This window comes from Streptomyces sp. NPDC018019 (assembly GCF_044327805.1).
Lineage (GTDB): Bacteria > Actinomycetota > Actinomycetes > Streptomycetales > Streptomycetaceae > Streptomyces.
Genome location: NZ_JBIRGD010000017.1, coordinates 114,068 through 213,489, shown reverse-complemented (window position 1 = coordinate 213,489; position 99,422 = coordinate 114,068). Strand labels below are relative to the sequence as shown.

Below are 99,422 nucleotides of genomic sequence, written 5' to 3'. Positions count from 1 at the left end.
GACGCCGGCCGGGGGCGCGCGACGCGCAGCACGACGACGTCGGCGCCGCAGCCCCCGCCCCGCCCCCCCCCCGGGGGGGGGGGGGCCCGGGCGGGCCCCCCCCGCCACCGTTCTCGCGTACGGGCGCGGGGCTGCGCCGGGGCGTACGGGCCGGTCAGTGACCGTGCGGGCGGTATTCGCGGGGGGCCGGCGGGAGGGCCGGGGGGAAGTGGCCCCGCAGATGGCCGTTGGAGTGGTGGGGGTGGCCGTGGAACGACTGGCGGGCGACGGGCTCCCAGTGGCCGGCCGAGGGGAGGTGGCCGGTCGCGGTGGTGGTACGGCCCCAGATGCTCCGCATCGCCTCGGCGCTCAGTCCTTCCTCCCCCGTACGGTCCCCCGGCAGCGCCCGGAAGGAGCGGCGGTACTCGGCGTACAGCGCGTCGTAGATCGGCGTGGCCGAGGCGGGGGCGGCGTGGGGGGCCGCCATGGTCGCCGTGGTCGCGTCGTGCGACGGGCGCATGCCGGGGATCTGGTAGGGATACGGGACGCGGGAGGAGGGGTCGTATGCATGCACGTCTGTGCCAACGACCCGGATGCTCCCGGGATGCGGTCTTGGCGAAGAATCGGCTGTTCGGCGGGAGCGCGCGACCGGCTCACGACCGGCTCGCCCCCGGGCGCCCGCCGGGACCGGCCCGCCCCGGACACCGGAAGGCCGCCCCGCGCCGCCGCGGGTGAGCGCGGCGCGGGACGGCCCGTATGACACGTCGCCTTCCGGCAGCGGCCCGGGGAGCCCGGGGCGGCTGCCGTCAGGTGCCCGCCAGCGGCATCGCCGCGGCCACCAGCTTGCCCTCGGCGGCGGCCTTCTCCATGGCCTCGCGCATCAGGTCCTCCCGCGGCTGGTGGCCGACGGCGCCCACCGGGGCCGCGTACACCAGGACGGTCTGCGCCTTGGCGGCGGCGGTGCGCCAGCCGTCCGAGACGGGCAGCGGCTGGTGCGCCTGCCACCAGGAGACGGGCTGGGCGCCGTCGCCGGACGGCTGGAGGATGGCGTGCAGCCGCCCGGCGGCCAGCAGCACCGACCAGCCCGGATTGGCCGCGGGCAGCACGGACATGTCCGTCACCGGGGCGAAGCCGTGCTCCAGGAGCAGCGGGAGGAACGCGTCGCCCGGCTCGGTGGAGCCGGGGCGGGCGATGGGCCCGGCCGGCTCGACGACCAGCGCGGGCCGCAGGTCGTCCTCGACCAGCACCAGGCCGCAGGTGACACCGAGTGTCGCCTGCCGGTGCTCGCCCGGGAGGGCGGCGAAGGGGGTGGCGGGCGGGGGACCGGCGGGCGCCGCCTGGTCCCCGTCCGCGCCGGTGATGGAGCGCACCGCGCCCTGGAGCTGCTCCTCGGAGACCGGCACGACCTGCGAAGGGATGCACGACGCGTGGGCGAAGGCGAGCACCGCGGTCTCCTCGCCCACGAACAGGACGGTGCTGGTGCGCTCCTGGTCGCTGTCGCCGGGGGTGCGGCAGGAGGTGCAGTCGTAGTTGCCGGGGGCGTTGCCACCGGCCAGCAGGCGGTCGGCTTCTTCGTCACCGATCTCGGCGCGAACGTCGTCACTGACGTCGAGCATGCGCGGCACGGATGGCTCCTCGATCGTTGCGCGGGCTTGCCGGGCGGTCCCCGGCTCGTACCAGGACAACGGGCGATCTGTGGCCGGGGTCACGCGCGGCGGGGCAGGCGGTCGAACCGTTCGAAGCGCAGCGTGAGATGCCGCCCGGAACCGCTCACTCCCCGCGATCCGGTGCGCGGGGCACGCAAGTCGCGACGGTGAGCTGGGTCACAGATCGCCGGGCCGACGGGGTGACAAATGCGGAAATCGGCGAATCAAGTGGGTGGCCGAAAATGGCCGATACCTCCGGTAACGTCCGACTGGCCAGGCGGGACGGCGAAGTGGTTGATAACGGGGGGCCGGCCTTCCTACATTCTCCGGCCGTGTGCACCGAGCACCACCCGGGGACGCCCGCCGTCCGCTTCCACCACCGGCCCGCACCACGGCCGGTACGCCGTAGCCGGCACGGCACGACCGCCGCGCCGCATGGCACCGGATGCACCGTACGCAGCACCACCGGCACCACCCCGCGGCGGGCGGGGTGCCGCGGTCCACGGGCGCCGGACGCGCCCGTACCGCGTCACCTGGGGAACCCCGGGGCCGTGGAGAGGGATTCCATGCCTTTTTCGAAGGGCGTCATACGCCGTGACACCGCCGTGCTGGTAGGGGCGGCGCTGATCGCCCCGCTCGCGCTGGTGGCCGCCACCGCCGGTCCGGCGCAGGCGGCGGACGGCGGAGTGTGGGACCGCATCGCCCGTTGCGAGAGCGGCGGCAACTGGCACATCAACACCGGCAACGGCTTCTCGGGTGGCCTGCAGTTCACCCCCAGCACCTGGCGTGCGCACGGCGGCACGGCCTACGCGCCGACCGCCGCCCAGGCCAGCCGCGCCCAGCAGATCGCCGTCGCCACCCGGGTGCAGGCCAACCAGGGCTGGGGGGCCTGGCCCACCTGCGCCGCCCGTGCAGGTGCCTACGGGAGCGCCCCGAAGGCACCGAAGGCGCACCGGTCGTACCGGGACGGCGGCGAGCGGTACGTGCGCAAGGACGTACGCCGGGACGTGCGCTCGAAGGTGGGCAAGAAGGCGCACGGGACCGGCGGGCACGCCGACCGCGGCCGGACGCGGGCCGCCACCGGCGGCGGGTACACGGTGCGGCAGGGCGACACGCTCAGCTCGATCGCCGCCGCGCACAACGTGGGCTGGCGCCAGCTGTACGCCGCGAACCGGGGCGTCGTCGGCGGCAACCCGAACCTGATCATCCCGGGGCAGCGGCTCTCCGTCTGAGCCGCGGGGCCGCCGCCAGGGGTCCGCTCAGGGCACCGCCGGCACCGGTCCGCCCGTCCCGTCCCTTTGGGCCGAACGCCCCACCCGGCCGTCCGCCGACCGGGTGGGGCGTCGCGCCGTTCGGGGCACGGCGGGGGCGACACGCCCGTATCCGCGCATAGCGTGAGCCGATGTCCCATACTTTTCGGGCGCTGATGCCCAAGCGTCTCGCGAAGGCAGGCCGTCGCAGAGCGGCCGTCCTGTCCCTCGTTCCGGCCGTCGTCCTGCTGTGCGTGCCCGCCGGCGCGCAGGCGCGGGACACGGCGCTGCCGTCCCCGGCCGGCTGTTCCCTGTCCCGGGGACTGTGGAACTGCATCGCCGAGTGCGAGAGCGGCGGCAACTGGCGCAAGAACACCGGCAACGCCTACTACGGCGGACTCCAGTTCCGGCAGTCGACCTGGAAGGAGCACGGCGGCCTGGCCTTCGCCCCGCGCGCCGACCTCGCCACCCGCGAGCAGCAGATCGCCGTCGCCCGGCGGGTGCTGCGCGTCCAGGGCTGGTCGGCCTGGCCGTACTGCGCCAAGCGGTTCGGGCTCGGCAAGCGGAGCCTCGCGCTGCCCGGCGGGTCACCACCGGGGTGAGGGCCCCGGGCCGCCGGGGCCCGGGAGACGGGCGGCCTCGGCCGGTTCGCCGCTGAAGGCGACGCTGCCGCGCCGCAGGACGTACGCGACGGTGGCCGCCCGGCACAGGCCGGGCGGCAGCGCCTGCTCGGCGACCAGGACGGTGCGCCCGGCCGCCGCCACGCCGCCGAGCAGCGCGTACGTACGTGCCGTGGCGTCCGGTGACATGCCCTGCGTGGGCTCGTCGAAGAGGAGGAGCCGGGCGGGGCCGAGCAGCGCGCGGGCCACGGCGAGCATCCGCTGCTCGCCGCCGGACAGCGTGCCCGCCCGGCGGTCGAGGAGCGCGCGCAGCGGCGGATAGGCGTCCAGGGCCGGGCCGACGGCTCCGTCCGGCGCGGCCAGTGCGAGCTGTTCGCCGACGGAGAGCGAACCGAACACCGCGCCCCGGTCGGGCACCAGGGCCAGGCCGCGGCGCGCGCGGGCGTGTGCCGGGACCCGGGTGACGTCCCTGCCGCGCCACATGACGCGCCCGGCGGCGAGCGGCACGGTGCCTGCCAGCGCGCGCAGGACCGTGGTGCGGCCCGATCCGTTGCGCCCCAGAAGCGCCGTGACGCGGGCGGCGGGGACGAGCAGGTCGATGCCGTGCAGGACCTCCAGCGAGCCGTAGCGGACACGGGCCGCGTGCAGGGCGGCCTCGACACTCATGCCGGTGCCCCGCTCCCGGCCCGCCGTGACCGGCTTCCCGGCGGCGTCGGCCCGCTCATCGGCCCGGCTCCACAAGGACGTTGCGGGCGGGGCCGCAGGCCACGATCCGGCCCGCCGCCATCGCGTACACCGTGTCGGCCAGCCCGGCGACGAGGTCGAGGTCGTGCTCGACGACGAGCAGCGCGGTGCCGTCGGCGGCCAGCGCGCGCAGCACGTCGGCGAGCGCCGCCACTTCGGCGCTGTCCAGGCCCGCCGCGGGCTCGTCCAGCAGCAGGGTGCGCGGCCGGCCCGCGAGGGCGCGGGCCAGCTCGACCCGGCGCAGGGTGCCGGTGTCCAGCCCGGCGACGGACGCGGTGCGCAGCGGCCCGTCTAGGGCCAGCAGATCCAGCGCCCGCCCGGTGGCGGCGGCCGGATCCGGTACGCCGCTCCGCTCGGCACCGACCCGGACGTTCTCGGCCACGCTCAGCCCCTCGAACACGGCGAGCTGCTGGAAGGTCCGGGCCAGCCCGAGGCGGGCCCGCGCGTGCGGGGAGCGGCGGGTGATGTCGGCCCCGTCGAGCAGCACCCGGCCGGCGGTGGGGCGCAGTGTGCCGCACAGGCAGTGGAACAGGGTGCTCTTGCCCGCGCCGTTGGGCCCGATGAGCGCGGTGATCCGGCCGGGCGCGACGGTCAGGTCCACCCCGTCCAGGACCGTGAACCCGCCGTAACGCGCCCGGACGGCGCGGGCGGTCAGACGGCCGGAGGGGGTGGGGGACACGGGCGGTGGCGCGCTACGGGGGCGCGGTCCGCGGACGGCCGGAGCGGGAGGGCCGGAGGCGGCCCGGGTCCCCATCGCGCGGCTGCCAGGCGTACGGGCCTGGGATTCGTGGTCCTGGGGCCCACGGCCCTGCGTCCCATGGACCCGAGCCAACCGGTCCCGTACCCGCGCGCCCAGGGGAGTCAGCCGCGCTTCCGGGGCCGCGGACAGGCGGGCGGCGGCGCCGCGCAGGGCCGCGTACGGGCCGTGCGGGAGCCGGCCGGCGCGTACGGCGAGCACGCCGATCACCGCGGCGGCGGCTCCGCCCGCGGCCCCCGCGTCCAGGCCGACGAGCAGCACCGCGGCGGCGAGCGCGCCCAGCAGGCTGTCGGCGCCGAGGACGAGCAGGGCCGCGAACCACAGCAGGCTGCGCACCGGGTCGTAGGACGCGGCGTCGAAGGTGCGCAGCGCCATGCCGAGCATGCCGCCGCCCAGCGCCGCCAGCGCGGCACCCACCACGAACGCCGCCAGTTTCAGCGCCGTCACGGGCACACCGGCGGCGGCCGCCCCCGGCTCGTGGTCGCGCATGGCGGCCAGCGCGCGCCCGGTCCGGCCGCGGCGCAGGGCCGCCACGGCGAGCAGCGCGAGGCCGAGCAGCACCAGTTCGAGGACGTAGAACGCACGGTCGGAGGTGAAGCCGGCAGGGCGGTCGAGGGTGAGGCCCGCGGTGGCGTACGGCTGGGCGAGGACGAACCGGCTGACCGCGACGCCGAAGGCGAGGGTGGCCAGGGCCGTCGCCAGACCGTGCCGGCGCAGCGCGGGGCGGCCGGTGAGCAGACCGAGCGGGGCGGTCAGCAGTACGGCCAGCAGGAGGGCGGGCAGCCCTGGGAGGGCGGGCAGACCGGGAAAGCGGCCGGCCGTCAGCAGCGCGGTGAACAGGGCGCCCAGCCCGGCGTACGCGGCCTGCCCCAGCGAGATCTGGCCGCCGCGGCCGGTGACCACGACCAGGGAGAGCAGCACCACGCCGAGCGCCGGGACCTGGACGGCGGTGCGCAGGTCGCCGCCCGCGAAGCCGAGGGGGAGCAGGAAGAGGATGCCGCAGACCAGCCAGGCGCGGCCGTCGTGGTCGGGCAGCGGGCCGGTGCGCAGGGCCGGTGCGCCGCCGTCGGGCGTGTCCGGCAGGGCACGGGCGGAGTCGAGGCCGCGCAGGGCCGGGGCGGCGGCGAGCAGCGCCACGACGAACAGGTTGGCGCCGACGGCCTGCACCAGGGGCTCCAGGCTGCCACCCGGGTGCAGCCGGGTGAGCTGGCTCTGCGCGACACCGATCCCCAGGGCCACGACCACCGCCACCGGCAGGCTGCGCAGTCCGGCGGCCACCGCGACCGCCATCACCTCCATCACCAGCAGCGGCAGCCCGTACGGGTCCAGGCGCAGCAGCGGGGCCAGCAGGATGCCGGTCAGCCCGGCGGTGCAGGAGCCGAAGGCCCAGCCGGCGGCGGCGACCCGGTCGGCGTCGATGCCGCTGAGGACGGCGAGCGGACGGTTGTCGACCACGGCGCGCAGCTCGCGTCCGAAGCGGGTCCAGCGGGTGACGGCGGCGACCCCCGCGGCCAGGGTGACGGCGGTGCCGAGCTGCACCCACGGGTCGTCGGGCAGCAGCGCGGGCGCGTCGGCGCGCGCTCCCGGCCCCCACACCAGGCCCGCCCCGCCGACCAGGAGGACGAAGACGCCGAGCGAGGCGACCAGGGTGCGGTCCGGTCCGGCGCCGCGTACGGCCAGCGGGCGGAAGACGGCCCGGTCCAGCGCGAGCCCGATGCCCGGCGCGACGAGGAGGAGGGTGACGGCGGCGGCGAGCGGCAGCGGCCAGTGCCAGTCGGCCGCCAGCTGCCGCAGGACGTAGGCGCACACCATGGCGACGGCGCCGTGCGCGAAGTTCAGCACACCGGTGGCCCGGTAGGTGACGATCAGGCCGATGCCGGTGAGCGCGGCGGCGCTGCCCACCGCCAGACCCGCCAGGGTGAGGTCGTACGCGAGCGAACTCACCGGTCCGCGGCGGGGCGCGGGCCGCCCGGCTCACAGACGGGACAGGGCGCCAGCGGCTGTGCGGCCGCCGACTCCGGCGGACCGTCCGGGGGCCGGGCGTCCGGGCGGCCCGCGACGAGCGGGCAGCCGGGCCGGTGCAGGAGCGTTCCGCCGGGTACGGCGAGCGGCGGGCCCGCCGCGTCCGCCCCGGCCTCCCGCGCGGCCGGCGCTCCGTCCGCGCCCGGTGGTGGCGTGCCGTCGGCGCCGTATGTGACGAGCAGCCCGTACAGCTCCTCGACGCGCGCCGCCGCCAGGCCCTGGTCGCCCCGCGCCACCAGCACCGCGCCCGCGACGATCAGCGCGGCGCCCGGGATCGAGCAGGACGCCAGGAACGGGATCTGCCGTTCGGCGAACCGCTCGCCGGAGACGCCGTACCAGCCGACCGCGCACAGCACCGCCCCGCCCGCCAGCGCCGCCCAGCCGCCCCATGGGGCCAGGCGCGCCCCGAACCGTGTCCGCGCGTTGCGCATCACGCCCCCTCGCGACTTCCGGCGAATAGCTGCACTATGCCCTGTGGGACCGCACCTCAGAAGGCTTGTGCCAGACCGGCTCCGGCCGGTCGCGACGACAGGCGGTGGTGTACATGACGTTCCGTGGGGGGCCCGCGCGGCGGGTTCCGGCGCTGGTGGCGGCGGTGCTGCTGGTGGCCGCCGGGGCCACGGGCTGCGGGGACGCCGACGACGGCGGGCAGCCGGCGCCCAGCGGGGCGGCCTCGGCCCCGGACCGCGGCGGCACGGACACGAGCGCCCCGCCGACGGCGTCGGGCAGCGGCCCGGCCGACCCGGCCGCCGCCGAGCGGGAGATCAAGGAGAACTGGCGGAAGTTCTTCGACCCGAAGCTGTCCAACGCCGAGAAGGCCAGGTACCTCCAGAACGGCGAGCAGCTGCAACTGCTGCTGGAGGCGTTCAACGGCGACCAGCGGGGCAAGCAGGTCGCGGCGCAGGTGTCCGCCGTACGGTTCACCTCCGCGACCGAGGCCGACGTGACGTACAGCCTCACGCTCAAGGGCGCCACCGCGCTGCCGGACGGGAAGGGCGTCTCCGTCTACCAGGGCAAGGTGTGGAAGGTGTCCCTCAAGACCCTGTGCGCGCTGGTGGGCATGAGCGGCAATGCGTCCGCGCCGGGCTGCTGAGGCGGCCGGTGCCGCCGCCGCGGCGCTGCTGCTCGCGCTGACCGCGGCCTGTGGCAGCAGGCTGCCGGAGCGTGACTTCGGGCACCGCCGGACAACGCCCGCGACGGGCCCGGTCCGTGAGCCGATCACGGTCGGGATCATCACCAGTACGACGAGCCCGGTGGGCGGCGAGGCGTTCACCGGGCCGCGGGACGGGGCGCTGGCGTACTTCGCCGAGCTCAACCGGGACGGCGGCGTCAACGGCCGGCCGGTGCGCCCGGTCACCTGCGACGACGGGGGCAGCGGCGTCGGCAACGACGAGTGCGTGCGCCGGCTGCTCACCGAGGAGAAGGTGTTCGCGCTGGTCGCGACGACCGCGCTGGACTACGCGGGCGCGCCCCGGGTCTCCGCCGCGGGCGTCCCCGACATCGGCGGCCAGCCGGTCGGCGCCGCGTACGACACGTACCCGCACCTGTACGGGATCTACGGGAGCCAGGCGCCGCGGGACGGCAAAGCGCCGGGCTGGGACGGGCGGCTCTACGGCGGCACGGAGGTCTACCGCTACTTCAAGCGTGTGCAGCGGGCCCGCAGCGCGGCCGTCGTCTCCTACAACCAGGCGGCGTCCGCCGCGTACGCCCGGCTGATCGTGCGCGGCCTGGAGGCCGAGGGGTACGACGTGACCACCGAGCAGGTGGACTTCGCGCTGCCCAACTTCCCCGCGGTCGCCGCCGGGCTGCGCGACCGGGGTGCCGATCTGGTCTTCGACGCGCTGGACACGCACGGCAACGCGCGGCTGTGCGAGGCGATGGACGCGGCGGGCGTCCGGCCGACCGCAAAGGTCACGAACGTGCAGAACTGGTCGGACTCGGTCGCAAAGGACTACAAGAAGTCGCCGGGCTGTCGGAACGCCCTGTGGGCCACCGGCGCCAGCCGCAACTACGACGATCCGGGGAAGGGTCCGGGCGGCGCGGCGGTACGGGACTTCCGCACCGCGATGGCCCGGTACGCCAAGGGCGGCCCGCTGTCGCAGTGGCAGCTGGAGGGCTGGGCGGCGGCCATGTGGTTCACCGACGCGGCGCGCTCCTGCGGGACGCGGCTCACCCGCGCGTGCGTGGAGCGCTTCGTCGCCGACGGAGCGCCCTACACCGCCCGTGGCCTGCTGCTTCCCGCCGCGTTCCGGCCGCTCCCGAAGCCGCCGGAAACCGACCGCACCTGCCTGTCGGTCGCCCGCTGGCGGGACGGCGCGCACGGCGGCGAGGGCGGCTGGGTCACCCAGGGGGACATGGACACCAACTGCTTCACCGTGCCGCAGCTGCCGTACCGGCCCTGAGCGCCCCGGCCCGGACCCGCGGCGGGGCGGCGGCCGGCTCCCCGGGGCCGGCCGGTGGCTGCACACCTCGTGACGGGACGCCCCGGGACGGCATAGCTTGTGGCGATACGGCGCGGGACGGAAACGACGATCGGTGATCCAGGAAAGTTCCGCGACGTCGCTACCGATGTCCTAACTCTTTCGGAACAAGTTGGCCAAAGGGCTCAACCCGGAACCCGGGCCCGTGGTCTACCCGTTCAAGGGGCGGACGAACCGGACTCGTCCGCTGCCGCCGAAGGACACGGGACGGAAAACGGGACGGATGCACAGCTCATTCCTGTTTCAGTGCACGGACGGCATCGGAGGGACGGTCCGGACGACGTACAACCCGGCTCCGGGACACGGGGCGTACGCAACCAAGGACGCGGCGCAGGCCGCTGTGAGAGGGGTGCGGACGGTATGAACGCGTCGACGCAAACGCCCACGACGGGCACCGGGCCGGCCGGACCGGACGCCGTCGCTCGCGTACTGGCCGGAGCCCCGCCCACGGACCCGGACGGCGCGGCGGCCGGCCACGGCGACCGGGACCCGGCCGCGCAGCCGCTGCGCGCCGACTGCATCGCGGACTCCGCCGGCGGTCTGACCTTCGACGTCACCGCACCGCAGGGCAGCCACCCGGTCTGGAGCGCGGCGCTCGTGCTGCGCCCGCGCGACGCCGACGGGACCCACGAGGAGCTGCGGCTGCCGCTCGGGCCGAACGGCTCCGGGCGGCTGCGCGCCGTGCTGCCCAGCACCGTCGCCCTGCCCGAAGGCCGCTGGAACGCCTACGCCGACCTCGGCGACGGCCGGGAGCCGCAGCGGCTGCTGCCCGGCGACAACGACCTGGGCCCGCTGGTGGACCGCCGCCCGCTGGCCGGGATCGGCCGGCTCGGCGTGCGCATCCCGTACACGACCCGCTCCGGCCGCCTGGCGCTGCGCAGCTGGCTGCGCGGACCGCACGCGGAGGCCGTGGACCTCCTCGCCGACGCCGGCGGTACGACGGTGACGGGCCGGCTGTACGGCGCCGCCCTCGGGCCGGGCGCCCGCGCCGAGGCCCGGCTGCGCCCCGGGGCGCCGGAGGAGGCCGGCCCGGCCGCGGTCGTCAGCGTCCCGCTCACCGGCGACGGCGCCGACTTCACCTTCACGCTGCCCTACGCGCCGCTCGCGGAGCGCTGGGCGGGCGGCACCGAGCGCTGGGACCTGTGGCTGCGCGCGGCCGAGGACGCCGAACCGGTCCGCATCGCCCGGCTGCTCGACGGCGTACCGGAGAAGCAGGCGGCCTTCGTCCACCCGGAGCTGCCCGTCGGCTGCCCCGCCGGACAGCTGCGCATCGGGCCGTACTACACGCCCGACAACGACCTGGCGGTCCGCGTCACCGGCGACCGGCCGGACGGGGCGGCCCCGGCCGGCCGTTGACCGAGCCCCGTCAGGCAGGGCGCATAACACCGCACACCGTGGGCACTCGCAACAGCGGAGGTGCGAATCACATGGTTCCTGTCCTTTTGGTACTGCTTCTGGCCTTGATCCTCTTCGGCGCGGGTTTCGCGCTCAAGGCCCTGTGGTGGGTCGCCGTAGCGGTCCTGGTCGTGTGGCTGCTCGGCTTCCTGTTCCGTACGACGAGCGCCGGCGGTGGCCGCACACGCTGGTACAGGTGGTAGCCCGCGGACCGTAGCTGTCCGCATGGGCTGCCAGACTGCCCGGCATGTTGGAGACCTCGGCACGACTGCTCCGTCTGCTCTCCCTGTTGCAGGCACACCGCGCGTGGACGGGCGCGGACCTCGCCGACCGGCTCGGCGTGACTCCGCGCACCGTCCGCCGCGACATCGACCGCCTGCGCGAACTGGGTTACCCCGTCCACTCGGCCCCCGGCACCGCCGGGGGCTATCAACTGGGCGCGGGCGCCGAACTGCCACCGCTGCTCCTCGACGACGAGGAGGCGGTGGCGGTCGCCGTGGGGCTGCGCACCGCCGCGGCCGGCGGCGTCGAGGGCATCGAGGAGACCTCCGTACGGGCCCTGGCCAAGCTGGAGCAGGTGCTGCCCGACCGGCTGCGCCGCCGTATCGGCGCCCTCAACGCCTTCACCGTCCCCATGCTCGGCCACCCGGGCGGGCCGCGGGCCGACGCCGGGGTCCTCACCGAGCTGGCCGCTGCCTGCCGGGACAGCCGGCGGCTGCGCTTCCGCTACGCGGCCCACGACGGTACGGCCACCCGCCGCACCGCCGAGCCGCACCGCCTGGTGTCCGCGCAGCGCCGCTGGTACCTCGTGGCGTGGGACGTGGACCGCGCGGACTGGCGGACGTTCCGCGCCGACCGCATCACCCTCACCCCGCCGCACGGCCCGCGCTTCACCCCGCGCCCGGCCCCCGCGGACGACCTCGCCGCGTACGTCTCGCGGGGCGTGTCCACCCAGGCCTACGCCGAGCGGGCCACCATCGTGCTGCACGCCTCCGCCGAGGAGGCGGCCCAGCGGATCACCCCGTCCGACGGCGTCGTCGAACCGCTCGACGAGCACCGCTGCCTGCTGCACACCGGCGCGCACCGCCTGGACGTCCTGGTGATCCACGTCGTCCTGATGGGCTTCGACTTCGAGGTGCGCGAGCCGCCCGGGCTGGCCGGGCGGATCCGGGAGATCAGGGACCGGCTGACCCGGGCGCTGGATCCGGCTCCGGCCGCTGCGGCGGGCGCGCCGGCTCCGGGGCGTCCGGCGGAGTGAGCCGCGCGACCTCCGGGTGGTGCAGGTCGAAGGCGGGCGACTCCGAGCGGATGCGCGGGATGGTCAGGAAGTTGTGGCGCGGCGGGGGACAGGAGGTCGCCCACTCCAGGGAACGGCCGTAGCCCCAGGGATCGTCCGCCTCGACCTTCGTGCCGTACTTCGCCGTCTTCCAGACGTTGTACAGGAACGGCAGCGTGGACAGGCCGAGCAGGAAGGCGCCGATGGACGAGACGGTGTTCAGCACGGTGAAGCCGTCGGCCGCCAGATAGTCGGCGATCCGGCGCGGCATGCCCTCCACGCCCAGCCAGTGCTGGACGAGGAAGGTGGTGTGGAAGCCGGTGAACAGCGTCCAGAAGTGCACCTTGCCCAGCCGCTCGTCGAGCAGCTTCCCGGTGAACTTCGGCCACCAGAAGTAGAACCCGGCGAACATCGCGAAGACGACCGTGCCGAAGACGACGTAGTGGAAGTGGGCGACGACGAAGTAGGTGTCGGTGACGTGGAAGTCCAGGGGCGGCGAGGCCAGGATCACGCCGGTCAGACCGCCGAACAGGAAGCTCACCAGGAACCCGACGGCCCACAGCATCGGTGTCTCGAAGGACAGCGACCCGCGCCACATCGTGCCGATCCAGTTGAAGAACTTCACCCCCGTCGGCACGGCGATCAGGAACGACATGAACGAGAAGAACGGCAGCAGCACCGCGCCGGTGGCGAACATGTGGTGCGCCCACACCATCACCGACAGCCCGGTGATCGCCATCGTCGCGCCGATCAGCATCATGTAGCCGAAGATCGGCTTCCGGGAGAAGACCGGGATGATCTCGGTGATGATGCCGAAGAACGGCAGCGCGATGATGTAGACCTCCGGGTGCCCGAAGAACCAGAACAGGTGCTGCCACAGCAGCGACCCGCCCCACTCGGCGTCGAAGACCACCGAGCCGAAGCGCCGGTCCGCCTCCAGCGCCAGCAGCGAGGCCGCCAGCACCGGGAAGGCGATCAGCACCAGGATCGAGGTGAACAGCACGTTCCAGGTGAAGACCGGCATCCGGAACATCGTCATGCCCGGAGCGCGCATCCCGATGATGGTGGTGATGAAGTTGACCGAGCCGAGGATGGTGCCGAAGCCGGACAGCGCCAGCCCCATGATCCACATGTCGGCGCCGATGCCGGGGGAGCGGACCATCGAGCTGAGCGGCGCGTAGGCGGTCCAGCCGAACGCCGCGCCGCCCGTCGCGGTGAGCAGGCTGCCCAGCACGATCAGGCCGCCGAAGAGGAACAGCCAGTACGAGAGCATGTTCAGCCGCGGGAAGGCCACGTCCGGCGAACCGATCTGCAACGGCATGATCTCGTTGGCGAACCCCGCGAAGGCCGGGGTGGCGAACAGCAGCAGCATGATCGTGCCGTGCATCGTGAACGCCTGGTTGAACTCCTCGTTCGTCATGATCTGGAGCCCGGGGCGGGCCAGTTCGGCGCGCATCAGCAGCGCCAGCAGACCGCCGATCAGGAAGAAGCCGAACGCGGTGACCAGATAGAGATGGCCGATCTTCTTGTGGTCGGTGGTGGTCAGCCAGGCCACCACCACCGCGCCGGGCCGCCGCGCCCGCACCGGTTCCGGGCTCGTCGTCACGGTGTCCGTACCCATCTGCGCCACCTCGTTCGCCAAGAAGTCACCAGCAACCGGAGAAGCCACCGGTGGACCGGTGGGAGACGTGCTCGGGCTCTGGCCATGATGGCCGTCCGTCCCGCGTCACGCGAGGGGGCGGGCACAGCCCGGCCGGATCATTGCGGCACGCCGTCGCGGCCCGGGGCGGGCCTCACTCCCGGGGCAGCAGGGGCCCCAGCGGGCCGAGGTCCAGGTTGAGTTCGTCCTTCCCGATGCCGTACCGCTCGCACAGCTCGCCCATCCGCCGCTCCAGCAGCATCAGTGTCAGGCCGATCCGCTCCTCCTGGTCCTCGGACAGGTCGCCCTGGTCGACGCGGCGCAGCGCCTGCCGTTCCATGAGCTGGTGCAGCAGTTCCACCACCGTCAGCACGAGCCGCACCAGGTCGCGCTCCACGGTCTCCTCGTCCAGTTCGACACGCCGGGTCACGGCGCCACCTCCTCCTCGGCGGCCGGCCCCAACTCCTCGAAGGGCGACGGCACGTTGGCGTTGACCGAGCTGATCAGGGCCCGCAGGTCGATCCGGACCAGGTCCACCTCGGCGATGCGCAGCGTGAGGTCGCCCGCGATGACCGCGCCGCCCGCCAGTAGCCGGTCCAGCAGGTCGACCAGCGCGATCTGCCGTTCGGCGGGCGGGCGGTCCGGGCCGGGGCCGGGCACCGGCGAGGTCATGCGGCCCCCGGCCCGGTGTCCCCGTCCGCGCCCGGGGGCCGCGGCGCCTGGGTGAAGGAGTACGGGGCCCACGGGCCGGTCAGTTCGATCCGTACGCCGGGACTGCGGTCCGCCAGCTCGCCGACCAGGCCCGCGAACGCCCCGGCCTGCTCGCGGGGGATCAGATAGGCGCCGTTGAGGACGTTGCGCCCGCTGACCCCGGACAGCCGGGCGTCCTGCGGGCGGTGCAGCCGGCTGCGCTCGGCGAACTTGTCCAGGGCCTCGTGGGCGGCCCGGGCCAGCTCGTCGGCGCGCCGCTGGGTCTGCTCCTGGGCCTGCCGGTGGGCGAGCCGCCGGCGCAGGAAGTCCCGCCCGGAGCCGGCGGCCGGTGCCGCACGGCCGGAACCGCCCGCGGGCACCGCGGGCTTGGCGGTCCCGGGGTCCTCGACGTACGCCTTGACGCCCCACTCCATCCGGCCGTCCAGGCTGACCAGCGCGCTCAGGAACTCCTCGGCGCGCTGCGCGAGCACCTGCCGCACCCCGCGCAGGTCGCGGTGGACGGTCACCAGGCGCAGCGGCAGCACGCAGAACTCCGCGGCGGCGGTGTCCACCACGCTGCGGTGCGCGCGGGCGGTCCGCTCCAGCCACGCCAGGTCCTCCAGGTGCGCGCGCAGCGCCTCCTCCTCGAAGTCGGCGGCCGGCACCCGGGAGACCAGGGCGGACAGCGCGCCCTCCGTGACGGTCTCCACGGGTGCGTCCGCGACGCCGAGCAGCCCGTCCGGTGTACGGCAGCCGGCCCGTGCGACGGCGTACGTGTACATCAGCTCGGCACCGTGCGTGCTCAAGTGATCTCCTCTCGCGGCTCCTGCTCCTCCAGGGCGGCGATCCGTTCGCGCAGCCGCTCGTTCTCCCGGGCGAGTTCGCGGCGCCGGGCGCCGGAGGACAGCGACGGGTCGTCGCGCCACCAGTCGATGCCCATCTCCTCCGCCCGCTCGACCGATGCCACGATCAGCCGCAGCTTGATGGTGAGCAGCTCGATGTCGAGCAGGTTGATGCGGATGTCACCGGCGATCACCACACCCTTGTCCAGGACGCGTTCGAGGATGTCGGCGAGGTTGGCGCCGCCGTTGGAGGAGCCGTAGGGGGAGGGGACCTGGGAACTCATCGGGCCGGCTCCGGCTCGTGTGCGGCCTCCTCCTCGTCCGCCGGCTCCTCCTCGTAGGCGTCCTCGGCGTCCTCCTCTTCGGTGTCCTCGTCGTACGCGTCCTCGGGCTCGTCGTCAGGCTCGTCCTCGCCCTCCGCGTCCTCCTCGTACGCGCCCTCGGCGTCGTCCTCGCCCTCCGCCTCGGCGTCCTCGTCCTCGTACGCGTCCGCCGGCTCCTCGTCCTCCGGGCCGCCGGACTCCTCCTCGTACGCGTCCTCGGACGGCTTGGCCGCGCCCTCGGTGTCCCGTTCCGAGCGGTCCCGCTCGTCGCGGTCCTGCTCGTCGCGGTCCCGCTCCTCGCGTTCGAGGGCCTCGTCGTGGCCGACCACGACCTCGCCGTCGCGGATCTCGCCGCGCCACTCGCCGGTCGCCTCGCCGCGCATCATCACGAAGCGGCGGAAGTGCTTGAGGTCGAGCCGTACGCGGCGGCCTTGCGCGCGCCAGATGTTGCCGGTCTTCTCGAACAGGCCCTTGGGGTGGTACTCGATGACCAGCAGCACCCGGGTGAGATCGGCGGCCAATTCGTGGAAGGTGACGACGCCCTTGAGCGTCCCCTTGGCGCCCTCCGAGGTCCAGGCGATGCGCTCGTCGGGGATCTGCTCGGTGGTGTGCGCCTTCCAGCTGCGAGTGGACCAGAAGATCTTCGCGCGCCAGTGGGAGTCGGTGTCGTCCGCGGACTCCACCCCCTGCACCCCCTTGGCGAAGGTGCTGAACTCCTGGAACTGCGTCCACTGGTTGTACGCCTCGCGGACCGGCACGCCCACGTCGACGTCCTCGCTGATCGTCACGGCCTTGCTCTTGCCGCCACCGCCCTTGCGCTTGCCGGTGAGCTTGCCCACGGCGCCCTTGACGGTGTTCTTGGCGGTGTCCTTGACCGCGCCCTTGAACGTCTCCTTGATCACCGGGCCGATCAGGCCGTCGCTGCGGCCCTCCGCCACGTCCGTGAGCCGGGTGGTGGCCTCGCCGAGCCGCTTGCCGGTGGCCACCAGCAGCCGCTGCGCCTGCGCCGCGGCGAACGAGACGGCCTCCTCCTTGAGGCGGTCGACGGCCGGATTGCCGGCCACGCTCTCCTTGACGGCGGCCACCGGGCCGCCGGACCGCGATTCAGCCACGGTTCTCACCTCCGCTGCGGCGCGTGCCGGACCGGGCCGTCTTCTTCGCGGCCGAAGCGGTCTTCTTCGGCGCGGCGGCGGCCTGCTTGGCGGACCGCTTGCGCTTGTCCGGTGCGGACTTGGCGCCCGACGTGCCCGTCTTCGAGGAGCGCGCGCCCTGCTTCCCGGTGCCGCCCCGCCCCTCGTCCGCGGACTTCCGCGAGCCGCCGCCGCGGCGGGGGGCGGTCTCTTCCCCGCCCTCCTCCGACGCGTCGGCGCGGTCCCGTCCGCCGCCGGTCACACCGCGTACGGTGTCCGCGGCCTTGCCGCCGACCTCGCCCGCGTCCAGCCGGTCGCGTACGTCCAGAGTCCGTTCGTGCAGGCTGTCCGCCAGGGAATCCAGCCGCTTGGTGACCAGTGCGCCGGTCGCCGCCTTGCCCACGCCCTTCAGATCGCTGCGCAGCTGCTCGCGCAACTCCTTGAGCTGGGGGTTGGCTTCCATCTGGTCGCTGACCAGAGAGATCAGTTGCTGCGGGCTCAGGTTCAGCCGCTTGCCCAGGACCATGCTGCCGATACCGATGGCGAGCTTGGCCTTCTTCGTACGGCCGAGCAGATAGCCTCCGGCGACGGCCAGCACCAGTGCCGGCCGGTTCTTCATCTCGGGGATCTCCTCCATGTCGGTGCGGCGGATCGATGGGTTCGGCGGGCCGCGCGGCTACGCCCCGGGGGAGCGCCGCCGCAGCTCCTCCAGCCGGTCCAGCAGCTCGTCCTCGCGCCGGTCGAACTCGGCCTCGTCGATCCGGCCGTCGTCCAGCTGCTCCGACAGCGCACGCAGTTCGCGCTGGACCACGGCCGGGTCGTAGTACTGCCGCTCGGCCTCGGTGAGGACCTGCCGCAGCACCCAGCCCGTCCCGCGGACGGGAGCGGCCGGGAGCAGCAGCAGTTCCTTGAGCAGGCCCACCGGTCACTCCGCGGCGGCGGTCTCTAGGGGCCGTACGAAGCTGTACGGCGGCAGTGGCCCGTTGACCAGCAGTTCCAGGTGCGGGTTTTCGGCGCCGAGCCGGTCGGCGGCCTCCAGGAACGCGCTCGCGTCCTCGCGCCGCATCAGGAAGGACAGGTTGACCAGCCAGCCGGAACCCTCGGGCCCCGGACGGGACTGCTCGGCCCGTGGCGTGAGCGCCGTCTCCACCGTGTGCGCGTCGCTCACCTCGCGGGCCCGCACGGCGTTGGCGATCAGCTCGCCGAGGCGGAGCTTGTCCTGGTACGCGCCGCCGCCGGACGCCTGGTTGGCCTCGTTGAGGGCCCGGATCTCCGGTTCCTCGGCGAGGACCCGGCGCAGCACGTCCTCTTCGCGGTGCGCGGCCTTCACGTTGTACTCGACCCTGCCGTGGAGGTCGTCCAGCTGTGCCTTGTAGTGCTCGGCATGCTCGGCCAGCACCTCCCGCACCGCCTCGTCACTGTCCGAGAGCGAGCCGAAGCGCAGCGGCAGCACCGCTCCGTCGGCTCCCGCCTCGGTCAGTACGTGCTGGTGGGCCAGCAGGTCACGGCGCTTGGGCCGCAGCTTGTCGGGGCAGTCGCTGACGATGGCCGCCAAGTCGCCCTCGCGGACGACGCGGACCGGCCGCGGCGGGTCGCCGATGCCCAGGATCTCCTGCTCCGGCTCGGGGTGGCCGGCGCGGGCGATGCCGTAGACGTACGTGCTCACTCGCTCTCCTCCTTCTTGCGGGAGGCGGTGCGCCGCGGCCTGCGCTGCGGCTCACCCTCGGCCTCGGCCTTGTCCCGTCCCTGTCCGATCGCGTCGGCGAAGGTCTCGGCCGCGCCCGAGAGCGCGCCCTTGGACTTGCCCTTGGCGCCGGACTCGGTGACCTGGCCGACCACGTCGGGCAGGCCGGGACTCTTGTTGGCGCCGGTCTCCAGGTCGAGCCGGTTGCAGGCTTCGGCGAACCGCAGATAGGTGTCGACGCTGGCCACCACCACCCGGACATCGATCTTCAGGATCTCGATGCCGACCAGTGAGACGCGGACGAACGCGTCGATCACCAGGCCGCGGTCGAGGATCAGCTCCAGGACGTCGTAGAGGCCACTGGTGCCACCCCCGCCCCCGGACTGCTGTTGTGCCGGGACAACGGTCATGTCTGTGGTCTTCCTCTCGCGCGCTCATAGCGGCTGACGCGCCGGTAGCCCGTGAGCATGCCGTCCGGGTCGAGCGTGACCTCGTACAACGCCATGAGGCTCATCGTCTCGGGGACCCGGGCGAGCTCCAGCACCTCGGTCTCCAGAACCCAGCCGTCCTCGGTCCGTTCGAACCGGGAGACCGTCTCGGGGTTCAGGCCGGTCAGCTCGGCGAGCTGCTCCCGGGCCGAACGCAGGAGTTCGGGTGCGCTGGGGCGGGCGGACGCCGCTCGGTGGTTGTTGCTCTTGTCCGGTGTGTTGGCTCTGTTGTCTCCCATGGGGCTCCTCGGCACCAGCGAGTACCGCGCGGCGGCCGACTCAAACCCGCCGGCCCGCCGGCATGCCCGCGAAATATGCGCGGACGGCGTGCTGCCGGCTGATTTCCGGACGTCCGGCGACGGAAATCAAAGGAATAAACGGAGACTGACGGGGAATTAAATGCGGCCGGTCCGCGGGCGTCCCGTGGCGGTCACCGGACGACGATCAAGACCGGAATCCGGCCGACCTGGATTCCCACCCGGTTGGTGCAGTCCCCGGCTCGTACGGATGACGGAAACCGAACCGGTCACGCGCCGTGGTGCTGTGACAGAAGTGTGACGAACGGGGGACCGGGCGGGTACTCGCGTGTGGCACCCGGCCCTTCCACGCGCTGTACCGGGCGCCTACGGTGGCTGCCATGGCACCCGTACCGAAGTCCCCTCACGAACCCGACGACGACCCCGAGACCTACGTCGGGCTGGCGCAGCAGGCCGCCGAGGAGCGCGCCCGCGACCGCGGCTGGAGCACCGTCCGCTCGCTGGCGCCGGGCACGATCATCACCATGGAGTACCTGGGGGGCCGGCTGAACTTCGAAGTCGAAGACGGTGTCGTCACCCGCAGCTGGAAGGGCTGAGCGGACGGCGAAGGCACGGAAAAGCCGACGGCCCCGGGGCTCCAGGAGGAGCGGCCGGGGCCGTCGGCTGCGGGGGAGAGGCTGTGCGTACCGTCCCCGCGGGTCTCGTCGGGTCAGCTGCCGCCGGTGCGGCCCCGGGCCGGGGCCGGGGACAGCGGCGCGGTGCGCGGCGCGCGGTCGGCGTGCGGCGGGCGCCGGGGGCCGGTCGGCGTGACCGGGGTGCGCTCCGAGCGGGCCGTGTGCGGGCGCGGCGGGTGGTGCGGCCGGCTGTCCGCGGTGCGGGCGGCGGTGTTGGGGCGGGCGGGGCCGGCCGCTTCCCGTACCAGCACCTCGTCCTCGGGGGCGGGGCGCGGGGCGGACAGACCGGAGCGGGCGGGCGCCGGGGAGAGCGGCGCGGGGACGGACAGCCGGCCGGCCCGCAGCCGTACCCACAGGGCCGTCAGCCGGACCTCGGCCCACTCCACCGCGGGCTCGAACCAGGGCAGCGCGAGGAGGACGAGCAGCCCGGCGGCCCAGCCCAGCAGCACGTCGCTGACCCAGTGGGTACCGAGGTAGACCGTGGTCATGCCCACGCCCAGGGCGCCCAGCGCGGCGATCACCGACAGGGCCCGGCGGCGCAGCGGCGTGGTCGCCAGGTAGGCCAGGACGCCCCAGGTGACGACGGCGTTCGCAGTGTGGCCCGAAGGAAATATATCGCCGCCGAGCCACATCTCGTTGGCGCCGATCGTGGTCGCGTAGTGCGGCCCGAGCCGCCCCATGCCGAGCTTGGCGGCGCCCGCGGTGATGTTGAGCAGCAGCAGCGAGGTGCCCAGCACCAGCAGCGGGTGGAGGTTCTTCGTCCGCCAGCAGCGCCAGCCCAGCCAGGCCGCCACGGCGACCGCGGTGGGGCCGCGCTGGCCCAGCACCACGAAGTAGTCGAGGAAAGCGTGGATCTCCGGCCACTGCTTGTACGGCCGGAAGAGCATGGCCTGCCAGTCGAAGGTGACCAGCCATGAGGTGGCGAGCACACCGGCCACGATCGCCACGTACACCGCGAGCGTGCCCCCGAACAGCCACCAGCGGGTCCGGGTCATGCGTGACGGTGGGCGATCGGCCGGGTGCTCCTCCATCTGGTCGAGCTTGTCATCGGTACGCACTCAATCGACGTTACCGCGTGTGATGTCGGTGCTTGGTCAAACTGTGAGCTTTGTAATGACGATGTGATGTGCAATCTGTCTCAAACGAGGCTTTGGCCAGTGCTTTTCGGAAGGAATTCCACGGCCGTCGGATTACGTCTCCGGGTGCCACCGGAAGCCACTCCCGGTGAGCTCTTCCGAATTCGCCGAAGGAGTTTATCGCCGATTCGCACGGGTGTCGCGGCCCGTTTCCCGGAAGGGGCCGCACGGAGGGGAATGTTCCGCTCAGGGCGGGCCCGAACCGTTCAGCCACCACGCTCCGTAGACCGCCGATCCCGCGCTGACCAGGGCCGTCACCGTCCAGGCCCACGCCGGACGCCACCGCGCCAGCCCGGCGGCGAGCGGCAGCAGCAGCGGATAGGCCGGCATCATCAGCCGCGGCTTGGAGCCGAAGTACCCCTTGGCGGTCAGCGCCAGCAGCAGGACGGCACCGCCGTAGACGAGCAGCGGCAGCGGCTGCCCGCGGCGCGCGCCCAGGACGTACAGCCAGACCACCAGCGCCACTCCGGCCAGCAGTCCGAGGCCCGCCGGAAAACCGAGGTCCCACAGGAACGCGGCGAAGGCCGCGCCCCCGTCGAAACCGTTCCCCCAGCCGCCCTGGACGTCCAGATACGCGGTGAGGCTGCCCCGCTCGGCGGCCACCCACAGGAAATAGCCGCACCACCCCAGCGGCGCCAGCAGTACGCCGAGGAGCATCCGCCGGTGCCGGCCCCGCCGCGGAGCGCCGCCCGCCGGCCGGTCCCGCCACAGCGTCACCGCCGCGGTGAGCCACACCGCCGCGACCACCGCGGCGCCCACCGGCCGGGTCAGGCCCGCCAGCGAGGCCAGCACCCCCGCGGTCACCCACCGCCCGGTCAGCACGCACCACACGCCCCACGCCGCGAGCGCGGTGAACAGCGACTCCGAATACGCCATCGACTGCACGATCCCCACCGGCAGCGCCGCCCACAGCGCGGCCAGCGCGACCCCGGCCCGCGGCCCGTGCAGCCGCTCGCCGGTCAGGTACAGGGCCCAGGCCGCGGCGAGCGACGCGAGCCAGGAGACCGCCAGCCCGGCGTCGGCGGCGGACAGCGGCGTCACCGCGGACAGCCCCCGCTCCAGCCACGGCAGCAGCGGGAAGAACGCCAGATTGGAATGCACGTCCCCGTTGGCCAGCTGGACGCTGTAGCCGTAGCCCTGCTCCGCGACCCGGGTGTACCAGAGGGAGTCCCAGCGGGCGGTGAGCAGCGTGTGCCAGCTCTTGCCGTGCGCCGCGGACCAGACCGCCAGGACGAGCACCCCCAGCGCCCGGATCGCGGCGTACGCCAGCAGCGCCGGGGCGGCCCGGCGCAGGGCGGCGCGCAGCGGGCGGCCGCGGCCGGGGCCGGTCCGCTCCGGGGGACGGAAGGGGGCAAGATCGTTCATCCGGCCGATTATCCCGTGGCCGGAGTCCGCCGCCCGCCGGCGGGTATGGGAACCACCGAACCCTGCGATGCGCGTCTCATCGTGGGGTGAGCCACGCGTGACGTCACGCGACTCGCGTAGTCTGACGTCTCAACTCGCCCGTTCCGCCGGTTCCGCCGGAGCGTTTCCACGCCCCCGGCCCGCGGCCGCGAGAGCATGACAGGAGGTACGCGAATGTCCGGGACGACCACGTCCAGCAGCGAGCGGACGGCGGGTGTTCCCCGGCATGGAGGTGGCGGCGCGGGCCGCTGGACCGTTCTGGTCGTGCTCTGCGTCAGCCTGCTGTTCGTCGCGCTGGACACCACCATCCTGTACGTGGCGGTGCCCTCGGTCACCGAGGACCTGCGCCCGGGGCCGGTGGAACTGCTGTGGATCGTGGACATCTACCCGCTGATCGCGGCCTCCCTGCTCATCCTCTTCGGCACACTCGGCGACCGGGTGGGCCGCCGCCGCGTCCTGCTCCTGGGATACGGACTGTTCGGCGCGGCCTCGGCCGCCGCCGCGCTGGCCCCCAACCCGCAGATCCTGATGATCGCCCGCGCCCTGCTCGGCATCGGCGGCGCGATGATCATGCCGGCCACGCTGTCCATCCTGCGCCAGGTCTTCCCCGACCGGCGCGAGCGGGCGGTGGCGATCGGCGTGTGGAGCGCGGTGGCCGCGGTCGGCGCCGCGGTCGGCCCGGTCCTCGGCGGCTTCCTCGTCGAGAACTTCTGGTGGGGCTCGGTCTTCCTCATCAACATCCCGATGATGGCGGTCATGGCCCTGATAGGCCGCTGGCTGCTGCCGGAGTCCCGGGGCGAGCGCAACGGGCCCTGGGACACCGTGGGCGCCGTCGTCGCGGCGCTCGGCGTGCTCGGCGTCGTCCTCGGCGTCAAGCGCATCGGCAGCGGCGAGGCCCTGCTCGGCCCGACCACCCTGGGCTCCATCGCCGTCGGTGCCCTGCTGCTCACCTTCTTCGTACGGCGCCAGCGCAAGCGCCGGCACCCGCTGATCGACATGCGGCTGTTCGCCCGCCCGGCCTTCGGCACCTCGGTGGGCTGCATTGTGCTGGCGATGCTCGCCCTCGTCGGACTCCAGCTCATAGCGGTGCAGTACCTCCAGCTCGTACTGAACCTGAGCCCGCTGGAGACCGGGCTTCGGATGCTGCCGCTGGTCTTCTCGGCGATGGCCGCCGGACTGACCGGCTCGAAGGTCCTCCAGGCCGTCGGGCCCAAGGTGATGGTCTCGCTGGGCTTCGTGCTCACCGCGGCGGCCGTGCTCTGTCTGACCGCGATGGACGAGACGGACCGCCCCTGGCTCCTCGTCCTGGGCTTCGTGCTGCTCGGCTTCGGCTTCCAGAGCACGCTCTTCGGCGCCTACGAGTCGATGCTCAGCGAGGCGCCCGCCGACCAGGCGGGCGGCGCGGCGGCCATCGGCGAGACCTCGTACCAGCTCGGTGCGGGCATCGGCGTGGCCCTGCTCGGCAGCGTCATGAACGCCGCCTACGCACCGGGGCTGTCCCACGTGGCCGGCGTCCCGGAACGGGCCGCCGCCTCGGCCGCGCACTCCCTGGGGGAGGCGTACAAGGTCGCCTCGTCGCTCGGCGGCCCGGCCCGGTCGGTGCTGCGGGACGCCGCGCAGGGCGCGTTCGTCCACGGGCTGCACACCACGCTCGTCACCAGCGCCCTGCTCCTGCTGGCCGGCGCGCTGATCGCGCTGCGGCTGCCGCGCCGGGCCGCGGAAGGGGGGGACCGGACCGACGGCGACGCGCACCACGACGCCGAGCCGGCGCCCGCGAACGCCGGCCGGTGAGCGGCGCGGCGTACGGACGGGGAGCCGGGGCGTTCGGGCGCGGCGGAGACGTCCGGACCAGGCGCCGGCGGACCGCGCCGACCGGGGCGCCGGTGCGCGGCGGGGACCCTTGCCGCCACGCCGCGGGCGGCCGTACCGTCGGAACCGGATAACTACCACCGCTAGTTTTCGGGTTCGCGCAGCCACCGGAGGCCCCGCCATGTCCGCACCCCCGTCCCCGCAGCTCCCGCCCTTCGACCCGGCCGACCCGCTGGGCATCGACGATCTGCTCTCCGACGAGGACCGGGCGGTCCGCGCCACCGTCCGCCGGTGGGCCGGGGACCGGGTCCTGCCGCACATCGCCGAGTGGTACGAGCGCGGCGAGCTGCCCGGCATCCGGGAACTCGCCCGCGAACTGGGCTCCCTCGGCGCCCTGGGCATGGCGCTGACCGGCTACGGCTGCGCCGGCGCCTCGCACGTCCAGTACGGCCTGGCCTGCCTGGAGCTGGAGGCGGCCGACTCCGGCATCCGCTCGCTGGTCTCCGTACAGGGCTCGCTCGCCATGTACGCGATCTGGCGCTTCGGCTCCGAGGAGCAGAAGCGGCGCTGGCTGCCCGACATGGCCTCCGGCGCGGTCATCGGCTGCTTCGGCCTGACCGAGCCGGACCACGGCTCCGACCCGGGCAACATGCGCACCCACGCCAAGCGGGACGGCGGCGACTGGGTGCTGACCGGCCGCAAGATGTGGATCACCAATGGGTCGGTGGCCGGGGTCGCCGTGGTCTGGGCGCAGACCGACGACGGCATCCGCGGCTTCCTCGTCCCGGCCGGCACCCCCGGCTTCTCCGCACCCGAGATCACCCACAAGTGGTCGCTGCGCGCCTCGGTCACCAGTGAACTGGTCCTGGACGGGGTACGGCTGCCGGCCGACGCGGTGCTGCCCGGGGCCAAGGGGCTGGGCGGCCCGCTGCGCTGCCTGGGCCACGCCCGGTACGGGATCGTGTGGGGCTCGATGGGCGCCGCGCGGGCCAGCTTCGAGGCGGCGCTGGACTACGCCCGTACCCGTGAGCAGTTCGGCAAACCCATCGGCGGCTTCCAGCTCACCCAGGCCAAACTGGCCGACATGGCGGTGGAACTGCACAAGGGCGTGCTGCTCGCCCATCACCTGGGGCGGCGCTTCGACGCGGGGCGGCTGCGGCCGGAACAGATCAGCTTCGGCAAGCTCAACAACGTGCGGGAAGCGATCGAGATCTGCCGGACGGCCCGGACGGTCCTGGGCGCGAACGGGATCTCGCTGGAGTACCCCGTCATGCGGCATGCGACGAACCTGGAATCGGTGCTCACCTACGAGGGCACCGTCGAGATGCACCAGCTGGTGCTGGGCAAGGCGCTCACCGGGCTCGACGCGTTCCGGTGAGCGGCACCGGCCGGGGGCGGCGGGCGTCCGCCGGCCCTCCGGACCGGAACGGCGCGCCGGCTCTCCCGGTCAGCTCTGGTTGAAGAAGCCGCCCTCGGTGCGGCGCCGGCCGGGCTCGCCGCTGAGGACGCGGTAGTCGGCCGGGGTGAGCAGGAAGACCCGGGTGGCGACCCGCTCGATGGAGCCGCGCAGTCCGAACGTCAGCCCGGCCGCGAAGTCCACCACCCGCTTGGCGTCGGCGGACTCCATCGCGGTCAGGTTGACGATGACGGGGATGCCCTCGCGGAACAGCTCTCCGATGCCGCGGGCGTCCCGGAAGCCGTCCGGGGTGACGGTGGCGATGCGGGTGCCCTGGTCCTGGGCGCTCTCGTCGGCCACCTGGACGCGCGGGTCGGTCGCCCAGGGGTGGTTCCCGGTGCTGCCGGGCTCGGACCCCTCGGCGTAGTCGTCGTCGTAGTAGCGCTCGTCATCGTTGTCGTCGACGAGGCCCAGCCAGGCGCTTGCCTTGCGTACCGATCCCATTGACGCCTCCTCTCACCCGCGGTCTGTGTGTCCGCACCTCTATCGTCGTCCATGATGCGGATGCTCTGCCAAGTGGATAGCCGCCGCACGGGGGGTTCGTGACACATCTGGTGCAAAGAGGGTGGCATGGCGTCAGATCTGTGGAGGATCGCGCGAACTGACCGTGTGAAGGCTGTCACATCGCGTGTGGGAACGTCCAGTGCCGGACCGGTACCCGATCGTTTCTCGCTACAAACCGGACGCAATACGAACGGCCGCCGTACGAGGGTGACCCGGTTCGCCCCGTTCGGGGGGCCGGATGAACCCGGCCGGACGCGGGCCGGGGCGCCGCGTTGACCCGGGGCGCGACGGCGCCCGGCAGCACAGGTGCCGGACTTTGTCGACAAATGACGCTGCGTCGACACATGGCGCTGCCGGGGCCGCGCGATGCGGCGGTCGGGCAGGCGTGGTGCGAGGGGAAGCAAGGGGTGCGAGGGGAGGGTGCGCCGACGGGCGCGGTGTGTGAAGGCGCGGCGGACGGGACGAGGTGCCGCGAGAGGCCCGGCCGGAACGGCGGCGGGCGGCAGGGGGCCGGCTCAACAGGACGACGACCACACACGACCGAAGTCGATGTGGTCGCGGGTGACCAGCCACTGCCGTGAGTCCATGCGGCCAAGTGGAACAGGCATCCGGTTTCCCGTCAACCACGGCCCGCCCGGCCGCCCACAGTCCGGACAGCCTTGACAGCGGGGCGTCCCGGACACCTAATCTCAAGGATCGGCCGTGCTGAGGGGCGTGGCCGGTGACGGCCTGCGGGCACCGTGTGTGAAGACGCTCGACTCCCCAGTGGGATCACCGCATCCACGGAGCCTTCACGCATGTCTGCGACCGACCGCCTCCTGTCCGCCGTGCCGTCCCGGCGGCCCCTCCATCCCCCGTCCCGTCCCGCCGTCGTGCTCGTCGGCGCCGGCCCGCGCGGCACCGGCCTGGTCGAACGCCTCGCCGCCAACGCGCCCGGACTGTACGGCGACGCGCCCCTGGACCTGCACCTGGTCGATCCCTACCCGCCCGGTGGCGGACGCGTATGGCGCCGCGACCAGTCGCCGCTGCTGTGGATGAACTCGATGGCCGAGGACGTCACCATGTTCACCGACGAGTCGGTCGAGCAGGAGGGGCCGGTACGGGCCGGGCCGTCGCTCGCCGAGTGGGCCGCCCGGGTACGGACGGGCGAGGTCCCGGTGGCGGGGGAACTACGCGCGGAGGCAGCCGGGTTGGGGCCGCGCGGGTTCGCCGGCCGGCGGGTGCAGAGCGCCTACCTGGAGTGGGTGTACGGGCAGGCGGTGGCCGCACTGCCGCCGGGCGTCACCGTCCACGAGCACCGCCGCCGTGCCGTACGCGTCGCGGGGCCGCGCGACGGACGGCAGCAGGTGTGGCTGGAGGACAGCCCCACCCCGCTCTTCGCCGACCTCGTCGTCCTCGCCCTCGGCCATCTCGACGCCCAGCCGCCGCCGGAACAGCGCGCGCTGGCCGCCTTCGCGGCCCGCCGCCAACTGACGTACCTCCCGGCCGGTTTCACCGCCGACACGGACCTGTCCTCGCTGCTCCCCGGCGAGCCGGTGATCGTGCGCGGCTTCGGGCTGGCCTTCGTCGACCTGATGGTGCTGCTCACCGAAGGGCGCGGCGGCTCGTACGTCCCCGGTCCGGACGGCGGGCCGGTGTACCGGCCGTCCGGCAACGAGCCGGTGCTGTACGTCGGTTCGCGGCGCGGCGTCCCGTACCACGCCAAGCCCGGCTACCCCTGGCGCGGCGAACGGCCGCCGCTGCCCCGCTTCTTCGGCCCGGCGCAGGTCGACGCGCTGCTCGCCCGGCCCGGCGGCCGGGACTTCCGGCGCGACGTGTGGCCGCTCATCGCCAAGGAGCTGGGCTTCGCCCACTATCACCGGCTGTTCACCGCCCACCCGGAACGCGTCCGCGCCGACTGGACCGCGTTCGAGGAGAAGTACGCCGCCGCCGGACCGCTCGGCGCGGAGCTGCGGGCGCTGGTCGACGCCGCCGTGCCCGACCCGGCGGACCGCCTCGACCTGGCCGCCCTGGACCGGCCCCTCGCGGGCATCCGCTACCCCGACGCGGACGCCCTCCAGGACGGCCTGCGTGCCTACATCGAGGCCGATCTCGCCCGCCGTCACACCCCCGCGCACAGCCCCGACCTGGCAGTGTTCTTCGCCCTGCTGTCGGTGTACGGCCAGCTCACCCGGCTCGGGGACCACGGACCGTGGTGGCACGGATTCTTCAGTCACCTGGCGTCCGGGCCACCGGGGCCGCGGCTGCGGCAGCTGCTCGCGCTGTCCCGGGCCGGGGTGGTGCGCTTCCTCGGCGCCGGGATCACCGTGACCGCCGACGCGGAACGCGGTGTGTTCCGGGCCCGCGGCAGCAGCGCGCCGGGCGTGCTCGCCGAGGCCCGCGCGCTGGTGGAGGCGCGGCTTCCGGCGCCCACCGTGACGCACACGAAGGACGCCCTGCTGCGTGGCCTGTACGAGGACGGCGCCGCCTCCACCGGCACCGGCCTGCTCGCCGTCGATCCCGACGGCCGGGTGCTGGACCGCGCCGGCCGGCCGCACCCGCGCCGCTTCGCGCTCGGCCCGCCCACCGACGCCCGCGGCTCCGGCGCCTTCGCCCGGCCCCGTACGAACGCGCCCGCCTTCCGGCAGAACGACGCCACCGCGCGCGCCCTGCTCCGGTTCCTGCACGCGCACGCCGTACCGGACCCGGCCTCCGCCCACTGAGAACGCCCCCCAGCAGCCCGTCAGCAGCTCGTCAGCAGCGATGAAAGGCCGTCACATGCCCGCATCCGGATGCGCCCTGCGCCCCCTCCACCTCGCCTTCGCGCTCGACGGCCCGGCCCGCAGGGCGCGCCGCGGCCGCCAGACGTACGACCCCGAGCACTACGTCCGGCTGGCCCGGCTCGCCGAGCGCGGCACCCTGGACTTCGTCACGCTCGGCGACTCCTTCGCCCGGCCCGGCCCGGACGCGCTCGCCGTGCTGGCCCGGGTCGCGCCCCGGACCGGGCGCATCGGCCTGGTACCGGCCGTCACCACCACCCACACCGAGCCGTTCCACGTCTCGACCGCCGTGAGCACCCTGGACTGGGTCAGCCGCGGCCGGGCCGGCTGGGCGGTGGAGGTGTCCCGGACCCGCGCCGAGGCCCGGCTCTTCGGCCGCCCGGACGCCGCGCCCGCCGACGCGCTGTGGCGGGAGGCCGGCGAGGTCGCCGACGTGGCCGCCCGGCTGTGGGACAGCTGGGAGGACGACGCGGAGATCCGCGACACCGCCACCGGCCGGTTCGTCGACCGCGCCAAGCTCCACCACGTGGACTTCCGCGGCTCCTCCTTCTTCGTCCGCGGCCCCTCCATCACCCCCCGGCCGCCCCAGGGCCACCCCGTGGTCGTGGTCGACGCGACCGCGCGGGCCGCCCGGGAGGTGGCCGCGGCCCACGCGGACGTGGCCCTCGTCCGGGCCGAGGACCCCACCACCGCCGGTGACGCCCGCGCCGACCTGCGCGAACGCGCCCGCGTCCGGGGCCGCGACCCGGACCGTCTGCTGGTCCTCGCCACGCTGCCGGTCGAGCTGTACTGCTCCGGCGACGCCGTCGGACTCGCCGACCTGATCGGCGACTGGCACGCGGACGGCGCGTGCGACGGCTTCCACCTGCGGCCCGCCGACCCGGAGCGCGACCTCGCCCGGCTCGTCGACGGCACCGTTCCGGTGCTCCAGCACCGCTGCCTGCTCCGCCGCTTCTACCCGGGCGCGACCCTGCGCGAGCACCTCGGCCTGCCCCGCCCGGCCAACCGCTACGCCCCGGCCCGGAAGGTCTCCCCATGACCGCCACCAGCGCACCGACCCGTACGGCACCCGCGCCCGCGGCCCCGGCCGCCGCGCCGGGCCTGCGCCGCATGCACCTGGCGGCCCACTTCCCCGGCGTCAACAACACCACGGTCTGGGCCGACCCGGACGCCGGATCCCAGATCGACTTCGCCTCGTTCGAGCACCTGGCCCGCACCGCCGAGCGCGGCCGTTTCGACTTCTTCTTCCTCGCCGAGGGGCTGCGGCTGCGCGAGCACCGGGGGCGCATCCACGACCTCGACGTCCTCGGGCGCCCGGAATCGATCACCGTCCTGAACGCGCTGGCGGCGGTCACCGACCGGCTGGGCCTGGCCGCCACCGTGAGCACCACCTTCAACGAGCCCTACGAACTCGCCCGGCGGCTCTCGACCCTGGACCACCTCAGCGCGGGCCGCGCCGCCTGGAACGTGGTCACCACCTCCGACGCGTTCACCGGCGAGAACTTCCGCCGCGGCGGCTACCTCGACCACGCCGACCGCTACGTGCGCGCCGCCGAGTTCGTCGCCACCGCCCGCGCGCTCTGGGACTCCTGGCCGGCGGCGGGCACACCCCGGCCGGTCGACCACCAGGGCCCGCACTTCAGCGTCCGGGGCGCGTTCACCCTCCCGCGCAGCCCGCAGGGCCACCCCGTCATCATCCAGGCCGGCGACTCCGCCGAGGGCCGCGACTTCGCCGCCGCCACCGCCGACGTGGTCTTCACCCGGCACAGCACGCTCCCCGCCGGCCAGGAGTTCTACGCCGACGTCAAGGGCCGGCTGGCCGCGCACGGCCGCGACGCCGACTCCCTCAAGATCATGCCGGGCGCCACCGTCGTCCTCGGCGACACCGCGGCCGACGCCCAGGAGCGGGCCGCCACGATCCGACGGCAGCAGGTCTCGCCGCAGAACGCGCTGTTGGCCGCGGAGCAGATCTGGGGTGTGGACCTCTCCGGACACGACCCGGACGGGCCGCTGCCGGTCTTCGACCCGGACCCGGACGCGGAGCTGAGCCAGGGCCGCGTCAGGATCGCCGACCGGAAGGCGGTCGCCGACCGCTGGCGGGCGCTGTCCGAGGCCAAGGGCCTGTCGATCCGGGACACCGTGATCGAGACGACCGGGCGGCAGTCCTTCGTCGGCACCCCCGCGGCCGTCGCCGAGGAGATGACCGCCTACGTGGCCGCCCGGGCCGCCGACGGCTTCATCCTGGTTCCGCATCTGACCCCCGGCGGCCTGGACGACTTCGTGGACCGGGTGGTGCCGCTGCTCCAGGAGCGCGGCGTCCTCCGTACGGAATACGAGGGCCGCACGCTGCGCTCTCATTTAGGGCTGCCGGAACCGGTACGTCCCGCAGGGAAGGGTTGACCGCCATGAGCACCACCAGCAGCACCGGAACGCAGGCCGAGCAGGACTGGCAGACCTGGCACGACCGCCGCGTCGCCGAGGTCTCCCGGCCGTACGGCCCGCTCGCGCTGACGGGCACGCACTGGCTCGCCGACTCCCCGGACGGCCGCCTCGACGGCGTACCGGGTCACTGGAGCGCGGACGGCGCCGCGGTGGTCCTGCGCGCGACCGCCGCCGACGGGCTGACCGCGGACGGCGCCCCGCTCGACGGCACCGTACGGCTCGGCGCGGACGACGCACCCGAGACGGCCCGCGTGGCGCACGGCGACCGGCGGCTCCTGGTACTGCGCCGGGAGGGACTGTGGGCCGTCCGCGTCTTCGACCCCGGCTCCGAGGCGCGGCGCACCTTCGGCGGCATCGACGTCTTCCCCTACGACGAGCGCTGGGTACGGCCCGGCCTCTTCCGGCCGTACGGCGCGGGGCGCACGGTCCAGGTGCCCAACGCCGACGGGCAGCGGCGGGGGCTCGGCCTCGCCGGTGAACTGGCCTTCACACTGGACGGCGACGAGCACACGCTCCAGGTCGTCGAGCAGGACGGCACGCTGTGGGCCGTCCTCGCCGACGGGACCAGCGGCACGGACAGCTACCGCTTCCGCTTCCTGCGGACGCCGGCCCCGGCCGCGGACGGCACCGTACCGGTGGACCTCAACCGCACCCTGCTGCCGCCCTGCGCCTTCGCCGACCACTTCATCTGCCCCTTCCCGCCGCCCGGCAACACGCTGCCCTTCGCGCTGCGCGCCGGTGAGCGGAACCGCCTCCCCGGCTGAGCCGTCCCCGTACCGACCGAGGGTCCAACCACCGCCCCGGCAGCGCCTGTTGCTGCCGGGGCGGGCGTGTGTGCGGCCGTCGGGCGGGCGTCCGAAAGCCACCCTTGCGCCCCGGGGCCGGGCCCTCGAAACTCCCGAGCAGCGCTGTCCGGGGCATGCCCGAACGGGACGTGCGGAGTCCCGCGTGCCCACCGGGCGGCGCCGCACGGACCTGCCCACAGGCGGGTCCCCGATCCCCTCGGAGGTAGCAGTGAGGCACGAGCGCACTACCCCCCGAAGCAGTGCGGCGAGACGCGGCCGGCTGATCGCCGTCGCGTCCGGTCTGGCCGCGATCGGCGCCCTGACCCTGCCCACCGCCCACGCGGGCGAGCCCGCACCGCCCACCACGTTCAGCGCGTCCCAGCTCGCCGCCGTCAGCGACGCGGTACGGTCCGCGGACGTCGCGGGCACCGCCTGGGTGGTCGACCCGAAGACCAGCAAGGTCGTCGTCCAGGCCGACAGCCGGGTGACCCAGGCGCAGCTCGACAGGATCAAGCAGGCCGCGGGCAGCAACGCCGGCGCGCTCAAGGTCGAGCGCACCCCCGGCGTGCTGCGCAAGCTGATCTCCGGCGGCGACGCCATCTACGCGACGAGCTGGCGCTGCTCCCTCGGCTTCAACGTCAAGAAGGGCAGCACGTACTACCTGCTGACGGCCGGGCACTGCACCGACGGCAACCCGCCCTGGTACACCAACTCCGCACGCACCACGCGCATCGGCCCGACCGCCGGTTCCAGCTTCCCCGTCAACGACTACGGCCTGGTCCGGTACGACAACACCAGCGTCCCGCACGAGGGGACGGTCGGCGGCCAGGACATCAGCCAGGCCGGCAACGCCACCGTCGGCCAGACGGTCACCCGCCGCGGTTCGACCACCGGCACCCACAGCGGCCGGGTCACCGGCCTGAACGCCACCGTCAACTACGGCAACGGCGACGTCGTGTACGGCATGATCAAGACCACCGTGTGCGCCGAGCCCGGTGACAGCGGCGGCCCGCTCTACGCCGGCAGCACGGCGCTCGGCCTGACCTCCGGCGGCAGCGGCAACTGCAGCTCCGGCGGCACCACCTACTTCCAGCCGGTCACCGAGGCGATCAGCGCGTACGGGGTCAGCATCTACTGACCAGCACCCACCGCAGCCGGCAGCACCCGGGCCCCCGTCCGCGCGCGCGGACGGGGGCTCTCGCCGGTGCGGGCGCGGGCGCGGCGCACGGCCGACGCGGACCCTCGACCGTTCCACCGGCCGGTCATACCGTGGTGAGGGCGCACGGTCCGGACGCGGGTGCGCGGCAGCTCGGACGGCAGGGGGCCGTGATGGTCGAGGAACTGGTGACGGCCGGGATCGCGCTGGCCTCGGCGGGCGTGGTGTACGTGAGCGCGGCGGCACGGGTGGTCAAGCAGTACGAACGGGGCGTCGTGCTGCGGCTGGGGAAGCTGACCCAGGCCGTGCGCGGGCCCGGGTTCACCATGATCGTTCCGGGCGTCGACCGGATGCGCAAGGTCAACATGCAGATCGTCACGATGCCGGTGCCCGCGCAGGAGGGCATCACCCACGACAACGTGACGGTCCGGGTGGACGCGGTCGTCTACTTCAAGGTCGTGGACGCCGCCGACGCGGTGGTCAAGGTCGAGGACTACCGCTTCGCGGTCTCCCAGGTCGCCCAGACCTCGCTGCGTTCCATCATCGGCAAGAGCGACCTGGACGACCTGCTCTCCAACCGCGAGAAGCTCAACCAGGGGCTGGAAGTGATGATCGACAGCCCGGCGCTGGGCTGGGGCGTGCAGATCGACCGGGTGGAGATCAAGGACGTGTCGCTGCCGGAGACCATGAAGCGGTCGATGGCGCGCCAGGCGGAGGCCACCCGGGACCGGCGGGCCCGGGTCATCAACGCGGACGCCGAGCTCCAGGCGTCCAAGAAGCTGGCCGAGGCGGCGCAGGCGATGTCCGACCAGCCGGCCGCCCTGCAACTGCGCCTGTTGCAGACGGTGGTGGCGGTCGCCGCCGAGAAGAACTCCACCCTCGTCCTGCCGTTCCCGGTCGAGCTGCTGCGCTTCCTGGAGCGCTCCGGCCTCCAGGCGCAGGCCAGTACGGAGGCGCAGGCCCGTACGGAGGCACATGAGCGGCAGCGGAGCGCCGCTGCCGGGCCGCTGTCCGGAACCGCGCCGGGTTCCGAAGCGGCGCTCGGGCTGGAGGAGTTGCCCGAGGCGGAAGAGCTGCCCTGACGCGGGCGGGCCGGTGCGCGGATGCCGGGAATGTGTCCTGGAGTGCGAAGGATGACCCTCGATGCGCTGAAGCTGTGGCGGTCCATTCCGGAACCGGTCGGCGAAGTCCGGCCGGGAACATCGGTTTTCAGACAGGTGTAGACCCCTCCTGAAGGCCGTTCGGGCCACTCCAAAGTGTTCGTTTGGTGTCCGCACAGGGAAACGACGTGCGCGGATATCGGAACTCCGGGCGAACGACCGGTTGGTCGCGTTCCGTTCTCCAGACCGGATCTCGGTCTTGTGCGCGAGCATCGCTCGTCGGAATACTTGAAACCGCGCATTGGCATGGACGCGACTTCCTGCGGCAGGCTGCGCAGCGACTCCCGTTCCGTGTCTGTTCCTCAACACCCTCCGGGCCCGCGGCCCCCCACATACCGCGGCCCATCCCCCCACGGGAGGCTTTGAGTTGAAGCACCGACGGATTCCTCAGCGGCGCGCTGCGCTGGCCGGCGCGGGAGCCCTGGCCCTCGCGGCCACCGCGTCCCTCTCCCTCGCCCACGCCGACGCGGCGGACGGCCCGGCCGTCAAGCAGCTGACCCCCGCCGCGGCCACCGCGCTCGCGTCCCAGCTCAGCGACCACGCGGCGGGTTCGTACTACGACGCGCGGGCGAAGAAGCTGGTGGTCAACGTCGTCGACCGGAAGGCGGCCGACGCCGTACGGGCCAAGGGCGCCGAGGCCAGAATGGTCCGGCACAGCCTCGCCCAGCTCGACGCGGCACGGCAGACGCTCAAGGAGCGGGCCACCATCCCCGGCACGGCCTGGGCCATGGACCCGCGGAGCAACAAGGTCGTCGTCACCGCCGACCGCACGGTCACGGGTGCCCGGCTCGGCAAACTGGACAAGGTTGTCAAGAGCCTCGGCAGCACGGCGGAACTGCGCCGCAGCAAGGGAAAGTTCACCCCGTTCCTCGCCGGCGGCGACGCGATCTGGGGGAGCAGCTCGCGCTGCTCGCTCGGCTTCAACGTCACCAAGGGCGGCCAGCCGTACTTCCTCACGGCCGGGCACTGCGGCAACGCCGTCAAGTCCTGGTCCGACAAGCAGGGCGGCCAGGAGGTCGCGGCCACCGAGGACTCCAAGTTCCCGGGCAGCGACTACGCCATCGCCAAGTACACCGCCGACATCGCCCACCCGAGCGAGGTGAACACCTACGGCGGCAGCCCGCAGAAGATCACCAAGGCCGCCGAGGCGACCGTCGGCCAGAAGGTGACGCGCAGCGGCAGTACCACCCAGGTGCACGACGGCACGGTCAAGGCGCTGAACGCGAGCGTCAACTACCAGGAAGGCACGGTCGAGGGGCTGATCCAGACCGATGTCTGTGCCGAGCCCGGCGACAGCGGCGGCGCGCTGTACGACGGTGAGTCGGCGCTGGGCCTGACCTCGGGCGGCAGCGGCAACTGCTCCTCGGGCGGCGAAACGTACTTCCAGCCGGTCCCGGCGGCCCTGAAGGCGGTCGGCGCACAGATCGGCTGACGCCGCCCGGTGCCGACGCGTTCGCGGCGCGCACCGGCATTCCGTACCGGAACGGTCCCCCGGAAGCAATTGCTGCCGGGGGGCGTTTCCGTTTTCCGGGCGGGGTGGCAAAAGAATAGGAAAGAAGTCTGTGTAATTACCGGACGCCCCGGACGCCGGCCCGGCCGGGGGTGCGGCGCGCGGGTGGCGCGCGGCATCCGTCCGTCGAGGGCGTCCGATGGAATCGTTTTCGCGATACCGGTGCCGACCGTTGAAATGTTGACGGGAATGTCATGTGACCCGCCCATTCCAAGGGAATGTGAGGCAGCTCTCAAGGGTGCCGCCTTTTGGGGAAACGGCTGGCAAATGTCCGGTATGGTCCCGGTTTCGCGGTGCGACCCGTGACGACTTCGGGAAGTCGGGAGGCTGCCGCCGAATTGCCCTCCCGGCTTTTTCCGTTCGGTGGCCGGACCGGATTTGCCAAGCCCGTTGCGGCTGGCTCTAATGATGCATCAGCCTCGTGGCCGAAAAGAATCCGGCGGACGCCGGTGAGCCGAACGCCGCGCCGTTCCGGCGGCGGCGCGAGGGTGTCCGCGCTGCCGCCCCGTGGAGGGGGCGGGGCGGCAGCGCGGACCGCGGCCCGCCGCTCCGGCCGTCCGGCCGCACGGGCCGGCCCCCCGGGTATCCGCGGATACCCGGGGGGCCGGTGTGCGGAGCGGCCGCGCGGTCGCGGCGGCCGGACCGCTCGGCGGATCACCGCCCGGTCAGAACTCGAAGACCAGGCCCTTGCCGCCCTCCAGTGCGCAGGGGTTGGCGAAGGTGTGCTCGTACGCGACGCGGCGGCCCTGCCAGACGCCGTTCGCCGTCACCACGACCGGGTTGTACTCCTTGGTGCACATACGGTCCGAGGCAGCCTTGGTGATCTTGTTGAAGTCACCGTTCGCGGTCCGGAGTTCGGCGCAGGCGGCGCGCGCCATGGGGTGCGTACCGGTCCCGGCCGAGCTGCAGCTCAGCGACACCGCACGCTGGATGGAGGCCGTCGCGGCGGTGTCCCCGTACCCGACGGTGAGCACCAACTCGGAGGGTGCGTACAGGCTCTTCGGCGTCGCGGGCTGGGCCTGGGCCGTGGTGGCCAGACCGCCGAGTGCGAGCGCCGCGCCGAGCGCGATCCCTCCAGTGATGTACCGCATTTTCGAACTCTCCTTCGGTTGTCGTCTCGAATGCCGGACGTCGAGGAGTCTGGCCGAGGCGCATCAGGAAAGCACATCGATCGGTGACTTCCAGTCGTTGGTTGAAAACTCAGCGTGGTGGCGTGAAGTCGAGCGACGGGCGTTTCGGTACGCGATGTGTGCTATGCCGTGCGGTCAGCGGGAACATCCGGGGCGCCGGGTTCCGGTCGGACCGGATGTGCGGCGAAAAACAGCCAACTCCTGTTGTTCGAGGGGGTGCAGGAGGCTCGTGCGGGTTCGCCACTAATGGCCGAAGTGCGGCTGCCTGAGGGGGTGTTGGGAGGGGGCGGACGGGTTCGCCCCGGGCGGGGGCGGGGGGCGGCGGCCCGCCGGGGCCGGGCGCCCGCGCGGCCGTGCCGCGGAACCGTGCCTGCCGCCCGACCGGCTGATCTACAGTTCTGGGGAAGGTCCGTCACCTGGTGACATGAGAAGGAATCCACGAATATGCCGACCGAGACGTTCGAGTTCCAGGTAGAAGCACGCCAGCTCCTGCAGATGATGATCCACTCGATCTACTCGAACAAGGACGTTTTCCTGCGCGAGCTGATCTCCAACGCCTCCGACGCGCTGGACAAGCTGCGGCTCGAAGCGCTGCGCGACGACACGCTCGACGCCGACACCTCCGATCTGCACATCGCCATCGAGACCGACGCCGAGGCCCGCACGCTCATCGTCCGCGACAACGGCATCGGCATGTCGCACGACGAGGTGGTCCAGCTCATCGGGACGATCGCCAACTCCGGAACCGCCAAGTTCCTCCAGGAGCTGAAGCAGGCCAAGGACGCGGCCACCGCGGAAGGGCTCATCGGGCAGTTCGGCGTCGGTTTCTACGCGGCGTTCATGGTCGCCGACGAGGTCACGCTGGTGACCCGGCGCGCGGGCCAGGAAGGGGGCACCCGCTGGTCGTCCACCGGGGAGGGCACGTACACCGTCGAGCCGGTCGACGACGCGCCGCAGGGCACGGCGGTCACGCTGCACCTCAAGCCGGTGGACCAGGAGGACCAGCTCTTCGACTACACGTCCCGCTGGAAGATCCGGGAGATCGTCAAGCGGTACTCCGACTTCATCACCTGGCCGGTCCGGATGGCCCCCGAGGCCCCGGCCGGGCAGCAGGACGGGGAGGGGGACGGCGGGGACGGCGCGGCCGCCCCCGAGCCCGAGACGCTCAACTCGATGAAGGCGCTGTGGGCGCGCTCCCGGGACGAGGTGAGCGACGAGGAGTACCACGAGCTGTACAAGCACATCAGCCACGACTGGACCGACCCGCTGGAAACCCTGCGGATGCAGGCGGAAGGCACGTTCGAGTACCAGGCGCTGCTGTTCCTGCCCTCCCGCGCGCCCCAGGACCTGTTCGCGCGGGACCACAAGCGCGGCGTACAGCTCTACGTGAAGCGCGTCTTCATCATGGACCACTGCGAAGCGCTGCTGCCCGAGTACCTGCGCTTCGTCAAGGGCGTCGTCGACGCCCAGGATCTGTCGCTCAACGTCTCCCGCGAGATCCTCCAGCAGGACCGGCAGATCCAGCTCATGCACCGCCGGCTGGTGAAGAAGGTGCTGTCCACCGTCAAGGAGATGATGACGCAGCGCCCGGAGAACTACGCCACCTTCTGGCGCGAGTTCGGCCGGGTCGTCAAGGAGGGCCTGCTCAGCGACCACGAGAACCGCGACGCCATCCTCCGTATCGCCTCCTTCGCCACCACCCACGACCCGGAGAAGCCGGCCACCCTCCAGCAGTACGTCGAGCGCATGAAGGAGGGTCAGGAGCACATCTACTTCATGACCGGCGAGTCCCGTACCGCCATCGAGAACTCGCCGCACATGGAGGCCTTCCGGGACAAGGGCTACGAGGTGCTGCTGCTGACCGACCCGGTGGACGAGGTGTGGGTCGAGACCGTGCCCGAGTTCGACGGCAAGGAGCTGCGGTCGATCGCCAAGGGCGAGGCGGACCTCGCGGAGGAGGAGACCGACGAGGCCAAGGCCGAGCGGGAGAAGCGGCAGGAGGACTTCGCGGGGCTGCTCTCCTGGATGACGGAGCGGCTCGGCGAGCAGGTCAAGGAGGTGCGGCTGTCCTCCCGCCTGACCGTCTCCCCGGCCTGCATCGTCTCGGACACCGACGACGTGACCCCGGCGCTGCGGAACATGTACCGCGCGATGGGCCAGGAGCTGCCCGAGGCCAAGCGCATCCTGGAGCTCAACCCCGGCCACCCGCTGGTCGAGGGGCTGCGCAAGGCGCAGGCCGAGCGTCCCGACGACGCGGACCTCGCCGGGACGGCCGAGCTGCTGCACGGCATGGCGCTGCTCGCCGAGGGCGGCGAACTGAGCGACCCGGCCCGCTTCACCAAGCTGATGGCGGAGCGCCTGGAGCGCGCGCTGTAAGCGCTCCGACGGGGCGGTCCGCCCGCCCCGTACGACTGCCGCCGGGTCCTTCGCGGGCCCGGCGGTGTCATGTCCGGCGCCGGTCGGGCAGGGGGCGTCTGTGCGGTACGGCGCCGGTCGGGCGGGGGTGTCAGGCCCGGCGCCGGTCCAGTCCGGACAGGCCGGCCGTCAGCGCGCGCATCCCGCGCACCACCAGCTCGGCGGGGCCGTCCTCCGGCGCGTCCGGCGCGTCGTCCGCCGCCCATGTCTCCACCGCGACCCGCATCGCCGTGTTGGCGGCCGCCGCCGCGAGCCGTACCTCCAGCGGCCCGCCGTCCGTCATCCCGGCGAGGACCGGGACCAGCGCCTCCTCGGAGTCGTGGTGCACGCGGTGCCAGACCGAGCGCAGCGCCGGGTCGTCCCGCATCACCCGCAGCAGCCCGCGCGTCCAGCGCAGCGCCTCGGCGGCCCGCTCGTCGGACGGCGTCAGCGCCTGCCGCGCCGCCTGCTCCAGCACGTCCCGCACGGGCGGCCCGTCCGGCTCCCCGGCCAGTCGGCGCAGATCCGCGAGCCACTGCCGTACGCCGACGGCGAGCAGCGGCGCGACCGAGTCCTCCTTGGTGCGGAAGTAGCGGTAGAAGGTGCGCAGAGCGACGCCGGCGGTGCGGGCGATGTCGTCGGCGGTGACGGCGGTGCCGTGCTCGGCGAACAGCGCCGCCGCGGTACGGGCGATCTCCAGCTGGGTCTCCGCCTTGCGCCGTTCGGTCAGGGAGGGGGCGGTGGGCGGCGGGGCCGGGGCAGCGGGGCGCGGTGCGGTGGGCATGGGGGTGAGCTTACGTCGCCCGTACGGCGAAAATGGCACGACCGGCAAAGGTGGCACAACGTGCCATCAAGGCGTACGGTGCCGGTGTCGTCCGCTGCGGAGGCGGACACCGAGGGCAGGAGTACGCCACATGGAGCGCTTCGACGGACGCCGCGTCCTGGTCACCGGGGCCGGATCGGGCATCGGGCGGGCCACCGTCCACCGGGTGCTGGCCGAGGGCGGCCGGGTGGTGGCCGCCGACATCAGCGAGGCGGGGCTGAAGGCCACCGCGGAGCGGGCCGTGGCGGACGGCCACGGCGACCGGCTGGGCACCGCCGTGCTGGACATCGCGGACGAGGCCGCGGTGGGTGCGGGCGTCGCCGCCGCGGTCGAGGGGCTCGGCGGGCTGGACGTCCTGGTCAACGCCGCGGGCATCCTGCGCGCCTCGCACACCCACGAGACCACCCTGGACGCCTTCAACCGGATCATCGCGGTCAACCTGACCGGCACCTTCCTGATGATCCGCGAGGCGCTGCCCGCCCTGCTGCGCGGCCGGGCGCCGGTGGTGGTCAACTTCAGCTCCACCTCCGCCGCGTTCGCGCACCCCTACATGGCGGCGTACGCGGCCAGCAAGGGCGGCATCCAGTCCATGACGCACGCCATCGCGAGCGAATACGCCAAGCAGGGGCTGCGCGCGGTGTGTGTGGCGCCGGGGTCCGTGCGGTCCGGCATGACCGACGACCCGGGCCTGCCCGCGGACGCCGACATGAGCCTGTTCGGGAAGCTGCTGCCGGCCATCGGCGAGGGCTTCGCGCCCCCGGAGACGGTCGCGGGCGTCATCGCGATGCTCGCCTCCGAGGACGGCGCGTTCATCACCGGTACGGAGATCCGCATAGACGGCGGTACGCACATGTGAGACGCCCGGTGGCCGGCGGCTCCGGGGCGGGGGCGGCGCCGGTCACCGCCGTACCGCGGTGGCCGCCGTCACCTCCGTACCGCTGCCGGCCGCACCGCCGTCACTGCCGTACCTCGCTGCGGTTGATCACCGTCCGGCCCTTGGTGAGCGCGGAGAAGACCAGCGTCAGGACGGTGCCGGCGACGGCCCAGGCGGACAGCACCAGCAGCGGGCCGGTCACCGCGTTGCCGTGGAAGTACGCGATGGAGCGGGCCACCCAGGTGCCCGCGCCCGGCGGCAGCGCGGGGCCGATCGCCCGCCAGAAGTCCGGCAGCAGGGGGTACGGGTAGGCGCCGCCCGCGCTGGGGTTGCCGGCGATCACCACCACGAGGATGGTCAGGCCGATGCCGACGATCCCGGCGATGGCCTGGAAGGCGAAGGTGGTGGCGCCCACCGCGAACACGATCAGCGCGCCCAGGCCCCACAGCCCGAAGAGGCTGCCGGGCATGGCCCCGAGGACGGGCCCGATGACGACGGCCCCGGCCAGGCCGGTGAGGACCGAGTAGACGGCGAGCGCGCCCAGCCGGATGACCGCCCGCTTGAGGTTGGTGGGGCGGGCGCCGAAGCTGATCGCGAGGATCGCGGCGCACAGGTAGCCGCCCACGCACCAGCCGACCACCAGGTAGAACGAGGACAGGCCGCGGGTGTCGTCCTGGTCCGCGGGCGCGATGTCCTGGACCTGCACGGTCCGCTTCTGGGCTTGCTCGGCCCGGGTGACCACCTGCTCGACGGCCTGGGAGAGCGACGCCCCGGAGCCGCTGGCGACCAGCAGCCTGTCGGTGCTGCCGCGCGGATCGACGATCAGCGCGCCGTCGATGTCCCGCTCCTCGATCTGCCGCGCCGCGTCCGCCTCGGAGGGGGCCGCGCGCGGGTCGAGGGGGGAGCCCGGCAGCTTGTCGAGCCGTTCGACCAGCTGCCCGCTCATCTGCTGCGGCGCGACGACCGCGAGCGCCACGTCCTTCGGCTTGGGGGAGTGGAAGGCGCCCGCGTACGACGCGATGAACAGGGCCGTCAGGGCCAGCACGCCGATCATCAGCAGCGCGGCCCGGGCCGAGATCGCGTCCTTCACCTCCCCGAGGAAGCTCCTGTCCCGGGTGTTCTCGTCCCGGATTCCGCGGGTGCCGTCGTCCGCCGTGGCCATGCGCCACTCCCTCGCCCTGTCGTGTCGAGCAGTTCCGTTCTCGGACCTTTTGCCCCATATCCTCCGGCTCATGACGGGTCTCCGCAGGCCGGGCGGGCTGATCGGGGACGGAGGCCGGGCCGGGGCGGGGTGGCGGACAGGCGCTGTTCGATTTTCGTACGGTTGTTCGAGAAAGGCGTTATGGTGGAACCGCGACGGGGGACGCAGCAACGGTCAGGGGGTGTACGAGCGGCAGGAGGCGCGGGTGCCACGGTTCACGCATCTGCACACCGCTTCGGGCTTCTCCCTGCGGTACGGCGCCGCCCACCCGGAACGGCTCGTCGAGCGCGCCGCCGAACGTGGCATGGACGCCCTCGCGCTGACCGACCGGGACGGCCTGGCCGGCGCCGTCCGCTTCGCCAGGGCCGCGGAGCGGGCCGGTGTCCGTCCGCTGTTCGGCACCGAACTGGCGGTGGCCCCGCCCATGGACGGCCACCCGGCGCCGGGCGCCGCCCCGGGGGCGGCGCGGCGGCGCGGTCCGGTGCGCGGCGGCGCCTTCATCGACGAGTCCGCGGCCCGCGCCGTCTTCCTCGCCCGGGACGGCGCGGCCGGCTGGGCCATGCTCTGCCGCCTGGTCTCGGCCGCGCACGCGACCACCCTGCCGGGAGATTCCGCACGGCCCGTACTGCCCTGGTCCGCTCTGACGGAGGCGGTGGCCGGGGCGCCGGACGCGGTGACCGTCCTGCTCGGCCCGGACTCCGAACCCGGCCGCGCGCTGGCCGCCGGGCGCCCCGACCGCGCGGCCGGGCTCCTCGCCCCCTGGCGCGAACTGTTCGGTGACGCGCTGCGCCTGGAGGTCGTCGACCACGGCCGTACCGGCACCGGCCCCGGCTCGCTGCGGCTGGCCGCCCGTACCCTCGGCTTCGCCGTCGGGCACGGCGTCCGGGCCGTGCTGACCAACGCCGTCCGCTACGCCGACCCCGGCCAGGGCCCGGTCGCCGACGTCCTGGACTCCGCCCGCCGCCTGGTGCCGGTGGACCGGCACCGCCCGGAGGCCCGGGACAGCGGCGAGCGGTGGCTCAAGGACGCGCACACGATGGCCCGTACGGCCGAGCGGGTCGCCGGGGCGGCCGGTCTCGGGCCCGGCACCGCGCGGCGGCTGCTGGAGATGACCGAGGAGACGGCCGCCCGGTGCCGGGTGGACCCGGAGGGCGACATCGGGCTGGGCACCGTCCACTTCCCCGAACCGCGCCTGGTCGGCGCCGCGCGCCGGACCGCCGGGCGGGTGCTGCGCTCGCGCTGCGCCGCCGGGATGGTGCTGCGCGGCTACGACCGCCGCCGGACGTACTGGGAGCGGATGGACCACGAGCTGGACATCATCGAACACCACGGCTTCGCCTCGTACTTCCTGACCGTCGCCCAGGTCGTCGAGGACACCCGGGAGCTGGGCATCCGGGTCACCGCGCGCGGCTCGGGCGCGGGATCGCTGGTCAACCACCTGCTGGGCATCGCACACGCCGACCCGGTCGAACAGCACCTGCTGATGGAGCGCTTCCTGTCCAAGCGCCGCGCGGTGCTGCCCGACATCGACATCGACGTGGAGTCCGCGCGCCGCCTGGAGGTCTACCGGGCGATCTTCGACCGGTTCGGCACCGAGCGGGTCGCCACCGTCGCCATGCCCGAGACCTACCGGGTCCGGCACGCCGTACGGGACGTGGGCGCCGCCCTCGGCATGGACCCGGCCGAGGTGGACCGGCTGGCCAAGTCCTTCCCGCACATCCGGGCGCGCGACGCCCGCGCGGCCCTCGCCGAACTGCCCGAGCTGCGCGGCGTGGACGCGGACCGGTACGGGCCGATGTGGGACCTGGTCGAGGCGCTGGACGCGCTGCCGCGCGGCATGGCCATGCACCCGTGCGGAGTGCTGCTCTCGGACGCCTCGCTGCTGGCCCGTACGCCCGTCGTGCCCACCCGCAGCGAGATCCCGTTCCGCGACGGCGAGGGCGGCTCCCCGCTGCCGATGTCGCAGTTCGACAAGGAGGACGTGGAGGAGATGGGGCTGCTCAAGCTGGACGTGCTGGGGGTGCGGATGCAGTCCGCGATGGCGCACGCGACCGCCGAGATCGGGCGGGCCACCGGCCGTACCGTCGACCTCGACGACCCCGCGCAGGTGCCGCCCGGCGACCCCGCCACCTACGGCCTGATCCGCTCCACCGAGACGCTCGGCTGCTTCCAGATCGAGTCGCCGGGCCAGCGCGACCTGGTCGGCCGGCTCCAGCCCGCCACCTTCCACGACCTGGTGGTCGACATCTCGCTGTTCCGCCCCGGACCGGTCTCGGCCGACATGGTGCGGCCCTTCATCGAGGCCCGGCACGGCCGCCGGCCCGCCCGCTACCCGCACCCGGACCTGGAGGGGCCGCTGCGCGAGACCTACGGCGTGGTCGTCTTCCACGAGCAGGTGATCGAGATCCTGCGGATCATGACCGGCTGCGACCGGGGCGAGGCGGACGAGAAGCGGCGCGCGCTGTCGAAGCCGGAGGTGCAGGGGCAGGTGCGGGCCTGGTTCACGGAGCGGGCCGGCCGGCGGGGGTACGCGCCCGAGGTGGTCGAACGCACCTGGGAGATCGTCGAGGCGTTCGGCTCGTACGGCTTCTGCAAGGCGCACGCGGTCGCCTTCGCGGTGCCGACGTACCAGTCCGCCTGGCTCAAGGCGCACCACCCGGCGGCCTTCTACGCCGGGCTGCTCACCCACGACCCGGGGATGTACCCGAAGCGGCTGCTGCTGGCGGACGCGCGGCGGCGCGGGGTGCCGGTGCTGCCGCTGGACGTGAACCGGTCGGCGGTCGCCCATCGAATCGAACTGGTGTCTGATGGTGGGGCGGGCCCCGGGGCCGCCCCGGCCGTCTGGGGGCTGCGACTCGCCCTGTCCGACGTGCACGGCATGAGCGAGGCCGAGGCGCGGCGCATCGAGGCGGGGCAGCCCTACTCCTCGCTCCCCGACCTGTGGCAGCGGGCCCGTCCCAGCCGCCCGGTGGCCGAACGCCTCGCCCGGGTGGGCGCGCTGGACGCCTTCGGCGCCAACCGCCGGGACCTGCTGCTGCACCTGGCCGAACTGCACGGCGGGCAGCGGGGCGTGGCCGCGGGGCAGCTGCCCCTGGACGCCGGGGACGGCACCGCCGCGTCCGTCGAGGCGGTCGAACCGGCCGGGCTGCCCGACCTGAGCGACGTCGAACGGCTCAGCGCCGAACTGGGCGTCCTCGGCATGGACACCACCCGGCACCTGATGAGCGACCACCGGGAGTTCCTCGCGGAGCTGGGGGCGGTTCCGGCCAAGCGGCTGCGCGAGGTGGAGCACGGGGAGACGGTGCTGGTCGCCGGGGCCAAGGCGGCCACCCAGACGCCGCCGATCCGCTCCGGGCGCCGGGTCATCTTCACCACCCTCGACGACAGTACGGGCCTGGTCGACTGCGCCTTCTTCGACGATCCCCCAGGCCCTGGGGGCCTGGGCGGTACCCCCACCCCTCTTGCTGCCTGCGCGCACACCGTCTTCCACTCCTGGCTGCTGCTCGTGCGCGGCACCGTCCAGCGGCGCGGGCCGCGCAGCTTCAGCGTGGTCGGCGCCGCCGCCTGGAACCTGGCCGAGCTGGCCGAACTGCGGCGTGAAGGCGGCCTGGAGGCGGTCACCGCGCGCCTCGCGGAAGGGGACCGGGCGGCGGACCCGGCCGGTGCCGTGGACGGCGGGTCCGGCCCGCAGCCGGTCCCGGAGCCGGTACCGCGCCGGGTACACGGCGAGCCGGGCCGCGCGGGCTCGGCCGCGGCCGAGGCGACCTGGGCGGCGGACCGGGCCCCGGCCGCCGCCGGGGCCGAGGCCGCACCGGCGGCCGGCCGCACCATCCGGCTGGAGACCGGCTACGAGCTGCACCCCTGGGCCGACCTCCGGCCGGCGGGCGAAGGGGCCGGCACCGGGCGCAAGTTGTGGCACGCCAGCCCGGGGAGCGCGGGATGACCGGCACGAGCGGAACGGCCGGCGGGCCCGGCACGCCCGCCGAGGTGCTGTACGTACGGTTCCGCGCCGCCGGGGACGGGGGCGCGGACGGGGCCGGGGCCGCCGGTGGCGCCAAGGGTGCGAGCGGTGAGACGGGCAGGGGCGCGGGCACTCCGCTCGGCGAGGAGACGTACGGAAACCTGCTGCGGCTGCTCGGCCAGTTCACACCGGTGATCGAGGCGCTGCCGCCGGACGCCGCGCTGGCCGACGTACGGGGAGCGCTGCGCTACTTCGAACGGGACGCCGCGGGCATCGCCGAGCTGATCCGGCTGCGGGCGCTGGCCTGGTACGGCGTGCGGTGCACCATCGGTATCGCCGGCAACCCGCTGCTCGCGCGGATGGCGGCGCAGGGCGCGGCGCCCGGCGAGGTGCGCCGGGTCCCCGGCGACGCGGTCGCGGACTTCCTCGCCCGCAAACCGGCCGCCGCGCTGCACGGCGTCGGGCCGGCGACCGCGCGCGCCCTGTGCGCGTACGGGCTGGACAGCGTCGGCCGGATCGCCGCCGCGCCGCCCGCGACCCTGCAACGCATCCTCGGCGCGAAGACCGGCCGGGCGGTGCACGACAAGGCCCGCGGCATCGACCCGAGCCCGGTCACCCCGAACGCCGCCGCCCGATCGATCGGCGCCGAACACCGCTTCGCGCACGACGAGCTGGACCCGGACCGGCGGCGGCGCGCGCTGCTCTCGCTCGCGGACGATCTCGGCGCCCGGCTGCGCGGCAGCGGCCGGGCGGCCCGCGCGCTCACCCTCACCGTCCGCTACGCCGACCGCTCCACGACGACACGCACCCGGCGGCTGCCCGAACCGACCGCGCACGGGCCCGCGCTGACGGACGCGGCGTACGCGTTGCACGCGGCGCTCGGGCTGCAACGGGCGCGCGTACGGTCCGTGGCGTTGCGGGCGGAGGACTTGTGCCGCGCCGAACTCGCCACCCGGCAGCTGATGTTCGACCCGGCCGAGGAGAAGGCGCGCCGCATCGAGGCCGCCGTGGACCGGGCGCGGGCGCGCTTCGGCGAGGCGGCGGCCCGGCCCGCGGCGAAGCTCGCTCGGCCGTACAGCCGCTCCGCGTAGCGCGGGCCGGTGCTCCTCCAATGCCGCCAGGTGCGCCTGGGGGCCTCGGCCCCCTTGGCCGTGCGGCTCTCTTCCCGTCAGCCCGTCAGCCCGTCAGCCCGTCAGCCCGTCAGCCCGTCAGCCCGTCAGCAGTGCGGTCGTGCACTGTTCGGCCAGGTCCTCGGCGTGCTCGGGCAGTTCGGTGCCGCCGCGCAGATGGCGGCGCACCAGGGACAGCGGTACGTCGATGACCGCGAGGGAGACCCGCTCGGTGTCCTGCGGGGTGCGCGCCCCCAGGTCCCGCGCCAGCGCCCCGACCGCGTCCCGTACCCGCCGGTGTCCCCGGTCGGCCCGCTCGACGTGCTCGGCGGGCCAGCTGTCCCGGCCGAAGTCCCGGGCCCCGTACAGGAGAAGCGCCGCCTCCTCGGGGTGGGCGCGGCTCCACGCGACGACGTGCCGGGCCGCCGCCGCGCCCGCGGCCCGCGGGTCCGGCGCCGACCGCAGGGCCGCGAAGTACCCCTCCTGGAACCGTTCGACCGTACGCAGCCACACCTCGGCCAGGAGCGCGGGCCGCCCGGCGAAGCGGTGGTAGACCGAGCCGCTCGGCGCGCCGACGGCCGCGGCGACCGCGGACATGGTCACCCCCGCCGGGCCCGCCTCGGCGGCCAGCCGGACGGCGGCGTCCAGCAGCAGGGTCATGTCGAAGAGCGGTGGTCTGGCCATGTTCTGGAGGGTACTCTCCAGAACGTATTGGAGAGTGCTCTCCAAAAGTCCCGGTGCCGCCGGGCCGGAGCGTGTCCGGCCCGCGGTCCCTGTCCTCGGAGGTGGACGGATATGGGAATCTGCAATGTGCACGAGCGCGAACTGCCGGTGCCGGTGCATACCGTCGGCGCGCTGATCGACGGCCTGGCGAGCGCGCACGACCCGCTGTGGCCGGGCCGCGACTGGCCGCCGATGCGGCTCGACCGCCCGCTCGGCGAAGGCGCCTCCGGCGGCCACGGCCCGGTCCGCTACACGGTCGTCGCCCACGTCCCGGGGACCTGGGTGCGCTTCGCCTTCAGTGGACCGCGCGGTTTCGACGGCTTCCACGAGTACACCGCGCACGCCCTCGGGGAGCAGCGGTCGGTGCTGCGGCACACCCTGGCGATGCGGGCCCGCGGCCCGGCCCGGCTCAGCTGGCCGCTGGCCTACCGGCCGCTGCACGACGCGGTTCTGGAAGACAGCCTGGACCGCGCCGAGTTCGCCTGTACGGGACGGGTCGTACGCCCGGCGCGCTGGAGTCCGTACGTGCGCCTGCTGCGGCGCCTGTACCGAGATTCCCGGGATTCCGCCGCCGGAACGGGAATCTCCGGTGCGGCACACGGCGCTGAGGGATGACACGACGTGGGTGGACCACGGCCGGACGGGCCTGACATGCCCTCATGCCGCACCACAGGGGAGTGCGGCGCGGGAGCGGGGCACGTGTGGCGGCGCCGCCGCCCCTGAGGTGAAGGAAGGGGCGGCGGCGCCAGTGTGGAGGGTGCCCCGTGAGGCCAGTGGGGGATGACCTCACGGGGGCCTGCGGGCCAGTGGGGGATGGCCGCACAGGGCGGGCCCTGTGGGGGAAGGGCCCTGGGGAGGGAGCGGATGGGTCAGCCGCGCTGCCGGGCGGCCTTGCGGCGGGCGCTCGCGAACAGGACCGAGGCACCCAGCGCCAGGACGGCCGCGCCGCCGATCGCCATCGGCGCGGTCGCGCTGTTGCCGCCGGTCTCGGCGAGGTGGCTGCCGGCCGCCTGCCGGGCACCGGCCTGCTTCGGGCCCACCTCCTCGGCCGCCCCGCCGTCGGGGCGCGCCGCGTTGCCCGCGGCGCCGCCGTCCGGCGCCTTGCCGTCGGCCCCGGCGGCCGGGGCGCCGCCGTGCGCGCCGTGGTGCATGTGGTCGATGGTCGACTTGCCGGCTTCCGCCGCGATCTGCCGGTCGCTCGGCGCGGCGGCGGCCGGGGCCGCGCCGCCGCCCTTGCCCGCGCCGCCGCCGTCCTTGCCGAAGACCACATCGGAGCATGTGTAGAACGCCTCGGGGCTGTCCGAGCGCTGCCAGATGCTGTAGATCAGATGACGGCCGGACTTGGCGGGCACCTTGCCGCTGAAGACGTAGTCGCCGCCCGTCAGCGTCGGGTCGGTGACCTTCGCGAACGGCTTGGCCTCCAGGTCGGACCACTTGAGCGGCTTGGCGGGGTCGTAGCCGTCCTTGGTGATGTACAGCTCGAAGGAGCCGCGGTGCGGGGCGGTCGCCTTGTAGCGGAAGGTGTGGTTGCCCGCCCGCAGCCTGGTGGACGGCCAGTCGGCCCGCGGCAGGTCCAGGCCGCGGTACTCCGGACTGTTGGCGCTGCACAGCTTGCCGTCCGGAATGCGCTTCTTGGACTGCCCGCCGGCGTTGCCGTCCCGGACGCCGTTCCAGTCGTACAGGGCCTGGGTGCCGCCGGCCGCGACCATCGCCTTGCAGGCCGCGGACTTCGGGTGCTCGGGGCCTTCCGCGAAGCAGGCGGAGATCCGGCTGACCGGGTCGGTCATCGAGCCGTGGGCGACCGCCGGGGTCGCGGTGAGCGCGGTGAGCGCCAGCGGGGCGATACCGGTCAGCGCGATACCGGCGGCCTTGCGGCGAGCGGTCATCGTGGGGGACTCCTTCGTCGGATCGGGGGGAGCGCACCGGCGGGAGCGCCTGATCCCGCCGGTGCGATCAGCACGCTAGCCCCGCTGAGCAGTGGTTCCGGGCCCGGAAGCCGGTTCCCGGCGATCTTTATGGCCCGCTTAAGGAAGCCCTCAGGACGGATTAAGCCCCGGGGGCGGACGCCGCTCGGACGGGGCCGGAACAGGCCCCGGAGAGGGAGCCGGGAGGGGTGACACGGCCGTGCCGGGACGCGAGTTGACAAGGTTAGGCATGCCTAACCTAATCTTCAGCGTGTGAACGAGGCCGCACCCCCGAACGACACCTGCGCGGGCCTGATCCTCCTCGCCCGCAACCCCACCGACTCCGTCACGGAAGGCTTCCTGCCGGCCGCGGCCCGCCTCGGTCTCGCCGTGGCGCTGCTGACCGACCAGCCGGACGCCCACCGGGAGGCATACGGGCGGTACGCGCGCGAGCGGGGCGGGGACGGGCCGCCCGGTGGCGGAGCGCTGCCCGGGCGGCTGGACATCGTGCCGTGCGACGTACCGGACTTCCGTGCCGTGATCGCGCGAATCGGCGCGCTGGCCGGCCGAGTCGGGCCGCCCGCCGCGGTCTTCACCAACAGCGACCACCTCCAGGCCCAAGCCGCTCTGGCCGCCGACTACTTCGGGCTGCCCGGCAAGGACTGGCGGGCAGCGCTCCGCACGAAGAACAAGGCCGAACTGCGGCGCGCTCTGACTGCCGCCGGGCTGGACACCGTACGGTCTGCCGAACTGCCGCCGGAGGGCGATCCGGCCGGACACGGCGTCCCGTACCCCTGCGTCCTCAAGCCGCGCGAAGGAGTCGCCAGCGAGGACGTCTTCCTGGTCGCGAACGACGCCGAACTGGCCGCGCGCTGCCACGAGATCCGGGCGCGGCGGCCCGATGCGCCACTGGTCCTGGAGGAGTACCTGGACGGCACCCTGCACACCCTGGAAACCCTCGGCGACGGACACACCCTGCACCCGCTGGCCTCCTTCCGCACGGACGTCTCACCGCCACCGCACTTCATCGAGGAACGGCTGCATCTGCTCCCCGAGCCGCCCCGCCCGGCCACGGACGAGGTACTGGCCCACCTGCGCGCGCTCGGCGTCGGCTTCGGCGCCTGCCACACCGAATACGTGGACCAGGGCGGCCGGGCCCGGATCATCGAGGTCAACTACCGGGCCATCGGCGACCGGTGCGACCTCGCCCTCGCCGAAGCCCTGGACCTCCCGCTCTTCGAGCTGGTCCTCCGCGTCCACCTGGGGGAGCGGCTGCCGCGGACCCTGGCCGCACGGCGCGGTGTGCGGGTGCGCATGGAGTACGTGTGCGCCGACCGGGCCGGGACGCTCAAGGCGGCACCGGACGCCCGGGTACGGGAAGCGGGCGGCGTCCGGCTCGACTACCGGCCCTTACGGGAGACCGGCGAGCGGCACCCGCTGTACCGCACCAACCGCGACTTCCTGGGGGTGCTGCGGGCGGCCGGCCCCGACGAGGGGCGTATCGACGCGGCCGTACGGGAGTTCCTGGCCGCCCACCGTTGGGAGATCGTGCCGTGACGGCGGTGACGGGTGACGGCGTCCCGGACACGCTGTGCGGCGCGGACCCGAAGGGCGCGGCGGCGGACGGCGCGGAGGAGGAGCTGGTGCGGCGCGTGCTGAGCGCGCTGCTCCGCGAGGACGCGTACGGGCTGCGCAGCCGCGCCGGCACGGTGCGCCGGCCGGACGGCGACCGGCTGCGGCTGGCCCTCCCGGGCGGCCCGGTCCTGGTCCCGGTCGAGGCCGACGGTTTCCAGTGCGAGATCGCCGCCCGCGCGGGAGAGCTGGAGCGCGCCGACGGCACCCGGGCGACCGGCATCGACGCGGTCCTGGGGCTGCTGCGCACCGCGGTGGAGCCCGATGATCTGCCGGGTTTCGACGCCTTCGCCGACGAGTGCCACCAGGCGCTGGCCACCGCCCGGATGCAGGCCGCGGAGCGCCCGGCGGTGGTCGGGCGGCTCGGCCCGCACGCGGGCGGCGGGGCGTACGGAGGAAACCACGGGACGGCGGCCGGTGCGCACGGCGGGGACCGGGGCGCGGCACCCGGCGCGTACGGCCCGGAACCCGGCGCCACGACTGGTGCGTACGGCCGCGACCGGGCCTGGTGCGGTCCCGGCGGCGCGCTCGACTACGACACGCTCGCCGCCCACCGCGACCACCCCGTCTACCCCACCGGCCGGGCCCGCATCGGCCTGGACGCGGACCAGGTGCGTGCCTACGCGCCCGAGTTCGCGCCCGGCTTCACGCTGCGCTGGCTGGCCCTCCCGTACGCACACGTCAACGGCGACCCGGCCGCGCTGCCCCACTGGTGGCCCGCCCCCGGGGACCTGGGCCTGCCCCGGCTGGACGGCAGCCACCTCGCGCTGCCCGTCCATCCGCTCACCGCGGACGGGCCGCTGGCCGAAGCGCTGCGCGTCCGCGGCCTGGAGGGCCACGCGCGGCTCGCCGACCGCGCGTGGCTGCGGGTGCGGCCCACCCTGTCGATGCGGACCGTCGCGGTCACCGACGACCCGTACACCCACCTCAAGCTGCCGCTCGCCACCGCCACCCTGGGCCGCCTCAACCGGCGCGGCATGAAACCGGGCACCCTCGTGGACGGCGCGGTGGGCCAGCGGCTGCTGGAGACGGTCGTCGCCCGCCATCCGCGCTTCGCCGAAACCGTGCTCCTCGCCGACGAGACCACCCACCTGGACGCCGGACACGACCTGCTGGCCACTCTGGTGCGCCGCTACCCCAGAGGCAGCGGCGGCGCCGCCGCGGTGTGCGGGGACAGCGGTCCGGCCGCCGCGCGGAGCCTGCGCGGCCTGCGCGGATCGAGCGGCCTGCGCGGCGCGCGGGTGGTGCCGGTGGCCGCGCTCGCGGCCCGGATGCCGGACGGCACCCTGGTCGCCGACGACCTCGCCCGCCGCTTCTACGGCGGTGACCTGCTCGCCCTCCTCGACGCCTACCTGACCCTCCTCCTGGACTGGCACACCACCCTCTTCGCGTACGGCATCGCGCTGGAGTCGCACCAGCAGAACACCTCGCTCGTCCTGGACGAGGTCGCCGGACGCCCGCGCCTGCGCCTGCTGCTCAAGGACAACGACGGGCCGCGGGTGAACACCGTCCGGCTGGCCGCCGTGCTCGGCGGGGACGCCGCCGACCTGTGCGGCTTCGCCGACCGGCGCATCCTGGTGGGCAGCGACGCCCCGGTGGCGGACGTGTTCACCACCATCACCGTCCACCTGTGCGCCGGGGCCCTCGCCTTCGAACTGGCCCGGCTCGGCCGCGCGCCGCTGCCGGTGCTGCTCGGACAGCTCCGGGCCCGGCTGACGGAGGCCGTGGACCGGCTGGACGCCGCGCCCGGAGCGGCCGCCGCCGTGCTGCGCACCCGCGTCCTGGACGCCGACCGGCTGCCGGTCAAGGCCATGCTCACGGCCGGCAGCCTGCTCACCAAACGGCGGTCGGGGGCGTCGGACGTCAACAAGCACTACGTCACCGGGCCGAACTACCTGACACCGGGCCGGTGACCGCCTCCACCACGCCGTGACCGGCCGGGCCCGCCGCCGCTCCGGCCCCGTTCCCCCCACCCCTCGTTGGAGTCCCCGCAATGCCCCTCGCCCCCTCCCGCCCGGCCGGACCGGACCGCACCGTTCCGCTCTCGGCCGACGAACCCGTCGCCCACACCCTCCTCAACTGCCTGGTGCGCGAGATCTGCGGCCCGGAGCGGCAGACCGCGCTGGCCGGCGACCACCTGCTGCTGCGGCTGCCGCGCTGCGGCGAACTGCTGCGGATCGGGGTGCGCCGCACCTCGCTGACCGGGGCCCACCGCTTCCGCGGCCCGGCCGGCCAGTGGCGCGACGGCGGCTGGCGCGAACTGGGCTGGCGGGAACTGGCCGCGTGCGCACAGCGCGAACTGGAACTGCGCACCGGAGTACGGAACGAGGAATTCCCCGCACAGGTCGCCTCCAGCCACGCGGGCGTCACCGCCGCCCTGCGCCATGCCGCGGCCGCCGCCCCCGACGGCCGCGGCACCGGCCCGGACGCCCGGTACCTGCGCTCCGAGCAGTCGCTGGTGTTCGGGCACCGCTTCCACCCGACGCCCAAATCCCGTACCGGCAGCCCCGCCGACTGGGCCCGCTACGCGCCCGAGGCCGGCGCCCGCTTCCGGCTGCGCCACCTGGCCGTACGCACCGAGTGCGTACGCGAGGAGACCGCCGCGCCCGGCGCGCTCCGGGCCCTGGACCGGCAGGGCGAGGTGCCCGACGGGTACCGGCTGCTGCCCGCGCACCCCTGGCAGTACGCGATGCTCGCCGCGCACCCCGCACTGCGGGACGCCGTACGGCGCGGGGACGTGCTCGACCTGGGGGAGCGCGGGGGCACATTCGCGCCCACCGCGTCCGTCCGCACGCTCTACGACGGCCGCGACTTCCTCAAATGCAGCCTGAACACCCGGATCACCAACTGCGTGCGCAAGAACGCCGACTACGAACTGCGCGGCGCCGTCGCCCTCACCCGCCACCTGGAACCGGTCGCCACCGCCCTCACCGCCCGCTTCCCCGGCTGCGACCTGCTGCGCGAACCCGGCTACCGCACCGTGGAGGTGGGCGACCGGGAACTGGCCGAAGGGCTCGGCGTCATCGTGCGGGAAGGACTGGGGCAGCGGCTGCGGCCCGGCCTCACCCCGCTGCTGGCCGCCGCCGTCGCCGACGAACACCCCGGCAGCGGCGCCCAGTTCGGCGAGCTGCTGCCCGGCGCCGGCCCGGTGGCGGCGCTCGGCTGGTGGGACGCGTACCTGTCGCTGCTCGTCCCGCCCGTCCTGGCCGCCTACTTCGACCACGGCGTCGTCCTCGAACCGCACCTCCAGAACGTCGTCCTCGGCGTCGACCCCCTCGGCACGCCCGCCCAGGTCCTCTTCCGCGACCTGGAGGGCACCAAGCTGCTGCCCGGCGCGCACGCCGCGTTCCTCGCCGGGCTGCCCGGCGACGTGGCCCGCCCCCTCGTGTACGACCGGCGGCGCGGCTGGGACCGCGTCGTCTACTGCCTGCTGGTCAACCACCTCGCCGACATGGCCGCCGCCGTCGCCGACCGGCACCCGGCGCTGGAGGGCGAGCTGTGGCGTGCCGTACGGGGCGTACTGCGCGAGCGGAGCGCCGCGCACGGCGAACCGGACGAACTGCGGGACCTGCTGGCCGGCGCGCCGCTGCCCGCCAAGGCCAACCTGCTGACGCGGTGGGGACGCGCGGCGGACCGGGAGGCGGGCTACGTCCGCATCGCCTCACCGGTCGGCCCCGGCACCCCGGACGGCCCGGCCGCACCCCGCACGCTCGGCGCACCCCGGGCCGCCCGCACCCGCTCCCGGAGCGCTTCATGATCACGGAGTCGGCCGCGCGCCAGGTGGACGCCCTGACGGCCGGGCACCCGGGCCCCGACGGCCCGCTGCCCGCCTACGTCTACGACCTGGCCGACCTCGCCGCCCACGCCGCGTCCGTACGGTCCGCCCTGCCGTCCCGCGTCGAGCTGTACTACGCGGCCAAGGCCAACCCGGACCCGCACCTGCTGCGCACCCTGGCCCCGTACGCCGACGGCTGCGAGGTCTCCTCCGGGGGCGAGGCCGCCCACGTGCGCGCGGCGGTGCCCGCGCTGCCGCTGGCGTTCGGCGGGCCGGGCAAGACCGAGGCGGAGCTGCGGACCGCCCTGGAACTGGGCGTCGAACGCTTCCACCTGGAGAGCGAACACGAACTGCGGATGCTCGCCGCCCTCGCCCGGGAAACCGGCCGGCGGGCCGACGTCCTGCTCCGCGTCAACCTGCCGCTGGGCGCCGGGGCCACGGCCGGTGCCGCCCTCGCGATGGGCGGGCGGGCCACCCCGTTCGGCCTCGACCCCGCGCGCGCCGAGCACTGCCTGCCGCTGCTCTGCGACGGACCGCTGCGGCTGCGCGGCATCCACGCCCACCTGGCCAGCGGCCTCGGCGCGCCCGCACAACTGGCCCTCGCGGCCCGGATCACCGAATGGGCCCGGGACTTCGCCGCCCGGCACGGCCACTCCCTGTGCGAGGTCGGGCTCGGCGGCGGCATGGCGGTCGACTACGGGCGCCCGGACACCCGCTTCGACTGGGCGGAGTACGGCACCGGCCTCGCCGGACTGGCCGACCGCTACCCCGAGTTCACCCTGCGCATCGAACCGGGCCGGGCGCTGACCGCGTACTGCGGCTGGTACGTGACCGAGGTGCTGGACGTGAAGCACAGCCACGGCGAGGCGTTCGCCGTCCTGCGCGGCGGTACCCACCACCTGCGCACCCCGGCCGCCAAGGGCCACGACCACCCCTTCACCGTGCTGCCCGTCGAGGAGTGGACCCGCCCCTGGCCACGACCGGGCGCCCACGGCCAGCAGGTCACCCTCACGGGCCAGCTGTGCACCCCGAAGGACGTACTGGCCCGCCGGGTCCCCGTCGCCCACCTGCGCGCGGGTGACCGCGTCGCCTTCGCCCTGGCGGGTGCCTACGCCTGGAACATCTCCCACCACGACTTCCTGATGCACCCGCCACCGGCCTTCCACTACGTGGGCGGCGGGGCGGCGGCCGGGCCCGGCCGGGGACCTTTCAGGCCCGCGTCAGTTCCTTGACGCTGTGCCACTGGTGGGTGAGGGGGCGGTAGCCGAACGCGGCGTTGATGGCGAGCATCGCGGCGTTCCCGGTGTCGTTGGCCGTGATCGCTTCCGTGCAGCCGGCGTCGCGGGCCCGGTGCAGGGAGGCGGTCTTGGCCAGTTTGGCCAGGCCGCGCCCCCGGTGGGCGCGGCGGCTGCCGGTCATCATCGAACCGTAGCGGCCCTGCCCGTCCGTACCGGCCAGGCAGAACGACGCGATCTCGCCGCCGACCGTCACCACCGTCGTCAGGTCCAGGTCGGTGTCCGGGTGCTCCCAGGTGTGCACGATCCAGTCCTCGTACGTCATCGCGTCCACGGTCAGATCGTCCGGCTCGTCCGCCATCACCTCGGCGTCCGCCTCGAACAGCGGCCGGGGGTCGGCACCGAAGTCGGCGGCCGTGCGCAGCTCCGTCCCGGGCGGGAGGGCGGCGGGCAGCGGCGGCGGCTCGGCGCGGGTGAGGTCGAGGCGGAGGTACCGGGCGAGCCGGCCGCGGCGGTAGCCGTGGCGTTCGGCGAAGGACAGCGAACGGGGATCGTCGTGGGGGTAGGAGTGCAGGTGCGTGGCGCCGAGACCGTTCACATGGTCCTCGGCCGCGGCCAGCAGGGCGCCGCCGGCCCCCCGCCCGTGGCAGGCGGGGTCCACCACGGCCATGACCACGGCCTGGCCCGGCGTACTGCTGTCGTGCCGGAGACCCGCCCTGGCCGCGCCGACGATCCGGCCGTCCGCCTCGGCGACGAACATCCGCAACCGCTGGGCGGCGGGCCCCTCGGTGGCCTCCCAGGCGACCGACTGCGGGGAGGAGATCAGATAGGGCAGGGCGCGCCGCCGCACTTCACAGACGTCGCGCGCATCGGCACGGCGGAACGGACGCACGGTGATGGTCACGAGCGGGACGGTACGCCGGTCGGCCGCACGGCGCCTCCGAATTCCGCCCGGGCCGGACCGCGCCGCTGTTGGCGCGTTCCGTCCGGTACCGCGTGACGTACGGGGTCCGGCCAACGGCCCCCGGGCGTACGGTCGTCGGCGCGGGCCGCCGCCGGACCGCGGGGGCCCGCCGCCGATCGAAGGAGGAGCCGCGACCGTGTGTGGCATCACTGGATGGATCTCCTACGACACCGACCTCACCACCGAGCACACCACGCTCGACGCCATGACCGCGACGATGGCCTGCCGCGGCCCGGACGCCGCCGGCACCTGGTACGACACCCACGCCGCTTTCGGACACCGGCGCCTGGCCGTCATCGACATCGAGGGCGGCAGCCAGCCGATGACCGTCGAACGCGACGGCCGCACCCTGCTCGCGCTGACCTACAGCGGCGAGGTGTACAACTACCGCGAGCTGCGCGCGGAACTGGCCACCCGGGGCCACACCTTCCGCACCAGCAGCGACACCGAGGTCGTCCTGCACGCCTACCTGGAGTGGGGCGAGGAGTTCACCGGACGCCTCAACGGCATGTACGCGCTGGCCCTGTGGGAACCGCGCACCGAGGAACTGCTCCTGGTACGCGACCGGATGGGCATCAAACCCCTCTACTACCACCCCACCCCGGACGGCGTGCTCTTCGGCTCCGAGCCCAAGGCGATCCTCGCCCACCCGTGGGTGCGCCCGGTCGTGGACAGGGAGGGCCTGGCCGAGCTGATCACGTTCACCAAGACCCCCGGCCACGCCGTCTACCAGGGCATGTACGAGGTCCGCCCCGGCCACACCGTACGCGTCCGCCGCGGCTCCCTGACCACCCGCCGCTACTGGGCCCTGGAGCCCCGCGAGCACACCGACGGCCTCGACACGACCGTCGCCCGCGTCCGGGAGCTGCTCGACGACATCGTCGAACGCCAGCTGATCGCCGACGTACCGCTGTGCACCCTGCTCTCCGGCGGTCTGGACTCCTCGGTCATCACCGCGCTGGCCGCCCGCGCCCTGGCCGCCCGCGGCGACGGCCCGGTGCGCTCGTTCGCCGTCGACTTCACCGGCTACACGGAGCACTTCCGCGCCGACGGCCTGCGCGGCACCCCCGACGGCCCGTACGCGACCGCGCTCGCCGAGCACGTCCGCGCCGACCACGCGGCCATCGTCCTGGACACCGCCGATCTCACCGACCGCGCCCACCGCTCGGCCGTCCTGCGCGCCCGCGACCTGCCCAACGGGTTCGGCGACGGCGACACCTCGCTCTACCTGCTGTTCAAGGCGATCCGGCAGCAGTCGACCGTGGCCCTGTCCGGGGAGTCCGCCGACGAGGTGTTCGGAGGTTACCGCTGGTTCCACGACCCGGCGCACGTGCACGCCGACACCTTCCCCTGGACGGCCGCCGGCATCGCCGGCCGGTTCGCCGGCGGCGACGCCGAGCGCGAGGCGCTGCTCGACCCCGGCCTGCTCGGCAAGCTGGACCTGGAGGGCTACGAGACCCGGCGCTACCGCGAAGCGCTCGCCGAAGTGCGGTACCTGGACGGCGAACGGGGCCTCCAGCGCCGCATGCGCGAGATCAGCCACCTCCACCTGACCCGTTTCGTGCAGTCGCTGCTGGACCGCAAGGACCGCGCCAGCATGGCCGTCGGCCTGGAGGTACGCGTTCCGTTCTGCGACCACCGGCTGGTCGAGTACGTCTACAACACGCCGTGGGCCATGAAGACCTTCGACGGCCGGGAGAAGTCGCTGCTGCGCGCCGCCACCCGCGACGTACTGCCGGACCTGATCGCCGACCGCGTCAAGTCCCCCTACCCCAGCACCCAGGACCCCCGCTACACCGAGGCGCTGCGTACCGAGCTGGCGGAGCTGGCCGCCGACCGGACCGCGCCGGCCCGGCCGCTGCTGGACGCCCGGGTGCTGGCGCGGGTGACCGGCGCCGGTTCGACGGAGGACATCCGGCCGGGCGCCGAACTGGCGCTGGGCCTCAACGAGTGGCTGGCCACGACCGGCACGACCTTGGAGGTGTGACACGTACGGCCCCGGAGGCGTGCCGCCCACGGCTCTGGGGGCGCGGCGGCCGGTGCGTCCTCCTCGCCTGTCCCCGCGGCGGCCGGGCGCGTTCCGGTGCCCCGGCACGACATGGGCTGACCTGCGGACACGGCGGGCACCGCTGACGCACAATGGGTGCGACCCACCCCCTGCGTCCCGCGCAGCCCCCGTACCAGGAGCGCCACCGTGGCCGTCCAGCAAGCGCCGCCCCTGCGGCTGACCATCGACCCGGACGCCGCGGACGCGCCGTTCGAACAGGTCCGGGCCCAGATCGCCGGCCAGGCCCGCGACGGCGGCCTGCCGGTCGGCCGCAAACTGCCCACCGTGCGCGGCCTCGCCGAACAGCTCGGACTGGCCGCCAACACCGTCGCCAAGGCGTACCGCGCCCTGGAGACGGACGGGGTGATCGAGACGCGGGGGCGCAACGGCACCTTCATCGCCGCGGCGGGCGAGGCGGCCGACAAGGAGGCGGCAGCCGCTGCCGCCTCCTACGCCCGGCGTGCCCGGCGGCTCGGCCTGGACCACGCCGCCGCCCTCGCGACCGTCACGGAAGCCCTGCGCGCCACCTACGGAGACGACGCATGACCGCACCCGCCCGTGTCCAGTGCACCGCCCTGGACTGCCCCGACCCCCTGCGGCTGGCCCGCTTCTACGCGGAACTGCTCGGCGGGGAGATCAACCGCCCCGACTCCCGCTGGACCACCAACGGCGACTGGGTCACCCTGCACACCGCCACCGGATCGCTCCTGGCCTTCCAGCGCGTCCCCGACCACCGCCCGCCCCGCTGGCCGGACCCGGCGTACCCCCAGCAGTCCCACCTCGACCTCGGCGTGGACGACCTGGAGGCCGCGCACCAGCGGGTGCTGGAGGCGGGCGGCACCCTGCTCGACACCACCCACGACGCCAAGCCCCATGGCTTCCGGGTCTACGCCGACCCCGCGGGCCATCCCTTCTGCCTCGTCAAGGAACTCCCCGAGGACCGGCAGCACTACCCCGAGGGCACGGTGTGACCAGCAAGGAGGCGCTCATACGCCGCCCCGGGCCGCGCCTCGCCGAGGGGCTGACGACGCACATCGAGCGGCGGCCGGTGGACCTGGACCGCGCCCTGCTCCAGTGGGAGAAGTACGTCGGTGCGCTGCGCGCACACGGCTGGCGGACCACGGAGGTCGCGCCCGCCGACGACTGCCCCGACGCGGTGTTCGTCGAGGACACCATGGTCGTCTTCCGCAACATGGCGCTGCTGGCCCGGCCCGGGGCCGGATCCCGCCGCCCGGAGGTGGCCGCCGCCGAGGAGGCGGTGGCCGCGCTGGGCTGCTCGCTCGGCCGCGTCCGGGCCCCGGGCACGCTCGACGGCGGCGACGTCCTGAAGGTGGGCGACACGGTGTACGTCGGGCGCGGCGGCCGCACCAACGACGAGGGCATACGCCAACTCCGCGCCGCCTTCGAACCGCTGGGCGCCCGGGTGACGGCCGTACCGGTCGGCAAGGTGCTGCACCTGAAGTCCGCGGTCACCGCGCTGCCCGACGGCACCGTCATCGGCTACCCGCCGCTGGTCGACGACCCCGCCGTCTTCCCGCGCTTCCGCCCGGTGCCGGAGGAGGCCGGGGCCCACGTGGTCCTGCTCGGTGGCGGACGCCTGCTGATGAGCGCGAGCGCGCCCCGCAGCGCCGAGCTGTTCGCGGACCTCGGCTACGAGCTGGTGCCGGTGGACATCGGGGAGTTCGAGAAGCTGGAGGGCTGTGTCACCTGCCTGTCGGTACGGCTGCGGGAGCTGCCCGCGTGAGCCGGCCACGGTCGTGACCCGGCCGTACGGGCGCGCCCGTGCCCGTACGGCCGTATGGGCACGGGCGCGCCGCTACAGGTACAGTCCGGCGTCCGCCCCCGGGTCCTGGGACGGCACCGACGCGGGGCCGGTGCCGCGGCGCAGCGCGTACAGCTCCGCGAGGGTCGCGCCGTCGCGGCCGACGCCGTCCTCCCGGCCGAGCCAGCGCACCGCCTCCGGCCGGGTGAGCGGGCCCACCTCGATCCGGGCCAGGCAGCGGCCGGGCCGCACCACGGCCGGGTGCAGCCGCTCCAGGTCCTCGTTGGTCGTCACGCCGACGAGGACGTTGCGGCCCTGGCCCAGCAGTCCGTCCGTCAGGTTCAGCAGCCGGGACAGCGCCTGCCCCGCCGTGTGCCGGGCCTCGCCGCGGATCAGTTCGTCGCAGTCCTCCAGCAGGAGCAGCCGCCAGCGCCCCTTGCCCGCCGCGTCGTCCTCGCCGATGGCGATGTCCATCAGATAGCCGATGTCGTTGAACAGCCGCTCCGGATCCAGTACGCAGTCGACCTGGCACCAGTCCCGCCAGGCGCGGGCGAGGGTGCGCAGCGCGGAGGTCTTGCCCGTGCCGGGCGGGCCGTGCAGCAACAGCAGCCGCCCGGCGATCTCCTCCGGCGCCACCCCCATCAGCCGGTCCAGCGCCTCGGCCACCGGGGCGGTGTAGTTGGGGCGGATCTCGTCCCACGTACCGGCGGAGATCTGCCGGGTCGTGCGGTACGGACCGCGCCGCGGGGAGAGGTACCAGAACCCCATCGCGACGTCCTCCGGCTGCGGCTCCGGCTCGTCCTCCGCGCCGTCGGCCGACTGGCCCAGCACCTTCTGGGCCAGCTCGTCGGTGGTGGCCGTGACGGTCACGTCCGCGCCGCGGTTCCACCGCGACACCAGCAGGGTGAAGCCGTCGCCCTCGGCGAGGGTCGCGCTGCGGTCCTCGTCGCGCGCGGACCGCAGCACCTTGGCGCCGGGCGGCAGCAGCGTCAGGCCGGCCTTGACCCGGTCGACCGAGCGGCTGCGCGCGTACGGCTGCTCACCGCTGGCGAACCGCCCCAGGAACAGGGCGTCGACGACGTCGGACGGTGAATCGCTGTCGTCCATGGTCAACCGGATCGGGAGGGACTCCTCGGCGGCGGACGGCTGGACGTGGTCGGCACACATACCACCATGATCCGGCACCGCCGGCCGTCGCGTACACGGATTTTCCCTCGCCGCCCAGGACTTTCACACCGGCCGGACGAGCGGCAGAACCGTCCCTCGCACTTGCCGGAAACCGGCCGGACGGCCCCCGGGGCTGGCTAGGCTGGCCCGTCGTGGGACGTCATGGGGAACGTCACGGTGGGGAACAGCACGGTGGGGAACGACACGACGGCACGGGAACCGCGGGCTCCGCGCGCCCGGCGGACGTACCGGCGCCCGCGCGGGCCGGGGGACGCCGCAGGCCGCGCAACCGGTCCCGGGCCGCCGCCCTGCTCGCACTCGGCGTGGCGGCGCTGGCCATGGCCCTGGCGATGTGCGGCTTCCCGCCGGAGGGAGGGGACGGCGGCGCGCGCTCCGGCGCCTCCCGCGCCGCCCAGGTGGGCTGGGGGTTCACGCACACCGAGTACAGCGCCGACCGGGGCGACGAGGCCGCCACGCACGGCGCGTCCGAGCTGCTGTCCGCCGACCCGATGCCGCAGAACCAGCACATCATGGGCTGGGGCGCGCAGAACCCCGAACCGAGCCCGGGCACGTACGACTTCAAGGAGCTGGACAGCCGCGTCGACCTGATCCGCCGGACCGGCGGCACGCCCGTGCTGACGCTGTGCTGCGCCCCGGACTGGATGAAGGGCGGGAAGGCCGGTACGACAGACTGGAGCGAGCTGGAGAAGGCACCGAGCCCGGAGCACTACGAGGACTTCGCCAAGCTGGCCGGCACGATCGCCCGCCGCTACCCGGACATCCGGCACTTCATCGTCTGGAACGAACTCAAGGGCTTCTTCGACGAGGCCCGCAACCGCTGGGACCACGAGGGCTACACCCGCCTGTACAACCTCGTCTACAAGGAGCTGAAGAAGGCCGACAAGAACAACCTGGTGGGCGGCCCGTACGCGGTCATGGACAGCTACGCGCCCGGCGACGACACCTACGCCTCCGACGTCAAGGGGCCCTGGGGGAGCCTCGACCAGCGGACCGTCGACGCCGTCGAGTACTGGAACGCGCACAAGGCGGGCGCGGACTTCGTCGTCGTGGACGGCTCCAGCTACACCAAGGACGACCGCTACGTGCCCGACGCGTTCGCCGCCACCCGGAAGTTCGCCGACATCGGGCGCTGGCTGCGGGAGACGACCGGCCTGCCGCTGTGGTGGGCGGAGTGGTACGTCGAGGTCGCGGACGCCAATGACGACCGCAGGGGCTGGAGCGAGCCGCGCCGCACCGCCACCCAGGCGAGCGCGCTGATCTCCATGACCGAGGGCGGCGCCACCAGCGGCTTCTACTGGAACCCGCAGAACGAGGGTGCCGACTGCCCCGGCTGTCTGTGGCGCAGCACCCGGCTGCGGGACGGCGGCGGTGAACTGCCCATGATGGACCTGCTGTCCCGGTTCTCCCGCGCGTTCCCGCCCGGCACGTCCTTCGAGCCGGTGGACGTGGCCGCCCGCGACCGCCCCGGCCTCCGGGTGCTGGCCGACCGCCGGACCCTCATGGTGGTCAACACGCTCGACCGCCCCGTGCGCACGACGGTGGACGGCCGGAGTCTGACGCTGAAGCCGTACGAGATCCGCTGGCTGGAGCGGTCCTGAGGGCGGCGCCCGGCCACCCCGCGGGGGGCCGGGCGCCGGCTCACGACATGGTCACGAACCGCTGGACGAGCGCCACCAGGAAGACCAGCATCAGCGGCAGCGTGAACCAGAACGAACTCTGCATCCAGCGCAGTTCGCGCACGCTCGGCGGCAGGGCCACGCGCACCACCTCGCGGGCCGCGAGCAGCAGGATCAGGGCTCCGGCCGCCAGCGCGCCGATCACCGACCACGGCGTCCAGGTGATGCGCGGGCCGACCGGTCCCGGGTCCGGCTCGGCCACCGGGCCCGGCGGCTGCTGTCTGAGTTCGTACAGCGCCGCGTGCTCATTGCCCATGACCCGGCGCAGTTCGGGGCGCTGGTCCAGGGCGGTGCGCAGCCGCTGCTCCCAGCTGGCGGCGTAGCCCGAGCCCAGGCGCAGCGACTCCGCCTGGCCGCGGTTGACCATGAAGTAGGAGTGCGGTCCGGCGTCGCGCAGCGCGTCGACCAGCGCATCGGTCAGGACCGGGTCGCGGGGGGCCAGGACGGGCACGTACTGCACCCGTTCCATGTCCTTCGCGCCCCAGGGCATGGCCGGGGTGACGTCGTTGACCGTGTCGTTGCTCGGCCACAGCAGTCGTACGGTGGGCCGGTCGTGCGCGTAGACGTAGTCCATCGCGGCCACTTCGCCCGGCCGGACGCGCTCGAACGGCTCGTTGCCCCAGCGGGCCACCAGGAACCCGGTGATCAGCACCACGCCCGTCAGCAGGGCGGCGAACGGGCCCAGGCCGCGACGGGTGCCCGCGGCGCGCGGAAAGAGCGCCAGCGCGCCCAGGACGCAGGCGCCGGGCAGCGCGAACATGAACACGCGCAGTGCCATCTCGCCGCCGTAGGACTGCATGCCGAAGGCGAGGAACGGGACGAAGGTCAGCACCAGCAGCGAGCGCTCGGAGAACCCGGCGGCACGCCGCCGCAGCACGCCCCAGCAGGCCAGCGCCATGACCCCGCCGGCCAGCGCCACTCGCGCGTACAGCACCAGTTTGTGGACGCTGTCGCCGCCGCCGATCCGGCCGGTGACCGACGACGAGACGTTTCCGCCGATGCCGCCCACGCCGCCGAACAGCTCGTCGAAGTGGCCCGACCAGTACGGCTCGGCGAGGAACCCGATCCACACCACGACCACCACGCCGAACAGCAGCGGCAGTCCGTACAGGGAACTACGGCGCACCACCACCAGGAAGGTCAGCACGCCCAGCATCACGAACGGCGTGAGCTGGTGCCCCGCGACGGACGCGGTGAACAGCAGTGCCAGTACGGCCAGCAGCGCCACCCGCTGCCCCCGCCCGGCCGGCGCGACCTCCGCCTCCCCGGGCCAGCGCTTGCCGCGCAGCACCCGCGCGTCGCGGAACCACACCAGCAGGATCGCCGCGAAGACCAGGTAGAGCAGGTACGTGAAGCCCTGCGGGGAGAAGTAGTCCTGGCCGACCCAGCCGCACAGCGCGAACAGCCATGCCGCGGTCCACTTCGCCCGCCAGCTCGCCCGTACGGACTTCAGCAGCAGGAACACCGGGGCCAGATACAGCAGCTGGATGGTCAGCGGCCACCAGCGCAGCACCTCGGTGAAATCCGTGACGCCGCACGCCTCGGCCAGGAACTGCGCCGCCGCGAAGAAGCTCGGCCAGCTCCAGCGCGCGTCCAGGTCGGGCACGGCGGAGCCGGTCCGGTCGATGTAGTCCAGGAAGCCCAGGTGCTGCCAGGCCGTCGGGAAGCGCGGTTCGGCCTCCAGGACGGCGGGCAGCGCATGCAGGGCCACCACGGTGAGGACCAGTACGGTCGCGAGCAGGGCGCGCCGCGGCCGGGACAGCCACAGCGCCGACGCGAAGGCCAGCACCAGCAGCACGGCGCCCAGCAGGGTCGCCGCGGGCAGCACGCTGATCAGGCCGAGCCCGCCCATCCGGTCCAGGTCGGCGTCGCCCATGCCGCGCAGCGGCAGCCAGAACAGCGCGAGCGCGGCCACCAGCAGCGCCCAGATGCCGATGTCCGGCCGCCCGCTCAGCCGGTCGGTGAGCCGGGGCCCGAAGGGGACGGATGCCGCGAGCCGGGCCTTGAGGGGAGCGGACGCGGCGGGGCGGGGCGTCGCCGGGGCAGCGGCGGGCTCGGCCGGGGCGTCCGGCGCCGGGCCGGACCGGGACGGCGGCGGCTTCTCCTCCTTCGGCTCCGCGCGGAACGCCTTCGCGGACACCGGCGGCACCGGCCGTTCCGTGACACCGCCGCCGTCCCCGCCCTCCTGCGCCCAGGACGGGGCGGGCCGTACGTCCGGTCGGCGCTCCATGTGTTCGAAGTCCACGTGCAGCCCCAGCGGCACCGTGTCCACGTCCCTCAGCGCACGCTCCGCCCAGCCGGGCCGGTGTTCCGGCGTCCCGGCCGCGGCGCCCGCTTCCCGCGCCGTACGCTCCGGCCCCGGCCCCACGGAGGCGCCGGGCGCCCGCGCGTCCCCCAGATCGCCGTTAACGGCCAGGTCCGCCAGGTCGCCGTCCGGCGCCAGCCCCTCCGCGGGCGCCCGGGTCAGCGGCGCGGAGGGATGCCCCCTGAGGATGCGGTACAGCTTGACGGACGCGATCGAGACGATCACCGTCAGGCTGGAGATCTCCGCGACGCCCGCCCCGGTCAGCCCCATCCGCGGCAGCAGCAGCACCGTCAGACCGAGGACCAGGAGGCACAGCAGGCCCTGCATGTACGCCAGCCCGGACGTACGGCTCTGCGCGCGCAGCACCGCGAAGTAGACCTCCATCACGACGCGCAGCGCGGCGCCCACCGCGAACCAGCGCAGCAGCGGGGTGGCGGCGTCCGCGTACCCCTGGCCGAACACGGCGAGGATGTACGGCGCGCAGACGAAGAGGAAGAGACAGACCGGGATCATGATCCGGGCCATCCGGCGCAGCGCGGCCCGGGTGTTCTCGGCCAGCCGCGCCGGGTCGTGCGAGCCCTCGACGGTCAGCGAGGCGCCCATGTTGATGGCGAGCAGGTTGACCGTGCCGCCGATGGTCGTGGTGATGTAGAAGTACGCGTTGTCGGCCGAACTGACCTGGGAGGCGACCAGTACCGGCACCAGGTAGACGACGGCCAGCGAGAACAGCGAGCCCGTGTAGTCGCCGGCCAGGAAGCGGCCCATCTCGCGCAGCGACGGCGGCCGGGCGGTCCGTTCGGTGGCCTTCACATGCCGCGGCACCAGCCGCCGGAACACCAGCCAGCCCAGCGGCAGCACGGACGCCGCGATGGCCGCGACCCACGAGACGAACACCCCCGCCAGCGGGATCGCCGCGGCGAACGCGATCAGCAGCGCCAGTTTGACCGCCGAGAAGACCAGGTTGCCGACCGGCACCCACAGCGCGCTCCGCAGCCCGGTCAGCACCCCGTCCTGGAGGGTCAGCAGCGACCAGGCGACCACCGCGACGATGAACCCCAGCCCGTGGACCGGGCCGTGCAGGAACCGGTACGAGGGCCCCCACAGGTCCAGGGTCAGCAGGAAGACCGTCGCGGCGACCGCGACGACCAGCGAACTGCCCAGGTACGTACGGCGGACCAGCCGGCCGGTGCGCCGCCCGGCGACCGGGATGTACCGGGCCAGCGCGCCGGTCAGCGTCAGCGAGGTCAGCCCCGCCAGCAGCTTCATCGCGGCGATGGCCGCCGAGCCCTGGCCGACCGCGGACTCGGTGTAGTACCGGGCCGCGACCAGCCAGAACCCCAGACCGAGCAGCCCGGAGATGCCGGTGTTGAGCATCAGCGCGTAGGCGTTGCGGAACAGCGGGCTGCCCCCGCCGCCCCGGCCGCCGAACAGGCGCCCGCGCACGCCCCCGGCCGGGCCCCGGTCCGTACGCTCCTCGGTCCGGGTGGTCGTGTCAGACACGGTTTCCGCGCACCTTCCCCACTGCCCTGGCCGCCTGGCGGGTCCTGCGGACCACGGCGTATCCCTTGGTGAGCGCCCGCTCCCGGGCGAAGTACCGCCCGACGGCCCGGCCCTCCACCAGCCGTGCGAACTCCTCGGTACCGGTGCCGCGCCCCACGGTGAGCCGGGTCAGCGCGTACGGGCCCTGGCAGCGCCCCGCCAGGGCGTTGTTCACCGCCAGCGACTGCCGGAAGCCCGCGCCGCGCACCGCCCGCCGCACCCGCCGGCTGGAATGGCCGTACGGGTAGGCGAACGACACCGGGGGAGTACCCAGTTCCTCGGCGACGAGCTGTTTGCAGCGCGTGATCTCGAACCACAGGCGGTCGTCGGAGATCTGGTCCAGCTGCGGATGGGTGTGGCTGTGGCCGCCGATCTCCACCCCGGCGGCGGCCAGTTCGCGCGCCTGGTCCCAGTCCAGCATGGTGTCCAGGGCGTTCCCGGTGTCGTACGGGCCGCGCAGCCAGCCCGTCGAGAGGAAGACGGTGGCCGCGAACCCGTGCCGGGCCAGTGCGGGCAGGGCGTGCCGGTGCACACCCTCGTAGCCGTCGTCGAAGGTGATCAGCACCGGCCGCTCGGGCAGCGGCCGGCCGCCCCGCCACGCCGCCCCCAGCTGTGCCGTGGTCAGCGGCGTGAAACCGAGGCCGTCCAGCACGGCCATCTGCTCGGCGAACGCCTCCGGCGTCACGGACAGGTCCAGCGCGGCCGGCGCGGGCGCGTGCGCGACCGCGTGGTACATCAGGATCGGCACCGTGCACGGTGTGGTCATGCCACCGCCTCCTCGCTCCCCGGGGACGGAGACCCGCCGTCCGTCCGGGAAGGCGCGGGGAACGCCCCCTCGGCCGGTTCGTGCGGGCCCGCGGGTTCCCGGGCCGTACCTCCCGTCCCGTCCGGCACCGGCACCACCACGAAGCCGCTGCCCGTCCGCCGCCGGTCGCGCCGCGCCCGCAGGCCGCCGAGCGCGTAGCCGAACGCGGTGGCGGACACGCCCGCGACGATCGCGCCCGCCCGGCCGGCGCCGCCCGCCCGCCCCAGCAGCGCGTCGCGCACCCCGCGCGCGACGCCTGCCGGGAGCACCCGGGTCGCGTAGCGCCGCTCCGCCGACAGCCCGTCCCGCGCGCCCACGCTGCGCGTCACCAGCGCCTTGGACAGGCCCTCCGCGTACGTACGGGAGCGGAAGTACGCGAAGCGCTCCCGGTCCCCGGGCACCCGGTGGTGGATCACCGCCCGGTCGTCGACCAGCAGCACCGCGTCCGGCACCGCGCGGGTCAGCCGGATGCACAGCTCGGTCTCCTCGCAGCCCAGCGGCCGCTTGCCGGCGTCCCGGCCGATGCCGGTGGCGAACCCGCCGGCGATCTCGAACGCCTCCCGCCGGAAGGAGGCGTTGCCGCCCAGGACGTTGCGCACCCGGACGGTGTGCGGCCCACCGGGCCCGCCGTTCCCGGGGAACAGCCCCCGGTACGCGCAGCCCACCACCCAGTCGAACTCCTCGGGGAACCAGGCCGGCCGGCGTCCCGAGGCCCAGACCGGCTCGGTACGGCCGCCGACCGCCAGCACGCGCGGGTCGGCGTAGCCCTCGGCGAAGTGCAGCAGCCAGTCGCGTTCGGCCACCGCGTCGTCGTCCAGGAAGGCGATCACCTCGCCGGTGGACTCCGCGACACCGGTGTTGCGCCCGGCGGACAGGCCGCGCGGCCCGGCGTTGGCCAGGACGCGTACCGGGCCGCTCCGCCCGGCTGTCGCGAAATGGTCTGCCAGCCGGTCCAGCAGGGCCGGATTGTGGTCGATGACGAGCAGCGTCTCGTGCGCCGGGAGGGACTGCCCGTGCACCGAGGCCGCCGCGGCGAGGATGTCGTCCCAGCGGTCCTCGGTGTACGCGCAGATCACCACGGAGAAGCGGACGCTCAAGACGCCTCTCCCGTGATCATGGTGGGGCGGGCGGGGCGCTTGTGGCGCGTACTGCGCTCACGCAGTATCACCTTCAGCACCCGGAACCCGTCCCGCACGGCCCGCAGGTTGCTCACGCCGTGGATGCGGTGGTACTCGTGGCTGGGGATCTCCTGGACCTTCAGACCGGCCTTGACCACACGGATGTTCATCAGCGTCTCGACCTCGAAGCCGGCGCAGTCCAGGGCGATCTCGTCCAGGCAGTGCCGCCAGAAGGCGTTGTAGCCGTAGCACAGGTCCGTGTAGCGGGCGCCGAACTTGGTGTTCACCACGGTGGTCAGCACCCGGTTGCCCAGCTTGCGCACCGGTGTCATGTCGTCGGTGCCGCCGCCGTTGGCGAACCGCGAGCCCTTGGCGAAGTCCGCGCCCCCCACCAGCGCGGAGACATAGCTGACGATCTCGGCGCCGTCCGCCGAGCCGTCCGCGTCGACCATCACGATGATGTCGCCCGTGCAGGCCGCGAACCCGCTGATCAGCGCGTCCCCCTTGCCCTTGCCGCGCTGTTCGACGACCTTGACCTCCGGCCACAGCTCGCGGGCGACCGCGACCGTGTCGTCGGTGGAATTCCCGTCCACCAGGACGACTTCGTGTATCCACTCCGGAAGTGTCTTGAAGACGTACGGAAGATTCTCCGCCTCGTTCATCGCGGGTATCACGACGCTGACCGGCGGAGCTATGGCCAGGTGCGAGGAAACGGGACGGTATTGACTCTCGGCGCTCGGCGGCGTCAACGGCTTCTGATCCGTTTCCGCGGAGTGGAGGAATGAACTCATGACTTCGTTTCCCTCTCGTCCGGTGGACCGCCCACCCCCGGGCGGCCCGGATGGGTATCCGGTTCGAAAGGGGGGTTCACACCCCGCTCATGACGGCATGGTTCTTTTCGCCGGGTGAACAGGGCGAGCTGGCATGCGTGTTTCCGGCCGCGCGGCTCGTGTCCCGATGATCGACGCGGTTTTCGTCATGTGAAGATCGGACACGGCACCCCCCTACCGCGCCCCGCCCCGGGCCTCGTCGCGGCGCTTGAGCCCTCCCCTAGAGCCGCCTTGCATGACGTGCCGGTACGGGTGGTGTACGACGGTATTGATGACTGGGACTCTATGGCAATACCTCGACCTCGCCTCCCGTTCTGCGTCATTGGCGTATATGGACCGGTGCGCCGATCAACCACGCGACCGGATTCGGCCCATCCGTTTGAGGAGACGATCAGCCGGCCCGAACAATTCCGGCCGGGACACCACCGTGTTGCGCAATGCCCGCACCGGGACGCGGTGTGCGCGATGGCACAGCGCGACCGGATGACGGTGCCGCGACACCCATCCTTCGGAAACCGTCAGTTCCCGCGTCTTCAGACAGTCCTTGTATTGCTTTTCACCGCGCCCCAGATCGATGTACGCCATCCCGTCGGCGGCGGCCCCCTCGGCCATGTGCAGATGCAGCACCAGACCGGGTGAGAACTTCGCGTACGCCGGGTCGTACGCGGGGAACCAGCAGGAGAGCACCCGCTCGGAACGGATGCCGAAGTGCGCGGCGACCGGTGTGTCGCCCGCGTAGAGCACCGACAGCAGCCCGGAGAAGGACCGGGAGCGGGTGTGGAAGAGCTGGTCGACGAGCTGGACGATCCAGGGGTGGGCGAAGCGGTCGCTGCGCCCCGTCCGGCGGTACTGCGCGGACTTCCAGCCGAGGAGCCGGCGCAGCACGGCCGGGTCCCGCTCGTCGTGCACGTACCGCACCGGGCCGATGTCCCGCCCCAGCTTGCGCGCCTTGCCCAGGGTCCGGCGGGAGAACTTCGGGGAGTGCTCCAGCAGCCACGCCAGATACACCTCGTACCCCTGGTCCACGTCGATCACGGGGGAGGGGAAGCTGTGCACCGGTGACGTCTCGAACGGCTTCTGGCCCTCCACCAGGTGGTCGAACTCCAGCACCGACAGCCCGCAGGCGTGCAGCAGCTCGCGGGAGTCCCACTGGAAGCCGGGGCGGTGCACCAGCCCCTGGGCGTCCGACACCCCCAGCCCGATCGCCCGCCCGACGCCCAGCGGCGAGCGCTGGAAGGGCAGGAAGGCGGCCGGCTCCCCGTCCTCGCGGAGCACCGCGATCCGCACCCCGCGCCGGCAGCGGCCGACGGCGAGGGCGAACTCGGGTGCGAGAAAAGGATTCGCCAGCTGGGGTGTGCCCAGCAGGTGCGCCTGGGACTGCACGGCGCTCCACGCCGTCCGGTCGGCGCCGCTGAGCTCACCCGGGCGGTACACGCTGATGTCCACGTCAGTTCGTCCGACTTCCCCGTCCACGGGCGCCGGACCACCGGCGCCGCACGCTGACCCCCAGGAAAACGCCGCCGCTGAGCACGGCGACGGCCACCACCCCGCCCCGCGCCGACCAGACGTGCAGGGCGAGCATCGCCTGCGCGACGAGCAGGTCCAGGGCGACCGCCCCGGCCCCCGCGACGACGGTCCGGCTGAGCGGGTCCAGCCGGCCCAGCGCGGCGGCGAGCGCCGCGGCCGGCGCCAGCACCAGGAAGAAGAGGGTGCACGGGGCACGCAGCGGCGAGGCGAGGTCGGCGAGCGCCAGGAAGGCGCCCACACCGCCGACCGCCACCGCCGCGCCGGCCAGGACGGGCGCCGAGTCCGCGCGCCACCGCGCGGCGCCCGCGCCGGGCACCGGGCCGTCCGGCCCGCCGCCCTCCGGAACGCCGGGCGCGGGCCCGGCACGACCGGGCCTGCCGCCCTCCGGCACGTTGCCGTTGATGGTCTTGGTCTGCATTGGCAGCTTTGCCCCCCATAAGCGCCTGATGCCGGGCTTCAATGTCGCGCAGCGGGCGCGGGCCCGTCAAGATGCGAAGAAGGCGTGAACGGGCCATGTCCTACGGGTGGTTGGGGGCGGGAACCGCCCGTTTGCGAAGGCGTCGGGGCAACGCCCGCGGACGCCCTGGGGGCACGTGGCGGACGGCCCGGGCGGTGGCTGCGCACCACGGACGCCGGAGCCGCCGGTGGGGGCTCCGCGCCCGGCGGACGGCTGGCTCGATCACTGCGGTCGGCATTCCCGCCTCCGGCCGGCCCCTGGCGGGCTGTCATATATGTGGCATTCGGCCGCCATGACACGTCCATGGAGATCACCCGTGATCGTGAGAATGGGTGACAAGGCTTCCCGTAACGGATGGGTCCTGCTACATCAGGAGTGGCAGAGATCCTGCTCAGGGAGGTTCCATGAGACTGTCCCGATGCGCGGCCACGGCGTCCGCGTTCCTCGTCACCTCGGCGCTCGCGCTCTCCGGCGCGAGCGCGGCCGTGTCCGCCCCGCGGGCACAGGCCACCGACTACGTGGCGCTCGGCGATTCCTATTCCTCCGGCGTGGGCGCCGGAAGCTACGACGGCAGCAGCGGCGCCTGCAAGCGCAGCACCAAGTCCTACCCGGCCCTGTGGGCCGCCTCGCACACCGGCACCCGCTTCAACTTCACCGCCTGCTCGGGCGCCCGCACGGGGGACGTGCTGGCCAAGCAGCTGACCCCGGTCAACTCCGGCACCGACCTGGTCAGCATCACCATCGGCGGGAACGACGCCGGCTTCGCCGACACCATGACCACCTGCGCCCTCCAGGGCGAGAGCGCGTGCCTGAACCGGATCGCCCAGGCGCGCGCGTACGTCAACCAGACGCTGCCCGGCAAGCTGGACCAGGTCTATGACGCCATCGACAGCCGGGCCCCCGCCGCCCAGGTCGTCGTCCTGGGCTACCCGCGCTTCTACAAGCTGGGCGGCAGCTGCTCCGTCGGTCTCTCGGAGAAGTCCCGCGCCGCCATAAACGCCGCCGCCGACGACATCAACGCCGTCACCGCCAAGCGCGCCGCCGACCACGGCTTCACCTTCGCGGACGTCAACACGACCTTCGCCGGACACGAGATCTGCTCCGGCGCCCCCTGGCTGCACAGCGTCACCCTCCCCGTGGAGAACTCCTACCACCCCACGGTCAACGGGCAGGCCAAGGGCTACCTGCCCGTCCTCAACTCCGCCACCTGACCTCCCGCCCGCCCCGCCCCTGACGAAGTCCCGCCCCCGGGCGGGACTTCGCCGTAGGCGGGCACGCCGCGTCACCCCGTCGCCCCGGTCGCCCCGCCGTACTGCCCGTCCGTGGTGCCGCCCGTGCTGCCGCCCGTGGGCGTCGGGGCGGACGTGGTCGGCTCGGTGGTGGTGGCGGGGGGAGTCGTCGGGGCGTGGGTGGTGGACCGGGGCGGAGTGGTCGGCGGGGACGTACGGTGGGGCGGCGTGCTGCCGGGATAGGTACGGCCGGGCGTCGTGCCGCCCGGCGGCGTGGTCGCGGTGGCCGTGCTGCCGGGAGACGTCCGCCCCCGCGTGCTGCTGCCACCGCCGTCCCCGGTGCTTCCTCCCGAACCCCCGCCGCTCGTCGTGCTGCCCGGTGGACGGTCCGTTGGAGCGTTGCCGTCCAGCAGCGCGTACGCCACGCCGCCCGCCGTCAGCGCGGCGATCAGCGCACCGGCCAGCAGCAGCCGGACCGACCGCCGCCGTCGCCGCTCGGCCTCGGCCACGGTGTCCGCGGGCCGCACCCCGGCCGTGGTCCCCGGGCCCGGCACCGGTTCCGCCGGACCGTACGCCGGGGGCGGGTGGCCGGCGGCGACCGTCGGCGCGTAACCGGGCGGCGGCACCACCACCGTGGGCGTGGCGCCGCCCGCCGCGACCGCGTCCAGCATCCGCTGCGCCTCGGCCGCGTCCAGCCGCTCCCGCGGGTCCTTGCGCAGCAGCCCCTCCAGTACGGGCGTCAGCGGGCCCGCGCGACGGGGCGGCGGCAGCCGCTCGTCGACCACCGCGCGCAGCGTGGACAGCGGTGTGTCCTGACGGAACGGGGAATGGCCCTCCACGGCCGCGTACAGCGTCACGCCCAGCGACCACAGGTCCGACTCCGGCCCGGCCTGCTGCCCCAGCGCCCGCTCCGGGGCCAGGAACTCGGGCGAGCCGACCAGCTCGCCCGTCAGCGTCAGCGCGGCGGAGCCCGCCACCCGTGCGATGCCGAAGTCGGTCAGGACCACCCGGCCGTCGTTGCCGAGCAGCACGTTGCCCGGCTTCACGTCGCGGTGCAGCACGCCCGCCAGGTGCGCGACCCGCAGCGCGGCCAGCACCTGCGCCCCGATGCCCGCGGCCCGGGGCGGCGCCAGCGGGCCGTCCGCGTCCAGCACCTCGGCCAGCGACAGGCCGCGCACCAGCTCCATGACGATCCACGGGCGGCCGCCCTCGGACACCACGTCGTAGACGGTCACCACGTTGCGGTGCGCGATGCGGGCCGCCGCCCGGCCCTCCCGCTCCAGGCGCGCGTAGAGCAACTCCTCCGCGCGCCCGGTCAGGTCGCGGGGCGCCCGGACCTCCTTGACGGCGACCTCGCGGGCCAGCAGCTCGTCCCGGGCCCGCCACACCACGCCCATCCCGCCCCGGCCCAGCTCGCCGGCCAGCCGGTAGCGCCCCGCCAGCAGCCGTCCGCCGTCCCCGCCCTCCCCGCCGTCCCGCAGGCCGCCGGTTCCCGCGCCGCCAGGACCCTCGCTCATGGACGAGCCCCCCTCGCAGTAGAGCGATTCGGTGGAAACGTACCTCAACCCAGCGTGGTTGCCGCCCCCTTGAGCGGTAATCCGCCGCCGGGCGGGAGCACCCCGGCGGCGGTGCCGGCGGGCACCGGCGGAACATGGCCTACCGGTTCCGCGGGCCGCGCCGTCCGCCGGGCTACGTGATCTTCGGCACGGCGGCGCCGGTACGGCGGACCGGCGTGCGGCCGCTCCGGAGCCGGCCGGCGGCTCCGCCGGGCCCACGACCTCGGCGGACGGCCAACTCGCCCTCGGTCGGCAGTGATCCGTAAGGTGGCGTCAACGTCGGTGCGCGGGAGGTGAATCCCGGTGACCGGGCCGCGCGCGTGTCACGGGAGAGAGATAGGGTTACCCTGCCCGGGCCGGGTGCCCTCGTACGGGTGGGGAGTGTCATGGAACAGATAACAATGCGCAGCAGGCCACGAGTGCCTGCGATCAGTTGCGGAAGCGGCGCGTCCAGCGCGCGGCTCGACCGCCACCTCGCGGTGCTGGGCGGTCCCGCCGTCCCGCAGCGCGAGACGGAGGGTGCGACGTCGTTGATGCAGGAGCTCACCGCTCGTGACCACACGCGCACGAGGACGAACCGCGGCGCCAGGGTGTCGCTGTTCGCGCCGCTGCGCAGGCTGCGCCGGTCGCTGTTCGGCGGCCACGGCTGAACCTCGGCCACCGGTCCCGGCCCCTCAGGCGACCACACCGTCCCGGCGCAGCGCTGCGATCCGCTCGCTCGTCAGACCCAGAGCGCTCAGCAGCGCGTCGGTGTGCTCGCCGAGGGCCGGGACGTTCCCCATCACGGGCCCGGCGCCCCCGGGCAGCGTGATCGGCGGCAGCAGCGCGCGCAGCGGCCCCACCGGTGACCCCACCTTCCGCCAGCGGTCGCGCGCCGTGAACTGCGGATGCCCGGCCAGCTCCGCCACCCCGTTCAGCCGCGCACAGGCGATCCCCGCCTCCTCCAGTCGCCGGACGGCCTCGGCCGCTCCCAGCCCCGCCAGCGCCTCACCGACCACCCGGTCCGTCTTGTCCCGATTGCGGGTACGCGCCACATTCGTCGCGAACGCCGGATCGTCGGCCAGTTCGGGCCGCTCCAGCACCTGCGCCGCCAGCCGCCGCCATTCCCGGTCGTTCTGCACGGACAGCAGCACCGGCTGCCCGTCCGCCGTCGGGTAGGCGTTGTACGGCGCGATCACGGCGTGCGCGACCCCGGTGCGCGCGGGCGGCGTGCCCCCGTACATCCCGAAGTAGAGCGGGTGCCCCAGCCACTCGGCCAGCGCGTCCAGCATCGCGACCTCCACCGGGCCGCCGCGCCCCGTCGTGCCCCGGCGCAGCAGCGCGGCCAGCACACCGGAGAAGGCGTACATCGCCGCCGCGATGTCCGCCGCCGGTATCCCGGCCTTGGCCGGTTCCTCCGGCGTCCCGGTCAGCGAGACGAGTCCGGCCTCGCACTGCACGAGCATGTCGTAGGCCCGTTTGTGCGCGTACGGGCCGTCGGGGCCGTACCCGGAGATGTCCACGGCGACCAGGCGCGGATGGCGGGCGCACAGGGCCGCCGCGTCGAGCCCGAGCCGCGCGGCGGCGCCCTGCGCGAGGTTCTGCACGAACACGTCCGCGGTGGCGAGCAGTTGTTCCAGCAGCTCACGGCCCCGCGGGTCCTTGAGGTCGAGTGCCAGGGACTCCTTGCCGCGGTTGGCCCACACGAAGTGCGAGGCCAGCCCGCGGACCGAGGTGTCGTAGGTACGGGCGAAGTCGCCGCCGTCCGGCCGCTCGACCTTGATCACCCGGGCGCCGAGGTCGGCGAGCTGCCGGGTGGCGAACGGCGCGGCCACGGCCTGTTCGACGGCGACGACGGTGATGCCCTCCAGGGGCGGCGGCTGCGGCGCGGTGCGGTCCATGGTCGGACCACCTACCCGCCGCCGCCCGCCGGGCAACGCGCCGGACGGCACGGCCGCGTCACAGCAGGGCGAACTGCCCGTCCGGCCCCTCCTCGTGGTGGTCCAGGACGGAGGCCGGGCGGCGGGCCGCGGCGGGCGGCGGCAGCACCCCGGCCGCGCGCAGCTCGGACGCCTCGACGCGCGGCCCGTCCACCGTCCGCCGGTGCAGCGCCTGCTGCGCCGGACGCGCCTCGCCCACCAGCGACAGCACGGTGATCAGTTCCAGCAGCTCGGTGGTCCACTCCTGCGGCCAGGCGGCCGGCCGTACCGCCTCCAGCCCCTGCGGGCCGGCCACCGGAGCGGTCCGGCGTTCGCACCACGCCTCCAGCACGCGCACACCGCCCGCCTCGGCTTCCCAGGCCGACCGGGGCACGGGGGAGATCCGGCCGGGACCGAGGAGCAACGCCTCCTCGTCCGGCAGATAGGCGAGGGTGTCCGGCAGCCCGCGGGCGGGCAGCGGGGCGCGGACGTAGGGGCGCCGGCCGCCGGGCATCCGGGGGCGGTCGCCGGCACGCGCCCCGTACGCCGTCCCGGCACCCCGCGCGCCCCTCGTCTGGAGCCACAGCAGCCGTTCGCCCAGCGCGACGCCCTCCTCCCACACCCCGGCGTCGGCGGTCAGCGGCACGACCGCGCCGGACGGTGCGGGCCGGGCGCTCGCCACCGTCCAGGCGAGCAGCTCCGCGGCCCCGACCGGCCGGTCCAGGCGCCGCGCCAGCAGGTCCGTCAGGCCCGGGGCGAGGTTGGGCTCGCTGCCGCCGGGCCGCCGGTAGAGCGGGCGGATACGGCCGGGCCGCCCGGCCGGCGACCGGCCGTCCGGCAGCAGCGCGGAGGCGACCAGCGCCGGGCCTTCGGCCTGCGGCACCTGTCCCAGCTCCACCACGAAGACCTGCCGCCCGTCCGCGACCCGCCACAGCTCCGGGCGGGCCCCGTCGATCAGCCGGTGGTCGGGCAGCAGCCACTGCTGGTCGTACGGGCCGTGCAGGACGCGCACCGGATCGGGGCACGGGCCCGTGGAGTGCGCGAGCCGGCCGGTGGGCGTGGCCTGTCCGGGGAGCTGGGGCACGGCCGTGCGCAGCGTACGGGCCCGGCTGGGCCGGAACAGCCGCTCGCGCGCGCAGTCGTCACCGACCGCGTGCAGCGCCGCCCAGCGGGCCCGGAGGGAGGCGGCGTCCGGGGCCATGATCCAGCCGCGGCCGAGCCGCAGCGGCGCGACCGACCAGGGCATCAGGTCGTCGAGCCGGGGCGCCGCCGCGAGCCTGCCGCCGCCGCTCCCCGTGGCCTGTGTCACCGTCACGCGGTCGCCCTCCCCGGCCCTTCGGTGCGCTCGGTTGCCTGAGGGCATCGTAACGGCGGCGGCCGGCGGCGGTCTTTCGCCCGTGATCACCGCCGGGTACGGTCCTGGCCGTACGACCGCGCCGTACGCCCGGTCGTCCGTCCGTGCCGCCGCCGTCCGCCGGGAGGAGCGGAGATGACCGCTACGCAGCTCGCCGGGGCGCGGGCGGGGGCCCGGCTGGACCGGCTGCCGCCGTCGCGCTGGCACCGCCGCCTGACCCTCACCGTCGGCATCGGTGCCTTCTTCGACCTCTACGAGATCTTCCTCGGCGGGGTGCTGGCCGCGGTGCTCGCCGAGCGGTGGCAGCTGGAGCACACCGCCAGGTCGTGGGTGATCGCCGCCGGGTTCCTCGGCATGTTCGTGGGCGCCAACGTGCTGTCGGTGCTCGCGGACCGGTTCGGGCGGCGCCGGATGTTCCTGGTCAACCTGGGCGCGTACTCCCTGTGTTCGCTGCTGTGCGCCTTCGCGCCGAACGTGCAGTGGCTGATCGCGCTGCGCTTCCTGGCCGGGCTCGGCCTGGGCGCCGAACTGGTCCTGGTGGACACCTATCTGGCCGAGTTCCTGCCGCGCGCGGTACGCGGCCGGTACATCGCCTGGGCCTACACCTTCGGCTTCCTCGGCGTACCGGTGGCCGCCTTCGTCGGCGCGCGGCTGGTGGCCACCCGCGAACTGTTCGGCGTGGAGGGCTGGCGCTGGCTGCTGGTGGCGGGCGCGCTGGGCGCCGCGTTCATCCAGCTCATGCGCGCCCGGCTGCCCGAGTCGCCGCGCTGGCTGGCCGTGCACGGCCGGGAGGCGGAGGCGGCGCGGATCGTGACGGACATCGAGGAGCGCGTCGCGCGGGAGACGGGCGGGACGCTGCCCTCGGTCGCCGCGGCGGCGGAGGTGCCGCAGCGCCGCGTCCCGCTCGGCGAGATGTTCCGCGGCGACCACCGGCGCCGCACGCTCATGTGGTGGATCTTCCAGGTCCTCCAGACCGTCGGCTACTACGGCTTCGGGTCGCTGGCGCCGGTCGTGCTGACCGCCAAGGGCCACACCGTCACCGCGTCGCTGAGCTACGCGGCGCTCAGCTTCTGCGGCTACCCGCTCGGCTCGGCGCTGTCCGTACCGCTCATCGACCGGGTCGAGCGCAAGACGCTGATCATCGGGTCCGCGCTGGGCATGGCGGCGTGCGGCCTGGCCTTCGGCTTCGCCGGCTCCGCCTGGCTGATCGTGGGCGCCGGCTGCGCGCTGACCGTGTGCAGCAACGTCTTCTCCAACGCCTTCCACGTCTACCAGACCGAGATCTTCCCGACCGGCCTGCGCAGCAGCGCCATCGGGATCGCCTACTCGCTGTCCCGGCTCACCTCGGTGATCCTGCCGTTCGTCGCGCTGACCGTGCTGGACGGCCTGGGGCCCGGCGCCGTCTTCACCGGCTCCGCGGTGCTGATGGTGCTGCTGTGCCTGGACGTGGCACTACTGGGCCCGCGCAGCACGGGGCGGAGTCTGGAGCGGATCTGAGGCCCGCACGGCCCCGGCGGACCTCACTCCAACAGCCGTCACCGAGTGCGGCGGGCAATGCGCCCATTCAACACTGGAACGGCCAAAACTCCGGTGAAAAGGAAAGAACATGCGACGAGAACTGGTTGTCGCGGCTGCCGCAGCCGCCCTTGCCCTCGGCTTCTCCGCCCCCGCGCACGCGCAGGACGGTGTCAACACGTTCAACTGCCTCTCGGTGACGCCGGAGGACGAGGGCGCCATAGGACGCAACTGCTCGAACAACTTCGGCCACCGGGGCGGGTATCTCAAACTGCCCTTCGAAATCAAGACGTCGGCGGACACCTATGCCTGTAAGCGCAAGGCCGGGGGCAGTTTCTCCGGCGTGCACGACTACAAGGCAAAGGCGGTACGCGGTTACTACTGTGAGAAGGCGTGACAGCGTCAGGGACCGGCAGGCGGCTGTTCCGCACCGCGTGAACCGTCCGGCCCGCGGCTGACGCCGGACACCCGCCTCAATGCGCGTCCAGGGTCACCGTGAAGGAGAAACGGTCGCCCCGGTAGTGGATGCGGGCCACGTCCACCACCCGGCCGTCCTGGTCGTAGGTGATGCCCGTGTAGTGCAGGATCGGGCTGAGCAGCGGGACCTGGAGCAGCCGGGCGGTCTCCGGGTCGGCCAGCCGGGCCTCGACCGTGTCCGTGATCCGGCTGATGGCCACGCCCACCGCGTCCCGCAGCACCTTGGTCATCGGCCAGCGCTCCAGGTCCGCCGGGTCCAGGCGGGCCGCGACGTCCGGGTGCAGGAAGTTGACCGCGTGGTTCGTCGGCTCGCCGGTCTTGGCGTCGCTGCGCAGCCTGCGGTACGTGGCCACCTCCGCCAGGTCCGGGAAGTACTCCGCCAGCTCGGCGGGCACGGCGGCCGTCCCGTGGCCCAGCAGTTCGGTGCTCATGCCGGACTGCTGGGCCACGATCGCGTCCACCGAGCCGAGCAGCCGCACGGGCGACCCGCGCCGCGCGCTCGGCTCGATGAACGTCCCGCGCCTGCGGTGCCGCGTGATCAGCCCCTCCGTCTCCAGCTCCTTGAGCGCCTGGCGCATGGTCAGCACGCTCACGCCGTAGTGCGCGGCGAGCGCGTCCTCGGTCGGCAGCCGCAGCGGGGCGCCGGGGGAGCGGCCGAGTATGGACGCGCGCAGCGACTGCGAGACCTGGTACCACAGCGGCAGCTTGCGGTTCAGATCCAGCGAGTCGGGGGCGAAGGTGGTCACGACGACTCCGTATCAGGGCCGGACGGATCCCGGGCAGAGCCTGTGCTCTCAGGGACGGAAGTGGCGCTCAAGACCCTGCCACACCCGGTCGTAGCCGCTCTGCAGGTGGTCGGCGCCGGCCGCCTGCTCGGTGAGCGTGACCGGCCAGCGGGTCTCGAACATGAACGCCAGCCCGTCGTCGACCTTCTGCGGCTTCAGCTCGGCCGCACTGGCCCGGTCGAAGGTCTCCCGGTCCGGGCCGTGCGCGGACATCATGTTGTGCAGCGAGCCGCCGCCCGGTACGAAGCCCTCCGCCTTGGCGTCGTAGGCGCCCTCGACCAGCCCCATGTACTCGCTCATCACGTTCCGGTGGAAGTAGGGCGGCCGGAAGGTGTCCTCGCCGACCAGCCAGCGCGGCGCGAAGACCACGAAGTCCACGCCGGCCAGGCCCGGGGTGTCGGACGGCGAGGTCAGCACGGTGAAGATCGAGGGGTCCGGGTGGTCGTAGCTGATCGAGCCGATGACGTTGAAGCGGCGCAGGTCGTAGACGTACGGGACGTGGTTGCCGTGCCAGGCCACGACGTCCAGCGGCGAGTGGTCGTAGGTCGCCTTCCAGAGGTTGCCGCAGAACTTGTTGACGACCTCGTGGGGGCCTTCCTCGTCCTCGTACGCGGCGGTCGGCGCGAGGAAGTCCCGGGCGTTGGCCAGGCCGTTGGCGCCGATCGGGCCGAGGTCGGGGAGCTGGAAGGGCTGCCCGTGGTTCTCGCAGACGTAGCCGCGCGCGGTGGCGTCGAGCAGTTCGACGCGGAAGCGGACGCCGCGCGGGATCAGCGCGACGTGTCCGGGTTCGGCGCGCAGCAGGCCCAGTTCGGTGCGGATCAGCAGGCCGCCGTGTTCCGGCACGATCAGCAGTTCGCCGTCCGCGTCGCTGAACACCCGCCGTTGCATGGAGGTGTTGGCGTGGTAGAGGTGGATGGCCATGCCGGTGCGCCGGGTGGCGTCGCCGTTGCCGCCCAGCGTCCACAGCCCGGCCAGGAAGTCGGTGGGGGCCTCGGGCGCGGGCAGCGGGTTCCAGCGCAGGCGGTTGGGGTCGGGCTCGGTCCCGGTGAAGGGCGCGCCGCGCAGCGCGCCGTTGTCCGTCCGCTCGAACGCGGGGTGCGCGGCGGACGGGCGGATGCGGTAGAGCCACGTACGGCGGTTGCGGGCGCGCGGCTCGGTGAAGGCCGAACCGCTCAGCTGCTCCGCGTACAGCCCCAGGGGTGCGCGCTGCGGGGAGTTGCGGCCCACCGGGAGGGCGCCGGTGACCGCCTCCGAGCTGTGTTCGTTGCCGAAGCCCGCGGAGTACGCGAGCCCCTCGGCCGTCTTTCTCGCCCGCTCGTTGCCCGTGCCTGTCATCGCGTGCTCCCACCGATCGAGGAATCCAGCAATCCTATGGAGGACCTTAGGATTGCCTCCCCGGCCCGTCAACGGAAACTCTCGGCCACCTGCGGCGGGTGCCGCGGACAGGACCGGGCGGGGCGTGCCCCGGCCGGTGACCCCGGCCCGACCGGCTCGTGTACCGCCGCGCCGGCCCCGTGTTTTGCTCGTATTGCTCGCGCGTCAAGACCTTGTTAACGAAAGTTTCGGCCACCTACCGTCACCTCGACCGCCGTCCCGGGCGGTGTTCAAGGGCGAACGTGAGGTACCCCATGCTGACAATCCTCGGATTCGTCATGATCGCCACCTTCCTGGTGCTGATCATGACGAAGAAGATGTCGCCGATGGCAGCGCTCATCCTGATCCCCGCGCTCTTCTGCGTCCTGGTGGGCAAGGGGGCGCACCTGGGCGCGTACGTCCTCAAGGGCGTGGGCGACCTGGCGCCGACCGCCGCGATGCTGATGTTCGCCATCATCTACTTCGGGGTGATGATCGACGTCGGGCTGTTCGACCCGGTCGTCCGGGGCATCCTGCGGTTCTGCAAGGCGGACCCGGTGCGGGTCGTGGTCGGCACCGCGCTGCTCGCCGCCATCGTCTCGCTGGACGGCGACGGCTCCACCACCTTCATGATCACGGTGTCCGCGCTCTACCCGCTCTACCGGCGGCTGAAGATGAGCCTGGTCGTCATGACGGGCGTCGCCGCCACCGCCAACGGCGTGATGAACACGGTGCCCTGGGGCGGCCCGACCGCCCGCGCCGCCACCGCCCTCAAGCTGGACGCCGGCGACATCTTCGTCCCCATGGTCCCGGCGCTGGCCACCGGCCTGGTCGCGGTCTTCCTGCTCGCGTACGTCCTGGGGCGCCGGGAGCGCAAGCGGCTGGGACTGCTCACACTCGACGAGGCCGCGGCCACGGCCGGGCGTGCGGTGCCCGGGCAGGCGACGGGCGAGCCGGTGCTCGCCGCCATGACCGGGGGCTTCGGCGCCCGCGTCCGTACGACCGTCCTGCGTACGGCAGCACTGCGTACGGCCAAGGCCCGCCCCGCGACGGCGATGGCGACGGCCGGTGCGGCGGCGGGCGGCGGCAGCGGTACGGCCCCGGACGCCGCGACCGGCGACCCGGCCCCCGGCACCGCCGACGACTTCCAGGGCCTGGACCCGCACCGGCCCACGCTGCGCCCCAAGCTCTACTGGTTCAACGCCGCGCTCACCGTCGCGCTGCTGGTCCTCCTCGTCCTCCAGACGCTGCCCATCCCGGTGCTCTTCCTCCTCGGCGCGGCCCTCGCACTGACCGTCAACTTCCCGCACATGCCGGACCAGAAGGCCCGGATCGCCGCGCACGCCGAGAACGTCCTGAACGTCTCCGGCATGGTCTTCGCCGCCGCCGTCTTCACCGGTGTGCTGACCGGCACCGGCATGGTCGAGCACATGGCCCGCTGGCTGGTCGACGGCATCCCGGACGCGCTCGGCCCGCACATGGGCATCGTCACCGGCGTGCTGAGCATTCCGCTTACGTACTTTATGTCCAACGACGGCTTCTACTTCGGCATCGTCCCGATCCTCGCCGAGGCGGGCGCCGCGCACGGCGTGGGCGCCCTGGAGATCGCCCGTGCCTCCCTCGTCGGCCAGGCCCTGCACATGTCCAGCCCGCTCGTGCCCGCCGTCTACGTCCTGGTCGGCATGGCGAAGGTGGAGTTCGGCGACCACACCCGGTTCACCGTGAAGTGGGCGGTGCTGACCTCCCTGGTCGTCCTCGCGGCCGGCCTGCTGTACGGGATCATCTGAGAGCCTGTGTCCACCGCGACGCCCGGCCGGGGCTGGCTGCTGCGGCTGGTCATCACCTTCGCCTGCGCCCAGTCGGCGGTGAGCATGGCCCGGCCCGCCGTCTCCTACCGGGCGCTGGCCCTGGGCGCCGACGAGCAGGCCATCGGCGTGATCACGGCGGTGTACGCGCTGCTGCCGGTGCTGGTGGCCGTCCCGCTCGGCCGCCGCACCGACCGCGGCCGCTGTACGCCGCTGCTCGTCGTGGGCGTCGCCCTGATCACCGGCGGCTGCGCGCTGAGCGGCGCGGCGGGCTCGCTGCCGGCGATGGCCGCCTGGAGCGGGGTGCTGGGCCTGGGCCATCTGTGCTTCGTCATCGGCGCCCAGTCGATCGTCGCGCGCCGCAGCGCCCCCGAGGAACACGACCGGAACTTCGGCCACTTCACCATCGGCGCCTCGCTCGGCCAGCTCGTCGGACCGGCCGCCGCCGGACTGCTGGTCTCCGGCCACGGCGGCGCGATGGGGCCCACCAGCGCCACCGCCCTGCTGGCCGCCGGTGCCCTGGCCGGCTTCTCCTACGCCTCCCTGTGGCGCCTGGAACAGCGGTCGCCAAAGGGCGGAGTCACGGCGCCCGGGGCCGCCCGGGTCCGTACGAAAGCGGCGGAACGGACCTCCGTACGGGCCATCCTGCGCACCCGGGGCGTCCCGGCCGGCATCTTCATGAGCCTGGCGGTGCTCTCCGCGACCGACATCCTCACCGCCTACCTGCCCGTCGTCGGGGAGGACCGGGGGATCGCACCGGCCACCGTCGGGCTGCTGCTCAGCCTGCGCGCGGCGGCCACGGTCGCCTGCCGGCTGGTCATGACGCCGATGATCCGCCTCCTCGGCCGCACCGCCCTGATGACCGTCAGCTGCGCGCTGGCGGGCCTGCTCTGCGCCGGACCGGCGCTGCCCGTGCCGGTCTGGGCGCTGGCGCCGATGCTGGCCGTGCTCGGCTTCTGCCTCGGCGTGGGCCAGCCGCTGTCCATGACCACGGTCGTCCGGGCCGCCCCGGAAGCCGCGCGCAGTACGGCGCTGGCGCTGCGGCTGACCGGCAACCGGCTGGGGCAGGTCGCGGCCCCCGCCGCGGCGGGCCTGCTGGCCGGACTGGCCGGTACGGCCGCGCCGTTCGCCATGCTCGCCGTGCTGCTCCTGGCCTCGGCGGCCACGGCCGCCCGGCCGGGACGGGCCGGCCCGCCGCCGGAGCGCGCCGGCCGTGTCCCGCGGGGCACCGGCGGCCCGCCGGCGCCGTCCCCCGCCGAACACCCCTGACCGGCCCCGGCGGCGGAACCCGCGCCACCCGGTGAAATCCGGAATGCGCCGCACTACCGTGACACCATGCCCGACCCGTCACTCGAACGGTTCTTCAACGAACTCGCGCCGACCTACGACCTGTTGTACCCGGACTGGCCGGCCGCGGTGGTCCAGCAGGGCCGCGCCCTCGACGCGTCCGTACGGAACGCGCTCGGCGACCGGCCGCACACCGTCCTCGACTGCGCCTGCGGCATCGGCACCCAGGCGATCGGCCTGGCGGCGGCCGGGCACGCCGTCACGGGGACGGACCTGAGCCCGGTCGCCGTGGCCCGGGCCACCGCCGAGGCCGCCGCCCGGGGCCTGCGCCTGCCGGTGGCCGCCGCCGACATGCGTCGGCTGCCCTTCCGCGACGCCTGGTTCGACGCGGTGGTGTGCGCCGACAACTCGCTGGCCCACCTGACCACGCCGGACGATGTGCGCCGGGCCCTCGCCGGCATGCGGCGGGTGCTGCGGCCCGGCGGACAGCTCCTGCTCGGCATGCGCGCGTACGAGGATGCCCGCCGCGAGCGCCGCGAGGTGCTGCCGCCCCGCGTCGCGCGCCTGCCGGACGGCGGCCGGGCGGTCACGCTGCAACTGTGGGAGTGGCACGACGACGGCGAGCACTACGACTTCGACCTGATCCAGCTGCTGCCGCGCGGCGGCACCTGGGAGGTGCGCAGTCGGCGGGCCACCTCCTGGGCCCTGACCAGGGAGCAGGTCAGCGGCTTCGTCACGGCCGCGGGGTTCGAACGGCTCGCGTGGCACGAGCCCGCGGACAGCGGGTACTTCCAGCCGCTGTTGACGGCTCGCTGTTGACGGCTCTGATGCAGACGGCCTGCTGCTGACGGCCACATGCCGGCGGCCACATGCCGGCGGCCGGGTGCCGGCGCCCCGCTGTCCACCGCCGGGTGCCGGGGCCCCCTTGTGACGGCCGGATGCCGACCGCCCGGTGCCGGGCGCAACGCGGCGGTTCCCGGTGACCGGCCGTCCTGCGCCCGCCGCGGGCCGGAGTCGCACCCCGCCGTCAGGGACAGGGCGAGCACGCAGGCGAACGGTACGGCGTACCGGGCGGCGGACCGGGTCGGGCAGCGCATGCGGCCGGCGTGGCGCCGCGACCGGCCATCGGACGAGACGGGTTCGCGCCGCGGTCCACGGGGGGGGGAGGTGCGGCGGCGGGTGGCCGGAGAAGGGGCTGGCGCCGGAAAACTACCACCGCTAGTTTGGGCCCGGCGGGTACCTTCGGGGCTCGCGGAACAGCAACCGGTGCGGGAGGGCGACGGACGTGAAGCAGCACGACGCCATGTACATCGACGGAAGCTGGCGGCCCGCCGCCGGGCCGGACACCATCGACGTCGTCAACCCGGCCGACGAGCAGGTGATCGCCACCGTCCCGGCCGGCACCGCCGAGGACGTGGACGCGGCGGTACGGGCCGCCCGCGCCGCGCTGCCGGGCTGGGCCCGTACCGCGCCCGCCGAACGCGCCGCCCGGCTGACCGCGCTGCGCGACCAGCTGGCCGGGCGCGCGGCGGAGATCGCCGGAACGATCACCGCGGAGCTCGGCGCGCCGCTGGCGTTCAGCAAGGCGGTGCAGGCCGCCGTCCCGGTCGCGGTGGCCGGCTCGTACGCCGAACTGGCCGCCGCCCACTGCTTCGAGGAGAAGATCGGCACCTCCACCGTCCTGCACGAGCCGGTCGGCGTCGTCGGTGCCATCACCCCCTGGAACTACCCGCTGCACCAGATCGTCGCCAAGGCCGCCCCGGCGCTCGCCGCGGGCTGCACCATGGTCCTCAAGCCCGCCGAGGCCACGCCGCTGAACGCGCAGCTCTTCGCCGAGTGCGTGGCCGCCGCGGGCGTGCCGGCCGGTGTCTTCAACCTGGTCACCGGCCGCGGCCCGGTCGCGGGGCAGGCGCTGGCCGAGCACCCGGACGTGGACCTGGTCTCCTTCACCGGCTCCACCGCCGTCGGCAAGAAGGTGGGCGCCATCGCCGGGGCCGCCGTCAAGCGCTGCGCCCTCGAACTCGGCGGCAAGTCCGCCAACGTGGTGCTGCCCAGCGGCGACCTGGGCAAGGCCGTCGGCGTCGGCATCGCCAACGTCATGGCCAACTCCGGCCAGACGTGCAGCGCCTGGACCCGGATGCTGGTCCCCGCCGACCGGTACGACGAAGCCGTGGCACTGGCCGCGGCGGCCATCGCCAAGTACGTGCCGGGCGACCCGCTGGACGGCGCCAGCCGCCTCGGCCCGGTCGTCAGCGCCGCCCAGCGCGACCGCGTCCGCGGCCACATCGAGCGCGGCATCGAGGAGGGCGCCCGGCTCGTGGCCGGCGGCCCGGAAGCGCCCGAGGGCCGGGAACGCGGCTACTACGTCCGCCCGACGCTCTTCGCCGACGTCACCCCAGGTATGTCCATCGCGCAGGAGGAGATCTTCGGCCCGGTCGTCGTGGTCCTGCCGTACGCGGACGAGGACGAGGCGGCACGGATCGCCAACGGCACGGTCTACGGCCTGGCGGGCGCGGTGTGGGCCGCCGACGAGGCCGAGGCGGTCGCCTTCGCGCGGCGCCTGGACACCGGGCAGGTGGACATCAACGGCGGGCGGTTCAACCCGCTGGCGCCGTTCGGCGGCTACAAGCAGTCCGGCATCGGCCGGGAGCTGGGCCCGCACGGTCTGACCGAGTACCTCCAGACCAAGTCCCTCCAGCTCTGAGCCCGCCGGCCACCGCCGCACCCGTACTCGTACCGCGCGGGAGGAAGCCCGGCACCGCCCGGGAGCACGCCCGTACCGACCGGGGAAGAACCCGCACCGAGCGGGAGAAAAGGGAGACACGTCCGGATGACCCGTGCCGCCGTACTGACCGCCGTGGGCGCCCCGCTGGAGGTCGCCGAGATCGAACTGCCCGGACCGGGGCCGGGGCAGGTGCGCATCCGGCTCGCGGCGGCCGGTGTCTGCCACTCCGATCTGTCCCTGTCCGACGGGACGCTGCGGCAGCCCGCGCCCGCCGTCCTCGGGCACGAGGGGGCGGGCACCGTCACCGCCGTCGGCGCGGGCGTCGACACCCTCGCCCCGGGCGACCAGGTCGTCCTGAACTGGGCGCCGTCCTGCGGCGCCTGCCACTTCTGCGGCCTGGGCGAGCCGTGGCTGTGCGCGGGCTCCGCGGCGGCCGCGAACACCCCGTACGCCAAGCTGGCCGCCGACGGCACCGACCTCTACCCGGGCCTGGGCACCGCCGTCTTCGCCGAGGAGACGGTCGTGCCGGCGCACGCGGCGCTGCCGCTGCCGCCCGGCGTCCCGCTCACCGACGCGGCGCTGCTGGGCTGCGCCGTGCTCACCGGGTGGGGCGCCGTGCACCACAGCGCACGGGTCCGGGCGGGGGAGTCGGTGGTGGTGTTCGGCGCGGGCGGTGTGGGCCTGGCCACCCTCCAGGCCGCGCGGATCGCGGGCGCGGGCCCGATCGTGGCCGTGGACGCGTCCCCGGCCAAGGAGGAACTGGCCCGCGCCGCGGGCGCCACCGCGTTCCTCGTCGCCTCCGACGACACCGCCAAGCACGTCCGCGCCCTCACCGGCGGGCACGGTGCGGACGTCGCGATCGAGTGCGTCGGCCGCGCGGAGACGATCCGGACGGCCTGGTCGTCCACCCGGCGCGGCGGCCGTACCACCGTCGTCGGCATCGGCGGCCGGGACCAGCAGGTCACCTTCTCCGCGCTGGAACTGTTCTACTTCGGCCGCACGCTGTCCGGCTGCGTCTACGGCAACAGCGATCCCGCCGCCGACCTGCCGCGCATCGCCGAACACGTACGCAGCGGGGCGCTCGACCTGTCCGGCATGGTCACCGGGCACATCGGCCTCGACGGCATCCCCGACGCGTTCCGGGCGATGCGCGAGGGCCAGGGGGGCCGCGCGCTGGTCGTCTTCTGAGCCGGGCCGCCCCGCCGGCCCGGGGCCCGTGGTCATCGGCGCCATGACCCGGGAGGTCATTGAGCCACCGCTCCGGTGACGGCATCGTCGTGGGCAGGTCGTCCCGGCCCGGCCGGGCCGCACACGGAGCGAGGAGACGTGTATGAACCCCATGAAGACGGCTGCCGGCACCGCCGCCCGCCCCGCGCCGGCGGCCGGTCCGGCCGGCTCGGACCTGCTGCGCACGGCCCTGCGGACCGACAGCTGGAGCACCGCCGCGTTCGGCGTCGTCATGCTCGCCGGCGGCAAGCCGCTCAGCGACCCCCTGGGCCTGCCGATGACCTGGTCGGTACCCTTCGGCATCGCCATGCTGGGCGGTGCCGCGGCCCTCGCCCTCATCGCCGGCTACCCGCGCGTCCCCACCGGCCCGGCCACGGCCGTCGTCGTGGGCAACGCACTGTCCTGTGTGGCGATGCTGCTGCTGACCTTCTCCGGCCTCATTCCGCTCACCGGTCTGGGCACCGCCTTCATGGTGATCGGCGCGGTGGTGGTGGCGGTGTTCGCGGACCTCCAGTACATGGGCCTGCGGCGGCACTTGCGCACGGGGCCGGACCCGGCAGCCCTGGCCCCTTCCTAGGAACGTCAGGACGAGAGCGGTCTCCGCGGGGTGAGGCCGTCTACGGCGTCGCCCCGCGGCGTCCGGTCAGTCGCGGAAACGCCGGGGCCGCCGCCAGGAAGGCGAGGGTGGTCAGGACGAACGGCCAGGTGAAGGCGTGGCCGCCGGACGGGGCGGTGAGGGCGGTCAGGGCCGGGGTCAGGGCCGTCGCGGTGGCCGCGCCCGCCAGCGCGTACGCCAGGGTCCGGCGGCCGGCCGGCAGGAACACCCCGCACAGCGCCATCGCGACCAGTACCGCGTTGTAGCCCGCCGCGCCGGAGGCGAGCTGCGCCGCCGGGACGCCCAGCGCCCAGGCGGTGCCGGTGCCGGTCAGGCTGCCCAGGCAGGCCATCGCCCCGGCCGTGCGGCTCGCGGCGAAGAGCCCGGCGAGGAAGAGCGCGCCGACGTACCACTGCGGCATGAAGAAGATCTGGGAGATGCTGGCGAACAGCCCGTGCCACAGGCCGGTGAACGACAGGCCGGACGGCGGCCCGCCCGCCTGCGGCAGGGCCGCCGGGGCCGCGCCCTGGTGCCAGACGCGCGCGAGCCCCGGCGCGCCGGTCGTGAGCGCGCTCGCCACCAGGCAGAACGGGAGGGTGAGGGTGGGCAGCCGCCAGGTGCCCAGGACGCGTGCCGCGGCGGCGGTGACGACCGTCGTCACCGCGCTGCCGCCCACCGCGAGCAGTACGGTCGACAGGTGGCCGGGGCCGAGGAAGACCGCCGAACCGACGGCCACCAGGCAGGCGTTGAACCCTTCGAGCCCTGCCGCGATCCGCTCGCGGTCCACGCCGAGCAGGTGCGCGGTGGCCGTGCCCGTCGCGGTGCCGAGCAGCCCGTAGAGGCCGTACGCCCAGCCCGCCGCGCACAGTGCCACGGAGAAGACCGCGCCGGTGACCGCGCTCGGCAGGAAGTCGACCTGGGCCTGGCCGCGCAGGACGTGGCGGACATGCCGCGCCCAGCGGCGCCGGGCCACCGGGGCGCCCCGGTCCCGTATCGCGGCGATCGGATCACGCACGTCGTCCTCCCCATCTCGCAGGCGGGGCACGCCGCCGGGTGCGTGCACCGCGCCGGGACCACCCGGGTGGATGCACCTTACAGCTACTTTTCCGGCGGCGGGCCGGCATCGGGGTGGCGCAGCGCCAGTCCGTCGACCAGCGCGAGCAGTCCGGTCTCGAACGCCCCCTCGTCGACCCGCTGCTGGTGCTCCGCGAGCAGGTGCGCCTGTCCCAGGTGCGGGTAGGCGGCCGGGTCGTACGCGCTCGGGTCGGCGACGAAGCCGCGGGCGAAGGAGCCGAGCGCGGAACCCGCGACGAAGTACCGGACCATGGCGCAGATCCGGGTCGCCTGGGCGGGCGGCCAGCCGGCCTCCACCATGCCGCCGAAGGCCGCGTCGGCCATCTTCAGTCCGGCCGGACGGCGGCCGGGCCCCTGGGCGAGGACGGGCACGATGTTCGGGTGCGCGGCGAGCGCCGCGCGGTAGGAGCGGGCCCAGGCCAGCAGCCCGGTCCGCCAGTCCGCGCCCGCGCCGAAGGCCGACACGTCCACCTCGGAGATCACCGTGTCGGCGACCGCGTCCAGGATCTCGTCCTTGGTCGTGAAGTGGTTGTACAGGGACGGCCCGCTGACGCCCAGCTCGGCGGCGAGCCGCCGGGTGGACAGGGCCGGCAGGCCCTCCGCGTCGATGAGCGCGAGCGCCGTGGTGACGATGCGCTCCCGGCTCAGCAGGGGCTTGCGGGGTCGGGCCATGCCGCACATAGTAGAGGCCGCCGCCCGAAAACTAGCAGCGGTAGTTAACGGCCGTCCGGCTCCCCGGACGGCCCGGCCGCCGTCTCCCTCCCCAAGGGGCCGTGATGAACCTGGAGCTGAGCGAGGAGCAGGCTGCCGTGCGGCAGCTCGCCAAGGACTTCGTCGACCGCGAGATCGCGCCGCACGCCGCCGCCTGGGACCGTGCCGAGCGCGTCGACCGGGCCGTGCTGAGGAAACTCGGCGAGCTGGGCTTCCTGGGCCTGACCGTCCCCGAGGAGTACGGCGGTTCCGGCGGCGACCACCTCTCCTACGCGCTGGTGACCGAGGAGCTGGGGCGCGGCGACTCCGCGGTGCGCGGCATCGTCTCCGTCTCGCTGGGCCTGGTCGCCAAGACCATCGCGGCCTGGGGCGGCGAGGACCACAAGCGCCGGTGGCTGCCGCCGCTCACCTCCGGCGAGGCCGTCGGCTGCTTCGGCCTCACCGAGCCCGGCACCGGATCGGATGCGGGCAGCCTGGCCACCCGTGCCGTACGGGACGGCGATTCCTACGTCGTCAACGGCAGCAAGATGTTCATCACCAACGGCACCTGGGCCGATGTGGTGCTGCTCTTCGCGCGCACCGGCGACGTGCCCGGGCACCGGGGCGTCAGCGCCTTCCTCGTCCCCACGGACACGCCCGGCCTGGAGCGCCGGGAGATCCACGGCAAGCTGGGGCTGCGCGGCCAGGCCACCGCCGAACTGGTCCTCCAGGACGTACGGATACCGGCGGACGCCATGCTGGCCCCGGAGGGCAAGGGGTTCTCCGTCGCGATGTCGGCGCTGGCCAAGGGCCGGATGTCGGTTGCCGCGGGCTGCGTCGGCATCGCGCAGGCCGCGCTGGACGCCGCCGTCGGGTACGCCACGGAGCGCGAGCAGTTCGGCCGCACCATCGCCCACCACCAGCTGGTGCAGGAGCTGATCACCGACATCGCCGTGGACGTGGACGCCGCGCGCCTGCTGACCTGGCGGGCCGCCGATCTGATCGACCGCGGCGAGCCGTTCGCCACCGAGGCGTCCAAGGCGAAGCTGTTCGCCTCGGAGGCCGCGGTGCGCGCCGCGAACAACGCGCTCCAGGTCTTCGGCGGCTACGGCTACATCGACGAGTACCCGGTCGGCAAACTACTGCGGGACGCCCGGGTCATGACGCTGTACGAAGGCACCAGCCAGATCCAGAAGCTGGTCATCGGGCGCGCGCTCACCGGGGTCTCGGCGTTCTGAGGCCCCGGGGCCCGCGCGGTCGTGCGACCGCGCACCGGCCCGGTCGCGTGTCCTCTCCGTACGCCCGGGCCGCCTCTAAGCGCTTGCTCACCGGCGCGGTAAGGTGTTCGGTCCGTCGCGGATGGCCCGTGGCGGTCCGAGGATCGGGGTGCGCGATGGTCACGGAGGCGGAGCGGGCGGACGGTCCGGCGGAGGACTGGGCCGACGTGTCCCCGGAGGCGGCCCGCCGCCTGGTCCGTGCCGCCGTCCAGGCGTTCGCCGAGCGCGGCTACCACGCCACCACCACCCGCGACATCGCGGGCCGGGCCGGCATGAGTCCCGCCGCGCTCTACATCCACTACAAGACCAAGGAAGAGCTGCTCTACCGGATCAGCGGCATCGGCCACGAGAAGGCCCTGCGGATCATGGAGGAGGCGGCCGGTGCCGACGGCGGCCCCACCGAACGGCTCGGCGCCGCCGTCCGCGCCTTCGCGCGCTGGCACGCCCGGCACCACACCACCGCCCGGGTCATCCAGTACGAGCTCCAGGCGCTGAGCGAGGAGCACTACGCCGAGATCGCCGCCCTGCGGCGGCGTACCGACCGCTCGCTGCGCGGCATCCTCCAGGACGGCGTGGACGCGGGGGAGTTCACCGTCGGCGACGTGCCGGGCACCACGCTCGCGGTGCTGTCGCTGTGCGTGGACGTGGCCCGCTGGTTCTCCGCGGAGGGCGCCCGTACGCCCGAGGAGGTGGGCGACCTGTACGCCGGCCTCGTGCTGCGGATGGTCGGCGCGCGGCAGCCGTGAGGGCGCCGGGGGCGAGCCCCGGGGTGCGACGGGCGGTGCCGGGCGGGCATTGACAGGCGGCGGACCGCTGAGCATGCTGAGCAAGCGCTTAGTCGATGACGTCACGGTCCGCGTCCGCGCGACCTGAGGAGGCATACGGACATGGCACAGCCCCGGGTGTTCGGCTCGCTCGACGAGCTGCGGAACGCGGTCGGCGAGGACCTCGGCACCAGCGACTGGCTGGAGATCGACCAGAAGCGGATCGACCTGTTCGCCGAGGCCACCGGCGACCACCAGTGGATACACGTCGATCCGGAGCGGGCCGCGGGCGGACCGTTCGGCACCACCATCGCGCACGGCTACCTGACGCTGGCGCTGCTGCCCGCCCTCGTCCCGCAGCTGCTGCGGGTCGACAACGTTCAGATGGGCCTCAACTACGGCGTCAACAAGGTCCGCTTCCCCGCCCCCGTCCCGGTCGGCTCCCGGCTGCGCGCCACCGCCCGGATCGCGGAGGTGACCGAGGTGTCCGGCGGTGTGCAGCTCGCGACGACGGTGACGGTCGAGCGCGAGGGCGGCGAGAAGCCGGTGTGTGTGGCCGAGACGCTCAGCCGCTTCTACTTGTGACGTGCCCCGGCGCCCGCCCGGGGCCGGGCACATCCCCGCAGCCCATCGGGCATGGCCACGGATAGGGTTGTGGTGTGCCTCAGCTTCCTTACAAGGTCCACGAGCTCACGGTCGGCCAGCTCTCCGCGCGGAGCGGCGCGGCGGTGTCCGCCCTGCACTTCTACGAGTCCAAGGGACTGATCAGCAGCACCCGTACGGCCGGCAACCAGCGCCGCTACACCCGCGACGCGCTGCGCCGGGTCGCCTTCGTGCGCGCCGCCCAGCGGGTCGGCATCCCGCTCGCCGTGATCCGCGACGCGCTCGCCGAACTGCCCGACGAGCGCACCCCCAACCGGGAGGACTGGGCCCGGCTCTCCGAAGTCTGGCGCGCAGAGCTGGACGAGCGCATCACCCAGCTCGTCGAGCTGCGCGACCGGCTGACCGACTGCATCGGCTGCGGCTGCCTCTCCCTCCAGAAGTGCGCGTTGTCCAACCCGTACGACGAACTCGGCGAGCAGGGGGCGGGCGCGCTGCGGCTGCGCGTGGACCGGGCCGCCGGACCGCCCCGGACGCGCGGCGGCGCGCCGGAGGCCGGTCCGCGGAAGGACCGTGGGGCCGGCAGTCGCGAGGACGGCAAGGAAGAACCCGGTACGGCCGACGCGCGGGACGGGGACCGCTGCGCGCGCCGCTGACGCTCGGAGCCGGTGTCTGCTCCCCGGCCGGGTCGGACACCGGCGCTCACCACACCGCGGGCTTGCGGCCGGCCCACGGGCGGGCCTGCTCCAGCTGCGCCGACAGCGCGATGAGCGTCGCGTCCTCCCCGTAGCGCCCGCCCAGCATGACGCCGATCGGCAGCCCCGCCGCGTTCCAGTGCAGCGGTACGCTCACCGCCGGCTGGCCGGTGGCGTTGTACAGCGGGGTGAACGGGGTGAAGGCCCCGACCGCGGCGAACTCGGCCCGCGGGTCCGCGTCGTCGCGCAACTCGCCCACCCGCGGCGGCGGTTGCGCGACCGTCGGGGACAGCACCACGTCGAACCCGCCGTCCCGCGGCATCACACCGTCGGCGATCAGCTGCCCCAGCATCCGGAACGCGTAGAGCGACCGGGCGTACTCGGCCGCCGTGACCTCCGCGCCGCGCCCGCGCAGGTAGCGGGTCAGCGGCAGCAGCTCCGCCTCGCGCTCCGGCGGCAGCGGGCGGCTTGCGGCGATCACCGACCAGACGCGGGCGAAGGCGTGGCGGGAAGTGTCGTCGGCGGGCAGGGACAGCTCCTCCACCTCGTGGCCGAGGTCCGCGAGGAGCGCGGCCGCCTCCGCGGCGGCGGCCCGGCAGTCCGGGTGCACCTCGATGTCGGGGAAGGGCGCCTCGGCCAGCCAGCCGATGCGCAGCCGTCCCGGGACGCGCCGGGCGTACGCCGCGTACGTCTCACCGGGCGGCAAAGCGGGCGCCGCGTACGGGTCGCCGGGCATCGGTCCGGCCATCGCGTCCAGCAGCGCGGCCGCGTCCGCGACCGTACGGGCCAGCGGGCCCGACGTGGCGAGGCCGGTGACGTCGTGGAGCACCGGGCCGGAGCTGATCAGGCCACGGCTCGGCTTGATGCCGTACAGCCCGCAGAGCGCGGCGGGGATGCGGACCGAGCCGCCGCCGTCGCTGCCGTGCGCCACCGGGGCCAGCCCGCCGGCCACCGCGGCGGCGGCCCCGCCGCTCGAACCGCCCGCCGAACGCTCCAGGTCCCACGGGGTGCGGGCGGGCGGCGCGAGGAGGTTCTCCGTGTAGCAGGGCAAACCGAATTCGGGGGTGTTGGTCTTGCCGAGCAGGATCGTGCCGGCGCGGCGCAGTTTCGCGGCGACGTGGTCGTCCACCTGGGGCACCTGGTCGGCGAAGGCCCGCGAGCCCATCGTGCAGCGCACGCCGGCGACCTGGGTGAGGTCCTTGACCGGCACGGGGACGCCGTACAGCGGCGGCAGCCCCCGGCCGTCCCGGCGCGCGGCGGCGGCCCCGTCCTCCGCCGCGGTCGCCTGCTTGAGGGCGATCTCCGGGGTACGGGTGAGGTACGCGCCGAGCGTGCCGTCCAGGGCCTCGGCGCGGGCCAGGTAGTGCTCGGTGATCTCGACGGGGGAGAGTTCACCGGTCCGCACGCCGGCGGCCTGCTCCAGGGCGGTCAGATCGTGCAGCTCGGTCATGCGGTTCCGCCTTCGGGGTTCCGGGGGCCGGTCCCGGGTGGACCGGCGGTGTTCTTTCAGCCCGTGAAGAGTTGTCTCAGTTTCAGGGCCAGTTCGTAAAGGCCGTAGCCGAACGGCAGGCCGACCCACAGCCAGGCCACGACGAGCAGTGCGGTGCGGCGGGCGGTCACGGGGCGGCTCCCTTCGGGGCGGCGGGGGAGGCGGTCCGGGTCCCGGCGGGCGGTGGCTCGTGGTATCGGGGATGCACCGGCCGCACCAGCTCGTTGGCGGCGAATCCGGCCACCAGCAGGCCGATCATGACGAAGAACGAGGTCGTGTACAGCGCGGGGCCGGTGTGCCCGGCGGCCCTGCGGGCGTCCGCGACGGCGTTGACGATCAGCGGCCCGAGCACGCCCGCGGTGGACCACGCCGTGAGCAGCCGCCCGTGGATCGCGCCCACCTGGTACGTGCCGAACAGGTCCGTCAGATAGGCGGGCACGGTGGCGAACCCGCCGCCGTAGAACGAGAGCAGGACCGCGGCGCACACGATGAACAGCGGCTTGGACGCATCGCCGGCCAGCGCGATCAGCAGGTACATCAGCGCGCCGGCGCCCAGGTAGAGGCGGTAGACGTGCTTGCGTCCCGCCAGGTCGGAGGTGGCCGACCAGACGATCCGGCCGAGCATGTTGGCGAGCGAGAGCAGCCCGACGAAGCCCGCGGCGGCCGACGCGCTCACCGGCGTGGAACTGCGCGCGAAGAAGTCGGCGACCATGGGGGCGGCCTTCTCCAGGATGCCGATGCCCGCCGTGACGTTCGTGCACAGCACCACCCACAGGCACCAGAACTGCGGGGTGCGCAGGGCGTTACGGGCGGAGACCTGCGCGGTGGCGACCGGCGGGCGGGAATCGGCCGTACGGCGTCCGCCGGGGGCGTCCGCGCCGTCGGACGGCAGCCGCGGTGTCCGTACCAGCAGCACGCCGAGCGTCATGAAGACGGCGTACGCCGGCCCCATCACCAGGAACGTACCGGCGATCCCGGCCGGGCCGGCGCCCAGCACCCCGAGCAGCCACGCCGACCACGGCGAGGCGATCAGGGCGCCGCCGCCGAAACCCATGATGGCGATGCCGGTGGCCGTGCCGGGGCGGTCCGGGAACCACTTGATCAGCGTGGAGACGGGGGAGATGTAGCCGATGCCCAGACCGACGCCGCCGATGACGCCGTAGCCGAGGACGACCAGCCAGTACTGCCGGGTGGCCGCCCCGAGCGCCGCCACCAGGAAGCCCGAGGAGAAGCAGACCGCCGAGACGGTCATCGCCCAGCGCGGGCCGTTGCGTTCGACGAGGGTGCCGCCGAAGGCCGCGGACAGCCCCAGCATGACGACGGCCAGCTGGAAGGGGAGCGCGGAGGCCGTCCCGGACAGCCCCAGCGCGGACTCCAGCGGCGGCTTGAACACACTCCAGGCGTACACCTGCCCGATGGCGAGGTGGACCGACAGCGCCGCGGGCGGTACGAGCCAGCGGCTCCAGCCCGGCGGCGCCACGGTACGGGAACGGCCGGACGCACGCATGAGGCGGAACGTACAGCGTTCATCCACCTCCGGGAAGTACGCCCTCGCCGCACCCGCACCCGCACCCGCACCCGCCCCGCACCCGCGCGCGCCCGTCGCCCCGGCGGCGCGTCCCGGCCGTGCTCAGGCCGCCACGGACAGCCGCCGCTCGCGGGACGACTGCCGCGACTGGGCCAGCGCCTCCCGGGTCAGCACCGAGAGCGGCGCCACGATCCCGCACTCCTGGCACACCGGACCGGCCATCGGGAAGCGTTCCAGGTCCGTCCGCCAGACGAACCGCTCGGTGCCGCAGACCGGGCAGCCCGATCGCGGGGTGCCCGCCTCCATGGCGTCGATCATGCTGCGCAGCACCGCGGCCAGCGGCGCCGCCGGATGCCGGTGGGGCGCTTCGCACGGCACGATGTCACAGCCGCCCCAGGTGCGCCGGTGCCAGTCGTCGAGCGCGCTGGGCTGCCGGATGCCGTCGTGCTTCTCGCGGCGCCTGCGGGCCGCGAACTCCTGCTCGTACCCGAGCCAGACGGCGC

The 99,422-nt window shown here is 74.2% G+C and carries 87 protein-coding genes (1 of these 87 cut by a window edge); 45 read left to right on the top strand and 42 right to left on the bottom strand.

Going from position 1 to position 99,422, the window contains the following annotated elements:
• Positions 1–154: 154 nt before the first annotated feature.
• On the bottom strand, positions 155–553 hold the full coding sequence (locus ACH4FX_RS26985) for a hypothetical protein (protein ID WP_398483125.1): 399 nt from the start codon (positions 551–553) through the stop codon (positions 155–157).
• A gap of 232 nt (positions 554–785) precedes the next feature.
• Entirely contained in the window at positions 786–1,604 is an 819-nt protein-coding gene (locus ACH4FX_RS26980; RefSeq protein WP_398483123.1) for a hypothetical protein, read from the bottom strand.
• Between the two features lie 587 nt (positions 1,605–2,191).
• Between ACH4FX_RS26980 and ACH4FX_RS26975 the strand changes: the two genes are divergently transcribed.
• Positions 2,192–2,857, top strand: a complete 666-nt coding sequence (locus ACH4FX_RS26975) for a transglycosylase family protein (RefSeq protein ID WP_398483121.1) — start codon at positions 2,192–2,194, stop codon at positions 2,855–2,857.
• Positions 2,858–3,027: 170 nt separating this feature from the next.
• Positions 3,028–3,477: a transglycosylase family protein gene (locus ACH4FX_RS26970; RefSeq protein ID WP_398483119.1), complete on the top strand. Its 450-nt coding sequence runs from the start codon at positions 3,028–3,030 to the stop codon at positions 3,475–3,477.
• Here the strand turns inward: ACH4FX_RS26970 and ACH4FX_RS26965 are convergent.
• The 3 genes from ACH4FX_RS26965 to ACH4FX_RS26955 are packed head-to-tail and all read right to left on the bottom strand — an operon-like array spanning position 3,463 to position 7,449.
• Positions 3,463–4,161 carry an ATP-binding cassette domain-containing protein gene (locus ACH4FX_RS26965; RefSeq protein WP_398483117.1) on the bottom strand — a complete coding sequence of 233 codons (699 nt, stop codon included), beginning with the start codon at positions 4,159–4,161 and terminating at the stop codon, positions 3,463–3,465. The genes ACH4FX_RS26970 and ACH4FX_RS26965 overlap by 15 nt on opposite strands.
• Before the next feature lie 55 nt (positions 4,162–4,216).
• Complete coding sequence (locus ACH4FX_RS26960) at positions 4,217–6,940, bottom strand: ATP-binding cassette domain-containing protein (RefSeq protein WP_398483115.1); 2,724 nt, start codon at positions 6,938–6,940, stop codon at positions 4,217–4,219.
• Positions 6,937–7,449, bottom strand: a complete 513-nt coding sequence (locus ACH4FX_RS26955) for a hypothetical protein (protein ID WP_398483113.1) — start codon at positions 7,447–7,449, stop codon at positions 6,937–6,939. Before ACH4FX_RS26955 ends, ACH4FX_RS26960 begins: the two co-directional genes overlap by 4 nt.
• A gap of 113 nt (positions 7,450–7,562) precedes the next feature.
• Here ACH4FX_RS26955 and ACH4FX_RS26950 point away from each other — a divergent pair, with 113 nt between their 5' ends.
• The 5 genes from ACH4FX_RS26950 to ACH4FX_RS26930 all read left to right on the top strand — a co-directional run bounded on the left by ACH4FX_RS26950 (position 7,563) and on the right by ACH4FX_RS26930 (position 12,151).
• Positions 7,563–8,111 carry a hypothetical protein gene (locus tag ACH4FX_RS26950; protein ID WP_398483111.1) on the top strand — a complete coding sequence of 183 codons (549 nt, stop codon included), beginning with the start codon at positions 7,563–7,565 and terminating at the stop codon, positions 8,109–8,111.
• Complete coding sequence (locus ACH4FX_RS26945; RefSeq protein ID WP_398483109.1) at positions 8,089–9,420, top strand: ABC transporter substrate-binding protein; 1,332 nt, start codon at positions 8,089–8,091, stop codon at positions 9,418–9,420. The genes ACH4FX_RS26950 and ACH4FX_RS26945 overlap by 23 nt, the downstream gene beginning before the upstream one ends.
• Positions 9,421–9,858: 438 nt before the next feature.
• Positions 9,859–10,854, top strand: coding sequence for a hypothetical protein (locus tag ACH4FX_RS26940; RefSeq protein WP_398483107.1), 996 nt, complete (start codon positions 9,859–9,861; stop codon positions 10,852–10,854).
• A 71-nt stretch (positions 10,855–10,925) separates the two neighbouring features.
• Positions 10,926–11,096, top strand: coding sequence for a hypothetical protein (locus ACH4FX_RS26935; RefSeq protein WP_003986593.1), 171 nt, complete (start codon positions 10,926–10,928; stop codon positions 11,094–11,096).
• 44 nt (positions 11,097–11,140) lie between these two features.
• Positions 11,141–12,151 carry a helix-turn-helix transcriptional regulator gene (locus ACH4FX_RS26930; RefSeq protein ID WP_398483105.1) on the top strand — a complete coding sequence of 337 codons (1,011 nt, stop codon included), beginning with the start codon at positions 11,141–11,143 and terminating at the stop codon, positions 12,149–12,151.
• Here the strand turns inward: ACH4FX_RS26930 and ctaD are convergent.
• The 11 genes from ctaD to ACH4FX_RS26875 form a co-directional block, all read right to left on the bottom strand.
• Positions 12,069–13,790 (bottom strand): cytochrome c oxidase subunit I, encoded by a 1,722-nt coding sequence (ctaD, locus tag ACH4FX_RS26925; protein ID WP_398483103.1) that lies wholly within the window; start codon positions 13,788–13,790, stop codon positions 12,069–12,071. The two genes, ACH4FX_RS26930 and ctaD, sit on opposite strands and share 83 nt — an antisense overlap.
• Positions 13,791–13,962: 172 nt before the next feature.
• Positions 13,963–14,238, bottom strand: a complete 276-nt coding sequence (locus tag ACH4FX_RS26920; RefSeq protein ID WP_398483101.1) for a gas vesicle protein K — start codon at positions 14,236–14,238, stop codon at positions 13,963–13,965.
• Positions 14,235–14,480: a gas vesicle protein gene (locus ACH4FX_RS26915; protein WP_398483100.1), complete on the bottom strand. Its 246-nt coding sequence runs from the start codon at positions 14,478–14,480 to the stop codon at positions 14,235–14,237. Before ACH4FX_RS26915 ends, ACH4FX_RS26920 begins: the two co-directional genes overlap by 4 nt.
• A complete protein-coding gene (locus tag ACH4FX_RS26910; RefSeq protein WP_398483098.1) occupies positions 14,477–15,304 on the bottom strand; it encodes a GvpL/GvpF family gas vesicle protein in 828 nt (275 codons plus the stop codon). The genes ACH4FX_RS26915 and ACH4FX_RS26910 overlap by 4 nt, the downstream gene beginning before the upstream one ends.
• On the bottom strand, positions 15,301–15,624 hold the full coding sequence (locus ACH4FX_RS26905; RefSeq protein WP_003986599.1) for a gas vesicle protein: 324 nt from the start codon (positions 15,622–15,624) through the stop codon (positions 15,301–15,303). The genes ACH4FX_RS26910 and ACH4FX_RS26905 overlap by 4 nt, the downstream gene beginning before the upstream one ends.
• On the bottom strand, positions 15,621–16,775 hold the full coding sequence (locus ACH4FX_RS26900) for an SRPBCC family protein (protein ID WP_398483096.1): 1,155 nt from the start codon (positions 16,773–16,775) through the stop codon (positions 15,621–15,623). Before ACH4FX_RS26900 ends, ACH4FX_RS26905 begins: the two co-directional genes overlap by 4 nt.
• On the bottom strand, positions 16,768–17,412 hold the full coding sequence (locus tag ACH4FX_RS26895; RefSeq protein WP_398483094.1) for a DNA primase: 645 nt from the start codon (positions 17,410–17,412) through the stop codon (positions 16,768–16,770). The genes ACH4FX_RS26900 and ACH4FX_RS26895 overlap by 8 nt, the downstream gene beginning before the upstream one ends.
• Positions 17,413–17,469: 57 nt before the next feature.
• Positions 17,470–17,715: a gas vesicle protein GvpG gene (locus ACH4FX_RS26890; RefSeq protein ID WP_398483092.1), complete on the bottom strand. Its 246-nt coding sequence runs from the start codon at positions 17,713–17,715 to the stop codon at positions 17,470–17,472.
• A 3-nt stretch (positions 17,716–17,718) separates the two neighbouring features.
• Positions 17,719–18,459, bottom strand: a complete 741-nt coding sequence (locus tag ACH4FX_RS26885; RefSeq protein WP_398483090.1) for a GvpL/GvpF family gas vesicle protein — start codon at positions 18,457–18,459, stop codon at positions 17,719–17,721.
• Positions 18,456–18,887, bottom strand: coding sequence for a gas vesicle structural protein GvpA (locus ACH4FX_RS26880; RefSeq protein WP_398483088.1), 432 nt, complete (start codon positions 18,885–18,887; stop codon positions 18,456–18,458). Before ACH4FX_RS26880 ends, ACH4FX_RS26885 begins: the two co-directional genes overlap by 4 nt.
• Complete coding sequence (locus tag ACH4FX_RS26875; RefSeq protein ID WP_398483086.1) at positions 18,884–19,204, bottom strand: gas vesicle protein; 321 nt, start codon at positions 19,202–19,204, stop codon at positions 18,884–18,886. Before ACH4FX_RS26875 ends, ACH4FX_RS26880 begins: the two co-directional genes overlap by 4 nt.
• 398 nt (positions 19,205–19,602) lie before the next feature.
• On the opposite strand from ACH4FX_RS26875, the gene ACH4FX_RS26870 reads away from it, so the two are divergent.
• Positions 19,603–19,818: an I78 family peptidase inhibitor gene (locus ACH4FX_RS26870; protein ID WP_398483085.1), complete on the top strand. Its 216-nt coding sequence runs from the start codon at positions 19,603–19,605 to the stop codon at positions 19,816–19,818.
• A 113-nt stretch (positions 19,819–19,931) separates the two neighbouring features.
• Here the strand turns inward: ACH4FX_RS26870 and ACH4FX_RS26865 are convergent, their stop codons facing one another.
• Positions 19,932–20,954, bottom strand: coding sequence for a phosphatase PAP2 family protein (locus tag ACH4FX_RS26865; protein WP_398483083.1), 1,023 nt, complete (start codon positions 20,952–20,954; stop codon positions 19,932–19,934).
• A 264-nt stretch (positions 20,955–21,218) separates the two neighbouring features.
• Positions 21,219–22,397 (bottom strand): hypothetical protein, encoded by a 1,179-nt coding sequence (locus tag ACH4FX_RS26860; RefSeq protein ID WP_398483081.1) that lies wholly within the window; start codon positions 22,395–22,397, stop codon positions 21,219–21,221.
• Positions 22,398–22,610: 213 nt separating this feature from the next.
• Between ACH4FX_RS26860 and ACH4FX_RS26855 the strand changes: the two genes are divergently transcribed.
• Together ACH4FX_RS26855 and ACH4FX_RS26850 are read left to right on the top strand one after the other, a co-directional pair.
• Complete coding sequence (locus tag ACH4FX_RS26855; protein ID WP_398483079.1) at positions 22,611–24,227, top strand: MFS transporter; 1,617 nt, start codon at positions 22,611–22,613, stop codon at positions 24,225–24,227.
• A gap of 199 nt (positions 24,228–24,426) precedes the next feature.
• Complete coding sequence (locus ACH4FX_RS26850) at positions 24,427–25,623, top strand: acyl-CoA dehydrogenase family protein (RefSeq protein ID WP_398483077.1); 1,197 nt, start codon at positions 24,427–24,429, stop codon at positions 25,621–25,623.
• 69 nt (positions 25,624–25,692) lie between these two features.
• On the opposite strand, the gene ACH4FX_RS26845 is transcribed toward ACH4FX_RS26850, so the two are convergent.
• A complete protein-coding gene (locus ACH4FX_RS26845; RefSeq protein ID WP_398483075.1) occupies positions 25,693–26,145 on the bottom strand; it encodes a cell division protein SepF in 453 nt (150 codons plus the stop codon).
• Positions 26,146–27,002: 857 nt separating this feature from the next.
• On the opposite strand from ACH4FX_RS26845, the gene ACH4FX_RS26840 reads away from it, so the two are divergent.
• The 7 genes from ACH4FX_RS26840 (at position 27,003) to ACH4FX_RS26810 (ending at position 35,939) form a co-directional block, all read left to right on the top strand.
• Entirely contained in the window at positions 27,003–28,907 is a 1,905-nt protein-coding gene (locus tag ACH4FX_RS26840; protein WP_398483073.1) for an FAD/NAD(P)-binding protein, read from the top strand.
• A 55-nt stretch (positions 28,908–28,962) separates the two neighbouring features.
• Positions 28,963–30,003: an LLM class flavin-dependent oxidoreductase gene (locus ACH4FX_RS26835; RefSeq protein ID WP_398483072.1), complete on the top strand. Its 1,041-nt coding sequence runs from the start codon at positions 28,963–28,965 to the stop codon at positions 30,001–30,003.
• Entirely contained in the window at positions 30,000–31,364 is a 1,365-nt protein-coding gene (locus ACH4FX_RS26830) for an NtaA/DmoA family FMN-dependent monooxygenase (protein WP_398483070.1), read from the top strand. The genes ACH4FX_RS26835 and ACH4FX_RS26830 overlap by 4 nt, the downstream gene beginning before the upstream one ends.
• A 5-nt stretch (positions 31,365–31,369) precedes the next feature.
• Positions 31,370–32,170, top strand: a complete 801-nt coding sequence (locus ACH4FX_RS26825; protein WP_398483068.1) for a DUF1684 domain-containing protein — start codon at positions 31,370–31,372, stop codon at positions 32,168–32,170.
• A gap of 250 nt (positions 32,171–32,420) precedes the next feature.
• The gene (locus ACH4FX_RS26820; RefSeq protein ID WP_398483066.1) at positions 32,421–33,329 is read left to right on the top strand and encodes a S1 family peptidase; all 909 of its coding nucleotides are present in this window, start codon (positions 32,421–32,423) and stop codon (positions 33,327–33,329) included.
• A 191-nt stretch (positions 33,330–33,520) separates the two neighbouring features.
• Positions 33,521–34,429 carry a slipin family protein gene (locus tag ACH4FX_RS26815; protein ID WP_398483139.1) on the top strand — a complete coding sequence of 303 codons (909 nt, stop codon included), beginning with the start codon at positions 33,521–33,523 and terminating at the stop codon, positions 34,427–34,429.
• A 445-nt stretch (positions 34,430–34,874) separates the two neighbouring features.
• Positions 34,875–35,939, top strand: a complete 1,065-nt coding sequence (locus ACH4FX_RS26810) for a S1 family peptidase (protein ID WP_398483065.1) — start codon at positions 34,875–34,877, stop codon at positions 35,937–35,939.
• Positions 35,940–36,682: 743 nt separating this feature from the next.
• Here ACH4FX_RS26810 and ACH4FX_RS26805 read toward each other — a convergent pair.
• The gene (locus ACH4FX_RS26805) at positions 36,683–37,108 is read right to left on the bottom strand and encodes a subtilase-type protease inhibitor (protein WP_398483063.1); all 426 of its coding nucleotides are present in this window, start codon (positions 37,106–37,108) and stop codon (positions 36,683–36,685) included.
• A 483-nt stretch (positions 37,109–37,591) separates the two neighbouring features.
• On the opposite strand from ACH4FX_RS26805, the gene htpG reads away from it, so the two are divergent.
• Positions 37,592–39,523, top strand: coding sequence for a molecular chaperone HtpG (gene htpG / locus ACH4FX_RS26800; RefSeq protein WP_398483061.1), 1,932 nt, complete (start codon positions 37,592–37,594; stop codon positions 39,521–39,523).
• Between the two features lie 130 nt (positions 39,524–39,653).
• Here htpG and ACH4FX_RS26795 read toward each other — a convergent pair whose 3' ends face one another.
• Positions 39,654–40,325 carry a TetR family transcriptional regulator gene (locus ACH4FX_RS26795; RefSeq protein WP_398483059.1) on the bottom strand — a complete coding sequence of 224 codons (672 nt, stop codon included), beginning with the start codon at positions 40,323–40,325 and terminating at the stop codon, positions 39,654–39,656.
• A 130-nt stretch (positions 40,326–40,455) separates the two neighbouring features.
• Between ACH4FX_RS26795 and ACH4FX_RS26790 the strand changes: the two genes are divergently transcribed.
• Positions 40,456–41,220, top strand: a complete 765-nt coding sequence (locus tag ACH4FX_RS26790; RefSeq protein WP_398483058.1) for an SDR family NAD(P)-dependent oxidoreductase — start codon at positions 40,456–40,458, stop codon at positions 41,218–41,220.
• Between the two features lie 100 nt (positions 41,221–41,320).
• Here ACH4FX_RS26790 and ACH4FX_RS26785 read toward each other — a convergent pair whose 3' ends face one another.
• Positions 41,321–42,400 carry an ABC transporter permease gene (locus ACH4FX_RS26785; RefSeq protein WP_398483056.1) on the bottom strand — a complete coding sequence of 360 codons (1,080 nt, stop codon included), beginning with the start codon at positions 42,398–42,400 and terminating at the stop codon, positions 41,321–41,323.
• A gap of 244 nt (positions 42,401–42,644) precedes the next feature.
• On the opposite strand from ACH4FX_RS26785, the gene ACH4FX_RS26780 reads away from it, so the two are divergent.
• Together ACH4FX_RS26780 and ACH4FX_RS26775 are read left to right on the top strand one after the other, a co-directional pair.
• A complete protein-coding gene (locus tag ACH4FX_RS26780; protein WP_398483054.1) occupies positions 42,645–46,382 on the top strand; it encodes a DNA polymerase III subunit alpha in 3,738 nt (1,245 codons plus the stop codon).
• On the top strand, positions 46,379–47,491 hold the full coding sequence (locus tag ACH4FX_RS26775) for a DNA polymerase thumb domain-containing protein (RefSeq protein ID WP_398483052.1): 1,113 nt from the start codon (positions 46,379–46,381) through the stop codon (positions 47,489–47,491). Before ACH4FX_RS26780 ends, ACH4FX_RS26775 begins: the two co-directional genes overlap by 4 nt.
• Before the next feature lie 117 nt (positions 47,492–47,608).
• Here ACH4FX_RS26775 and ACH4FX_RS26770 read toward each other — a convergent pair whose 3' ends face one another.
• Positions 47,609–48,193 carry a TetR family transcriptional regulator gene (locus ACH4FX_RS26770; RefSeq protein WP_398483050.1) on the bottom strand — a complete coding sequence of 195 codons (585 nt, stop codon included), beginning with the start codon at positions 48,191–48,193 and terminating at the stop codon, positions 47,609–47,611.
• Between the two features lie 111 nt (positions 48,194–48,304).
• On the opposite strand from ACH4FX_RS26770, the gene ACH4FX_RS26765 reads away from it, so the two are divergent.
• Positions 48,305–48,847, top strand: coding sequence for an SRPBCC family protein (locus ACH4FX_RS26765; RefSeq protein WP_398483048.1), 543 nt, complete (start codon positions 48,305–48,307; stop codon positions 48,845–48,847).
• Between the two features lie 254 nt (positions 48,848–49,101).
• Here ACH4FX_RS26765 and ACH4FX_RS26760 read toward each other — a convergent pair whose 3' ends face one another.
• Positions 49,102–50,118 carry a lytic polysaccharide monooxygenase gene (locus ACH4FX_RS26760; protein ID WP_398483046.1) on the bottom strand — a complete coding sequence of 339 codons (1,017 nt, stop codon included), beginning with the start codon at positions 50,116–50,118 and terminating at the stop codon, positions 49,102–49,104.
• Positions 50,119–50,409: 291 nt separating this feature from the next.
• Between ACH4FX_RS26760 and ACH4FX_RS26755 the strand changes: the two genes are divergently transcribed.
• From ACH4FX_RS26755 to ACH4FX_RS26740, 4 genes are all read left to right on the top strand, one after another.
• Positions 50,410–51,693 (top strand): acetyl-CoA carboxylase biotin carboxylase subunit family protein, encoded by a 1,284-nt coding sequence (locus ACH4FX_RS26755; RefSeq protein ID WP_398483044.1) that lies wholly within the window; start codon positions 50,410–50,412, stop codon positions 51,691–51,693.
• Between the two features lie 86 nt (positions 51,694–51,779).
• Positions 51,780–53,681, top strand: coding sequence for an IucA/IucC family protein (locus tag ACH4FX_RS26750; RefSeq protein WP_398483137.1), 1,902 nt, complete (start codon positions 51,780–51,782; stop codon positions 53,679–53,681).
• Between the two features lie 80 nt (positions 53,682–53,761).
• Positions 53,762–55,525, top strand: coding sequence for an IucA/IucC family protein (locus tag ACH4FX_RS26745; RefSeq protein WP_398483042.1), 1,764 nt, complete (start codon positions 53,762–53,764; stop codon positions 55,523–55,525).
• Positions 55,522–56,775, top strand: a complete 1,254-nt coding sequence (locus tag ACH4FX_RS26740) for a type III PLP-dependent enzyme (protein ID WP_398483040.1) — start codon at positions 55,522–55,524, stop codon at positions 56,773–56,775. The genes ACH4FX_RS26745 and ACH4FX_RS26740 overlap by 4 nt, the downstream gene beginning before the upstream one ends.
• Here the strand turns inward: ACH4FX_RS26740 and ACH4FX_RS26735 are convergent.
• Entirely contained in the window at positions 56,753–57,682 is a 930-nt protein-coding gene (locus tag ACH4FX_RS26735) for a GNAT family N-acetyltransferase (protein WP_398483038.1), read from the bottom strand. The two genes, ACH4FX_RS26740 and ACH4FX_RS26735, sit on opposite strands and share 23 nt — an antisense overlap.
• Positions 57,683–57,878: 196 nt before the next feature.
• Between ACH4FX_RS26735 and asnB the strand changes: the two genes are divergently transcribed.
• The 4 genes from asnB (at position 57,879) to ddaH (ending at position 61,533) form a co-directional block, all read left to right on the top strand.
• Entirely contained in the window at positions 57,879–59,729 is a 1,851-nt protein-coding gene (gene asnB, locus ACH4FX_RS26730) for an asparagine synthase (glutamine-hydrolyzing) (RefSeq protein WP_398483036.1), read from the top strand.
• A 207-nt stretch (positions 59,730–59,936) separates the two neighbouring features.
• Complete coding sequence (locus ACH4FX_RS26725; protein WP_398483034.1) at positions 59,937–60,335, top strand: GntR family transcriptional regulator; 399 nt, start codon at positions 59,937–59,939, stop codon at positions 60,333–60,335.
• Positions 60,332–60,760 (top strand): VOC family protein, encoded by a 429-nt coding sequence (locus tag ACH4FX_RS26720; protein WP_398483032.1) that lies wholly within the window; start codon positions 60,332–60,334, stop codon positions 60,758–60,760. The genes ACH4FX_RS26725 and ACH4FX_RS26720 overlap by 4 nt, the downstream gene beginning before the upstream one ends.
• Positions 60,757–61,533, top strand: a complete 777-nt coding sequence (ddaH, locus tag ACH4FX_RS26715; protein WP_398483030.1) for a dimethylargininase — start codon at positions 60,757–60,759, stop codon at positions 61,531–61,533. Before ACH4FX_RS26720 ends, ddaH begins: the two co-directional genes overlap by 4 nt.
• A gap of 72 nt (positions 61,534–61,605) precedes the next feature.
• On the opposite strand, the gene ACH4FX_RS26710 is transcribed toward ddaH, so the two are convergent.
• Positions 61,606–62,718, bottom strand: a complete 1,113-nt coding sequence (locus ACH4FX_RS26710) for a DUF5925 domain-containing protein (RefSeq protein WP_398483028.1) — start codon at positions 62,716–62,718, stop codon at positions 61,606–61,608.
• A 152-nt stretch (positions 62,719–62,870) separates the two neighbouring features.
• Here ACH4FX_RS26710 and ACH4FX_RS26705 point away from each other — a divergent pair, with 152 nt between their 5' ends.
• Complete coding sequence (locus ACH4FX_RS26705) at positions 62,871–64,337, top strand: xylan 1,4-beta-xylosidase (RefSeq protein WP_398483027.1); 1,467 nt, start codon at positions 62,871–62,873, stop codon at positions 64,335–64,337.
• Between the two features lie 40 nt (positions 64,338–64,377).
• On the opposite strand, the gene ACH4FX_RS26700 is transcribed toward ACH4FX_RS26705, so the two are convergent.
• From ACH4FX_RS26700 to ACH4FX_RS26675, 6 genes are all read right to left on the bottom strand, one after another.
• Positions 64,378–68,220, bottom strand: coding sequence for a lipopolysaccharide biosynthesis protein (locus ACH4FX_RS26700; protein ID WP_398483025.1), 3,843 nt, complete (start codon positions 68,218–68,220; stop codon positions 64,378–64,380).
• Positions 68,213–69,025 carry a polysaccharide deacetylase family protein gene (locus tag ACH4FX_RS26695; protein ID WP_398483023.1) on the bottom strand — a complete coding sequence of 271 codons (813 nt, stop codon included), beginning with the start codon at positions 69,023–69,025 and terminating at the stop codon, positions 68,213–68,215. The genes ACH4FX_RS26700 and ACH4FX_RS26695 overlap by 8 nt, the downstream gene beginning before the upstream one ends.
• Positions 69,022–70,161 carry a glycosyltransferase family 2 protein gene (locus tag ACH4FX_RS26690; protein ID WP_398483021.1) on the bottom strand — a complete coding sequence of 380 codons (1,140 nt, stop codon included), beginning with the start codon at positions 70,159–70,161 and terminating at the stop codon, positions 69,022–69,024. The genes ACH4FX_RS26695 and ACH4FX_RS26690 overlap by 4 nt, the downstream gene beginning before the upstream one ends.
• Positions 70,158–70,973 carry a glycosyltransferase family 2 protein gene (locus ACH4FX_RS26685; RefSeq protein WP_398483020.1) on the bottom strand — a complete coding sequence of 272 codons (816 nt, stop codon included), beginning with the start codon at positions 70,971–70,973 and terminating at the stop codon, positions 70,158–70,160. Before ACH4FX_RS26685 ends, ACH4FX_RS26690 begins: the two co-directional genes overlap by 4 nt.
• A gap of 387 nt (positions 70,974–71,360) precedes the next feature.
• Positions 71,361–72,458 (bottom strand): GNAT family N-acetyltransferase, encoded by a 1,098-nt coding sequence (locus ACH4FX_RS26680; protein WP_398483018.1) that lies wholly within the window; start codon positions 72,456–72,458, stop codon positions 71,361–71,363.
• Position 72,459: 1 nt separating this feature from the next.
• A complete protein-coding gene (locus ACH4FX_RS26675) occupies positions 72,460–72,957 on the bottom strand; it encodes a hypothetical protein (RefSeq protein ID WP_398483016.1) in 498 nt (165 codons plus the stop codon).
• 443 nt (positions 72,958–73,400) lie between these two features.
• On the opposite strand from ACH4FX_RS26675, the gene ACH4FX_RS26670 reads away from it, so the two are divergent.
• Positions 73,401–74,207 carry an SGNH/GDSL hydrolase family protein gene (locus ACH4FX_RS26670; RefSeq protein ID WP_398483014.1) on the top strand — a complete coding sequence of 269 codons (807 nt, stop codon included), beginning with the start codon at positions 73,401–73,403 and terminating at the stop codon, positions 74,205–74,207.
• A 71-nt stretch (positions 74,208–74,278) separates the two neighbouring features.
• Here the strand turns inward: ACH4FX_RS26670 and ACH4FX_RS26665 are convergent, their stop codons facing one another.
• Complete coding sequence (locus ACH4FX_RS26665) at positions 74,279–75,742, bottom strand: serine/threonine-protein kinase (RefSeq protein WP_398483012.1); 1,464 nt, start codon at positions 75,740–75,742, stop codon at positions 74,279–74,281.
• 425 nt (positions 75,743–76,167) lie between these two features.
• On the opposite strand from ACH4FX_RS26665, the gene ACH4FX_RS26660 reads away from it, so the two are divergent.
• Complete coding sequence (locus ACH4FX_RS26660; RefSeq protein ID WP_398483010.1) at positions 76,168–76,431, top strand: hypothetical protein; 264 nt, start codon at positions 76,168–76,170, stop codon at positions 76,429–76,431.
• Between the two features lie 24 nt (positions 76,432–76,455).
• Here ACH4FX_RS26660 and ACH4FX_RS26655 read toward each other — a convergent pair whose 3' ends face one another.
• Together ACH4FX_RS26655 and ACH4FX_RS26650 are read right to left on the bottom strand one after the other, a co-directional pair.
• Positions 76,456–77,661 carry a CaiB/BaiF CoA transferase family protein gene (locus ACH4FX_RS26655; RefSeq protein ID WP_398483008.1) on the bottom strand — a complete coding sequence of 402 codons (1,206 nt, stop codon included), beginning with the start codon at positions 77,659–77,661 and terminating at the stop codon, positions 76,456–76,458.
• Positions 77,662–77,719: 58 nt separating this feature from the next.
• Positions 77,720–78,988: a type ISP restriction/modification enzyme gene (locus ACH4FX_RS26650; RefSeq protein WP_398483135.1), complete on the bottom strand. Its 1,269-nt coding sequence runs from the start codon at positions 78,986–78,988 to the stop codon at positions 77,720–77,722.
• A 180-nt stretch (positions 78,989–79,168) separates the two neighbouring features.
• Between ACH4FX_RS26650 and ACH4FX_RS26645 the strand changes: the two genes are divergently transcribed.
• Both ACH4FX_RS26645 and ACH4FX_RS26640 read left to right on the top strand, forming a co-directional pair.
• A complete protein-coding gene (locus ACH4FX_RS26645) occupies positions 79,169–80,530 on the top strand; it encodes an MFS transporter (RefSeq protein ID WP_398483006.1) in 1,362 nt (453 codons plus the stop codon).
• A 109-nt stretch (positions 80,531–80,639) separates the two neighbouring features.
• Positions 80,640–80,945, top strand: coding sequence for a hypothetical protein (locus ACH4FX_RS26640; RefSeq protein WP_398483004.1), 306 nt, complete (start codon positions 80,640–80,642; stop codon positions 80,943–80,945).
• Positions 80,946–81,021: 76 nt separating this feature from the next.
• Here ACH4FX_RS26640 and ACH4FX_RS26635 read toward each other — a convergent pair whose 3' ends face one another.
• Entirely contained in the window at positions 81,022–81,771 is a 750-nt protein-coding gene (locus tag ACH4FX_RS26635; protein ID WP_398483003.1) for a GntR family transcriptional regulator, read from the bottom strand.
• 48 nt (positions 81,772–81,819) lie between these two features.
• Positions 81,820–83,145 (bottom strand): homogentisate 1,2-dioxygenase, encoded by a 1,326-nt coding sequence (gene hmgA / locus ACH4FX_RS26630; RefSeq protein ID WP_398483001.1) that lies wholly within the window; start codon positions 83,143–83,145, stop codon positions 81,820–81,822.
• Positions 83,146–83,438: 293 nt separating this feature from the next.
• Between hmgA and ACH4FX_RS26625 the strand changes: the two genes are divergently transcribed.
• From ACH4FX_RS26625 to ACH4FX_RS26600, 6 genes are all read left to right on the top strand, one after another.
• Positions 83,439–84,950: a CitMHS family transporter gene (locus tag ACH4FX_RS26625; RefSeq protein ID WP_398482999.1), complete on the top strand. Its 1,512-nt coding sequence runs from the start codon at positions 83,439–83,441 to the stop codon at positions 84,948–84,950.
• A 6-nt stretch (positions 84,951–84,956) separates the two neighbouring features.
• Positions 84,957–86,237 (top strand): MFS transporter, encoded by a 1,281-nt coding sequence (locus ACH4FX_RS26620; RefSeq protein WP_398482997.1) that lies wholly within the window; start codon positions 84,957–84,959, stop codon positions 86,235–86,237.
• 66 nt (positions 86,238–86,303) lie between these two features.
• Complete coding sequence (locus tag ACH4FX_RS26615) at positions 86,304–87,074, top strand: methyltransferase domain-containing protein (protein WP_398482996.1); 771 nt, start codon at positions 86,304–86,306, stop codon at positions 87,072–87,074.
• Positions 87,075–87,540: 466 nt separating this feature from the next.
• Positions 87,541–88,959: an aldehyde dehydrogenase family protein gene (locus tag ACH4FX_RS26610; protein WP_398482995.1), complete on the top strand. Its 1,419-nt coding sequence runs from the start codon at positions 87,541–87,543 to the stop codon at positions 88,957–88,959.
• A gap of 126 nt (positions 88,960–89,085) precedes the next feature.
• Entirely contained in the window at positions 89,086–90,168 is a 1,083-nt protein-coding gene (locus ACH4FX_RS26605) for a Zn-dependent alcohol dehydrogenase (RefSeq protein WP_398482994.1), read from the top strand.
• A 142-nt stretch (positions 90,169–90,310) separates the two neighbouring features.
• Positions 90,311–90,784 carry a hypothetical protein gene (locus ACH4FX_RS26600; RefSeq protein WP_398482992.1) on the top strand — a complete coding sequence of 158 codons (474 nt, stop codon included), beginning with the start codon at positions 90,311–90,313 and terminating at the stop codon, positions 90,782–90,784.
• Between the two features lie 40 nt (positions 90,785–90,824).
• Here the strand turns inward: ACH4FX_RS26600 and ACH4FX_RS26595 are convergent, their stop codons facing one another.
• Together ACH4FX_RS26595 and ACH4FX_RS26590 are read right to left on the bottom strand one after the other, a co-directional pair.
• Positions 90,825–91,817 carry an urea transporter gene (locus tag ACH4FX_RS26595; RefSeq protein ID WP_398482990.1) on the bottom strand — a complete coding sequence of 331 codons (993 nt, stop codon included), beginning with the start codon at positions 91,815–91,817 and terminating at the stop codon, positions 90,825–90,827.
• A gap of 83 nt (positions 91,818–91,900) precedes the next feature.
• Complete coding sequence (locus ACH4FX_RS26590; protein ID WP_398482988.1) at positions 91,901–92,548, bottom strand: TetR/AcrR family transcriptional regulator; 648 nt, start codon at positions 92,546–92,548, stop codon at positions 91,901–91,903.
• A gap of 104 nt (positions 92,549–92,652) precedes the next feature.
• Here ACH4FX_RS26590 and ACH4FX_RS26585 point away from each other — a divergent pair, with 104 nt between their 5' ends.
• The 4 genes from ACH4FX_RS26585 (at position 92,653) to soxR (ending at position 95,863) form a co-directional block, all read left to right on the top strand.
• Positions 92,653–93,804: an acyl-CoA dehydrogenase family protein gene (locus tag ACH4FX_RS26585; RefSeq protein WP_398482986.1), complete on the top strand. Its 1,152-nt coding sequence runs from the start codon at positions 92,653–92,655 to the stop codon at positions 93,802–93,804.
• 155 nt (positions 93,805–93,959) lie between these two features.
• Positions 93,960–94,589: a TetR/AcrR family transcriptional regulator gene (locus tag ACH4FX_RS26580; protein ID WP_398482984.1), complete on the top strand. Its 630-nt coding sequence runs from the start codon at positions 93,960–93,962 to the stop codon at positions 94,587–94,589.
• 141 nt (positions 94,590–94,730) lie between these two features.
• Positions 94,731–95,192, top strand: a complete 462-nt coding sequence (locus ACH4FX_RS26575; protein WP_398482982.1) for a MaoC family dehydratase — start codon at positions 94,731–94,733, stop codon at positions 95,190–95,192.
• 74 nt (positions 95,193–95,266) lie between these two features.
• Positions 95,267–95,863, top strand: coding sequence for a redox-sensitive transcriptional activator SoxR (soxR, locus tag ACH4FX_RS26570; protein WP_398482981.1), 597 nt, complete (start codon positions 95,267–95,269; stop codon positions 95,861–95,863).
• A gap of 46 nt (positions 95,864–95,909) precedes the next feature.
• On the opposite strand, the gene ACH4FX_RS26565 is transcribed toward soxR, so the two are convergent.
• The 3 genes from ACH4FX_RS26565 to ACH4FX_RS26555 all read right to left on the bottom strand — a co-directional run.
• The gene (locus ACH4FX_RS26565; RefSeq protein WP_398482979.1) at positions 95,910–97,352 is read right to left on the bottom strand and encodes an amidase; all 1,443 of its coding nucleotides are present in this window, start codon (positions 97,350–97,352) and stop codon (positions 95,910–95,912) included.
• Between the two features lie 166 nt (positions 97,353–97,518).
• Positions 97,519–98,898 carry an OFA family MFS transporter gene (locus ACH4FX_RS26560; protein WP_398482977.1) on the bottom strand — a complete coding sequence of 460 codons (1,380 nt, stop codon included), beginning with the start codon at positions 98,896–98,898 and terminating at the stop codon, positions 97,519–97,521.
• 123 nt (positions 98,899–99,021) lie between these two features.
• Positions 99,022–99,422, bottom strand: partial view of a hypothetical protein gene (locus tag ACH4FX_RS26555; protein WP_398482975.1) — the 3' portion only. Its footprint extends 217 nt past the window's final position; 401 of the gene's 618 nt are visible here — the last part of the coding sequence; the start codon falls outside the window, past its right edge; its stop codon occupies positions 99,022–99,024.

Bases quoted from the DNA above. Each gene is read 5' to 3' on its own strand.
- ACH4FX_RS26855 (WP_398483079.1), top strand. From the start codon at position 22,611: ATGTCCGGGACGACCACGTCCAGCAGCGAGCGGACGGCGGGTGTTCCC.
- ACH4FX_RS26930 (WP_398483105.1), top strand. From the start codon at position 11,141: ATGTTGGAGACCTCGGCACGACTGCTCCGTCTGCTCTCCCTGTTGCAG.
- ACH4FX_RS26575 (WP_398482982.1), top strand. From the start codon at position 94,731: ATGGCACAGCCCCGGGTGTTCGGCTCGCTCGACGAGCTGCGGAACGCG.
- ACH4FX_RS26640 (WP_398483004.1), top strand. From the start codon at position 80,640: ATGCGACGAGAACTGGTTGTCGCGGCTGCCGCAGCCGCCCTTGCCCTC.
- ACH4FX_RS26825 (WP_398483068.1), top strand. From the start codon at position 31,370: ATGAGCACCACCAGCAGCACCGGAACGCAGGCCGAGCAGGACTGGCAG.
- ACH4FX_RS26710 (WP_398483028.1), bottom strand. From the start codon at position 62,718: ATGTGTGCCGACCACGTCCAGCCGTCCGCCGCCGAGGAGTCCCTCCCG.
- ACH4FX_RS26685 (WP_398483020.1), bottom strand. From the start codon at position 70,973: ATGAGTTCATTCCTCCACTCCGCGGAAACGGATCAGAAGCCGTTGACG.
- ACH4FX_RS26880 (WP_398483088.1), bottom strand. From the start codon at position 18,887: ATGACCGTTGTCCCGGCACAACAGCAGTCCGGGGGCGGGGGTGGCACC.
- ACH4FX_RS26660 (WP_398483010.1), top strand. From the start codon at position 76,168: ATGGAACAGATAACAATGCGCAGCAGGCCACGAGTGCCTGCGATCAGT.
- ACH4FX_RS26965 (WP_398483117.1), bottom strand. From the start codon at position 4,161: ATGAGTGTCGAGGCCGCCCTGCACGCGGCCCGTGTCCGCTACGGCTCG.
- ACH4FX_RS26590 (WP_398482988.1), bottom strand. From the start codon at position 92,548: ATGGCCCGACCCCGCAAGCCCCTGCTGAGCCGGGAGCGCATCGTCACC.
- ACH4FX_RS26765 (WP_398483048.1), top strand. From the start codon at position 48,305: ATGGGAATCTGCAATGTGCACGAGCGCGAACTGCCGGTGCCGGTGCAT.
- ACH4FX_RS26625 (WP_398482999.1), top strand. From the start codon at position 83,439: ATGCTGACAATCCTCGGATTCGTCATGATCGCCACCTTCCTGGTGCTG.
- ACH4FX_RS26875 (WP_398483086.1), bottom strand. From the start codon at position 19,204: ATGGGAGACAACAGAGCCAACACACCGGACAAGAGCAACAACCACCGA.
- ACH4FX_RS26785 (WP_398483056.1), bottom strand. From the start codon at position 42,400: ATGGCCACGGCGGACGACGGCACCCGCGGAATCCGGGACGAGAACACC.
- ACH4FX_RS26600 (WP_398482992.1), top strand. From the start codon at position 90,311: ATGAACCCCATGAAGACGGCTGCCGGCACCGCCGCCCGCCCCGCGCCG.
- ACH4FX_RS26915 (WP_398483100.1), bottom strand. From the start codon at position 14,480: ATGACCTCGCCGGTGCCCGGCCCCGGCCCGGACCGCCCGCCCGCCGAA.
- ACH4FX_RS26905 (WP_003986599.1), bottom strand. From the start codon at position 15,624: ATGAGTTCCCAGGTCCCCTCCCCCTACGGCTCCTCCAACGGCGGCGCC.
- ACH4FX_RS26935 (WP_003986593.1), top strand. From the start codon at position 10,926: ATGGTTCCTGTCCTTTTGGTACTGCTTCTGGCCTTGATCCTCTTCGGC.
- ACH4FX_RS26605 (WP_398482994.1), top strand. From the start codon at position 89,086: ATGACCCGTGCCGCCGTACTGACCGCCGTGGGCGCCCCGCTGGAGGTC.
- ACH4FX_RS26795 (WP_398483059.1), bottom strand. From the start codon at position 40,325: ATGCCCACCGCACCGCGCCCCGCTGCCCCGGCCCCGCCGCCCACCGCC.
- ACH4FX_RS26975 (WP_398483121.1), top strand. From the start codon at position 2,192: ATGCCTTTTTCGAAGGGCGTCATACGCCGTGACACCGCCGTGCTGGTA.
- ctaD (WP_398483103.1), bottom strand. From the start codon at position 13,790: ATGGGTACGGACACCGTGACGACGAGCCCGGAACCGGTGCGGGCGCGG.
- ACH4FX_RS26580 (WP_398482984.1), top strand. From the start codon at position 93,960: ATGGTCACGGAGGCGGAGCGGGCGGACGGTCCGGCGGAGGACTGGGCC.
- ACH4FX_RS26770 (WP_398483050.1), bottom strand. From the start codon at position 48,193: ATGGCCAGACCACCGCTCTTCGACATGACCCTGCTGCTGGACGCCGCC.
- ACH4FX_RS26740 (WP_398483040.1), top strand. From the start codon at position 55,522: ATGATCACGGAGTCGGCCGCGCGCCAGGTGGACGCCCTGACGGCCGGG.
- ACH4FX_RS26870 (WP_398483085.1), top strand. From the start codon at position 19,603: ATGGCACCCGTACCGAAGTCCCCTCACGAACCCGACGACGACCCCGAG.
- ACH4FX_RS26655 (WP_398483008.1), bottom strand. From the start codon at position 77,661: ATGGACCGCACCGCGCCGCAGCCGCCGCCCCTGGAGGGCATCACCGTC.
- htpG (WP_398483061.1), top strand. From the start codon at position 37,592: ATGCCGACCGAGACGTTCGAGTTCCAGGTAGAAGCACGCCAGCTCCTG.
- ACH4FX_RS26845 (WP_398483075.1), bottom strand. From the start codon at position 26,145: ATGGGATCGGTACGCAAGGCAAGCGCCTGGCTGGGCCTCGTCGACGAC.
- ACH4FX_RS26840 (WP_398483073.1), top strand. From the start codon at position 27,003: ATGTCTGCGACCGACCGCCTCCTGTCCGCCGTGCCGTCCCGGCGGCCC.
- ACH4FX_RS26565 (WP_398482979.1), bottom strand. From the start codon at position 97,352: ATGACCGAGCTGCACGATCTGACCGCCCTGGAGCAGGCCGCCGGCGTG.
- ACH4FX_RS26645 (WP_398483006.1), top strand. From the start codon at position 79,169: ATGACCGCTACGCAGCTCGCCGGGGCGCGGGCGGGGGCCCGGCTGGAC.
- ACH4FX_RS26830 (WP_398483070.1), top strand. From the start codon at position 30,000: ATGACCGCCACCAGCGCACCGACCCGTACGGCACCCGCGCCCGCGGCC.
- ACH4FX_RS26815 (WP_398483139.1), top strand. From the start codon at position 33,521: ATGGTCGAGGAACTGGTGACGGCCGGGATCGCGCTGGCCTCGGCGGGC.
- ACH4FX_RS26860 (WP_398483081.1), bottom strand. From the start codon at position 22,397: ATGAACGATCTTGCCCCCTTCCGTCCCCCGGAGCGGACCGGCCCCGGC.
- ACH4FX_RS26805 (WP_398483063.1), bottom strand. From the start codon at position 37,108: ATGCGGTACATCACTGGAGGGATCGCGCTCGGCGCGGCGCTCGCACTC.
- ACH4FX_RS26955 (WP_398483113.1), bottom strand. From the start codon at position 7,449: ATGCGCAACGCGCGGACACGGTTCGGGGCGCGCCTGGCCCCATGGGGC.
- ACH4FX_RS26675 (WP_398483016.1), bottom strand. From the start codon at position 72,957: ATGCAGACCAAGACCATCAACGGCAACGTGCCGGAGGGCGGCAGGCCC.
- ACH4FX_RS26970 (WP_398483119.1), top strand. From the start codon at position 3,028: ATGTCCCATACTTTTCGGGCGCTGATGCCCAAGCGTCTCGCGAAGGCA.
- ACH4FX_RS26775 (WP_398483052.1), top strand. From the start codon at position 46,379: ATGACCGGCACGAGCGGAACGGCCGGCGGGCCCGGCACGCCCGCCGAG.
- ACH4FX_RS26560 (WP_398482977.1), bottom strand. From the start codon at position 98,898: ATGCGTGCGTCCGGCCGTTCCCGTACCGTGGCGCCGCCGGGCTGGAGC.
- ACH4FX_RS26615 (WP_398482996.1), top strand. From the start codon at position 86,304: ATGCCCGACCCGTCACTCGAACGGTTCTTCAACGAACTCGCGCCGACC.
- ACH4FX_RS26950 (WP_398483111.1), top strand. From the start codon at position 7,563: ATGACGTTCCGTGGGGGGCCCGCGCGGCGGGTTCCGGCGCTGGTGGCG.
- ACH4FX_RS26745 (WP_398483042.1), top strand. From the start codon at position 53,762: ATGCCCCTCGCCCCCTCCCGCCCGGCCGGACCGGACCGCACCGTTCCG.
- ACH4FX_RS26665 (WP_398483012.1), bottom strand. From the start codon at position 75,742: ATGAGCGAGGGTCCTGGCGGCGCGGGAACCGGCGGCCTGCGGGACGGC.
- ACH4FX_RS26835 (WP_398483072.1), top strand. From the start codon at position 28,963: ATGCCCGCATCCGGATGCGCCCTGCGCCCCCTCCACCTCGCCTTCGCG.
- ACH4FX_RS26850 (WP_398483077.1), top strand. From the start codon at position 24,427: ATGTCCGCACCCCCGTCCCCGCAGCTCCCGCCCTTCGACCCGGCCGAC.
- ACH4FX_RS26585 (WP_398482986.1), top strand. From the start codon at position 92,653: ATGAACCTGGAGCTGAGCGAGGAGCAGGCTGCCGTGCGGCAGCTCGCC.
- ACH4FX_RS26940 (WP_398483107.1), top strand. From the start codon at position 9,859: ATGAACGCGTCGACGCAAACGCCCACGACGGGCACCGGGCCGGCCGGA.
- ACH4FX_RS26670 (WP_398483014.1), top strand. From the start codon at position 73,401: ATGAGACTGTCCCGATGCGCGGCCACGGCGTCCGCGTTCCTCGTCACC.
- ACH4FX_RS26945 (WP_398483109.1), top strand. From the start codon at position 8,089: ATGCGTCCGCGCCGGGCTGCTGAGGCGGCCGGTGCCGCCGCCGCGGCG.
- ACH4FX_RS26760 (WP_398483046.1), bottom strand. From the start codon at position 50,118: ATGACCGCTCGCCGCAAGGCCGCCGGTATCGCGCTGACCGGTATCGCC.
- ACH4FX_RS26895 (WP_398483094.1), bottom strand. From the start codon at position 17,412: ATGAAGAACCGGCCGGCACTGGTGCTGGCCGTCGCCGGAGGCTATCTG.
- hmgA (WP_398483001.1), bottom strand. From the start codon at position 83,145: ATGACAGGCACGGGCAACGAGCGGGCGAGAAAGACGGCCGAGGGGCTC.
- ACH4FX_RS26790 (WP_398483058.1), top strand. From the start codon at position 40,456: ATGGAGCGCTTCGACGGACGCCGCGTCCTGGTCACCGGGGCCGGATCG.
- ACH4FX_RS26695 (WP_398483023.1), bottom strand. From the start codon at position 69,025: ATGACCACACCGTGCACGGTGCCGATCCTGATGTACCACGCGGTCGCG.
- ACH4FX_RS26720 (WP_398483032.1), top strand. From the start codon at position 60,332: ATGACCGCACCCGCCCGTGTCCAGTGCACCGCCCTGGACTGCCCCGAC.